The 112663-nt window shown below is 48.0% G+C and carries 120 protein-coding genes, 2 tRNA genes and 1 other annotated feature (2 of these 123 cut by a window edge); of the genes, 84 read left to right on the forward strand and 38 right to left on the reverse strand.

Annotated features, from left to right (window positions below; translation table 11 throughout):
- The 4 genes from ACXAGL_RS13145 to ACXAGL_RS13160 all read left to right on the forward strand — a co-directional run.
- Window positions 1-224 carry the 3' portion of a YisL family protein gene (locus tag ACXAGL_RS13145; protein WP_027956494.1) on the forward strand. 136 nt of this gene lie to the left of the window's left edge, so the window shows 224 of its 360 coding nt (coding positions 137-360); the start codon falls outside the window, past its left edge; it ends in the stop codon at window positions 222-224.
- A 351-nt stretch (window positions 225-575) separates the two neighbouring features.
- On the forward strand, window positions 576-782 hold the full coding sequence (locus ACXAGL_RS13150) for a hypothetical protein (RefSeq protein ID WP_474991344.1): 207 nt from the start codon (window positions 576-578) through the stop codon (window positions 780-782).
- A gap of 173 nt (window positions 783-955) precedes the next feature.
- Window positions 956-2797 (forward strand): asparagine synthase (glutamine-hydrolyzing), encoded by a 1842-nt coding sequence (asnB, locus tag ACXAGL_RS13155; RefSeq protein ID WP_474967839.1) that lies wholly within the window; start codon window positions 956-958, stop codon window positions 2795-2797.
- A gap of 162 nt (window positions 2798-2959) precedes the next feature.
- On the forward strand, window positions 2960-4351 hold the full coding sequence (locus tag ACXAGL_RS13160) for an alpha-amylase family glycosyl hydrolase (RefSeq protein ID WP_474991345.1): 1392 nt from the start codon (window positions 2960-2962) through the stop codon (window positions 4349-4351).
- A gap of 48 nt (window positions 4352-4399) precedes the next feature.
- On the opposite strand, the gene ACXAGL_RS13165 is transcribed toward ACXAGL_RS13160, so the two are convergent.
- Entirely contained in the window at window positions 4400-5254 is an 855-nt protein-coding gene (locus ACXAGL_RS13165; protein ID WP_474991346.1) for a DUF4349 domain-containing protein, read from the reverse strand.
- A 618-nt stretch (window positions 5255-5872) separates the two neighbouring features.
- A complete protein-coding gene (locus ACXAGL_RS13170; RefSeq protein WP_474991347.1) occupies window positions 5873-6733 on the reverse strand; it encodes a DegV family protein in 861 nt (286 codons plus the stop codon).
- A gap of 178 nt (window positions 6734-6911) precedes the next feature.
- On the opposite strand from ACXAGL_RS13170, the gene ACXAGL_RS13175 reads away from it, so the two are divergent.
- Window positions 6912-7760, forward strand: a complete 849-nt coding sequence (locus tag ACXAGL_RS13175) for a YitT family protein (RefSeq protein WP_474967843.1) — start codon at window positions 6912-6914, stop codon at window positions 7758-7760.
- A 61-nt stretch (window positions 7761-7821) separates the two neighbouring features.
- Window positions 7822-8736, forward strand: a complete 915-nt coding sequence (locus tag ACXAGL_RS13180; RefSeq protein ID WP_474991348.1) for a BsuPI-related putative proteinase inhibitor — start codon at window positions 7822-7824, stop codon at window positions 8734-8736.
- Between the two features lie 38 nt (window positions 8737-8774).
- Here ACXAGL_RS13180 and ACXAGL_RS13185 read toward each other — a convergent pair whose 3' ends face one another.
- Window positions 8775-9038: a NifU N-terminal domain-containing protein gene (locus ACXAGL_RS13185; protein ID WP_027953509.1), complete on the reverse strand. Its 264-nt coding sequence runs from the start codon at window positions 9036-9038 to the stop codon at window positions 8775-8777.
- Between the two features lie 134 nt (window positions 9039-9172).
- On the opposite strand from ACXAGL_RS13185, the gene ACXAGL_RS13190 reads away from it, so the two are divergent.
- Together ACXAGL_RS13190 and ACXAGL_RS13195 are read left to right on the forward strand one after the other, a co-directional pair.
- The gene (locus ACXAGL_RS13190; RefSeq protein WP_474967845.1) at window positions 9173-10000 is read left to right on the forward strand and encodes a DUF2785 domain-containing protein; all 828 of its coding nucleotides are present in this window, start codon (window positions 9173-9175) and stop codon (window positions 9998-10000) included.
- Window positions 10001-10015: 15 nt separating this feature from the next.
- Complete coding sequence (locus tag ACXAGL_RS13195; RefSeq protein ID WP_474991349.1) at window positions 10016-10441, forward strand: hypothetical protein; 426 nt, start codon at window positions 10016-10018, stop codon at window positions 10439-10441.
- Here ACXAGL_RS13195 and ACXAGL_RS13200 read toward each other — a convergent pair.
- From ACXAGL_RS13200 to ACXAGL_RS13215, 4 genes are all read right to left on the reverse strand, one after another.
- Entirely contained in the window at window positions 10434-10982 is a 549-nt protein-coding gene (locus ACXAGL_RS13200; protein WP_474991350.1) for a DUF6944 family repetitive protein, read from the reverse strand. The genes ACXAGL_RS13195 and ACXAGL_RS13200 overlap by 8 nt on opposite strands.
- Window positions 10983-11672: 690 nt before the next feature.
- Entirely contained in the window at window positions 11673-11879 is a 207-nt protein-coding gene (locus tag ACXAGL_RS13205; protein ID WP_027953513.1) for a DUF3813 family protein, read from the reverse strand.
- Between the two features lie 2 nt (window positions 11880-11881).
- A complete protein-coding gene (locus ACXAGL_RS13210) occupies window positions 11882-12028 on the reverse strand; it encodes a hypothetical protein (RefSeq protein ID WP_474909133.1) in 147 nt (48 codons plus the stop codon).
- 95 nt (window positions 12029-12123) lie between these two features.
- On the reverse strand, window positions 12124-12942 hold the full coding sequence (locus tag ACXAGL_RS13215; RefSeq protein WP_474909132.1) for a Cof-type HAD-IIB family hydrolase: 819 nt from the start codon (window positions 12940-12942) through the stop codon (window positions 12124-12126).
- A 179-nt stretch (window positions 12943-13121) separates the two neighbouring features.
- Between ACXAGL_RS13215 and ACXAGL_RS13220 the strand changes: the two genes are divergently transcribed.
- The 5 genes from ACXAGL_RS13220 to moaD all read left to right on the forward strand — a co-directional run bounded on the left by ACXAGL_RS13220 (window position 13122) and on the right by moaD (window position 15606).
- On the forward strand, window positions 13122-13886 hold the full coding sequence (locus ACXAGL_RS13220; RefSeq protein WP_474909131.1) for an alpha/beta fold hydrolase: 765 nt from the start codon (window positions 13122-13124) through the stop codon (window positions 13884-13886).
- A 103-nt stretch (window positions 13887-13989) separates the two neighbouring features.
- On the forward strand, window positions 13990-14274 hold the full coding sequence (locus ACXAGL_RS13225) for a metal-sulfur cluster assembly factor (RefSeq protein WP_035531397.1): 285 nt from the start codon (window positions 13990-13992) through the stop codon (window positions 14272-14274).
- A gap of 120 nt (window positions 14275-14394) precedes the next feature.
- Window positions 14395-14925, forward strand: coding sequence for a molybdopterin-guanine dinucleotide biosynthesis protein B (gene mobB, locus ACXAGL_RS13230; RefSeq protein ID WP_474967848.1), 531 nt, complete (start codon window positions 14395-14397; stop codon window positions 14923-14925).
- Window positions 14915-15376, forward strand: coding sequence for a molybdenum cofactor biosynthesis protein MoaE (locus ACXAGL_RS13235; RefSeq protein ID WP_474991351.1), 462 nt, complete (start codon window positions 14915-14917; stop codon window positions 15374-15376). The genes mobB and ACXAGL_RS13235 overlap by 11 nt, the downstream gene beginning before the upstream one ends.
- Window positions 15373-15606, forward strand: a complete 234-nt coding sequence (gene moaD, locus ACXAGL_RS13240; protein WP_474967850.1) for a molybdopterin converting factor subunit 1 — start codon at window positions 15373-15375, stop codon at window positions 15604-15606. Before ACXAGL_RS13235 ends, moaD begins: the two co-directional genes overlap by 4 nt.
- A gap of 108 nt (window positions 15607-15714) precedes the next feature.
- Here moaD and ACXAGL_RS13245 read toward each other — a convergent pair whose 3' ends face one another.
- Both ACXAGL_RS13245 and ACXAGL_RS13250 read right to left on the reverse strand, forming a co-directional pair.
- Complete coding sequence (locus ACXAGL_RS13245; protein ID WP_474967851.1) at window positions 15715-16527, reverse strand: undecaprenyl-diphosphate phosphatase; 813 nt, start codon at window positions 16525-16527, stop codon at window positions 15715-15717.
- A gap of 144 nt (window positions 16528-16671) precedes the next feature.
- Entirely contained in the window at window positions 16672-16845 is a 174-nt protein-coding gene (locus ACXAGL_RS13250) for a DUF2929 family protein (protein ID WP_084162939.1), read from the reverse strand.
- Window positions 16846-16976: 131 nt separating this feature from the next.
- Here ACXAGL_RS13250 and ACXAGL_RS13255 point away from each other — a divergent pair, with 131 nt between their 5' ends.
- A complete protein-coding gene (locus ACXAGL_RS13255) occupies window positions 16977-17489 on the forward strand; it encodes a hypothetical protein (RefSeq protein ID WP_474971846.1) in 513 nt (170 codons plus the stop codon).
- Between the two features lie 88 nt (window positions 17490-17577).
- Window positions 17578-18525, forward strand: coding sequence for a BMP family ABC transporter substrate-binding protein (locus ACXAGL_RS13260; RefSeq protein WP_474967853.1), 948 nt, complete (start codon window positions 17578-17580; stop codon window positions 18523-18525).
- A 41-nt stretch (window positions 18526-18566) separates the two neighbouring features.
- On the opposite strand, the gene ACXAGL_RS13265 is transcribed toward ACXAGL_RS13260, so the two are convergent.
- A complete protein-coding gene (locus tag ACXAGL_RS13265) occupies window positions 18567-18746 on the reverse strand; it encodes a hypothetical protein (protein ID WP_474967854.1) in 180 nt (59 codons plus the stop codon).
- 200 nt (window positions 18747-18946) lie between these two features.
- Between ACXAGL_RS13265 and ACXAGL_RS13270 the strand changes: the two genes are divergently transcribed.
- Together ACXAGL_RS13270 and fabF are read left to right on the forward strand one after the other, a co-directional pair.
- A complete protein-coding gene (locus ACXAGL_RS13270) occupies window positions 18947-19885 on the forward strand; it encodes a beta-ketoacyl-ACP synthase III (RefSeq protein ID WP_474967855.1) in 939 nt (312 codons plus the stop codon).
- A 16-nt stretch (window positions 19886-19901) separates the two neighbouring features.
- Window positions 19902-21143 (forward strand): beta-ketoacyl-ACP synthase II, encoded by a 1242-nt coding sequence (fabF, locus tag ACXAGL_RS13275; RefSeq protein WP_474967856.1) that lies wholly within the window; start codon window positions 19902-19904, stop codon window positions 21141-21143.
- 22 nt (window positions 21144-21165) lie between these two features.
- Here the strand turns inward: fabF and ACXAGL_RS13280 are convergent, their stop codons facing one another.
- Window positions 21166-22176 (reverse strand): LCP family protein, encoded by a 1011-nt coding sequence (locus ACXAGL_RS13280; RefSeq protein WP_474967857.1) that lies wholly within the window; start codon window positions 22174-22176, stop codon window positions 21166-21168.
- Window positions 22177-22333: 157 nt separating this feature from the next.
- Between ACXAGL_RS13280 and ACXAGL_RS13285 the strand changes: the two genes are divergently transcribed.
- Window positions 22334-22534 (forward strand): YuzI family membrane protein, encoded by a 201-nt coding sequence (locus ACXAGL_RS13285; RefSeq protein WP_160834913.1) that lies wholly within the window; start codon window positions 22334-22336, stop codon window positions 22532-22534.
- A 90-nt stretch (window positions 22535-22624) separates the two neighbouring features.
- Entirely contained in the window at window positions 22625-23386 is a 762-nt protein-coding gene (locus tag ACXAGL_RS13290) for a DUF3603 family protein (protein WP_474967858.1), read from the forward strand.
- 28 nt (window positions 23387-23414) lie between these two features.
- Here ACXAGL_RS13290 and trpS read toward each other — a convergent pair whose 3' ends face one another.
- Both trpS and ACXAGL_RS13300 read right to left on the reverse strand, forming a co-directional pair.
- Window positions 23415-24416 carry a tryptophan--tRNA ligase gene (trpS, locus tag ACXAGL_RS13295; RefSeq protein WP_474967859.1) on the reverse strand — a complete coding sequence of 334 codons (1002 nt, stop codon included), beginning with the start codon at window positions 24414-24416 and terminating at the stop codon, window positions 23415-23417.
- Window positions 24417-24488: 72 nt separating this feature from the next.
- Window positions 24489-24689, reverse strand: a binding site (T-box leader).
- Window positions 24690-24745: 56 nt separating this feature from the next.
- Complete coding sequence (locus ACXAGL_RS13300; protein WP_474970363.1) at window positions 24746-25108, reverse strand: DUF3899 domain-containing protein; 363 nt, start codon at window positions 25106-25108, stop codon at window positions 24746-24748.
- A 416-nt stretch (window positions 25109-25524) separates the two neighbouring features.
- Between ACXAGL_RS13300 and ACXAGL_RS13305 the strand changes: the two genes are divergently transcribed.
- The 8 genes from ACXAGL_RS13305 (at window position 25525) to spxA (ending at window position 34882) form a co-directional block, all read left to right on the forward strand.
- Window positions 25525-27207 (forward strand): peptide ABC transporter substrate-binding protein, encoded by a 1683-nt coding sequence (locus tag ACXAGL_RS13305; RefSeq protein ID WP_474967860.1) that lies wholly within the window; start codon window positions 25525-25527, stop codon window positions 27205-27207.
- 172 nt (window positions 27208-27379) lie between these two features.
- Window positions 27380-28306 (forward strand): oligopeptide ABC transporter permease, encoded by a 927-nt coding sequence (gene opp3b / locus ACXAGL_RS13310; RefSeq protein ID WP_474967861.1) that lies wholly within the window; start codon window positions 27380-27382, stop codon window positions 28304-28306.
- 6 nt (window positions 28307-28312) lie between these two features.
- Window positions 28313-29443, forward strand: coding sequence for an oligopeptide ABC transporter permease (gene opp3C, locus ACXAGL_RS13315; protein WP_474991352.1), 1131 nt, complete (start codon window positions 28313-28315; stop codon window positions 29441-29443).
- 16 nt (window positions 29444-29459) lie between these two features.
- Window positions 29460-30518, forward strand: a complete 1059-nt coding sequence (locus tag ACXAGL_RS13320; RefSeq protein WP_474967863.1) for an ABC transporter ATP-binding protein — start codon at window positions 29460-29462, stop codon at window positions 30516-30518.
- Window positions 30515-31453, forward strand: a complete 939-nt coding sequence (locus ACXAGL_RS13325; protein ID WP_474967864.1) for an ABC transporter ATP-binding protein — start codon at window positions 30515-30517, stop codon at window positions 31451-31453. The genes ACXAGL_RS13320 and ACXAGL_RS13325 overlap by 4 nt, the downstream gene beginning before the upstream one ends.
- Window positions 31454-31629: 176 nt before the next feature.
- Entirely contained in the window at window positions 31630-32844 is a 1215-nt protein-coding gene (locus tag ACXAGL_RS13330) for a putative glycoside hydrolase (RefSeq protein WP_474967865.1), read from the forward strand.
- A 764-nt stretch (window positions 32845-33608) separates the two neighbouring features.
- Window positions 33609-34202, forward strand: coding sequence for a GNAT family N-acetyltransferase (locus ACXAGL_RS13335; protein WP_027953537.1), 594 nt, complete (start codon window positions 33609-33611; stop codon window positions 34200-34202).
- 284 nt (window positions 34203-34486) lie between these two features.
- On the forward strand, window positions 34487-34882 hold the full coding sequence (gene spxA, locus ACXAGL_RS13340) for a transcriptional regulator SpxA (protein ID WP_027953538.1): 396 nt from the start codon (window positions 34487-34489) through the stop codon (window positions 34880-34882).
- 61 nt (window positions 34883-34943) lie between these two features.
- Here spxA and ACXAGL_RS13345 read toward each other — a convergent pair whose 3' ends face one another.
- The gene (locus ACXAGL_RS13345) at window positions 34944-35609 is read right to left on the reverse strand and encodes a TerC family protein (RefSeq protein WP_474967866.1); all 666 of its coding nucleotides are present in this window, start codon (window positions 35607-35609) and stop codon (window positions 34944-34946) included.
- 297 nt (window positions 35610-35906) lie between these two features.
- On the opposite strand from ACXAGL_RS13345, the gene mecA reads away from it, so the two are divergent.
- The 3 genes from mecA to pepF all read left to right on the forward strand — a co-directional run bounded on the left by mecA (window position 35907) and on the right by pepF (window position 39711).
- Window positions 35907-36599: an adaptor protein MecA gene (gene mecA / locus ACXAGL_RS13350; protein ID WP_474967867.1), complete on the forward strand. Its 693-nt coding sequence runs from the start codon at window positions 35907-35909 to the stop codon at window positions 36597-36599.
- Window positions 36600-36689: 90 nt separating this feature from the next.
- Window positions 36690-37832: a competence protein CoiA gene (locus ACXAGL_RS13355; RefSeq protein WP_474971842.1), complete on the forward strand. Its 1143-nt coding sequence runs from the start codon at window positions 36690-36692 to the stop codon at window positions 37830-37832.
- Between the two features lie 70 nt (window positions 37833-37902).
- Window positions 37903-39711, forward strand: a complete 1809-nt coding sequence (gene pepF / locus ACXAGL_RS13360; RefSeq protein ID WP_474991353.1) for an oligoendopeptidase F — start codon at window positions 37903-37905, stop codon at window positions 39709-39711.
- Between the two features lie 127 nt (window positions 39712-39838).
- On the opposite strand, the gene ACXAGL_RS13365 is transcribed toward pepF, so the two are convergent.
- The 4 genes from ACXAGL_RS13365 to ACXAGL_RS13380 form a co-directional block, all read right to left on the reverse strand.
- Window positions 39839-40015: a hypothetical protein gene (locus ACXAGL_RS13365; RefSeq protein ID WP_474967870.1), complete on the reverse strand. Its 177-nt coding sequence runs from the start codon at window positions 40013-40015 to the stop codon at window positions 39839-39841.
- Window positions 40016-40100: 85 nt separating this feature from the next.
- Window positions 40101-40988 (reverse strand): ClpXP adapter SpxH family protein, encoded by an 888-nt coding sequence (locus ACXAGL_RS13370; RefSeq protein ID WP_474967871.1) that lies wholly within the window; start codon window positions 40986-40988, stop codon window positions 40101-40103.
- A 2-nt stretch (window positions 40989-40990) separates the two neighbouring features.
- Window positions 40991-41383 carry a globin domain-containing protein gene (locus tag ACXAGL_RS13375; protein ID WP_027953544.1) on the reverse strand — a complete coding sequence of 131 codons (393 nt, stop codon included), beginning with the start codon at window positions 41381-41383 and terminating at the stop codon, window positions 40991-40993.
- A gap of 55 nt (window positions 41384-41438) precedes the next feature.
- The gene (locus tag ACXAGL_RS13380; RefSeq protein WP_474991354.1) at window positions 41439-42020 is read right to left on the reverse strand and encodes a CYTH domain-containing protein; all 582 of its coding nucleotides are present in this window, start codon (window positions 42018-42020) and stop codon (window positions 41439-41441) included.
- Window positions 42021-42151: 131 nt separating this feature from the next.
- On the opposite strand from ACXAGL_RS13380, the gene yjbM reads away from it, so the two are divergent.
- Genes yjbM through ACXAGL_RS13395 form a run of 3 tightly spaced genes read left to right on the forward strand, consistent with a single transcriptional unit; the run spans window position 42152 to window position 44482 of the window.
- On the forward strand, window positions 42152-42790 hold the full coding sequence (gene yjbM / locus ACXAGL_RS13385) for a GTP diphosphokinase (RefSeq protein ID WP_474967873.1): 639 nt from the start codon (window positions 42152-42154) through the stop codon (window positions 42788-42790).
- A gap of 14 nt (window positions 42791-42804) precedes the next feature.
- A complete protein-coding gene (locus ACXAGL_RS13390) occupies window positions 42805-43611 on the forward strand; it encodes an NAD kinase (RefSeq protein ID WP_027953547.1) in 807 nt (268 codons plus the stop codon).
- The gene (locus ACXAGL_RS13395; RefSeq protein ID WP_474967874.1) at window positions 43577-44482 is read left to right on the forward strand and encodes an RluA family pseudouridine synthase; all 906 of its coding nucleotides are present in this window, start codon (window positions 43577-43579) and stop codon (window positions 44480-44482) included. The genes ACXAGL_RS13390 and ACXAGL_RS13395 overlap by 35 nt, the downstream gene beginning before the upstream one ends.
- A 46-nt stretch (window positions 44483-44528) precedes the next feature.
- On the opposite strand, the gene prpE is transcribed toward ACXAGL_RS13395, so the two are convergent.
- Window positions 44529-45263 carry a bis(5'-nucleosyl)-tetraphosphatase PrpE gene (prpE, locus tag ACXAGL_RS13400; RefSeq protein WP_474991355.1) on the reverse strand — a complete coding sequence of 245 codons (735 nt, stop codon included), beginning with the start codon at window positions 45261-45263 and terminating at the stop codon, window positions 44529-44531.
- 284 nt (window positions 45264-45547) lie between these two features.
- On the opposite strand from prpE, the gene mgtE reads away from it, so the two are divergent.
- The 4 genes from mgtE (at window position 45548) to ACXAGL_RS13420 (ending at window position 50829) form a co-directional block, all read left to right on the forward strand.
- Window positions 45548-46912 (forward strand): magnesium transporter, encoded by a 1365-nt coding sequence (gene mgtE, locus ACXAGL_RS13405; RefSeq protein WP_474967876.1) that lies wholly within the window; start codon window positions 45548-45550, stop codon window positions 46910-46912.
- Between the two features lie 16 nt (window positions 46913-46928).
- Entirely contained in the window at window positions 46929-48791 is a 1863-nt protein-coding gene (locus tag ACXAGL_RS13410) for a monovalent cation:proton antiporter family protein (protein ID WP_474967877.1), read from the forward strand.
- Between the two features lie 225 nt (window positions 48792-49016).
- Window positions 49017-49796 (forward strand): enoyl-ACP reductase FabI, encoded by a 780-nt coding sequence (gene fabI, locus ACXAGL_RS13415; RefSeq protein WP_474967878.1) that lies wholly within the window; start codon window positions 49017-49019, stop codon window positions 49794-49796.
- A gap of 505 nt (window positions 49797-50301) precedes the next feature.
- On the forward strand, window positions 50302-50829 hold the full coding sequence (locus ACXAGL_RS13420; RefSeq protein WP_474971840.1) for a CotO family spore coat protein: 528 nt from the start codon (window positions 50302-50304) through the stop codon (window positions 50827-50829).
- Window positions 50830-50873: 44 nt separating this feature from the next.
- Here the strand turns inward: ACXAGL_RS13420 and ACXAGL_RS13425 are convergent, their stop codons facing one another.
- On the reverse strand, window positions 50874-51347 hold the full coding sequence (locus ACXAGL_RS13425) for a CotY/CotZ family spore coat protein (protein ID WP_474967880.1): 474 nt from the start codon (window positions 51345-51347) through the stop codon (window positions 50874-50876).
- 189 nt (window positions 51348-51536) lie between these two features.
- Here ACXAGL_RS13425 and ACXAGL_RS13430 point away from each other — a divergent pair, with 189 nt between their 5' ends.
- The 5 genes from ACXAGL_RS13430 (at window position 51537) to ACXAGL_RS13450 (ending at window position 53680) form a co-directional block, all read left to right on the forward strand.
- Window positions 51537-51770 carry a hypothetical protein gene (locus tag ACXAGL_RS13430; protein ID WP_474967881.1) on the forward strand — a complete coding sequence of 78 codons (234 nt, stop codon included), beginning with the start codon at window positions 51537-51539 and terminating at the stop codon, window positions 51768-51770.
- A gap of 67 nt (window positions 51771-51837) precedes the next feature.
- On the forward strand, window positions 51838-52164 hold the full coding sequence (locus ACXAGL_RS13435; protein ID WP_474971839.1) for a DUF1360 domain-containing protein: 327 nt from the start codon (window positions 51838-51840) through the stop codon (window positions 52162-52164).
- Window positions 52161-52388 carry a hypothetical protein gene (locus tag ACXAGL_RS13440; protein WP_474971838.1) on the forward strand — a complete coding sequence of 76 codons (228 nt, stop codon included), beginning with the start codon at window positions 52161-52163 and terminating at the stop codon, window positions 52386-52388. The genes ACXAGL_RS13435 and ACXAGL_RS13440 overlap by 4 nt, the downstream gene beginning before the upstream one ends.
- Window positions 52389-52445: 57 nt before the next feature.
- Complete coding sequence (locus ACXAGL_RS13445; protein ID WP_474967884.1) at window positions 52446-52757, forward strand: hypothetical protein; 312 nt, start codon at window positions 52446-52448, stop codon at window positions 52755-52757.
- Window positions 52758-52780: 23 nt separating this feature from the next.
- Window positions 52781-53680, forward strand: coding sequence for an MBL fold metallo-hydrolase (locus ACXAGL_RS13450; RefSeq protein ID WP_474967885.1), 900 nt, complete (start codon window positions 52781-52783; stop codon window positions 53678-53680).
- Here ACXAGL_RS13450 and ACXAGL_RS13455 read toward each other — a convergent pair.
- The 4 genes from ACXAGL_RS13455 to ACXAGL_RS13470 form a co-directional block, all read right to left on the reverse strand.
- Window positions 53667-54344, reverse strand: coding sequence for a DUF421 domain-containing protein (locus ACXAGL_RS13455; protein ID WP_474991356.1), 678 nt, complete (start codon window positions 54342-54344; stop codon window positions 53667-53669). The genes ACXAGL_RS13450 and ACXAGL_RS13455 overlap by 14 nt on opposite strands.
- Before the next feature lie 104 nt (window positions 54345-54448).
- Window positions 54449-54877 carry a GNAT family N-acetyltransferase gene (locus ACXAGL_RS13460; protein WP_474970365.1) on the reverse strand — a complete coding sequence of 143 codons (429 nt, stop codon included), beginning with the start codon at window positions 54875-54877 and terminating at the stop codon, window positions 54449-54451.
- A gap of 5 nt (window positions 54878-54882) precedes the next feature.
- A complete protein-coding gene (locus ACXAGL_RS13465) occupies window positions 54883-55398 on the reverse strand; it encodes a YjcG family protein (protein WP_474967886.1) in 516 nt (171 codons plus the stop codon).
- Between the two features lie 35 nt (window positions 55399-55433).
- Window positions 55434-56162, reverse strand: a complete 729-nt coding sequence (locus ACXAGL_RS13470; RefSeq protein ID WP_474971836.1) for an alpha/beta hydrolase — start codon at window positions 56160-56162, stop codon at window positions 55434-55436.
- A gap of 238 nt (window positions 56163-56400) precedes the next feature.
- Between ACXAGL_RS13470 and ACXAGL_RS13475 the strand changes: the two genes are divergently transcribed.
- Window positions 56401-56473, forward strand: a tRNA-Val gene (locus ACXAGL_RS13475).
- A 154-nt stretch (window positions 56474-56627) separates the two neighbouring features.
- Complete coding sequence (locus tag ACXAGL_RS13480; protein WP_474991357.1) at window positions 56628-56873, forward strand: biotin/lipoyl-containing protein; 246 nt, start codon at window positions 56628-56630, stop codon at window positions 56871-56873.
- Window positions 56874-56928: 55 nt separating this feature from the next.
- On the opposite strand, the gene ACXAGL_RS13485 is transcribed toward ACXAGL_RS13480, so the two are convergent.
- Together ACXAGL_RS13485 and ACXAGL_RS13490 are read right to left on the reverse strand one after the other, a co-directional pair.
- Window positions 56929-58257 (reverse strand): DUF2254 domain-containing protein, encoded by a 1329-nt coding sequence (locus ACXAGL_RS13485; protein WP_474967889.1) that lies wholly within the window; start codon window positions 58255-58257, stop codon window positions 56929-56931.
- A 213-nt stretch (window positions 58258-58470) separates the two neighbouring features.
- On the reverse strand, window positions 58471-58770 hold the full coding sequence (locus ACXAGL_RS13490) for an antibiotic biosynthesis monooxygenase (protein WP_474991358.1): 300 nt from the start codon (window positions 58768-58770) through the stop codon (window positions 58471-58473).
- 148 nt (window positions 58771-58918) lie between these two features.
- Here ACXAGL_RS13490 and ACXAGL_RS13495 point away from each other — a divergent pair, with 148 nt between their 5' ends.
- The 4 genes from ACXAGL_RS13495 to ACXAGL_RS13510 all read left to right on the forward strand — a co-directional run bounded on the left by ACXAGL_RS13495 (window position 58919) and on the right by ACXAGL_RS13510 (window position 60499).
- Window positions 58919-59305 (forward strand): ribbon-helix-helix protein, CopG family, encoded by a 387-nt coding sequence (locus ACXAGL_RS13495; RefSeq protein ID WP_474971834.1) that lies wholly within the window; start codon window positions 58919-58921, stop codon window positions 59303-59305.
- Between the two features lie 119 nt (window positions 59306-59424).
- A tRNA-Val gene (locus tag ACXAGL_RS13500) sits at window positions 59425-59497 on the forward strand.
- Window positions 59498-59674: 177 nt separating this feature from the next.
- Window positions 59675-59947, forward strand: a complete 273-nt coding sequence (locus ACXAGL_RS13505) for a hypothetical protein (protein WP_474967892.1) — start codon at window positions 59675-59677, stop codon at window positions 59945-59947.
- Window positions 59948-60169: 222 nt separating this feature from the next.
- The gene (locus tag ACXAGL_RS13510; RefSeq protein WP_474967893.1) at window positions 60170-60499 is read left to right on the forward strand and encodes a DUF4257 domain-containing protein; all 330 of its coding nucleotides are present in this window, start codon (window positions 60170-60172) and stop codon (window positions 60497-60499) included.
- Between the two features lie 22 nt (window positions 60500-60521).
- Here ACXAGL_RS13510 and ACXAGL_RS13515 read toward each other — a convergent pair whose 3' ends face one another.
- A complete protein-coding gene (locus ACXAGL_RS13515) occupies window positions 60522-61013 on the reverse strand; it encodes a hypothetical protein (RefSeq protein WP_474967894.1) in 492 nt (163 codons plus the stop codon).
- Between the two features lie 112 nt (window positions 61014-61125).
- Window positions 61126-61986 carry an SDR family oxidoreductase gene (locus ACXAGL_RS13520; RefSeq protein ID WP_474991359.1) on the reverse strand — a complete coding sequence of 287 codons (861 nt, stop codon included), beginning with the start codon at window positions 61984-61986 and terminating at the stop codon, window positions 61126-61128.
- 235 nt (window positions 61987-62221) lie between these two features.
- Here ACXAGL_RS13520 and ACXAGL_RS13525 point away from each other — a divergent pair, with 235 nt between their 5' ends.
- The 12 genes from ACXAGL_RS13525 to ACXAGL_RS13580 all read left to right on the forward strand — a co-directional run bounded on the left by ACXAGL_RS13525 (window position 62222) and on the right by ACXAGL_RS13580 (window position 76755).
- On the forward strand, window positions 62222-63694 hold the full coding sequence (locus ACXAGL_RS13525; protein ID WP_474991360.1) for a CoA-acylating methylmalonate-semialdehyde dehydrogenase: 1473 nt from the start codon (window positions 62222-62224) through the stop codon (window positions 63692-63694).
- A gap of 182 nt (window positions 63695-63876) precedes the next feature.
- The gene (locus ACXAGL_RS13530; protein ID WP_474991361.1) at window positions 63877-64767 is read left to right on the forward strand and encodes a nitrilase-related carbon-nitrogen hydrolase; all 891 of its coding nucleotides are present in this window, start codon (window positions 63877-63879) and stop codon (window positions 64765-64767) included.
- Between the two features lie 109 nt (window positions 64768-64876).
- Window positions 64877-66250, forward strand: coding sequence for an NAD(P)-dependent oxidoreductase (locus ACXAGL_RS13535; protein ID WP_474991362.1), 1374 nt, complete (start codon window positions 64877-64879; stop codon window positions 66248-66250).
- Window positions 66251-66278: 28 nt separating this feature from the next.
- Window positions 66279-67565: an NAD-dependent dihydropyrimidine dehydrogenase subunit PreA gene (preA, locus tag ACXAGL_RS13540; RefSeq protein ID WP_474967899.1), complete on the forward strand. Its 1287-nt coding sequence runs from the start codon at window positions 66279-66281 to the stop codon at window positions 67563-67565.
- Between the two features lie 18 nt (window positions 67566-67583).
- The gene (gene hydA, locus ACXAGL_RS13545) at window positions 67584-68999 is read left to right on the forward strand and encodes a dihydropyrimidinase (RefSeq protein ID WP_474991363.1); all 1416 of its coding nucleotides are present in this window, start codon (window positions 67584-67586) and stop codon (window positions 68997-68999) included.
- Window positions 69000-69084: 85 nt separating this feature from the next.
- On the forward strand, window positions 69085-70578 hold the full coding sequence (locus ACXAGL_RS13550) for an NCS1 family transporter (RefSeq protein WP_474991364.1): 1494 nt from the start codon (window positions 69085-69087) through the stop codon (window positions 70576-70578).
- Between the two features lie 12 nt (window positions 70579-70590).
- A complete protein-coding gene (locus ACXAGL_RS13555) occupies window positions 70591-70827 on the forward strand; it encodes a hypothetical protein (protein WP_474991365.1) in 237 nt (78 codons plus the stop codon).
- Between the two features lie 250 nt (window positions 70828-71077).
- On the forward strand, window positions 71078-72670 hold the full coding sequence (locus ACXAGL_RS13560; protein WP_474991366.1) for a PucR family transcriptional regulator: 1593 nt from the start codon (window positions 71078-71080) through the stop codon (window positions 72668-72670).
- Window positions 72671-72805: 135 nt separating this feature from the next.
- Window positions 72806-74146 carry an aminotransferase gene (locus ACXAGL_RS13565; RefSeq protein ID WP_474991367.1) on the forward strand — a complete coding sequence of 447 codons (1341 nt, stop codon included), beginning with the start codon at window positions 72806-72808 and terminating at the stop codon, window positions 74144-74146.
- Window positions 74147-74168: 22 nt separating this feature from the next.
- On the forward strand, window positions 74169-75305 hold the full coding sequence (ald, locus tag ACXAGL_RS13570; protein ID WP_474991368.1) for an alanine dehydrogenase: 1137 nt from the start codon (window positions 74169-74171) through the stop codon (window positions 75303-75305).
- 124 nt (window positions 75306-75429) lie between these two features.
- Window positions 75430-76419 carry an NADPH:quinone reductase gene (locus tag ACXAGL_RS13575; protein WP_474991369.1) on the forward strand — a complete coding sequence of 330 codons (990 nt, stop codon included), beginning with the start codon at window positions 75430-75432 and terminating at the stop codon, window positions 76417-76419.
- Window positions 76420-76497: 78 nt separating this feature from the next.
- Complete coding sequence (locus ACXAGL_RS13580; RefSeq protein ID WP_474991370.1) at window positions 76498-76755, forward strand: phage holin family protein; 258 nt, start codon at window positions 76498-76500, stop codon at window positions 76753-76755.
- A 99-nt stretch (window positions 76756-76854) separates the two neighbouring features.
- Here the strand turns inward: ACXAGL_RS13580 and ACXAGL_RS13585 are convergent, their stop codons facing one another.
- Window positions 76855-77283, reverse strand: a complete 429-nt coding sequence (locus tag ACXAGL_RS13585) for an excalibur calcium-binding domain-containing protein (protein WP_474971824.1) — start codon at window positions 77281-77283, stop codon at window positions 76855-76857.
- Between the two features lie 260 nt (window positions 77284-77543).
- Between ACXAGL_RS13585 and ACXAGL_RS13590 the strand changes: the two genes are divergently transcribed.
- Window positions 77544-78119 (forward strand): TetR/AcrR family transcriptional regulator, encoded by a 576-nt coding sequence (locus tag ACXAGL_RS13590; protein ID WP_027953584.1) that lies wholly within the window; start codon window positions 77544-77546, stop codon window positions 78117-78119.
- 68 nt (window positions 78120-78187) lie between these two features.
- Window positions 78188-81337, forward strand: coding sequence for a bifunctional cytochrome P450/NADPH--P450 reductase (locus ACXAGL_RS13595; RefSeq protein ID WP_474991371.1), 3150 nt, complete (start codon window positions 78188-78190; stop codon window positions 81335-81337).
- A 38-nt stretch (window positions 81338-81375) separates the two neighbouring features.
- Here the strand turns inward: ACXAGL_RS13595 and rlmN are convergent, their stop codons facing one another.
- Window positions 81376-82461: a dual-specificity RNA methyltransferase RlmN gene (gene rlmN / locus ACXAGL_RS13600; protein WP_027953586.1), complete on the reverse strand. Its 1086-nt coding sequence runs from the start codon at window positions 82459-82461 to the stop codon at window positions 81376-81378.
- 216 nt (window positions 82462-82677) lie between these two features.
- A complete protein-coding gene (locus ACXAGL_RS13605) occupies window positions 82678-83001 on the reverse strand; it encodes a nucleoside triphosphate pyrophosphohydrolase (RefSeq protein WP_474967909.1) in 324 nt (107 codons plus the stop codon).
- Window positions 83002-83780: 779 nt separating this feature from the next.
- Here ACXAGL_RS13605 and ACXAGL_RS13610 point away from each other — a divergent pair.
- Window positions 83781-84206 (forward strand): OsmC family protein, encoded by a 426-nt coding sequence (locus ACXAGL_RS13610; RefSeq protein WP_027953588.1) that lies wholly within the window; start codon window positions 83781-83783, stop codon window positions 84204-84206.
- 40 nt (window positions 84207-84246) lie between these two features.
- On the opposite strand, the gene ACXAGL_RS13615 is transcribed toward ACXAGL_RS13610, so the two are convergent.
- A complete protein-coding gene (locus ACXAGL_RS13615) occupies window positions 84247-84840 on the reverse strand; it encodes a TetR/AcrR family transcriptional regulator (protein WP_474991372.1) in 594 nt (197 codons plus the stop codon).
- A gap of 152 nt (window positions 84841-84992) precedes the next feature.
- On the opposite strand from ACXAGL_RS13615, the gene ACXAGL_RS13620 reads away from it, so the two are divergent.
- The 3 genes from ACXAGL_RS13620 to ACXAGL_RS13630 all read left to right on the forward strand — a co-directional run bounded on the left by ACXAGL_RS13620 (window position 84993) and on the right by ACXAGL_RS13630 (window position 87177).
- Complete coding sequence (locus tag ACXAGL_RS13620) at window positions 84993-85991, forward strand: NADPH:quinone oxidoreductase family protein (protein WP_474991373.1); 999 nt, start codon at window positions 84993-84995, stop codon at window positions 85989-85991.
- Window positions 85992-86423: 432 nt separating this feature from the next.
- Window positions 86424-86711, forward strand: coding sequence for a hypothetical protein (locus ACXAGL_RS13625; protein WP_474967912.1), 288 nt, complete (start codon window positions 86424-86426; stop codon window positions 86709-86711).
- 10 nt (window positions 86712-86721) lie between these two features.
- Window positions 86722-87177: an SRPBCC family protein gene (locus ACXAGL_RS13630; protein ID WP_474967913.1), complete on the forward strand. Its 456-nt coding sequence runs from the start codon at window positions 86722-86724 to the stop codon at window positions 87175-87177.
- Window positions 87178-87606: 429 nt separating this feature from the next.
- Here ACXAGL_RS13630 and ACXAGL_RS13635 read toward each other — a convergent pair whose 3' ends face one another.
- A complete protein-coding gene (locus tag ACXAGL_RS13635; RefSeq protein ID WP_474991374.1) occupies window positions 87607-89289 on the reverse strand; it encodes a serine hydrolase domain-containing protein in 1683 nt (560 codons plus the stop codon).
- A gap of 281 nt (window positions 89290-89570) precedes the next feature.
- On the opposite strand from ACXAGL_RS13635, the gene ACXAGL_RS13640 reads away from it, so the two are divergent.
- The 7 genes from ACXAGL_RS13640 to ACXAGL_RS13670 all read left to right on the forward strand — a co-directional run bounded on the left by ACXAGL_RS13640 (window position 89571) and on the right by ACXAGL_RS13670 (window position 99173).
- Window positions 89571-90977 carry a diaminobutyrate--2-oxoglutarate transaminase gene (locus tag ACXAGL_RS13640; RefSeq protein WP_474991375.1) on the forward strand — a complete coding sequence of 469 codons (1407 nt, stop codon included), beginning with the start codon at window positions 89571-89573 and terminating at the stop codon, window positions 90975-90977.
- A 91-nt stretch (window positions 90978-91068) separates the two neighbouring features.
- On the forward strand, window positions 91069-92487 hold the full coding sequence (locus ACXAGL_RS13645) for a pyridoxal phosphate-dependent decarboxylase family protein (protein WP_474991376.1): 1419 nt from the start codon (window positions 91069-91071) through the stop codon (window positions 92485-92487).
- Entirely contained in the window at window positions 92474-94243 is a 1770-nt protein-coding gene (locus tag ACXAGL_RS13650) for an IucA/IucC family protein (RefSeq protein ID WP_474991377.1), read from the forward strand. Before ACXAGL_RS13645 ends, ACXAGL_RS13650 begins: the two co-directional genes overlap by 14 nt.
- Window positions 94233-94811 carry a GNAT family N-acetyltransferase gene (locus tag ACXAGL_RS13655; protein ID WP_474991378.1) on the forward strand — a complete coding sequence of 193 codons (579 nt, stop codon included), beginning with the start codon at window positions 94233-94235 and terminating at the stop codon, window positions 94809-94811. Before ACXAGL_RS13650 ends, ACXAGL_RS13655 begins: the two co-directional genes overlap by 11 nt.
- Window positions 94789-96120: a lysine N(6)-hydroxylase/L-ornithine N(5)-oxygenase family protein gene (locus tag ACXAGL_RS13660; RefSeq protein ID WP_474967919.1), complete on the forward strand. Its 1332-nt coding sequence runs from the start codon at window positions 94789-94791 to the stop codon at window positions 96118-96120. Before ACXAGL_RS13655 ends, ACXAGL_RS13660 begins: the two co-directional genes overlap by 23 nt.
- A 9-nt stretch (window positions 96121-96129) precedes the next feature.
- Window positions 96130-97947: an IucA/IucC family protein gene (locus tag ACXAGL_RS13665; protein ID WP_474991379.1), complete on the forward strand. Its 1818-nt coding sequence runs from the start codon at window positions 96130-96132 to the stop codon at window positions 97945-97947.
- Between the two features lie 17 nt (window positions 97948-97964).
- A complete protein-coding gene (locus tag ACXAGL_RS13670; protein ID WP_474991380.1) occupies window positions 97965-99173 on the forward strand; it encodes an aspartate kinase in 1209 nt (402 codons plus the stop codon).
- A gap of 33 nt (window positions 99174-99206) precedes the next feature.
- On the opposite strand, the gene ACXAGL_RS13675 is transcribed toward ACXAGL_RS13670, so the two are convergent.
- Together ACXAGL_RS13675 and ACXAGL_RS13680 are read right to left on the reverse strand one after the other, a co-directional pair.
- Window positions 99207-99929, reverse strand: a complete 723-nt coding sequence (locus ACXAGL_RS13675) for a thermonuclease family protein (protein ID WP_474967922.1) — start codon at window positions 99927-99929, stop codon at window positions 99207-99209.
- A gap of 126 nt (window positions 99930-100055) precedes the next feature.
- Window positions 100056-100805, reverse strand: a complete 750-nt coding sequence (locus tag ACXAGL_RS13680) for a potassium channel family protein (protein WP_474967923.1) — start codon at window positions 100803-100805, stop codon at window positions 100056-100058.
- A 122-nt stretch (window positions 100806-100927) separates the two neighbouring features.
- Between ACXAGL_RS13680 and ACXAGL_RS13685 the strand changes: the two genes are divergently transcribed.
- Together ACXAGL_RS13685 and ACXAGL_RS13690 are read left to right on the forward strand one after the other, a co-directional pair.
- Window positions 100928-101167, forward strand: coding sequence for an indolepyruvate ferredoxin oxidoreductase subunit alpha (locus tag ACXAGL_RS13685; protein ID WP_474967924.1), 240 nt, complete (start codon window positions 100928-100930; stop codon window positions 101165-101167).
- A 96-nt stretch (window positions 101168-101263) separates the two neighbouring features.
- Entirely contained in the window at window positions 101264-101443 is a 180-nt protein-coding gene (locus ACXAGL_RS13690) for a hypothetical protein (RefSeq protein ID WP_027953604.1), read from the forward strand.
- 263 nt (window positions 101444-101706) lie between these two features.
- Here ACXAGL_RS13690 and ACXAGL_RS13695 read toward each other — a convergent pair whose 3' ends face one another.
- From ACXAGL_RS13695 to ACXAGL_RS13705, 3 genes are all read right to left on the reverse strand, one after another.
- Window positions 101707-101823, reverse strand: coding sequence for a YjcZ family sporulation protein (locus tag ACXAGL_RS13695; protein ID WP_160834986.1), 117 nt, complete (start codon window positions 101821-101823; stop codon window positions 101707-101709).
- An 86-nt stretch (window positions 101824-101909) separates the two neighbouring features.
- Window positions 101910-102095, reverse strand: coding sequence for a hypothetical protein (locus ACXAGL_RS13700; protein WP_474991381.1), 186 nt, complete (start codon window positions 102093-102095; stop codon window positions 101910-101912).
- A gap of 83 nt (window positions 102096-102178) precedes the next feature.
- Complete coding sequence (locus tag ACXAGL_RS13705; protein ID WP_474991382.1) at window positions 102179-102502, reverse strand: ECF transporter S component; 324 nt, start codon at window positions 102500-102502, stop codon at window positions 102179-102181.
- 431 nt (window positions 102503-102933) lie between these two features.
- Between ACXAGL_RS13705 and ilvE the strand changes: the two genes are divergently transcribed.
- From ilvE to ilvA, 9 genes are all read left to right on the forward strand, one after another.
- Entirely contained in the window at window positions 102934-103836 is a 903-nt protein-coding gene (ilvE, locus tag ACXAGL_RS13710; protein ID WP_474967926.1) for a branched-chain-amino-acid transaminase, read from the forward strand.
- 414 nt (window positions 103837-104250) lie between these two features.
- Window positions 104251-105966 carry a biosynthetic-type acetolactate synthase large subunit gene (gene ilvB / locus ACXAGL_RS13715; protein ID WP_474967927.1) on the forward strand — a complete coding sequence of 572 codons (1716 nt, stop codon included), beginning with the start codon at window positions 104251-104253 and terminating at the stop codon, window positions 105964-105966.
- Window positions 105963-106484 carry an acetolactate synthase small subunit gene (gene ilvN, locus ACXAGL_RS13720; protein ID WP_027953607.1) on the forward strand — a complete coding sequence of 174 codons (522 nt, stop codon included), beginning with the start codon at window positions 105963-105965 and terminating at the stop codon, window positions 106482-106484. The genes ilvB and ilvN overlap by 4 nt, the downstream gene beginning before the upstream one ends.
- An 18-nt stretch (window positions 106485-106502) precedes the next feature.
- Entirely contained in the window at window positions 106503-107534 is a 1032-nt protein-coding gene (gene ilvC, locus ACXAGL_RS13725; protein ID WP_474967928.1) for a ketol-acid reductoisomerase, read from the forward strand.
- Window positions 107521-109068, forward strand: coding sequence for a 2-isopropylmalate synthase (locus ACXAGL_RS13730; protein ID WP_474967929.1), 1548 nt, complete (start codon window positions 107521-107523; stop codon window positions 109066-109068). Before ilvC ends, ACXAGL_RS13730 begins: the two co-directional genes overlap by 14 nt.
- A gap of 16 nt (window positions 109069-109084) precedes the next feature.
- On the forward strand, window positions 109085-110191 hold the full coding sequence (gene leuB, locus ACXAGL_RS13735) for a 3-isopropylmalate dehydrogenase (RefSeq protein WP_474967930.1): 1107 nt from the start codon (window positions 109085-109087) through the stop codon (window positions 110189-110191).
- Between the two features lie 35 nt (window positions 110192-110226).
- The gene (gene leuC / locus ACXAGL_RS13740; RefSeq protein WP_474991383.1) at window positions 110227-111639 is read left to right on the forward strand and encodes a 3-isopropylmalate dehydratase large subunit; all 1413 of its coding nucleotides are present in this window, start codon (window positions 110227-110229) and stop codon (window positions 111637-111639) included.
- A 4-nt stretch (window positions 111640-111643) separates the two neighbouring features.
- Window positions 111644-112249, forward strand: a complete 606-nt coding sequence (gene leuD / locus ACXAGL_RS13745; protein WP_474991384.1) for a 3-isopropylmalate dehydratase small subunit — start codon at window positions 111644-111646, stop codon at window positions 112247-112249.
- 14 nt (window positions 112250-112263) lie between these two features.
- Window positions 112264-112663: the 5' portion of a threonine ammonia-lyase gene (gene ilvA / locus ACXAGL_RS13750; protein ID WP_474967933.1), read on the forward strand. 560 nt of this gene lie beyond the right edge of the window; only the first 400 of its 960 coding nucleotides appear in the window; its start codon is at window positions 112264-112266; the stop codon falls past the right edge of the window.

Below are 112663 nucleotides of genomic sequence, written 5' to 3' on the forward strand. Positions count from 1 at the left end.
TGTACTCCGGCGGTTCATTGTTTGCCAGCTACTCCGTGTACGGAGCTATGATTATCATAAAAGTACTCGTAGGGCTCTGGGCAATCGCCGCAATGGAAATGGTCTGCGTGAAATATAAGAAAAAGAAACCGGCTGCGATCTGGTGGGGACAGCTGCTCGTTGCTGCGGTCATTGCTCTTGTACTCGGCTTCGGATTTCTTGGCGCGGGCATTTTACCTGCATAAAAATGACGCTGCATGCGCGAATCGCATGCAGCGTTTTTTATAGGTAGAAGGGGGCTTCAATTCTGTTTCTTATGTCCGCTACTTGGGGGATAACGGATGTTGTTTACATATACAATGATAATGATTATCATTCCCGGTGTCAACAGGTTTATTCCTTTTTCTTTGGCTATGTTAAAAGTCAATGTTGAAATAAAGGCTTCGAACATTTCTTAGTGACAGAGAAATGGATTGCTCAAAAACTTTCATCCCAAAATGTATGGGGTACAGACTTCGGGCGATTTATAAAGCCATACCAATCAAGGGTCAGGATTTAAATGGCTTTCGTGTTTTTGAAAAATAAGGAGGGAGTAGATGAATAAAAAAACTTTTTTGATTTTAACGATTGTTTTTGCGGCTGTGACCTTCATTCTAAATAATGTCTTCCAAACTGCTGTGGGGGGATTTTTGATGACTTTAAGTTTTTCAGCATGTTTAGTGCTGATTATAGGGTCTGTTTACTACATAATTAAGTTTTCCATTAAACAGTTTAGATACAATCAAAAGAACGGGGAGACATGAAATCATTCATAATCTTTATTTACAAGCCAGTGAGAGGAGGGTTATTTTTCAGGTGGAATCAACCCTGAAGTTTACCACAGCCTTTTTCATAGAAGTCTGTGATCCTTCATATAGTGAGTCATCATGGATGTTTTATCGAAAGACTTCTGTTAGAAAAAGGATGGTGAAGCAGGATGTGTGGAATTGTCGGTTGGGTGGACAGTGATTCCCGGACAGAGGGGAAAGCTTCTATACTGGACCGTATGGCGGATACACTCAGACACCGCGGTCCGGATGATTATCAAACATGGATACACGAATCTGCCGCCTTCGGTCATCAACGCTTGATTGTTGTCGATCCTGATGGAGGCAGGCAGCCGATGGTCCGGACCGCCAGGGATGAACAGTTTGTTCTATGCTATAACGGAGAACTTTATAATACAGAAGACATCCGCGCGGTCTTAAAATCGAAAGGATGGAGCTTCGCTTCCCATTCAGACACAGAAGTGCTGCTCATCAGCTATATAGAGTGGGGACCAGACTGTGTCGACCATTTGAATGGCATTTTTGCTTTCAGCGTATGGGAAACGAAACGGAAGCGGTTGTTTCTTGCCAGAGACCGTCTCGGTGTGAAGCCGCTCTTTTACAGTCATCAAGGGGATCGACTGCTTTATGCTTCAGAAATGAAAGCCATTCTTGCTCATCCTGAAGTGGACCCTGTCCTTGACCGATCTGGTGTGCATGAACTTTTATCGCTCGGACCTTCCCGTACCCCGGGGCAGGGCGTGTTCAAGGACATTCAGGAAATCCGTCCGGGGCACTGGGCTCTTTTTGAAAAAGGAAAGCTTGCCGTGAAACGGTACTGGAATGTGAAGAGTGCCCCGCATGAACATACATTTGATGAGACGGTGGAAAAAGTCCGGGAGCTTTTTATGGATGCTTCCACACGGCAGCTCGTTTCAGATGTGAAGCTCGGCACCTTTTTGTCGGGCGGTGTGGATTCCAGTGCCATCACAGCAGTGGCCGCCGACATGTATAAGCAGAATCAAAGGGGGACGCTGCAGACATTTTCCATTGATTATAAGGACCAGGCCCGCTTTTTTAAGAAAAATGCCTTCCAGCCGGATCGGGATGAAGCTTTTATTCAGCTGGTCAGTCAGCAGCATCAGACAGACCATACGGTGATGGAAGCCGCTACGGATGATTTGATGGACCGGTTGAAACAGGCCGTAGAGCTGCGCGATCTTCCAGGTATGGCGGATGTGGACTCGTCTCTTCTCTGGTTTTGTGAAGAAATAAAAAAACATGTGACGGTCGCATTGTCGGGGGAATGCGCCGATGAAATCTTCGGAGGCTACCCGTGGTTTTACAGGAAAGAAGATAAAGAGCGGAAGGGTTTCCCTTGGATCCGGTCCTTGGATGAAAGAAACCGGCTGGTCCGGGATGATTTAAAAGGCGACATTGATGTTGAATGGTATATGCTGAAGCGTTATAACGAAACCATCGCCGAGACACCGCTGCTTGATGGCGAAAGTGAAGATGCGCAGAAGCACAGACAGATGTCGTATTTGAATATGAACTGGTTTATGCAGACGCTGCTGGAGCGGAAAGACCGGATGAGCATGGGAGCCAGTCTTGAGGTCCGCGTTCCTTTCAGCGATCACAGACTGGTGGAGTATGTGTGGAATGTGCCGTGGAGCATGAAGTTTCATAACGATCAGGAAAAAGGACTCCTCCGCCAGGCGCTGCGAGGCATCCTTCCTGACCGGGTGCTGTTCCGGAAGAAGAATCCGTATCCGAAAACCTTCCACCCTGACTATACCCGGGCTGTCTGCCGGTGGATGGATGATATTCTGACCGATGAGCGTGCTCCGTTGTTTCAATTGTTTGATCGTGATCAAGTAAGAAAGCTGAAAGAAAGCGAAGGGAAGTCGATGGATACGCCGTGGTTCGGTCAGCTGATGACGGGTCCGCAGCTGATTGCTCACCTCTGTCAGATCGATCACTGGTTCAGAACATATCGTGTCCAGCTCTAGGGATGAGCAGCCAAACCTGTGCGGTGTTGAAAAACACCGCACAGGTTTTTGGTCTGCCGCTGGATTTTCAATTCTTCTCTCCGTAAACACAGGATTGACGGTGCAGTTATGAAAGCGGTACCCTTAGAGAGGAGTGTTTTTCAGGTCGAGGGAGGACGGAATATGAAAAAGGCAGCAGGGATCCTTCTGCTTCTTCCTTTTTTCCTTTTAAACAGCATGGTTTCCACAGCTGTCGAAGGAGAAGAGCGCAGGTGGCAGGACGAGAGTGTGTATTATATCGCGGTGGACCGCTTTTTCAACAGCGACCGCAGCAACGATGAACAAGTGGACGTTGAAGACCCGCAGGCTTATCAAGGCGGGGATCTTGCAGGTCTGACCAGCCAATTGGATTACATAGAGGAACTTGGTTTTACGACGATCCAGCTGTCCCCGGTGATGGCCAATGCGCCTGGAGGATTTCATGGCTTCTGGGTCACAGACTTCCAGGCTGTCGAGGAACAGCTCGGGACGATGAAGGAAATGAGAGCGTTCGTCCAGGAAGCTCATGATCGTGACCTGAAAGTGGTGCTTGATCTTCCTTTGTTCACAGCTGCTGAACATCCGTGGCTCGAAGACGATACGAAAAGCAGCTGGTTGAAGGAAGGTGTGACAGATGCGCCTCTGTCATGGCTTGACGATCTTCCGCAGCTGAACATGGAAAAGGAAGCAGCCGCTGCTTACATGGAGGAAACGATGGAGTTCTGGGAGGAAGAAGCGGGAGTAGACGGCTTCCACGTTATATCACAAACGGGTGTAGAGATGATGGAGGAGAAGGATTCTGTTCTTTATACAACCAGCCTGGAAGAGGCAGGGGATCTTCCTGAGCAGATCAGGAACGTCTTCGAAGCTCCGGGCGCTGTAGCAGGCATCGCATCGTCGGCAACCGGTGTCCAGCAGCTCGACGGCCCTTTTACCGGCCGCTTTACACATGAGGCGGTTGAAAACGGGCAGAACCCCATTACCCGCTGGCGTCTCGGCCTTACCTATCTTTTTACAACACCAGGCGTTCCTGTTGTGTATTACGGATCGGAAACGCCGCTGGATGATGGAGGGGACCCTGAAACGGTACCGATGATCAATGTGAAAGCCGGAAATGAGGAGTTAAAGCAGCGGATTGAAAAATTAACGTCGATGCGGGACCAATACCCGGCGATGACCCGGGGAGGATATGAAGAGTTATATAACGGCAACGGGCTGATCGTTTTCGAGCGCAGGGACGAAGAAGAGTCGCTGATTGTTGCCATCAACAATGCGGCAGAAACGAAAACAGCAGAGCTGGATCACCTGGACAGCGGCCTCCAGCTGCGCGGCCTTCTCCAGGACGGAGTGGTACGGGAACAGTCGGATGGGACGTACCGCCTGGCTATGGACAGGGAAACGGCGGATGTATTCATCATTGAAGAGAACAGCGGCTATAACTGGCTGTTCATCGGATTTGTCGGGGGCGTTCTGCTTCTGTTTACCGTGGCGGTTATCATCTTGAGCCGAAAAAGCCGTTCGTCTGAAAAAGCATAGACCTTCTGGTGGATCCACTTATCGACGGGGACTGCCTCGGGTACGGGCTCAAACCATATGGGGAAACGAGTCCACAAAAAAGGCTGTCGACAACTTTTTCGACAGCCTGGGAATGAAAAGCGCTCCAGCTTGCTGGAACGCTTTTTTTATTTGTTTTTTCTGGAATGTCTGCGATATCTGAGAATCAACCATGCGCCGACCACCAGAAGTGGAACGACAAAGGGAGCGTACCCAATGAGTCCTACCGCTGCCCAGGAGCAGTCCGTTCAAGGAACGGAAAAACGCCTGTTTGATACGTTCTCCTGTATGAAGTGAAGCACTTTCAGGTACAGAGAGGTTTGTTTCCTTGATCATCAAAGTGATTGTTGAATGTTCGCTTTGGTTTTCCAGGAAGTTCATTTCACCTTTCAAGGACTCGATGTCTCCCTGAACCCGCTCCAGATCCTGTGAGATACGCACCAAATCCTCAGTGGCTCCGGCCTTTTCTAGAAATCCAAGGAGACGGGCTTCAATTTCTTCCTTCGCCTTTAATCTGGCTTCCAGATCGACATACTGTCTGGTGACATCACGGCTGCTGATGTTTCTCGACTTCACGTCGTCTGCCGCGGCCTCAAGGGCGTCAAGAAGAGGAGTGAACGACGGCTGCGGTACTCGCAGAGTGATGTGTCCTTCACGCCCGCCGCTGGCTGTTTTTTGAATGGATGTTTCGACCATATACGCAACATACTGCTTCATGCTTTTGTTCATGTTTGTTTGGTAAGAGTTAAAATCATCGGTTTCAAGAGTGAGGACAGCTTCATACAACATCAACTCTCCGATACTGCTCTCTTCCTCAGCTTTGCCGTTTTCCCTGTCGGCTTGAAGTCCGGAATCGGAAGGCTCGGTCGTCTGATCCTGTTCCACCGCTGTATCTTCATTTTCGTAGGATTCTGAGCCTTCCCTGTCTGATTGACAGCCAGTAAAAAAGAAGAGAAGTAATGAAAAAAGAAAAAACGTGGATGCTGCTTTTTTTATAGGCTCTGTTATTGCTTGGTGTTGTTATGTAACATGTGAGCTCAGATCACCCCTTTCTGTCATGGGATTTGTAGGAGGCGGCCTTGGGAATGACTCCCTTTCCGTGGGGTACCGTGAGCCTCCTCAGGCAGCGCCTTCCGGGGTCTCACGATGTACCTTCATCCCACAGGAGTCCCGCCATTCCCAAGGCCGCCTCTTCAAAGAAGGGGAGTTAGAAAGGACATAACCGAAGTCCGAGGAGGCTCATCGTTCCCCGCGGAAAGCGGACGGTTTTCCCTGCCATCCCATGCTCTGAGTAAACAACGGACCGGACCCCTGATTCCAGACGGAGACGATTTAGTAATCGTTTAAAATATCAACAACAGACTCTAACAGAGCTTTTTTATAAGAAAAACCCCCAATCGCGTGGGACAGGGGGAGGGAACTGTAAATCCCATCTGCCTCCCCGGCTGTCTTTATAAATGAGACGCGCAAAGAGGGAGTAGGGTTACATCGTTCAGGGAATAGTTATTGATATGTGTCGTTTAAGAAGAATAAAGCGATCGTGCCCGGGCCTGAGTGGGCGCCGATGGTTGCACCGACATAATCGATGTGAATATCGGATGTTCCAAACTGGTCCTTGATCATTTCAGCCAGCTGTCCGGCTCTTTCGAAATCGTCTCCGTGGCTGATGGCCACACGCTGGTTTTTCAAATCATGTCCCCGCTCTTCCATGACTTCAAGCATCCGCTTCATGACTTTCTTAGATCCGCGAATTTTTTCAAGGGGGATCAGCTTTCCACCCTCCATATGCAGAAGCGGTTTGATTTTCAGCAGTCCTCCGACGAAAGCTGCTGTCCGGCTCACCCGGCCCCCGCGCTGAAGGTATTCAAGGTCATCGACTGTAAAGATGTGCTCCATATGCTCTGCATGATAGGTTCCTGTTTCCAGAACGGTTTCAAGGTCTGCTCCCTCACGGGCGATTTCTGCGGCTCTCATAACGATGAGACCGCATCCGAGGGAGGCCGCCTTTGTGTCCACCACTTCAAAAACGGCATCCGGATAGTCCTCCTTGATTTCCTGCTCGACCATTTTTGCCGTCTGGTATGTGCCGGAAAGTTCGGAGGAGAAGGAGAAATAAATGAAAGGCTGGTTCTTGTCGGCAAGATCCGTAAACGTTTCTCTGAATGTCTGCGCAGAGACTTGCGCCGTTTTCGGTGCATCCCCCTGGCGCATACGGTCGTATACATCCTTCGGGGTAATCGTCTCCCCATCCACATATTCCTCGTCTTTCATAATCACTTTTAAAGGGAGGGAGATAATCCCATACTTTTCAACAGTGTCCCGGCTCAAGTCACTGGCCGAGTCACAAATAATCTGCACGTTCATCTGCGTCACCTACTGTCATAGAGTTTGTATGTTAAGTGTAGGCACAATCCTGTGGATAGTCAAAATAAAAAGTGAACCATCGTTCGACAAAATCAGGGTATTTTCCTCAAGTTTAACTTGATTTTACCTACATCGGGTGATAAAAATGAATAGATGATAGAGGTTAGGAGGTTTTTCGGTGTTTACAGTAGAAATAAAAAGGATTCTGATTGTTTTGTTCGGTGCGGTTTTGAACGCGATTTCACTGAACTTGTTCTTAATTGAAGCCAACGTTTATGCGAGCGGTTTTACAGGTGTCGCCCAGCTGTTAACGAGTATCTTGAATGATTTCGCCGGCATTCCGGTCAGTACCGGGCTGCTCTTATTCATACTTAATATCCCTGTAGCCATTTTAGGATGGATGAAAGTAGGAAGAGGATTTACCGTTTATAGTGCCATTTCTGTTGCTTTTACGACGTTCTTTCTTGAGGTCATCCCTGTGATGCAGCTCTCCGAAGACATCATCCTGAATGCGGTGTTCGGGGGAGTGATTGGTGGTACAGGTGTTGGTATCACCTTGAAATGGGGGGCTTCCACGGGAGGTCTCGATATTATCGCGATGATTCTGTCGAGAATGAAAGACCGCCCGATCGGCATTTATTTCTTGATCATTAACAGTGCCATCATCGTGATTGCCGGAGTGCTTTACAAACCGGAGAACGCCCTTTATACACTCCTTACGCTGTATGTTACAACAAGGGTGATTGATGCGATCCATACACGTCACGAGAAGCTGACAGCGATGATCATTACATCCAGGGCAGCCGATCTTGAAAAAGCCATCCACGGTCACATGGTCCGTGGGATTACGACACTTCCTGCCCGCGGGGCGTTTACCCAGCAGGATAAAAACATGCTCGTCATGGTCATTACGCGTTATGAGCTTTATGACCTGCAGCACATCATTCAGGATGTGGATCCCAAAGCCTTTACCAACATCGTTCAGACGACAGGTATCTTCGGGTTTTTCCGAAAAGACGATCAATGATGTAACTTTTCCACCTCTGAAACGACGAATACATTAAATAGCATAAAGAGGAGTGGGGGTCATGAAAAACGTGCTAGCCGGTATCTTCGGAATAGCGCTCTTATTTGCCGCAGGATGCTCGAACCAATCGGAAGTTAAACAGGCGGAAGGTGAGGAGAGCGAAGAAGCGGCATCCGAGGAGATGACCGAGGATCAGCAGACGGAAATTGATATGGAGGGCCTGATCGAACAAATGGTGATGGATGCGGAAGTAATTGTGGATTCCGGAGAAGTTTCGTTTCAGTTTTCCTTGAAGAATACGGGGGAGGACCCGGTCATTCTGGGCTTCACCTCAAGTCAGAAGTATGAAATCCAGGTGAAAGACAAAGAAGGAGAAGTGGTGTATACCTACTCCGCGGATCAGATGTTTGCGCAGGGCTTAACGACCGAGGAAGTCGAAGCAGGAGGCCTTCTGGAGGCTTCTGAAACGTGGCCGGCTGATATTGAGCCGGGAGACTACGAGGCAACGATGACGTTCCTTGTGGATACGATCAACGATCAGCCGCTGGATGCCAATCCTTTTGAAGTGACCCAGTCATTCACCCTTGAAGGGAAGGATGCTGTAACCGAAGAGGAAGCAAAGACGGATGAGACCGGATTGAAAGAGGCGGAATACGGCAAAGGGGAAGCTTTCCGTAAAGTGAGGGTGTCAGGAGATAACGGATCGTATGTCGTAAAAGGGGAAGCCCGCGTTTCTGAAGGATCTTTCCTTTACAGTGTGGAAGACGGTCATAACGTACAGGTATCCCCAACACCAGTAAAAGTCAAAGAGGGAGCTCCTTCCTGGTCTCCTTTTGAGATCAATATTTCCATCCCGAAGGAGGATATGCCGGATTACGGCATGGTCACTCTGATTTTATTTGAGGAAAGTTCAGACGACGGGCGTCCGATTCATCTGAACTATATTCCTCTTGAACAGGTACAAACGACCGAATAAAAAAACAGCCCTGCCGTTTAGAACGGCAGGGCTGTTTTTTAATACCCGTATTCTTCCAGTGTGCTTTTCACTTTCGGTGTCAGCTCATCCCAGTCTCCCTGTGGAAGCTTGTTCACAGTGATGAAGTTTTGGAAGCCGAATACGTTATCGACACCGTCCAGCTCCATTAGATCGTTCATGATTTTGTGCTCACTCGTCTGCCCGGGCATAACGGACACACTGCCGTCCCCCTGAAAGATCATGGATTCCGTCGTGAACTTGCGTGCATTCGGATTGGGTGTTTCCTGTACTTGTATAGCCATATGATTATCCTCCTCTGTTCCATCTGCTCCTATTCTATCAAAAAAATCCTGTAATCAAAACTCCTAAACGTTATCAGGCGTGGGATGGGAATATCTGTGGTACAATGAGAGCAATGTTTGAGGAGGTGTGGGAGATGGAAACGAAACTAATTGAAGTTCTGCAGCCGATTAAAGAGAACGATTATGCTCTTCCGGAGGGGCAGAACCTGCAGGAATTGACGACGATGATGCTTCAGAAAATCGGAACGGTACATCCTGAGTTGAGAGATAACCTGATCCACTCCGTTTTTACAACGTTTATTGAGCGTGGTCATTATTCGAATGACCAGTTGAAAAATATACTTCAGTCCGTCTTAAATAAAAATTATTTGTTTTACAGAATCGGTACGTCCAAGCAGGAGGAAGATGCTGTATTCAAGCGGAGCTTTTCCGTTTTGCTGATTCCGCCCATTATGCAGAAGCACAGGGAAGCTCCTTTCCTGAAGGAAGAGGAGGTCCACCGGGTGTGGGAGCATTTGAAGAAATACATGCAGCAGGAAAAAGATCACAGGGGTTATGTGGAAGGGAAGGGATGGGCTCACGCCATGGCTCATGCAGCGGATGCCATTTACAGTGCAGCCGCCTGTGAGGAAATGACCCGTGAGGAGATTCTCCATATGCTTCCCGTCATCCGGGAGCAGTTTCTCATCGACCAGCCTTACCTTTTTGATGAAGAAGAAAGAATGGTCACCGCTGTATTGATGATGTTCCGTAAAATTGACCATGTGGAGCGGATGGAATGGCTGGAGACCCTGCTTTATATAAGAGACGGGTGGCAGGACCCTAAGGAAGACATCATTATCAACAACAGCAAGCATTTCATGAGAGCGATGTATTTCCGTATGCTTGAAGGAGATTACCGGGAGCTTCGACAGGTTTTAGAAAATCTTCTGAGGGAACTTAGGAAGCAGGAAGCCTATTAAACCTGGAGGAAGCCTATGATTCGATGGGGACTGTTTATCGGAACGACATCTGGCATTGTCCTTGGCCTGTACATGTGGTTCGTCGAGAAGATTACGGGGGATAAAGTGTATACGCTGTTGATGAACGTAGACTTTATTCCGTGGTTCGGAAGTATTGACTGGCCGGTTCTTATGGAGTGGTTTTTTCATATGATCATATCCTGGATCATCGGTCTGGTGTATGCGTGGCTGTTTATGTACCGGGTCCAAAGTACGTCCCGGAACCATTGGCGGGCAGCGGCTCTTTTGACAGCGCCTGCCGCCTTGGCTTATGTCCCGCTCACCATCCTTGCACTTAAGGAAACGCCACCGGTAACAGATGGATCCGCCGTTCTCTTCTGGCTGTTCGGTCATGTCCTTTATGCCGTGACCTTGAAAAAATCCTATGATCGTTTTACGTAAAAGGCGGGGTCTTCCCCGTCTTTTTTTCGTGAATGCGGGCCGCCTCAGCGGCCAGGGCGGACAAAACGGCTCCCCCGGCCTGGATCCAGCTGCCGATCAGGTTGAGGGACGGGTCTTCCTCCCCGCGCCGTTCTTTTCCTGACCCGACGGCCTGCATGGAATTTCCGATGACTTCCATCAGCTGGCCGTTCAAAGTATAGACGGAAAAACGACTGGAGGGGCCTTTCAAAGTTTCTGAAAAGGCGATGGTTCCCCCGAGCGCCTGTAAAAGATTTCCTTGGATGACCAGGGACAACGCCTCGTTTTCCGGCAGATCCGCGAGCAGGCTGTAAACGATGGCTGTATTTCCCGAGGCCTGGATCAAGCTTCCGGCTGTACGGAGTGTAAAGGTTCCGTCTTCATTGGCAGCAAGCCCGTTTCCGGATGCTTGCAGAACATTCCCGATGAGATCGAGGTCGTCATTATCAATGGTTATGCTCACAGCCGAGGCGATTGTCCCTGCAGCGGTCACCCATAAACCGAAAGTCTGATCCTGTTCCATTTCTCTCCGCCTCCTTACAGCTATTGTATACAGGTGGGGGAGAGGGGTTTCAGGAAAAGTGCAGAAGTTTTTGGAACCCAATGAAAAGGACTGCCGGAATTCAATCCGGCAGTCCGAAGAAAAAGCCTGTGTTATCCAGTCAGAGTTCTCCGCACGTCGTGTTGGGGGGACACGTTCCGCTTATCGGTGGATGCCTGCCGAGGGCACGGACTCCGCTGACTTGGTCAAGAAAACCATTGGACCAAGTGGATCTTCGGCCCGTGCTGTTCCCGCAGGCGTCACCACCGAACGCTTCTCGTGCCGACGTTAGAATATAGAGGAGAGAGATTGTGCCTTACGCAGGTTCGCAGATTCAAGCGAACGGCACGGGCTGCACTATGGCCGCTTACGTGGAAAAGAAAAAGGGAAGGAACAGCCGCTGATACGGCTGCCTGCCGGAATATAAAAAAGACTCTCCTCCATCCAGCAAAGGTGAGCGGGGTGAAGGAGAGTCTTGTTCGATGTTAAAGAACTCCCAAGGGGCTTTCGCTCCTGGCGGTAAGAAAAAAGCTTGTAAAGAAACAGAGGTTTCTCTACAAGCTGAGAAAAACACCCGCAGGACGGGTGTTTTTCTTTTTTATGAAAATCATTAGGGGGGCACTTCTGTTATACCCCTTACAGACGGAAATCAATCCGGTCTGAATAAAAAATTTACTGCAGGTTGTTATGATGGGCTTCCATCTGCTGCTCCAACTGCTGTAGCTGTTGTTTCTCCTGTTGTGAACATTGGCTATAGGCAGATTGGATCGCTTGTCTGGCCGCCTCCATATCCTGCTGGCTCGTAGCATCATGTCTTCCGCCACGCTGGGTGAAACGGTTGACTGCATCGCGCGCATTTTCAAAAAGGTTTTTCTCCATGGTTAAAACCCTCCTACTGTATGCCGGTCGCTTTCCATTTGTTTACGATCTGCATCTGTCAGCCTTTTCGGTTCCATGATGCTTTCGTCAAATGTCTGCACTTCCACCCGGCTGTTGTCTTTGCGGCTGTCCTGCTTACGCTGCTCCATGACAAGACCCTCCTGTCATAAAAAAGCCTGAACGCTTTCACGTTCAAGCTTAGTATGGCAGAGAGCAGTGGTTTTAACCGAGGAAACCATTTCCTTTAGATCGCCCGTTTATTGAGGCTCAAGTACTGATCGAGAAACGCCCCGATGCCGTCTTCTTCGTTCGTGCCGGTGATGTGATTGGCGACGTCCTTCAATTCGTTGATCGCATTCCCCATAGCAACGCCTACTCCGGCATAGTCGATCATTTCAAGATCATTATCCTCATCACCAAATGCGATAATCCGGTCCTGCGGAATGTGGAAATAGCGGGAGATCTTATCCAGGCCGACCGCCTTGTTCAGCCCTGCCCTTACGATTTCGATTACGTGATAGGGAGCGCCCCATTTGCGGTGGTCGATCAGCGCAGCGTGTTCATCCAGTTCCGCACGGATCGCTTTAATTTTTTCCTCTTCCGGATGAATGAGAATGGAAGTCGGGTCATCTTTTAAGTTGGCCTGCAGACGCCCGACCGTAATTGGATCATTTTTCGTCTGGAAAATGCTCATAATATCTTCGTCATATTGGTCAAGGTATACTTGATCCTTCACTTCCGCCAGGATGTTTTTGACGCCCAGTTCCTGGCAGGTATGAATGATTTTATGTGCGGTGCGGATCCCTAAAGGAGAATGGATCGCATCCCAGCGGTGGTCGGAAGGATGGTGAATCAGGGCCCCGTTGAAATTGACCATCGGTGTTTCCAGTCCAAGTTCATGGTAGAAATCGATGCTTGCTCTGTGTGGACGGCCTGTAGCGATGACAACGATGTGCCCCTGATCCATGGCCTTTTGAACGATGCCCTTCGTTTTTTCACTGATTTTTTTCTCGTCAGTCAAAAGAGTACCGTCTAAATCCAATGCAATTAAATGCTGTTTCATACTATTCACCTCATTTTGTATGTATAGTTTATCGGTCAGGTAATGGATTGTAAAGAATATCCTCCTTGATGACCTAACACTTTCCAATCAAGAACCGCAGTGTTACGATAAATTATAGACCGTTTTTATTAAACATGCCTTAAGGCCAAGTAAAGATTATCAGAAAGGAACCAGCCGCAATGATAGGGATATACCGTAATTCATACAAAAACGTACCAGCACTTACCATTGTAGATACAGAAAAACAGGACCAGCCGCTCCCTGTATTCATTTATTTTCACGGCTTCACAAGTGCAAAGGAGCACAATCTTCCACAGGCTTATATGCTCGCGCAGAAAGGCTTCCGTGTAGTTCTGCCGGACAGCGCCTTTCACGGAGAGCGGGAAGAGGACCTTTCAAAAAAGGAACTGGATATGAAGTTCTGGGACATCGTGTATCAAAACCTGAAGGATCTGCAGGATCTGAAGGATGAACTTGACCGCCTTGATCTGATTCTTGACCGTCGTATCGGCGTAGGAGGCACATCCATGGGTGGAATCACGACAAGCGCAGCTTTGACGATGTATCCATGGATCCAGGCGTCAGCAGTCATGATGGGGTCACCGAAAATTGTGGATTTTGCAGAGCGTACCATCAAAGGAGCGGAGAAGGCAGGTCTTCATGTGCCTCTAAGTCAGGAGGATCTGGATGAGATGTATGATTCCCTGGCAGGCATCGACCTTTCCAGACAGATGGATAAGCTGTTTGGACGGCCGCTGTTCTTCTGGCACGGGGATGCCGATCCAGTTGTGCCGTTTGAGCATTCGTACGACTTCTATAATGAAGCGATCAAACAGTATAAAAATCCAGAAAATATCCGTTTCCTGAGAGAAGTGGGACGGGACCATAAAGTGAGCCGGTTCGGAATGGTTGAAATGGTCAATTGGCTGGAACTTGTGCTGTAACAGCGGGATTATTTTATTATCTCCAATATTTTGTTTATAATAGAGTTTGAAATACTGTAAAGGGGGAACTTAAGTGAGTACAACTGCATTGGAAGAAAACGCAATGGGCGCCCTTGAGAATGTCATTGACCCGGAACTCGGCATTGATATTGTCAACCTCGGTCTTGTCTATGGTGTTGATATAGAAGACAACGGAGACACAAAGGTGACAATGACCTTGACTGCCATGGGCTGCCCGCTCGCAGGACACATTGAGCAGGACGTTAAGCGCGCACTTGCTGATCTGCCTGAATTGAATGAGATTACCGTAAACATTGTTTGGAATCCACCTTGGACGAAGGACCGCATGAGCCGTTATGCGAAAATCGCTCTTGGAATTCCGGATTGATGAAAGGTGAGGCCCCTGCCGTATGAAATGCGGCAGGGTTTTTTACATAAGTGAAGCATTTGGGTTGGGGTAGGGAAAGCCTGCCGTGCCTGCTCGTGAATACGAGAGGGAGGGAACGACATGAATGAAGCCCCGGTTTTCCAAATCGTCGGGTATAAAAACAGCGGAAAAACATCCCTGCTCTCCGATTTGATTGCATTCGGAGCAGAGCGTGGAGAAAAAACTGCCGCCATCAAGCGTCACACCCATGAAGAACCATTGAAGGTAATGCATCATGAAACAGACAGCTGCCGCCTTCATGAGGCGGGTGCCTTTATGACAGGGGTCGACAGTTCCGGACGTTTTCAGCTTGAGTTGTCCCATCAAGAGGTCTATACGCTCGACAAGCTTATTTTTTTATACCGACAGTTTGATCCGGATTTAATTGCTGTGGAAGGGTATAAGAACGAAGCCTACCCGAAAGCTGTCATCATAAAAAGGGAAGAAGATCTAAAACTTCTCGATCAGCTGCACAATATCCAGCTGGTCATTACATGGAATGAAGCGGTGACCGTGGATGTTCCTTTTCCAGTGATAGCACTGAAAGACTGGAGAAAGCGTCTGTCGGAGGTCTATCGTCTGGCGAAAGGGGAGGAGAGACGTGAACAGTAAACAAGTATGGGTGACCGATGAACCTTTGTCTCCCGGTGATATTATTGCCAGGGTGACGCGAAGGGATGCAGGGGCAATCAACACGTTCATAGGTACGGTCCGTGAGTTTACAAAAGGGAAAAGAACACTGCATTTACACTATGAGGCGTACCCATCCATGGCAGAAAAGAAGCTTCAGCAGATTGCTGACGAGATAGAACAGCAGTGGCCGGGCACAACAACGGTGATGGCCCACCGCACAGGCCGCCTGGATATCACGGATATCGCTGTTGTGATTGCTGTTTCCACCCCGCACAGGGACGCTTCCTATGAGGCAAGCCGGTATGCCATCGAACGGATCAAGGAAATTGTTCCGATTTGGAAGAAAGAACACTGGGAAGATGGCGAAGAGTGGATCGGGAATCAGAAGGAAACCAAACCTGGAGTGCCGACGAAGGAGGAAAGCCGATGAATCAGCTGTTGTTTTTTGCCGGATTGAAAGAAGCTGCCGGTACGGAAAACGTTGATATGGATCTTGCCGGCTTGACGGTGGAGGAAGTGAAAAAGAAGGTCTTTGAAGTCTGCCCAAGTGACCAGCTTCAAACAAGTATGGTCGCGGTCAATGAAGAGTTCGCCGGCCGGGAACATAAAATTGAAGAAGGCGACACGATTGCCTTTCTGCCTCCTGTCAGTGGAGGTTGAAAACCGCCCCTCCATTTGAGAGGAGGGAAACGAGAGCTCCTGAAGACGTTGACCATTTCTACAAAATAAAGAGGCGTTTCACATCTGTGTGAAACGCCTCTTTTACACTTATAAGAATAAAACGACAAGTCCGCCGACGATGAAGCAGTAGAAAGCGAAGTATTTTAAGTTTCCCCGCTCCATAATGTTCATGAACCAGCGAAGGGAGTAATAGGAAGCGACTACCGAACCGGCAAAGGCGACAACATAGGCAATCCACGTACCTGTAGAACCGCCGGCATCCGCAATGACATCATCCATCGAAAGAAGCATCGTCCCTAAGCTGACAGGGATGAACAGAAGAAAAGAAAAGCGCAGCGCGGTTTCCTGTTTCATGCCAAGGAACATAGCCGCAACAATGGTCGCTCCTGACCGGCTGATACCGGGGATCAAGGCAACCGCCTGTCCCATACCAACGATGAGCGCATCCTTCCATGTCATCTGCCCGTCGCCTTTTCTGCCTTTCATGTTACGGATGAGCCATAAGGCGATTCCTGTAATGATCAGTGTGATTCCAACCGTCTGAACACTGGATAAGGTTTCAATCGCATCTCCAAGTAAAACGCCGAGAACACCTGCAGGAATGGTTCCGATAAACAAATACAGGACGAAATCAAAATCATCTTTCTGCCGGCTGTCTCTTGTCATGATGTAGCCGATGCCGTTTCTGAACAAACGGATCAGATCTTCTCTGTAAATAATGAGGACGGCGACAAGAGAGCCGAAGTTTACGAGAACCTCAAAGGTGAGCCCCTTCAGGTTTAAACCGAGCAGCTCCTGTACGATAACGAGGTGTCCGCTTGATGAAATCGGGATGGGTTCGGTAAACCCCTGGAATATCCCGAGAAATAAGTATTTAATAATCAGCCATATTTCTTCCATGTTTTTCTCCTCCTACCCAGATCAACCATAGCTTTATCCACTATATCGTTGATTGATTTTTATGTACAATCGGTCTATTTATTCATATCCTCAGCTGTTCAGACACATAAAAACGCTGCCATCCGAAGATAGCAGCGTTTTGGCTCAAGCTTCGTCCTTGATCAGACCGTCCCCAAGTACAACAGCGGCTAATGTGAAAAGAATGGTCATCACAATCACCTGGCTGAAAGCGAAACTGCCTCCGGCCATGTTGCTGATCACATACGCTGACATAAAACTTAATACAAAAGCCCATAGAATTGTCCATATCATCCGCATCGTTACTCACCTCATTTACGCAATCTATTTCTATAGTAGCAGAATGTCGAAAAAAAAGAAATATGAAATCGCTTCATGAAAAGACATCAGGTGGAATAGGATGTAGGAAGATAAAGAAGGAGTGATTTTCTATGCTTGTAACCGTCCAGCCGTGCTTTCACTGGATTGGATTTCATATCACATCCTATCTTCTTCAGGAAGGCGTGGAAGTGATCGGGATCGATCCTATTGAAACGAATCAGAGTGATTTCTTATATATGTATGTCGGCCGGAATAGTAATTTTCAGCACTTTTTCCAAAGGGAAGATAAAGAAAACCACGTGCAGGGGACAGAGAAGGAAGCCTCTGTGGAATATGTCGATCATCACCTCCTTGTCCGGAAAAACGGAGAAACGCTCTGGGTGAAACTTCCCGCCCTGTATGGTGAATGGATGGATCTTCAGCGGTTTGGTATTCAGGACACGGAGCAGTTGAAATCATGGATCAAGAAGAAAGAAGCGGTGTATATCGGAGACTTCTTGAACGACTTATCCAAGAGCCTTTTAGGCAATCAGCCTTTTCAGCTTTCCGGCCATGTCGTAGATGAGGAATTGATGGAACAGCGGATCGAAGCCGTCTTTCACAGCTGGCAGCTCCTTTGTTGACCCCCTGCCCCTGCGGCATAGCGTTCTCTTTGAAAAAGATGTAGAATATAGGGATAGACTAGCCGCAGGGGTTTAGGAGTGCATACCGTTGAAAAATCGAGTCATCATGATTCTGCTTCTGATTGTTTTTCTAGCTGGCTGCCAATGGTTCCCTGGATATGAAAAAGACGTCGATGTCGGCCTTCTCGTGGAAACTTCGATTGACGATCAATCCTGGGGACAGCAGGGGTACCGGGGGCTGCAGGCAATTCAGGAAGAGTATGGGGTGGATATCTATTATAAAGAAGAAATCCGCAGCTACCAGCAATCGGCGGAAGCTGTGGAAGCGCTTGTTCAGCAGGGAGCCGAGGTGATTTTCGGACACAGCAATATCTATGGCAGTTACTTTCGTGAACTGCATCAAGCGTATCCTGAGATTGATTTCATATACTTTAACGGGCAGTTTGCCGCAGAAAACGTAACGAGCCTGAACTTTGATGCAAGGGCGATGGGGTTTTTCGGAGGCATGGTCGCCGGTGAAATGACGAAGGCGGATCAAGTTGGTTTGATCGGTGCTTTTGAATGGCAGCCCGAGGTGGAAGGATTTTATGAGGGTGTGAAATATCAGAATCCGGAGGCTGACGTCGATGTGGCTCTTTTGAACAGCTGGGAAAACACTGAACTTGCTCTTATGCAGTATGAAAGAATGAGGGACAAGGGAGCTGACGTTTTTTATCCGGCGGGTGATTTGTTTGCGGTGCCCATTATCGAACAGGCGAGGGATGATGGCCGTCTTGCAGTCGGTTACTTGGAAGACCAGTCCTCCATTGCTGCTCAAACGGTTTTGACGAGCACGGTTCAAAACGTTGATGAAGTATACAAATTGGCTATGGAACGTTATTTCAACGGAGACCTTCCCGGAGAAGCACTTACCTTTGATTTCAGTGAAGGGGCGATTACGATGGGGGAATTCAGTCCTGTCGTTCCGGAAGAATTCCAGGAGAATCTGGAAGCGGAAGTGGAAAACTATAAGGAAACGGGCACGCTCCCGCAGTGAAAAAAGACTTTGAGGCTTCTGCCTTCAAAGTCTTTTTTCGTTCATTTCTTAAATTTATCCATAAACGGCTTCATCATTGGAGAAATGGATTTCCATGTTTTCGAAGCTTCCTGAAATAAGTCAGGGAAGTGGAGGGAAGACTCCTTTTCCTTATCTTCCTTGTTATCTTTATTGTTGAATCCCCAGAAATCATCAAATGGGGATGATTTACGCTTGGTCATTCATGATACACCTCCTTATTTCTACAATATGAGCAGGAACGCCGGCCATGTGGGCGGCTTTTTAATACGGTTGGAAATATCATGATTTTTTGAAAAGGGGAGGAGATGGCGGTGTGCTTGCAGAAATGTTCTGTATGAATTAGAATTAGTACCAAGTCATAAGAATTGATATTAGATATTACCTTTAAGGGGATGAACATATGAAGGCAGGATTCTTAGGAATAGGACACTACACGCCTGAAAAAGTATTGACCAACAAAGATATGGAGAAAATAGTAGATACAAGTGATGAATGGATCCGGACGCGGACAGGAATTGAAGAGCGCCGCATCGCTTCCGATGATATGGACACTTCTGACCTTGCTGTCCGCGCCTCTCAGGAAGCTTTGAAGGATGCTGGTCTGGACATTCAGGACATTGATATGATCCTTGTAGCCACCGTCACTCCTGACACGCCTTTCCCTTCGGTCGCCACCGTTCTTCAGGAAAAGCTTGGAGCGAGAAAAGTGGCCGCTATGGATTTGAGTGCGGCCTGTGCAGGGTTCATGTACGGTGTCATAACAGCGAAACAATTCATTGAATCAAACGCTTATCAGAATGTACTCGTTGTCGGTGTTGAGAAACTGTCTAAAATTACGGACTGGAGCGATCGTAATACGTGTGTTCTTTTCGGGGACGGCGCGGGTGCAGCTGTGATCGGTCCTGTCAGTGAGGACAAGGGGATTCTTTCCTTTGAGCTTGGCTCTGACGGATCAGGCGGCCAGCATCTATATCAGAAACCCGAGGCAAAACTTCAGATGAATGGTCGGGAAGTATTCAAGTTCGCAGTTCGTCAAATGCCGGAATCATCCGTGAACGTGGTTAAAAAGATCGGCTTAAGTGAACAGGATGTCGATTACCTGGTGCCTCACCAGGCCAACATTCGTATTATGGAAGCGGCCCGCCAGCGTCTTGGGATACCAGAAGAGAAAATGTCTACAGCCGTTAAACGTTATGGAAATACCTCTTCTGCTTCAATTCCGATCGCTTTGTCAGAGGACGTGAAGGCAGGTAAAATTAAAGATAATGATCTCGTAGTTCTTGTCGGATTCGGCGGTGGTCTCACATGGGGCGCCGTAGCTCTTCGATGGGGTAAGTAACCAAGGAGGAATTTTCATGGATAAACAACGTGTCGTCATTACTGGAATGGGAGCCGTAACTCCTGTCGGTAATACAGTGGAAGATATGTGGAACAGTATAAAAAACGGCGTTTCCGGTATCGGAGAAATCACAAAAGTAAATAAAGACGATTACCCGGTGCATGTCGCTGCGGAATTGAAGGATTTCGACCCTTCCAAGTGGGTGGATCGTAAAGATGCGCGCCGTATGGATCCATTTGTTCAATACGCCATGGCTGCTTCTCATATGGCCGTCGAAGATGCCGGCCTTGAAATCACAGAAGAAATTGCGCCGCGTACCGGTGTGTGGATCGGATCCGGTATCGGAGGCATGGGAACGTATGAGTCCCAGTTTGAGACTTTCCAGCAGAAAGGATACCGTCGTGTCAGTCCATTCTTCATCCCGATGATGATTCCGGATATGGCTGCGGGACAGGTGTCGATTTCTCTCGGTGCGAAAGGGATCAACTCCTGTACGGTAACGGCCTGTTCTTCAGGTGCCAACTCGATTGGAGATGCCTACAAGGTCATCCAGCGTGGAGACGCGGACATTATGATTGCGGGTGGTACGGAAGCACCAATGAACAAAATGTCCTTCGCAGGGTTCGCATCCGCCCGTGCACTGTCCTTAAATGAAGATCCACAAACAGCAAGCCGCCCGTTTGACCAGAACCGTGACGGTTTTGTTATGGGTGAAGGTGCCGGGATTCTCATTCTTGAGACATTGGAATCTGCGAAAAAACGCGGAGCGAAAATCTACGGCGAAATCACAGGTTACGGCTCGACAGGAGATGCGTATCACATTACGTCTCCAGCCCCGGAAGGCGAAGGCGCATCAAGAGCTATGCTTCAAGCCATCGGTGATGCCGGCCTGAAACCAGAGAATATCGATTATTTGAACGCTCATGGAACATCTACAGAACTGAATGATAAATTTGAAACCCATGCGGCGAAGACCGTATTCCAGGATTATGCCGGAAAACTGGCGATTTCTTCTACAAAATCGATGACCGGTCACCTGCTGGGAGCCGCTGGTGCCGTTGAGGCGGTTATTTCATTGAAAGCGATCAATGATGGCATTCTGCCTCCAACGATTAATTATGAAACACCGGATCCGGAATGTGATCTGGATTATGTACCGAACGAAGCCCGTCACCAGGACGTGAACACGGTGATGAGTAATTCCCTCGGTTTCGGCGGACATAACGTCAGTCTGATCTTCCAAAAATATCAGGATTAATAAAAAAGAGTCCGGTGTGTCGTTATGACACACCGGACTCTTTGTCTTCTTCGAAAAATTCTTCCAACGTCTGAGCGGTCTCTACAAAATCATGATTCAACACGAGGCCGACCGGATAGTCCTTGCGTTCATTCCACACGTTATCATTTGTTGGAACACTCATCATGTCAATGCTCCCGGAAGATTGGAAAAGAATATCCTTCCCGGCATTCAGGATGCTTGTTCCACTTAGATTGGTGTCGATGTAAGGCTGGATGGATCCGACGAGGCGGGGAGCTTTCAAAACGCCCTGCACAGACAATAGTTCGTCCTTCAAAATTTGAATCACCTTCTGCTGCCGCTCCACTCTGCCAAAGTCTCCCGAAGCATCACTACGGAAGCGGACATAGCCAAGCAGTTCATCTCCGGATAAAATCCGGCTTCCCTGCTCGAGGTCAATGTTGGTTGAGCCGTCCCCGGACGTATACTGCATATCTTTCTCTACGTCAATTTCTACTCCGTCAGGGGAGAGGGTGTCCACAATTTCAGTAAAACCGTTAAAATCTATGATCGAATAGTACTCGGCTTCAATACCGAAGTTTTCAGCGATTGTTTCGCGGAGGAGCTCAGGTCCGCCGATGGCAAAAGCGGCATTCAATTTGTTTTTGCCGTGACCTGGAATGTCCACATACATATCTCTCATCAATGAAACGATCTTCGTACTCTGCGTCTTTTTATCATACTGAGCGAGCATCATCGTATCAGTCCGGGACACTTCCGATCCTCTCTGGTCAATACCCAGAAGGAGAACCATCATTTGGTCATCCCCATTATCGACACCTTTAAATTCATCTTTATAGAGGCTTTCCGTCGTTTCTGAGAAGGCATTCTCGGCCGATGCGGTCTGGTTATTGAGAGAACGGTGCTTGCCGGCTAAAAATTCGTAAGCGGTATAACTGCTGAAGGCCAGCAATATAAAAGCGAACAGGGCGATTATCCCCTTGCGTCTGCGGCGTTTATTCCGTCTTTTCCGCAAGGAACGGGAATTACTCAAACCTCATCATCCTTTCAAAGTAGAAACGTATCTGATAAATAATGTACCTGTTAATGGAAGAGTTGTAAAGACTGGGATTTCTCAGTATTTCCGCGCATTTCCAGAAGATTTTCTTCATAAGATAGCTGTAGGAGGACGAGCCGGGAGGAGGCTGCCTGTGTGGTATTGGTTATTGCTGTTAACCGGTTTCGGTTTTGCTGTGGCTGGAGGGACGATCACCATCACCTATTTGAACTTTGTTCCCGCAGGTCTCAGCTGGATTGAATTTTTCCTGCTGATCCGAACCCGCCTGGAATGTTACTTGTTTCCTCTTGGGATTCTACTCATCACGACGGCCCTGATTTTAATGGATGATTAATTTTCTAAAATATGGATTGAAAGAATAAAAAAGCCAGTAATGGTCATAATGTAACCAAAAGAGATCACTGATTGAAAGTGAGGGTCCGTAATGTTATACATGCATGATCTATGGGTGAACTGGTTTGAAGGTGAAGAGAACGGGTACAATGTGTGCCGATTCCATGAGTGGAGGAAAGAAGACGGCATTGAATTGATCGATCAGATTCCACTTTTGTTTGTGAATGATGAGCTGTTTCATTTTATTGAAAACGATCTTCAGGATCTGCCGCCGGCACTGCTTCAGGATATCCACCGGAAGACGTATATGAAAAAGAACCAGGAGCGGCAGACCGTGGAGTATGCTGCGGTTGTGACAAATGGAAAGGATGTCGTCGTTTTTGACACGATCGGCTATACCCTCCCGGTCAAGAAGAGCCGTCTGATTCCAAGGCAGGAACGTCTTGTTTTTGAAATGGTTCAGGGGAAAATGCCGGAATCCTATTATATGGATAAAAACATTTTGAAAGAGCATCATATTTTATCCCTGGACCCCCGTAAAATGGCCGGCTTAACCCGCAGGGAACGGCAGTTGAAGCAGCTGCTTATGATGGCGCTTGATCAGCTGAAGAATTCGGACCATCCTGAGGAAGTACGTTACTGGCTCACGGAATGGGATCCGGGGCAGTATGCGTCCATCAAGCAGTTCAGCGTACAGGAAGCCTGGGACCGTTTGTATAAAGGGACATGCAGCGGGTGGTCAATGGTTCATGAAGAATTATGTAAGAAGATGGTTAAAGGACAACCATTTTTTGAAACCATCTGGCATGGAGAGAATGAACGCGTTTCCCAACATATGAACAGCCGGAATTGAGAACACTCAATTCCGGCTGTTTTTGATTTTATTTCTTTTTCACTCTTCCAAGGCCCATAGCTTTTTTCGCTTTCCGGATCATCTTCCCGGCTTCATAAGACGCTTTGTCAGCACCTTGATCAAGAATATCATCCAGTTCTTCTGAGTCAATCAGGCTTTCATAACGGTCCTGGATCGGTTTGAGAACGGCAATGACCGCTTCCGCTACCCCCTGCTTGAAGTCGCCGTACCCTTTTCCTTCATATTTCTTTTCCAAATCGCTGATGGAAACACCGCTGCAGGCCGATTCAATGGTAAGCAGGTTGGAGACCCCTGGTTTGTTTTCCTTATCATATTTCACAATTCCGTCCGAATCGGTCACTGCGCTTTTCACTTTCTTCAGGATTTTTTTCTCGTCATCCAGCATTGAAATGAAGCCCTTCTGGTTCTCGTCGGATTTACTCATTTTTTTCGTCGGGTCCTGCAGGGACATAATCCGGGCTCCTGCTTTAGGAATGCGCACTTCCGGAATCGTAAAAATGTCATTGAATTTGTTGTTGAAGCGCTGGGCCAGGTTTCGTGTCAGCTCCAAGTGCTGTTTCTGGTCATCGCCGACGGGTACGATATCTGTTTTATAAAGAAGGATGTCAGCAGCCATCAAAGGAGGATACGTCAGGAGGCCGGAGGAAACGCCGTCCTTACCTCCGGAGGCAGACTTATCCTTGAACTGTGTCATTCTTTCCAGTTCCCCGATGTAACTGATACTTTGGAGCATCCATCCAAGCTGAGTGTGTTCAGGAACTTCAGACTGGATGAACAAGGTCGCCTTGTCCGGGTCAATGCCGGAAGCCAGATACAAAGCAGCGAGTGAACGGATGTTCTTTCTAAGTTCTAAACGGTCCTGCGGAACGGTAATGGCATGCTCATCTACTATACAGAAATAGCAGTTGTTCTCATCCTGAAGCTCTGTAAAGTGTTTCATAGCCCCGATATAGTTACCGAGCGTCAATGTTCCACTCGGCTGAATACCGGAAAAAATCGTTTTTGTCATCTTTTTCACCTCTGGTTTAGTTTATAAGTAAGAAAAGCAGGAATATAAAAAAGCCATCCATCCCTTCCTTGTGGAAGGGACGAATGACCGTGGTGCCACCCTTATTACTTTCGTTTACACAAACGAAAGTCTCTCGAATCGTTAACGCCGATGCTACGTCTATCAGAAGCTCCGAAGTCCCAGTTCCCGTTCATGCCCTCAGCTGTTCACAGCAGCCACAGCCTCTCTGGAGAGGGGAGATGAACCGTACTTAATCTTCTTCCCAGCTTTTCATCTTATGTTTGAAGTAATTTTGTATTATAGCGTAACACCGGCATTTCCGCAAGTAGCTATAGAAGATAGTAAATGAGAAGTAAAATAAGTAAACCCACCATCAAGATAAACCCATGGAATAAGAAGAAGCGCGGCCAGGAGCCGCTGATACTCTTAGAAGGAAGGGGCTTATCCTGCCAGTCGTCCATATAATCCCCGTTTTTACTCATTCTATTGGTAAAGCGCCGGAACCCATAGGTGATTCCATCGAAAAAACCACCGCGGGTCACCCACGCAATCAATCCGATCCCTAAATAGAAGAAGGACAGGTAGAAGAGCTGATTAATGTAATGATATAGATTGTAAACAGGGGCGAGGATGATAAATAATAAAGTAGCGGCCGCCAGATTAATACCGGTCATCCTCCATTTATTTCTCATGATGCTCACAAGGTCTCCACCTTTCTGACAAACTCACCCATCATTATAGCATGGAGAGCAAGTATGAAGGCAGAGTAAAGTTGTTAATGAAACAGAATATTTAATAAACATAAAATAATGTATAAATCATACATGGGCTTTAGCGTAGAACTGCGCTAAACAACACATACTTATCAATGCGCCCCTTTTTTTATACAGAAAGGCTAATATTTACTAGAGTTTATTCCAAAGTCTTTGTAAAATAAACTAGGCATTTAGTCTTATTTTGTGTTAATGAAACGTAATAATGATGGGAATTTGGGAATTTTCATGAAAAAAAGGTAATGCAAAATAGTTAGAAAACTTGTATAATTCGATATGTGGACAAAATACCACAATAATTTCTTGAAAATTTTTAGGGGAGGTCATTTTCAAAGATGAAAAAGACAAATTGGCTGCTGCTGGTCCTGGCACTGGCACTAAGCATGTTCCTCGCAGCATGTTCCGGCGGATCGGACGAGTCGTCTGATTCTGCAGACAGCGGGGACTCATCAGACACAGAAGGTTCTTCTGAAGCTTCAGGGGAACAAGTACTTAGCTTGATGGATACAGCGGATATTCCAACAATGGATGCTTCGCTTGCAACAGACGCTGTTGCATTCCAATGGCTTGGATCTACGACAGACGGTCTTTACCGCCTGGGCGAGAATGGTCAACCCGAGCCTGGTATTGCTAAAGAACACGAAGTAAGTGAAGACGGTTTGACTTGGACATTCACTCTTCGTGAAGACGCTGTTTGGTCAAACGGCGATCAGGTAACTGCCAACGATTTCGTTTACGCGTGGCAGCGTGCTGTAAACCCTGATACAGGATCTGAATACGGTCCATATATGATGGGTGGAGTAATTGCTAATGCAACGGCTGTAGCTGACGGAGAAGTTCCTCCGGAAGAGCTTGGCGTTAAAGCGGTAGATGACTACACATTTGAAGTTACACTTGAAAAGCCGATTCCATACTTTGAGTCTATGACGACGTTCGGCACGTTCCTTCCAATGAACGAGAAGTTCGTTGAGGACAAAGGTGAACAGTACGCGCTTGAATCCGAAAACCTTCTTTCCAACGGACCATTTGTAATGACGGAATGGAGTCACGGGGAAGGCTGGACGCTTGAAAAGAATGAAGACTACTGGGATGCAGAAAATGTACAGCTTGAAGAAATCAATGTAAAAGTTGTTAAAGAAACAGCTACAGGAGTAAACTTGTATGATACAGGTGAAGTTGACCGCGTTAACTTGACTTCTGAGTTTGTTGATCAATACCGTACTTCTGATGAATTCAGTGTGAAGGAAGAGCCGACTCTTTTCTACCTGAAGATGAATCAGGAAAGCGATATGCTGAGCAACGTTAAAGCACGTCAAGCGGTTCAGATGGTTATCGACCGCCAAAGCATGATTGATGTTATTTTGAATAACGGTTCTGTTCCAGCAGGCGGCGATGTTCCTGGAAACTTCGCGAAACACCCTGAAACAGAAGAAGATTTCCGTGAAATCAACGGAGAGCTTGTAGAAACAAATGTTGAGGAAGCGAAGAAGCTTTGGAACGAAGCGAAAGAAGAAGAAGGTATGGATTCTGTAGAGCTTGAATACCTTGGCGGTGACACAGAAACAGCCCTTGAAATGGATGCATACCTGAAAGATCAGCTTGAGCAGCTTGAGGGACTGACGGTTAAAGTAACGTCTGTACCATTTAAAGAGCGTATCGAGCGCGACAAGAACATGGAGTATGACTTCCAGAATGCTGGATGGGGTCCTGACTACATTGACCCGAACACATTCCTGAACATGTGGGTGACCGATGGTGGTAACAACCATACCGGTTATTCCAGTGAAGCGTACGACGGCATGATTGAAAAAGCGAATAACGAACTTGCACAAGAACCAGTTGAGCGCTTCGAAACTTTCCTAGAAGCAGAAAAACTGTTGATTCAAGAGGATGCTGTTCTGGCTCCACTTTATCAGCGTGCACAGGCTCAACTTTGGAAGCCGTATGTTAAAGGTGTCATGGCTCAGCCAATGGGTCCTGATTACACGTACAAATATGCTTATATCGAAGGTGAATAATTGAGGGATTCCAACCACATATAGGCTTGCTTAATAGGGAAGAGAGTATATGTCCAACGAGTTGGCGTATGCTCTCTTTTTCCCTGTCAACCTATTATTCTGATTATAAACAACTTTCAGTTAATTCAGGCAATAAGAAGAGACTGTGGTTTATCTAATGGAGGTGTTCAATATGACTCGTTATATTATTCAACGGCTTATTTACTTGGTTATAACGATGATCTTAATTGCTACCTTAACGTTCTTCCTGATGAAGTTTTTACCAGGTACTCCCCTAAGTGCTGCAGATAAATTATCAGAAGAACAACAACAGGTAGTTTTGGAAAAGTATGGCCTGGATGATCCAGTGCCGATTCAATATTTCAATTATATGGTTAATCTTGTACAGGGAGACCTGGGTATTTCCTTCCAGTTCGATAACCGTGAAGTTTCAACAATCATTATGGAAAGAATCGGCCCGTCCATGCAGCTTGGCGTGCAGGCGATGGTGATTGGGGTCATTCTGGGAATGCTTTTAGGCTTGGTTTCTGCAATCTACCATAACGGATTCATGGATTACACTTCCACCTTTTTAGCTGTGCTGGGTCAGTCCATTCCGTCCTTTGTATTCGCTGGACTCCTGCAGTTTTATATTGGCGTTAAGTTCGGCTGGTTTCCAGTTGCCTTGTGGGAAGGCTGGGAGTATACTGTTCTACCAACCGCTTCGTTGGCCATCTTCCCAATTGCAATTGCTGCCCGCTTTATGAGAACAGAAATGCTTGAGGTAATGGGTTCCGATTATATCGTGACTGCCCGTGCCAAAGGGGTCAATAAATTCGGTGTCGTATTCAAGCACGGTCTTCGTAACGCCTTGATCCCATTGATTACGGTTTTAGGCCCATTGGCGATCAGTTTGATGACAGGTTCTTTGGTTATTGAGAACATCTTCGCCGTACCTGGAATCGGTGAACAGTTTGTAAAAGCGATTAATGTGAATGATTACCCAATCATTATGGGGACAACATTGCTGCTATCTTTCATGTTCATCATTATCATCCTGGTCATCGACCTGCTTTATGGAGTCATTGATCCTAGAATCCGACTGGCAGAAGGAGAGTAGTCATTTATGGAAAACCATAAACCAAATAAAGATTTATTTGTTCCTGTGGATACCACAGAGACTGAAAGTGAAAAGATTACCCGGCCGAGCCTGTCGTTCTGGCAGGATTCCTTTATCCGCCTTCGTAAAAACGTAGGTGCGATGATTGGGCTTGCTGTACTTGTTATTTTAGCCCTGCTGGCAATTTTCGGACCGTACTTGAATGATTACGGCGTATACGAACAGGACCTTTCCCGTTCTAAAATGCCTCCGAAGGTAGAGGGGCTTGGGTGGCTTGGTATGGATGGTACGCTGTCCGACGTCCAATCAGCCGCTACGCTTGAGCAGGCAGAATCCAAAGCTTTGATGCGCTTTAACAATCAGGAAGATTTCATTGAAACAGAAGTTGTTAACGACGGCAGCGACGGTGATCCTGCCCAGGTAAGAGCGACGTATGATGTTTATGCAGCGAAAGACATTCAGGAAAACTACTGGTTTGGGACAGACGGTCTCGGTCGTGACCAGTGGACACGTACATGGATGGGAACGCGTGTATCCTTATACATTGCTTTCCTTGCTGCAGCGATTGATATGCTGATTGGTGTTGCCTACGGTGGAATTTCAGCTTATTACGGCGGCCGTGTGGATAACGTCATGCAGCGGATTATTGAAATTCTCGTAGGTATTCCAAACCTTGTTCTTGTTATTTTGATGATTTTGATTTTAGAGCCCGGGATCTTATCGATTACGATTGCCCTTGCGATAGCCGGATGGATATCGATGGCCCGGATTGTCCGTGGACAAATATTGAAATTGAAAAACCAGGAATTCGTGCTTGCTTCACGCACACTCGGTGCGAAAGACAGCCGGATTCTTCAAAGGCACTTGATTCCGAACGTACTTGGGTTGATCATCATTAACACGATGTTCTCGATCCCGTCAGCGATTTTCTTTGAAGCCTTCTTAAGCTTTATCGGTTTAGGACTGCCGACGCCGATGGCTTCATTGGGTACGTTGATCAATGCTGGTTTCCAGTCGCTGCAGATTTATCCGCACATCTTGTTGTTCCCGGCAGTTGTCATTTCCTTAATTATGATTGCCTTTAACGTCTTAGCGGACGGTCTGCGTGATGCGTTTGATCCGAAGATGCGTGAATAGGAGGTAGGTGTAACCAATGGAAAAATTACTAGAAGTAAAAGATTTACATGTATCCTTTGACACCTACGGCGGTGAAGTAAAAGCTGTACGTGGGGTTAATTTCGATTTGAATAAAGGGGAAACCCTGGCGATTGTGGGAGAATCGGGTTCCGGAAAATCCGTTACGACCAAAGCGCTGATGCAGCTGATTCCAATGCCTCCAGGGCGCATTAAGCAGGGGGAAATCATTTTTGAAGGACGCGACCTTGCTAAAATGTCGGATAAGCAGATGCAGAAAATCCGCGGGAAGGAAATCTCGATGATCTTCCAGGATCCGATGACTTCCTTGAACCCTACCATGAAGGTTGGAAACCAGATCATGGAAGGATTGATCAAACACCAGAAAATGAGCAAGCCGCAGGCACGTAAACGTGTCGTTGAGCTTCTTGAACTTGTTGGAATTGCAGATGCAGAAAACCGCATGAAGCAGTATCCTCACCAGTTCTCAGGTGGAATGAGGCAGCGTGTGGTTGTAGCGATTGCTCTTGCGTGCAACCCTAAATTATTGATCGCCGATGAGCCGACCACAGCTCTTGATGTAACGATTCAGGCGCAGATTCTTGAATTGATGAAGGATATTCAGAAGAAGACGGATTCAGCTACTATTTTCATTACCCACGACCTCGGTGTTGTTGCCAACGTAGCGGACCGTGTGGCGGTGATGTACGCTGGTAAGATTGTAGAAGTTGGAACGGTGGATGATATCTTCTACAATCCGAAACACCCTTATACATGGGGGCTTCTGGGTTCCATGCCGTCTCTTGACAGTGAAGATGAAGAGCTTTATGCCATTCCAGGTTCTCCACCGGACTTGCTGAATCCTCCGAAAGGGGACGCCTTCGCAGCCCGGAATGAGTATGCGATGAAAATTGATTTGGAAGAGGAGCCGCCAATGTTCAAGGTAAGCGATACGCACTACGCTGCCACGTGGCTGCTTCATGAAAATGCTCCGGATATCGATCCTCCAGCTGCAGTGAAGAAACGCATGGAAGGCATGGCGAAAACATCCGGCGGTTCGGAAGGTGAACAACGATGAGCAAGGAAAAATTAGTAGAAATTAAAAATTTGAAGCAGCACTTTAAAACCGGACGACACAGCGTTGTAAAAGCTGTGGACGGCTTGAATTTCGATATTTACAAGGGTGAAACCTTCGGCCTTGTAGGAGAGTCGGGCTGTGGGAAATCCACAACCGGCCGGACCATCATTCGTTTGTACGATGCTACCGATGGTGAAGTTCTCTACAACGGCGAAAATGTGCACGGGAAAAAATCCCGTGACCAGTTGAAAAAGTTCAACAGGGAAATGCAGATGATTTTCCAGGACCCTTATGCATCCTTGAACCCACGGATGAAGGTCGAGGATATTATTGCAGAAGGCATGGACATTCACGGTCTTTCAAAAGATTCGAAAGCAAGAAAAGAAAGGGTTCATGAGCTGCTTGAAACCGTCGGCTTGAACAAGGAACACGCCAACCGCTATCCCCACGAATTCAGTGGTGGACAGCGCCAGCGTATCGGCATTGCCCGCGCGCTGGCTGTGGATCCTTCCTTTATTATCGCAGACGAGCCGATTTCCGCCCTGGATGTTTCCATTCAGGCCCAGGTGGTCAACCTGTTGAAGAAACTGCAGAATGAAAACGGCCTGACGTATTTATTCATCGCCCACGACTTGTCCATGGTCAAATACATCAGTGATCGTATCGGTGTAATGTACTTTGGTAAAATGGTGGAACTTGCAGATGCAGAAGAACTGTATAAGCACCCGATCCATCCGTATACACAGTCTCTTCTTTCCGCCATCCCGCTGCCTGACCCGGATTATGAACGTTCCCGTGAACGTTTCACATATGATCCGAGTCAGCATGATACAAGTGAGGAACCGGAATTCCGTGAAGTACGCCCTGGACATTTTGTCCTTTGTACAACGAAGGAATTTGAGCAGTATCAAAGAGAGCATGGTACAGGTAGATAAGGAAGAAAAAGAAGACTCTGTCTCCATAGGCAGAGTCTTTTTCATGAATGTTCCCTTTTATAGGAAAAAGGAAGCAATCTTCCAAATATTTCAGGAAAGTTCAGATCATCATTGTTATAACGAAGCTTCCTCTTTTATAATGAATAAGAGACATAATAGGATAGGAGTAGGATGAAATGGGGAAAAGAAGTCTCTGGACCATGATTTTCACAGGTATACTGCTTGTGGGCATGATGATTCCAGTACATAATGCAGAAGCAGCAGATGGTAAAGATGCCGGTACGCTTACGAAAAAGCAGATGGGCTTAAAGGAGCTGGCTGTTCCAAGTCCGGCCGCAAGGTTTACATACAACTCTGGATTAAGCTTTGAATATCCGGATGCGGTTCGCGGCATCTACGTTACGGGTCCTTCCGCCGGCGGAGCTAAGATGGCAGAGTTGACGCAGCTGGTAGAAGACACCGAGCTGAATGCGATGGTCATCGATATCAAAGAGGATAACGGAAACATCACATTCCAGCCTGAAGAAGGATCACCTTACGCTGATGTGGCTGAATCTTTTATTGATGATCCTGAGCAGATGCTGAAGGAACTTGAGGAAAAAGGCATTTATCCGATTGCCCGTGTCGTTGTGTTCAAAGACAGTATGCTGGCGGAGAAACGTCCCGATCTGTCCTTTACACAAAATGGACAGGTATGGAAAAACGGCAAGGGAGAAGCGTTTGTGAACCCATTCATGGAAGAGGTATGGGAATATAACGTAGAGCTTGCTAAAAAAGCAGCAGAGATGGGCTTTGAAGAAATTCAATATGATTACGTCCGTTTCCCTGAAGGCTTCGGAAGCCGGGATGACCAGCTGGATTACGGGCAGGGGAAATATGCGGATATGGACCTGAATAACGTGCAGAAGCGTGTTCAGGCTGTCACCGACTTTGTAGAATACGCCCGTGGAGAGCTGGAATATTACGGGGTTGATGTGTCGGTTGATATCTTCGGATATTCAGCGACCATCGAAGAAGCTCCGAACATCGGACAGAACTTCTCGAAAATATCTTCCAACGTCGATGTTATTTCATCAATGATCTACCCAAGTCACTGGGGTCCGTATTTCGGTATATCCAAACCGGATGCTGAACCGTATAAGTTGATCAATGAATACGCCAAAGTGGAAAATGAAGTTCTCGGTAAGCTGGATCCAGCTCCGACCTCCCGTCCATGGCTTCAGGACTTTGAAGCCCCTTGGTTGTATTCCGGACCGACGAAACAGTATGGGAAAGCTGAAGTAGAAGCACAGATCAAAGCCTTGAATGAAAACGGTATTGATGAGTTCCTTCTATGGAATGCCGGGAATAACTATACGAAAGGTGTCGACTACACACCGATGAATGAATAAAAAAGACCGTGGTCTCCCCGGTCTTAAGCTTGTAGAGAAATCTCTGTTTCTTTACAAGCTTTTTTCTTTCTTACCGCCAGGAGCGAAAGCCCCTTCCCTTTCCGCGGACGAGCGCCCGAGCTTCCTCGCAACACCCACGCTCGGCGATCTCGGCCCACTCGTTCATCCGCAGGAGTGGAAGGGGCACCGCTCCTTGGGGGTTCTTTAACATCGACAAAAACTCTCCTTCACCCCGCTCACCCTTGCTGGATGGAGAACAATCTTTTTCATATTCCGGCAGACACCCGTCATCAGCGCTTGTTCTTTCCCTTCTTTTCCACGCAGGCGGCCATAGCGCAGCTCATGCTGTTCTTTAGAATCTGCAAACCTGCATAGGGCGCAGTCTCTCACCTCTATATTCTAACGTCGACACGTGGAGCGTTCGGTGGTGATGCCTGCGGGAACAGCACAGGCCGAAGATCCACTTGGGCAGGCGATCTTCCTGACCAAGTTAGCTGAGGGCGTGCCCGCGGCATTCATCCACCGATAAGCGGAAAGTGACCTTTCACACGACAAATGGGCAACTCTAACTGGTTAACATAGGCTTTTTTATTCAAACATGAGAAGGCGGCCTGTATTTTTGAGGTTAATGGCCGTGAACGCCGGGAATAACGTAAGTAATGAAAGTAAAGCCTAAGTGCTGGCAAGGGTTGTACAGCGGTGCATTTAACAAGGATAGGAATTTTCGCTATAATGAAAGGGACTAATCATAAGGGAGCAGATCAATGAATTGGTATGAAAAGCTGAACGAATATTTCCCAGTTGAGGAAATGAAGTCAAAAGAACACATGGAAGCTTTATTAAAGGAAAAAAGCGATGTCTACTACAAAGATGAGGGGGAATACCACGTCCTGATGTATGCTGAATTCGACAGCTTTCTTTTCATCGATTATGTATACGTTTCCACCGCAGCGCGGGGACAGGGACTCGGTCATAAGCTCATTGAAAAAATGAAGGCCAAGGGCAAACCCATCATCCTTGAAGTAGAACCTGTGGATTATGAAGACTCTGATACGGAGGCGCGTCTCCGCTTTTATCAAAGGGAAGGTTTCACACATGCCCAATCCATTGGATATACCCGCCGCTCTGTCGTAACGAATGAAATGAACAGTATGGAAATTTTATACTGGTCACCGGATGATGCATCGGAAGAGCAGATTTTCGAGCAGATGAAGAAAATGTACACAGAAATCCATACGTATAAGGATGAACAGTTTTATGGAAAGTCGTATCAGCCGGTAGAGGAAGTGCTGACCCACGACGAGAAAAGGGACACCGAGGATATTCTGGACGAACTCGGGAAAACCCGTCAGACATAAGAAAAATACCCGCTGCTATTCCGGCGGGTATTTTCAATGACTGTGCAGTAGTTGATAAATGAGTTGGAAAGAAAAAATGCAGAAATGGTGTTTAACTTCTATATGTAAGTGGTATAAGGGTATAAGAACCAGAAATTGATTGCTTTTCATAACATATGTTCGTATAGATATAGAAAAAACTTGACAACTGTGTTATAGTAGAACCATAGTACAGATTGTACTGATTATAAAAAAAGAAGCAATTGAATCTCTACCATAAAATATTTGAGGAGTGAAGTTTCTGTATGGTTACACTTTATACCTCACCAAGTTGTACATCATGTCGAAAGGCGAAGGCTTGGTTGGAAGAGCATAACATCCCTTATACGGAACGAAATATCTTTTCTGAGCCGCTTACACTGGATGAAATCAAGGAAATCCTTCGTATGACTGAGGATGGAACGGAAGAAATCATCTCTACGCGCTCTAAAGTTTTCCAGAAGTTGAAAGTTGATTTCGATCAGCTTCCAATGCAGGATCTGTTTGATCTGATCCAGGAAAACCCGGGATTGCTGCGCCGCCCGATCATCATTGATGATAAGCGCCTGCAGGTTGGTTATAACGAGGACGAAATCCGTCGTTTCCTTCCGCGCAGTGTGCGTACATTCCAGTTGAAAGAAGCTCAACGTCTCGTTAATTAATACAAAATAAAAACTGCGACAGCCCAGGCTGCCGCAGTTTTTATTTTAGGCTTGAATATTGTCAAATCGCCGTTCCTTTTCGTTTATTTATCCAATACCCTAAAGTAATAATGATAATGACCATAATTACAGCAAACCATTGATGGATGTATGGGAAATCTTCCATATACTGCATCATGTATCGATCCTCTTTTACCATTTCTGCAGCTGTATAAGCTAAAATTCCGGCCCCGAAATAAATGAGCAGGGGAAACTTGTCCATCATATGAAGAATGATCCGGCTTCCCCATACAATGATAGGAACGGAAACGAGCAGCCCGATGATAACCAGCAGAATATTATTGTGGGAAGCGCCTGCAATGGCCAGGACATTATCGAAGCCCATGACGATATCAGCAAACACAATCGTTTTTACCGCCGCGGCAAGACTGTCACCCGCCTTGATGTGGTCGGTTTCCTCGGTATCCGTCAGCAGTTTGAAGGCAATGTAAAAAAGAAGCAGCCCTCCGATTAATTGAAGAAAGGGAATTTGGAGAAGATAAAGAGCAACCACCGTTAACAGGACTCTTGCCGCAATAGCAAGCCCTGTTCCGAATAAGATTGCTTTATTCCTTTGTTCCGGAGGCAGGTTCCGGCTGGCCAGAGCGATGACAACCGCATTATCACCGCCGAGAATAATGTCGATGCTGATAATGATGAAGAGTGGTTCAAGTAGGTCCCAGTTCATGAAAAAAATCCTCCTGCTACGTAGTGACAAACTAATGGTAATAAGCTAAAATGAAAAATCAACCCGCTTCACTACAGGCTCTGTTCTAATCTATTCAGAACGCGGACAGCTCTATGCTGAATTCGAGCAATTTGTTTTTCATTTTGCTTCAGCTGTCATACAATAGAATCACATCAACCCTTACATGGCACATTATCACGGTTGAAGTTCAGGCCTGAAGGGTAAGGGTCTAGGAAGAAGCACAAAGGGTGAGCATTCCCTTCCCCCTTAAAACATGTTTAGAAGGGAGAGAAACGTATGGAAATCGAACGCATTAATGAGAATACCGTAAAATTTTACGTAACATATCAGGATGTAGAACAAAGAGGTTTTGATCGAGAAGAAATTTGGTATAACCGTGAAAGAAGTGAACAGCTTTTCTGGGAAATGATGGATGAAGTGAACGATAAGGAAAATTTCCAGTCGGACGGACCGCTTTGGATCCAAGTCCAGGCTATGGACAAAGGTCTGGAAGTGATCGTTACAAAAGCTCAAGTATCCCAGGATGGTCAAAAGCTTGAACTGCCGAATGATGAAGGTAAGGGTGTCGATGTTCCGCTGGATGAAAAACTTGAATCCCTGCTGGATGATAAATACCAGTCATCCGGAGATTATAAGCAGTCTGAGGAAGATGGAGAAGAAGAGTCGGAAGGTTCCTTGACTTTCACCTTGAAATTCAATGAGTTCGAAGATATTATCCAGCTCAGCCATTATCTATCTATTCCTGAATCAATGGAACAGCGCTTATTCCACTTCGAAGACCGTTACTACCTGTATATTCAGTTCGATGATGAACGTATGAATGATGACGAACAGGAAAATACGCTGAGCCAGCTGATGGAATATGCTCACGAGTCATCCTTGACCGTCCATCGTCTTGAGGAGTATGGGAAAGTCATCTTTGAAGAGCAGGCCCTGCAGCAGATCAGACAATACTTTCCACTTGATTAATATAAACAAGCACACACCATCGTGTGCTTATTTTTTTTGCAGGCAGGAGAAAATGACACGATGTCGAATATTGGGGAGAGGTGATGCTTTATGCTGTATGCTCTTAATGATCAAGAGCAGCTTCAGTCCATTTATCAAAAATCCTTCTCCGATATTTCCCGATTGAAAGAGCGCGCTTATTATTGCCCAACCTGCCGGGAGCCTGTCCGGATCCGATCGGGACCCAAAGTGATACCGCACTTTGCTCATCTCCCAGACAGCCGCTGTTCCTCGATTAAAGGCGGGGAATCAGAGGAGCATGAAGCTGGAAAGTGGCTGATATACCAATGGCTGAGAGCCCAGGGGTATCAGGTAGAACTGGAACGTTACCTTCCCGGTATTCAACAACAGCCAGATGTCTACATTTCCGGTTCTAATCGAAAGGTCGCCGTAGAGTATCAGTGCTCTACGATACCGGTTACAGACATATGGAAGCGTACAAAGAGGTACGTGGACCATGGGGTTTTCCCTTTATGGATCCTTGGACCGAAACACTGGAAAAAGAAAGGCCCTCACATGCTCCAATTTAATACCTTTCTTCAATCCTTCTTATATCAATGGTCTGCTTGTTATCAACTCTTCTTCTTTCACCCACGCGAAAAGACGATGACGACAGCGTCTGGTCTCCGCTGGTTGTCCCCAGCCTCTGTGACCGGTTCGTTTCACTCCTTTTCCTTACCGCAAAGCACGTTTCCTCAAATGTTCTCCCCCGGCCGGAAAGCCGTACTTCCTTCGATATTCCATCACTGGAAAAAATCCTGGCACAACAACCGGTCGACATACCGCCGGGAGCCGGGAAGTAAGGAGAAGCAGTTCCGGCAGTATTTATACTTGAAGGGGTATCACTTTTCCCTCATTCCAAGCGTTTGTTACCTTCCCGTAGCCAGTCAGATGCAGCTGAGTGTAAAGCCTTACATATGGCAGACAAGGCTTTTATTAGACCATTTTACTCCAGTGCCCGTCGGTTCGGTGGTGGATTTTCCGAAAATGGAAGTTCCGGTTACGATTAATCAATACAGGCCTGATCCTGCAGCGGAGTATGCAGAGCTGCTCAGCCTCTTAAATATCCTGAAAAAAACAGGGAACAATAAGTGGGTGAAAACCAGGGAGGTTGCTTTCCCGGCCACTATGGAGGAAGCCTTTCTGGATGACCGGACCACGCTGGCCAGGTTGAAAAATTTAAAGATCATGTAGCAGCGGGGAGGTATTTTTTCTTTTATCGAGAAGTGAATGAGGATGAGGAATGAAATAAAGGAGGATGCAGATGTCATCTACTAAGCAACTGCCAAAACGAGAAGAAGTCCCTGTAGAAAAAACATGGAACCTTGAAGCCATGTATGCTGCAGATGAAGACTGGTATAAAGACCTTGAAGAAACGAAAGCCATGCTTCCTGAAATGGAGAAATATCAGGGCCGTATCGGTGAATCTGCTGAACAATTATATGAGCTTTTATCTTTCCAGGATAAAATATCCAATAAAATCGGGCTGTTATTCACGTATGCCCATATGCGCAACGATCAGGATACCACGAACGCCTATTATCAGGAAATGAATGCAAAAGCGGAAAACCTCTACACGAAAATCGCTTCCGCAATGAGTTTTATCGTGCCGGAGATTCTAGCCCTGCCCGAAGGAAAGGTGCAGTCCTTTCTGAATGAGCACGAGCCTCTCAAGCTGTATGAGCATACTTTGGATGAGATTACCCGTCAGCGTGCCCACGTTTTAAGTGAGAAGGAAGAAAAACTTCTTGCCGGTTTTTCTGAAATTGGAGCAAGCCCATCCCAAACCTTCGGGGCGCTGAATAATGCGGATCTTACCTTCCCATCCATAAAGAATGAACAAGGGGAAGAGGTGGATCTCACCCATGGCCGTTATATCAACTTCCTGAAATCGGATGACAGGGATGTGCGGAAATCGGCCTTTAATGCGATGTATGATACGTTCGGTGCATTTAAAAATACATTCGCCTCCACGCTCAGCGGGCATGTGAAAAAGAACAATTTCAATGCCCAGGTCAGGAAATACGACCGTGCAAGACAGGCGAAGCTGGATAACAATAATATTCCGGAATCCGTGTACGATAACTTGATTGAAGCAGTCACGGAACGTCTTCCACTGCTTCACCGTTATGTCGAACTGAGAAAAGAAGTATTGAATCTTGATGAAGTCCATATGTACGATCTCTACACGCCGCTGGTCAAAGAAGCGGAGATGGATATTCCATATGAGGAAGCCAAAGATCTTGTGCTGAAAGGTCTGGAGCCTCTTGGAGAGGAATACGTGAACACGGTGAAGGAAGGGTTTGAAAACCGCTGGATCGATGTCGTCGAAAACAAAGGCAAGCGCAGTGGGGCTTACTCTTCCGGCCATTACGGAACAAATCCGTATATTTTAATGAACTGGCAGGATAATGTAAACAATTTGTTTACACTTGCCCATGAGCTCGGACATTCCCTGCACAGCTACTATACGCACGAGAATCAGCCGTATCGGTATGGAAATTATTCCATTTTCGTGGCTGAAGTTGCATCCACGTGTAATGAGGCTCTTCTGAATGAGTACATGACCAAAAATACGAACAGTGATAAAGAAAAGCTGTATCTGCTGAACAATTTCCTGGAAGGTTTCCGAGGCACAGTTTTCCGTCAGACGATGTTTGCGGAATTTGAGCACACGATTCATATGCAGGCTCAGAACGGGGAAGCGCTGACCGCTGAGAAACTGACCGACATCTACTATGATCTTAACAAAAAATACTTCGGGGAAAACATCGTTATCGACGAAAAGATCGGCCTGGAGTGGGCGAGAATCCCTCACTTCTATATGGGCTATTACGTTTATCAATATGCGACGGGCTATGCAGCCGCGCAAGCTCTGGCTGGACAGATTCTTGAAGAAGGCAGCCCTGCTGTCGAACGTTATAAGAATTTCCTGAAGGCCGGAAGCAGTGATTATCCGATTGAAGTGCTGAAGCAGGCCGGTGTTGATATGACATCAAAAGATCCGATTTCGTCCGCCCTGGATGTCTTTGAGGAAAAACTCAATGAAATGGAGCAGCTCCTCAAAAAATAATAAAAAAGCTTGTAGAGAAGCGTTGTGTTTTTCTACAAGCTTTTTTGTTCCCAAGCGTTCCTGCCCTGCGGAAAGGAAAACACTCCTATCCACAGCCGGCCGTATGGGTGAGAAGGACAGAAAAGGGTTAATGAAAGCCTTTGAATGTTTTTTTGTAGGAGGCCGCCGATACAATGAGGAAAATGGCTGTAAACAAGAGAGGGGAAGTGATGTAGAGAGGATAGAGATGCATCAGAGCAAACAAGTGAAAAAGTAAAAGCATGAACAGAACAGCCAGTGCAGCCAGCGTCAACCATATTTTCATGACCAGTCCTCCTTTATAAAAATGTATGATCAAGGGGGATTCGTCATGATCCGGCCATAAAAAAGCTCCCGGAGAGGGAGCTTTTTTATGAACCGATATATTTCCAGAAAGCCCCGTGCTTCACAGGGACTTCGCGTACTTTCTGTTTTAGGACGAGCTTCTTCATTTCGTGTTTAGCTTCTTGTTCCGTCCAGTCATAAACGACGGCAATTTCCTTATTGGCTACAAAGCGATAGTGCTGTAAGAAATCCTCTAAATCGGGTTTGACCCCCGGCTTAGGATCCTTCTGCAGCATTTCTTTCAACACTTTCACATAAACATCGTACGAATACAGGCCGGTCACTTTTAATCCGGCGTCTTCTTCTGATTCATTGAAAATGACGATGGTCGGAGTAGAATCCACTTCCATCTCACCAGCAAGCTTCATGTCGCATTGAAGAGCTCGGCGGGCTGCATCAGAATGAAGATCCCGTTTGAACTCAGCAACATCCAGACGGCTGTTTTCTGCGCATTCAATAAGAACTTCTTCATTGGAAATGTCCTTCTTTTCCAGAAACACGTACTCCTGGATCTTACGAAGGAAGCGCATGCCTGCTTTTTTACCCTGCAGTTCGGCGGCTTTAACAGCCAGGGAAGTCGCAAGCGGGGAGGCGACAGGATTTTCAAGCCATACATCCCCATCACAGCACATGCCTGTTCTGGAACCGGTGTGGTCCCATTCTTTTTTCAGGTTTTCGGCTTTTCTGCCGTAACTCTCCTGTAAGGAAGTAAGATTTCCGCTAATGACCGGGCGGATGGTAAAGAAGCGTCCATATTCGATCGTGAGCTTTTTAAGAAAGGGTTCAAGTGACCAGCATTCTGGACAAAGCGGGTCGATGAAGACGTATATCTCTATAGGGCGTTTCAATAAATTAAAAAAGCCGCTTGATGTTCCGTTTGTCTGTTGATCACGATTTAAACTTTTCCAACCCACAACTATTCTCCTTTCTCATCCTCAGGTGTATTCATCATATGGTTGGCCGTTTTCACGAGCCGGTCGAACATGGCAGAGCGGTAAGGCTCCTCCAGATCCACTTCTGTCATAGCTCCGGACATGCAGGACAACCAGGCATCTCTCCGGGCAGGAGTGATTTCAAAAGGAAGGTGCCTGGCCCGCAGCATCGGATGGCCGTGCTCTTCCACATAGAGAGGAGGGCCTCCGAAAAACTGTGTTAAAAATTGTTTCTGTTTCCGGATGGTTTCTGTAAAATCATCCGGAAATATCGGAATCAAATCCGGATGCTGCTGGACTCTCTTGTAGAAGGCTTCCACCAGTTCGTCGATCTTTTCTTTTCCGACGGCATCGTAAAACGATTGATTTCGCTGCATAGCATCCCATCCTTGTCTGTTCAACATTTTAGCAATGAGGGGTGTCTGACAGCAACTATTCTGATTTGAGCTTGGCGTTATAGAAACGTTTGATCTTATTATCTGTTTCGCGCTCAGGAATATTGCAGGACTCAAGAATTTCCTTGATTACGGCTTTTCCCGACGTTCTGCTCTCTGCTTCCACCTCAAGTTCGTAATCCTCCTGGTCATAATAGAGGCTGTGGTCAAGGACAACAAGGGCCCCATTATACTCCAATTCTTTCCGCCTTGTTGTCAGCGAACCTAAGTAGTGCAGGTGATCCGGATCAATGCCGAGATCACGCAGCTGTTTGAACACCCGGTTTTTTTCCACTCGTATGTTCTGTATCCATAAATTGGCTTCTTCCTCTGTGAGGGAATCATGTGTTTCAAGCAGACCTTCCGGGTGCGGCTGCTTCAAGGTCAGTGTCCACTGATCGGATTTTTTACGGATTCTCAAAGCCGCTCCGTGCTGTTTCAGTTTTAGATCTTCTGTTTCAAAATAATAATTGGTTTGTTCGATAAGTTCAACTGATTTGAATGGTAAAAAATGATAAACCCTGTTGTATTCTTCTTCCTTCAGCAGGTTTTTGAATTCAATTTCGATTTCCTGGGTCATGAGAACCCCTCCTGTATTGTAGTTCCTTTGGTCACTCTGCTTCTTCAGCAGGCTGACTTTATGATACAATGAATGAAAGATAAAACGCACATAATTACTATAAAGATTGGTTACATAAAGGTGGACGCTTAATGAATTGGGATATATTTATAGCTCCATATGCTCAGGTAGTTGAGGAGCTGAAAATAAAGCTGAAAGGCATGAGGCGGCAGTTTGAATATGAGGAGGAACAGTCTCCTATAGAGTTTGTAACCGGACGCGTTAAGCCGAAAACAAGTATATTAGAAAAAGCGAGACGAAAAGGAATCAATCCTGAAAACATTGAAGAGGAAATTCAGGACATTGCTGGTGTGCGCGTCGTCTGTCAGTTTGTGGACGATATTTACGCTGTTGTGAATATGCTGCGAAACAGGCATGACTTAAAGGTTGTGGAGGAAAAGGACTATGTGTCCAGAAAAAAAGACAGCGGATACCGTTCCTTCCACGTGATTATCGAGTACCCTGTTGAAACCATTCACGGGGAAAAGCGGCTGCTCGCTGAAGTTCAGATCCGGACCCTGGCGATGAACTTCTGGGCGACCAATGAACATTCGTTAAACTACAAATATTCGGGTAAGATACCTGCAGAGATCAAATCCCGTCTGAAGCGCGCAGGCGAGGCCGCCTTTCAATTAGATGAAGAAATGTCCAAGATAAAAAATGAGGTGCAGGAAGCCCAGCGTGCTTTCTTAAGAAAAGAAGAACAGAAGAAAAACCCGAAAAAAATGTAGAGGAGTGGCCGACAATGAAGTTTTCGATCTTATCTAAGGGAGATCAGAAATCCAACGAAATCCGTTCAAAAATTAAGAATTACTTAACCGAATTCCAGCTGGAATATGATGAGGATGAGCCTGAACTGGCCATATCCGTAGGCGGGGACGGAACCCTTCTGGAAGCTTTCCATACGTATGTCCATCGTTTGGATAAAACCGCATTTATCGGTATTCATACCGGGCATCTTGGTTTCTATGCAGACTGGATGCCGGAAGAACTTGAAAAACTGATCATTGAAATAGCGAAAACGCCGTTTCAAGTGGTGGAGTATCCACTCCTTGAGGTGACGATCCGCCCGAAAGATGGCAGTGAAGAAGACCGTTACCTTGCGTTGAATGAATGCACGATCAAAACATCCGAAGGTTCTGTCGTAATGGATATTGAAATCAAGGGCGATCATTTCGAAACCTTCCGGGGAGACGGCTTATGTGTATCCACACCTTCAGGAAGTACAGCTTACAACAAGGCGCTTGGGGGAGCGATCCTTCATCCATCCCTGGAGGCCTTCCAGATTGCCGAAATGGCTTCCATCAACAACCGGGTGTTCCGTACGATCGGGTCACCCCTGATCCTGCCGAGCCATCATACATGTATGTTCAAGCCGCTTCACGACCGCAGCTTCCTGTTCACCATCGATCACATTTCAAGAACGTATAAAGACGTGAAGTCGATCCAGTGCCGGGTGGCAGAAGAAAAAGTACGGTTCGCCCGCTTCCGTCCATTCCCATTCTGGAAACGCGTGCATGACTCCTTCGTGGCGGATGAATACTCCGTCTAAAGTGATAAAGCGGTGGACCATCACCGCCGCTTATTCCGGTTGGTCAAGTCGGGACTTCCTGTTTGGGGCGGGGGAATTCTCCCGGCAGCTGATCAAAAAAGTGCGGATCAGCGGCAGCGTTTTTGTCAACGGTGAACGGATGGACATGTGGCAGCCGCTGAGGAGCGGTGATCTTCTTGAAGTGGAATTTCCAGAGGAAGAACGCGGGTCCATTCAGCCGATGGAAGGTCCGCTTTCCATTGTGTATGAAGATGAGGATGTACTCGTCATCAATAAACCGGCCGGCCTTTTTTCGGTCCCCGCTCTTGATAAAAACGAACCATCTGTAGCGGCTTTTCTGCTTTTCCGATACATTCAGGAAAACGATCCATGCACGGTTCACATCGTCACACGACTGGATAAGGACACGAGCGGATTGATGCTGGTCGCTAAACACGCGTACAGCCACCGCCTGCTGACACAGAGCATGAAGAAAATTGACCGCCGGTATAAAGCTGTAGCGGAGGGAAGATTACAAGCGGATCAAGGCATCGTGAATCAGCCCATTGCACGGGCAGAGGGATCGATTATCCGCCGTACGATATCGTCGGAAGGACGGCCGGCTGAGACACGTTATGAAGTGGAGAAAAGGAGCGGGGCATATACATGGCTCCGCCTCCAGCTCATGACGGGACGGACGCATCAAATCAGGGTCCACTTGGAACATCTGGGTTATCCGCTTGCGGGGGATACCCTTTATGGTGGAAACGCCTGCCCGTGGATCCCGGGACAGGCGCTGCACTGTTACCAATTGAACTTCCGTCATCCCTGGAGTAAGAAAAGGATGACATTCGTAACGGAAACACCTGAAGAGTGGGATCTTTTCGCTTGAGGACATAGGGTTCTCAAGCTTTTTTTCACCTTATGATGGGTAGATATCAATCGTATCGGAATTTCTCTTCTATATAAGGCATGGAGGAGGAGATGCTGACCACCTCTTCTTCCGGAAGCCTGAAAGCCGTCAGTTTTCCTCCAAAAACACATCCGGTATCAATATTGACGGTCTTATTGACAAAGCGTGGCGTTTTTACAGGTGTGTGCCCATAAACAATCCACCGGCTTCCTTTATAGTCCTGAGCCCAGTCTCTCCTCACCGGGCGCCCGTCGGGGAGTTTTTCCCCGGTGATATCTCCATATAAAATGAACGTTTCGATTCGTCTGCTTCGTTTTCCGATATCTTCCTCTTTAATACCGGCATGAGCTACGACAGCTCCTGTATCTTGCAGAATCAAGTGCAGCGGGGCTTCTTCGTAAAGCTGGAGAAACTGCTTTTTCACCAATTGCTGCTCCTTCCCGGGCAGGTTTCTGTATTCCGCCGCGGTCGTTTCCAGTCCGTGTTTTTCCTGGACCGGGTTTCCGAGAAAGAACCGGTACAATTTGTTACAGTGATTTCCCGGGACATAAAGGGCGTTTTGTTCATAGACAAGTCTGTAAACAAGTCGGATGCACCCGAGAGAGTCCGGACCTCTGTCCGTGATATCTCCGACAAATACCGGTGTACGGCCATCCGGATGGAGGGGGAGTCCGTCGCTCCAATTGTAACCAAGCTTCTCGAACAGTTGAACAAGCTCGGGGAGACAGCCGTGGACATCTCCGATCACATCATAGGTCATAATGACGCTCCTTTTGGTAATGGAATGAGAGGCTGCAGGTGTTTTAAAAGGGCAGGAATTGCAGCGCATGAAGGAATCTGAATGATATTTTTCCCACGGGGATGAATAATAAACATGGCCGCCCGTTATTCCATCCCGGAGGGGCCTTTCTGTTAGACTATGGATAGGCGTGGAGACGGTACGGAAGCTGAATTTAAAAGTTGCGTGACATTCGTTGACAAACCTATGAATCACAATTAAGATTAAACGGTCAAAAACGAAATAGACACGGGGGAGGGCTGCTTATGGAACACTTAGATGACCACGAGCGGAAAGAAGTCTGGGCAAATATTAAAGATGCCCTGTTCAATGAACATATCGATCAGTTTCGTGCTGAATTTTTGGAGATGCATCCCTATGATCAGGCGCGGATTTTTGAGGATCTGGATGCGGATGTAAGAATGCAGATCTATACTTATTTGTCACCGGAAGAAGTGGCAGATGTGATGGAGCATATCGATTATGAGGAAATTGAACCCTTCTTTTCAGAAATGGATCCAAGATTTGCCGCCCAGGTGTTTGCCGAAATGTCTGCCGATGATGCTGTTGATATATTCAACGAATTAGATAAAGATAAAGTGGCCAGCTTCCTGACGATCATGGATGATGAAGCTGCGGACGAAATCAAGGACCTGCTCCATTATGAGGAGAAAACCGCAGGGTCCATCATGACCACAGAGTTCGTTGTCGTAAAGGCCGGTATGACGATCAAGGAAGCCATGGTGCATTTGAGAACAGAAGCCCCTGATGCCGAAACGATTTACTATACGTATGTCATAGATGAAGATAAAAGGCTGGTTGGTGTTATTTCGTTGAGGGATTTGATTATTTCTGAAGAAGACTGGCTGATTTCCGATGTCATGAATGAACGGGTGGTATCGGTATCAGTAGGGGAAGATCAGGAAGAGGTCGCCCGGATGGTCAGGGATTATGACTTTCTCGCGCTTCCTGTTGTCGATTTTCAAGATCATCTGCTTGGTATCATTACTGTGGATGATATTATGGACGTCATGGAAGAAGAGGCCAGCGATGATTACTCGAAGTTTGCTGCGATTTCTGATGTGGACAGTCCGGATGATAACGCTTTTGCCTCAGCGAAAAAGAGGCTTCCCTGGCTGGTGATCCTGCTATTTTTAGGGAGTTTAACAGCCAGCCTGATCGGGCGGTTTGAGGAAACGTTGGATAAAGTAGCCATTCTTGCCATCTTTATTCCGCTGATTGCCGGAATGGGTGGAAACACGGGTACTCAGGCGCTTGCTGTTGCTGTCCGTGGAATTGCTACAGGAGAAATAGAGAAACAAGGAAAATGGAAAATGATGATGAGAGAAGCAGGTACTGGTGTGATCACCGGAGTTTCCTGTGGTGTGCTGATTACCCTTATCGTTTATATATGGCAGGGAAACTTTTTCTTAGGATTATTAGTAGGTTTGTCCATTTTATTAACGCTGATTGTTGCAACGCTCGCAGGATCTCTCGTCCCCCTTATCATGCATCGTTTGAACATTGACCCCGCTGTTGCCTCAGGGCCATTCATCACAACAGTGAATGACTTGATTTCCATTCTGATTTACTTCGGTATGGCAACAGCCTTTATGAATTTTTTGATATGAAGGAAGGAGGGCGAGTATGGAACATGGTGCTTCAGTAACTTCACTGGTTATTGTCATAATTGCAGCATTTATTACTCCCATCCTACTCCACCGGTTTAAACTGAATATGATTCCGGTGGTAGTAGCAGAAATCATCGTAGGTTTGATTATAGGTCAAAGTGGATTTGACCTTGTTGAACAGGGAAGCTGGCTTGAAATACTATCGACCCTGGGGTTCATTTTTCTTATGTTCCTGAGTGGTCTTGAAATAGACTTCTCCATTTTTGCAAGCAAGAAGAAACGTGCGAAACCGGTCAACCAGGGAACCGGCGCCCCCAATCCAGTATGGGTGGCGGTCATCGTATTTGTCGGAATATTCGTCATTTCCCTGGCGCTGTCCTATGTATTCGTGCTGGCTGGATTTATAGACAATGCCTTTCTTATGACGTTGATCATTTCAACGATCTCCCTTGGTGTAGTTGTTCCAACTTTGAAAGATGCACAGATGATGAAAACGACAATCGGTCAGACGATCCTTCTGATCGCTGTAATCGCCGACCTCGTTACCATGATCCTATTGGCCGTATTCGTCTCCATTTATGGAGAGAACGGCGGCAATACGTGGCTTCTGCTTATTTTGTTTGCTGCTGGTGTCCTTTTCTATTACATCGGGAAAAAGTTCCGTCATCAATCCTTTGTGGAGACGATGGCTAAAGGTACCATCCAGATCGATACACGTGCCGTCTTTACATTGATCCTGCTTCTCGTTGCTTTATCGGAAACTGTGGGTGCGGAAAACATTCTGGGCGCCTTCTTAGCGGGTACTCTTGTATCTCTGCTTTCACCGAACCCGGAAATGGTCAAAAGGCTCGACAGTTTTGGATATGGCTTCTTAATCCCGATCTTCTTCGTCATGGTCGGTGTAGAAATAGATATTTGGAGTTTGTTTACGGATACACGTGTCCTGTTATTGATTCCGCTGCTGTTTGCAGCCCTGTTGATTTCCAAAATTGTTCCGGCCTTGATCCTTTCGAAATGGTATGACCGTAAGACGGTGTTCGGATCCGGATTTATCCTGACGTCCACCTTATCTCTCGTTATTGCCGCTGCTGCGATTGGCAAAAGGGAAGGAATGATTGACGATCAGATGGAAGGGGCGCTTATTCTTGTAGCCGTCCTGACCTGCGTTGTCGCACCGATCGTCTTTAAAAAGGTATATGGACGCTTTGAGGATGAGGACCATAAAACGGTGGTTTCCTTCATCGGATCCAACCGGATGACGCTTCCTGTTGTGCGTGAACTGGATATCAACGCGTATGAAACGCATTTGTACCATACGAAAGTGGATAAAATCGATGAACGAATCAGCCGGAACTGCTTTGATATCAAGGAGCTGGACGGTTACAACGTCGAGAATATGAAAGAGCTGGGTGTCTTTGATGTGGACCTTGTCGTCGCCTCTACAGGGGACGAGGAAAGGAACGCAGAAATCGCCCGATATGCGAAAGAACAAGGTGTGGAGCGGATTATTGTCCGAGTCGAATCTCCTGAGCTTTCTACAGAGATGAGGGAGCTTGGCATCAGTGTCTTCAGCGTCTTCCTGTCCTCGAAGGCTCTTTTGAAAGCGATGATCGAAGCACCGAACGTGCTTGATATTTTGACAAAGCAGGATAGTGCGCTTTATCAGATCAATATGAACAATTCCATGTATAACGGCGTCCATATCCGGGAGTTCCCTTTTACAGGAGACGTAATCATGGTCCGGATCTTCCGTGGCAAAGATTCCATCGTTCCTCACGGCGATACGGAGCTGAAAATCGGGGACCGCTTAATCGTGACAGGTTCCAACGAGTATGTGGATGAACTCAAAATGGAACTGGAATACTGTGAATGGTGCTGATGATGAACTTCCGCTTTTGTTAGAGCAGCCATTGAGCTTGTAGAGAAACTCCGTGTTTTTCTACAAGCTTTTTATGTATGCGGGACTAGTGACCACACCCTTCATTAGATGATTAGGGGTTTTTTATGGATCCTGATTTGTTTTTCAAACGTGGATCGTTTAAAATAGGAGCAGGTACTAATAACAAATACTAATTTGTGAGAATGATTGAGGAGGGAAATCAGCGTGAACTTTTCTTTAGAAGGACGTACGTATGTAGTCATGGGTGTTGCCAACAAGCGGAGTATTGCGTGGGGAATTGCACGTTCTCTGCACGCAGCGGGCGCCCGGTTGATTTTCACCGTCGCATCGGAACGGTTTAAAAAGTCGGTACAGGACTTGGCCGCGACTCTGGACGGAGTGGAAGAACCACTGGTGTATGAGTGCGATGTGACAAACGACGAAGCGATTATCCACACATTTCAAGAAATCGGACGGGATGTCGGAACGATTCACGGACTTGCGCATTGTATTGCCTTTGCGAACAGGGAAGAGCTGAAGGATGAGTTTTTGAACACAAGCCGTGATGGATTTTTAACAGCCCACAATATCAGTTCCTACTCACTGACGGCTGTTGCGCGTGCTGCCCAGCCATTGATGACCGACGGAGGAAGCATCGTTACGCTGACGTACCTTGGCGGAGAGCAGGTTGTAAAAAACTACAACGTTATGGGTGTAGCGAAAGCCAGTCTGGATGCCAGCGTGAAATACCTGGCCAATGACTTAGGGAAGCATAACATCCGTGTGAATGCGATTTCTGCCGGACCTATCCGGACATTATCAGCTAAAGGTGTCGGTGATTTCAATGAAATTATGAAAGTGATCGAAGAGCGTGCTCCACTGCGCCGACCGGTGACTCAGGAGGAAGTCGGCGATACCGGCTACTACTTGATGAGTGACCTGTCCCGTGGTGTGACAGGAGAAATCATCCACGTTGACTCCGGATTCAGTATTGTCGCTTACTAAAGAAAAAATCCGTCCATTTTGATGAGGCCACTGAAATCCTCCTTCCTATCAAGAGATGTGGTTAAAGGTTGTTGTTGATTTTCACGAATCGCTTGTCGATGGATGCTTGCCGCGGGCACGGCCTCAGCTGACTTGGGGAGGAAGACCACTGGACCAAGTGGATCTCCGGATCGCGCTGTTCCCACAGGCGTCACCATCGAACGCTCGTCATGGAATCAACGGTGTCCCATCTAATTAAGAGTGATTTTCTTTGATTTATCAAAGAAAATCACTCTTTTTTCTTGTGCAATGAAAAGAAGAGATGAAAATGAGGGGTTCCATGTTCGACCGTCAATGATCCATGTAAATCATTTTCACAGCCGCGTCACTCCTAACAGGATGAGGATCAAGAGAAAGAATGTGTAAATAATACGGAAACTTCCACGATGATCGTCGAAAATGAACATGGGAGAAAGACAGGGCATATACATAAGGTGATGACCGACTGGAAAAGGAGAGATCGAACATGGCCGATGAAAAACGTCTTGCCAAGCAGCCGATGCTTTACATTGTTCAGCCGAAAAATCTAAAGCCTGCCGTTGTTCCTATGCAGACGAGTTTCCGCACGGAACGCTCAGTAAGGTCACGTGGTTCTGAACAGCCCGCTGCAAAAGAAACACCACGATATGAAAAAGAAGCACGGATGCGCCGAACCCATGCCGCTCATACAGAAGAAGTAACAAAACTACTTCCGGAGAATACCGACGCGCCTGAGGTGGAAAACGATCGGGATAACGAAGAAAAGCAAGTATCCAGCCGGGAGCGCAGGCAGCGATTCCACGAACTCTCCCTGGAGGAAAAAGTGGATTACTTTTTTCAATTATCCCCCCATGTTCCGAAGATGAAATGTGAAGTGACGACAAAAGAAGATCAGCTCAGAGGGTACATTACCGATTATCAGGATGGTAAAGTCCATATGAAGGTGTTTCAGCGGCCGTTTCAGAGGGAGATTGACTTTGATACGATTATTGATATTCGTCTACTGGGCTTTTGAAACAGAAAAAACCGCGCCTGTTTGCGCGGTTTTTTTCTGATTTCTTACAGCGTGCTGGCAGCCGGAAGGCAGGTAACGTGGCAGAAGCAGTTCAAGTCCACCGTGATGCAGATCCCTGAAGCGCGAAGGTCGCGGCAGCTTTGATCAGCAGGTGATTTCGGATCGTCGTCTCTTGAATCCTCATCGTCTCCGTTGCGGTCAGAGAATAGAAGTTCAAGAATCGCACATCCATCGTCGTCTACGGACTTGACGCGGAAGAAAAAGCTCCCTTTGACATTACAGCGCTCTCCGCTGCGTTTTGAACCGTAACCTTTAAAAGGCTTGCATCCGTCTTTACAGTAAAGAATAACAGGTACTGTATCGAAACCTGATCCTCCGTTACTGTCACCCAGAAGGTCTGCGATTGATTGTTCACAGCTCGTTGTGCAATCGTGCAGGACGTCATTCTGAGCATCCACGATGTCTTTTAGGATATCAATAACACAGGAGCCTGAATCGTATTTTTTACCACAGCTCATTGTTTTTTCCCCTTTCCATACGCATTGACGTATTGTCTTTACTAGAATATGTCTGTCAGCGCTGTCGGTGTGGGCATTTGTCCGTATTCAGGCATTCCCAAAGTTTTTCGTCTTGTATGGGCGGACGACTATACCCGGCCAAGCTGAAAACCATAAAGTAACAATGAATTCGATTAAGGAGTGAGGGGAATGTCTGAGAAGAAAAAGGTCATTCATGTCAAAGACCTTGTTATTAAAGCTGATAATGTCATTATTGAGCCGCAGCACCGCGGACGTCATGACCGTGATGAAAGCAGTGACCGTGTGGATCCGTTTTTCGGAAGGAAACGCAGGGAAGCCGGGGCGGACGAAAGCAGTTCAAGTTCTAGAAAACGCCATGATGATGAGTCTTCCGACCGTCGTGGAGGATTCCGCTGGTTCTAAACTGAGTAAGCAGCCACTACGATGTATGTAGTGGCTTTTTTCTTCTTTAGAAAGGATGGGATATCAAATGTTATCCATCGCAGAATTTTTGCTGCTTGCTCTGGCGAGTTTCCGTCTGACCCGCTTGATTGTACGTGATTACATTATGGAGTGGATGAGACGTCCGTTTTTCAATGTGAAGCTGGTTACGAACGATCAAGGGGTGGAAGAAGAGTGGGTCGAGCCTAAAGGGTTTATTGGTGAAGGTTTGAGCTGTCAGTGGTGTGTCGGTGTCTGGTCCTCCATCATTATGGTCGTATTTTATCTGGTGGTCCCATACGGGGAGTGGCTCGTCTTTGTCTTTGCTCTCGCAGGTCTGCAGTCGGTTCTGTATGCATGGACAGACCGCCTGTGACGGGGAAAGAGGAAAAAAAGAAGGCAAAGACGCTGCTTGAAGTCCTGCAGGAAATCGATGTGGAAACGTCGAAATATAAAGGCATTATCAAACAGCCGGACAAGAAATTCCAGCAGTGGGAAAAGGATTTGGGAGCTTGGGAGAAAAGGTTCACCAAACAGATGACCGATGTAGAAAAATTTCTAAACAAATATGCAGGGAAGATGGAGAAGTTTTTTGAATGACAGGCCTGGTTCAATTCGGTGTTTTCGGGGTAATGGAAGATAAAGGAGGCGTTCCGGATGGGATATATTCTGCCTGTGAATCATTACCAGTATCAGGATTACCAGACAAGAGTTGTGAATCAGCACCAGCAGTCCTTTGCCGTGGATAAAATTTTCAAGGCAAGCCTCGATACGAAACGACCCGGTCGGCAGCAGAGAGAAGAGGACCGCCTTGTCTATCAGAAAAACAGTCCGTTTATCACCACGCCCGGATTCCATGCGGCAGAGGCCGAAGATCATAAGCCGGCATCCCCCGCGCATCAGAACATCGGCGTGAAAACCTATGCTGCTGTAACAGGAAAAGGCAGCTACTTCAGCGAAACTGTATAGAAATGCTTGAAGGGGCTGTAACGATGACGTTCAAACAAATCAATGATTGGTGTTTCTATGATCATTCATCCGTAAATATCGGCTACATTCATAAAGGCGGTACAGGGCTGCTGATTGATTCAGGTATCGATCGGTCATCGGTTAAAAAGGTGCTGAAAGAACTGGAAAAACGGCAGCTTCCGCTCACCCACCTATTTATCACCCATGCTCATGCGGATCATTACGGCGGAGCTTCCTATGTACAGCATACGTATGACGTTCATACATCTGCCCCCGTATTGGAAGCGTCGGTCCTTTCCAATCCATCGCTGGAGCCGCTCTATCTGTTCAGCGGGGTTGCTCCGCTTAAAGAACTCCGTAATAAGTTTCTTGAAGGTCCCCCTGTCCGGATTGACAGGGTTGTCGATGAAGGACAAGTCGATTTCGGCAGGATCACAGCCGAACTTTTTCTGCTCCCGGGCCACAGTCATCATCAGCTTGCATTGAAAGCCGGAGACGTCCTGTATGCCGCGGATAGTTATTTCAGTCTGGAGACGCTCCAGAAGCACCGGATCCCGTTTCTGGTGGATGCCGGGGAAACCATCCACAGTCTGGAGCGTCTTCTGGCTATCCCGTGTGCCGGGGCATTGCCCGGCCATGGGTCATTCGAACAAGATCCCTCTGAAACGATCCGTCAAAATATCGTCTATCACCAGCGTATCCTCGATGCTGTTCAGTCGGCAGTGGAGTCGACAGGAGAGGTGACGCACGAAGAGCTGATTTCCATTCTGTGTACGAAGTGGGATGTGCAGGCGCCTGCGCTCGGGCAGTGGCTCTTATATCGGACGGCTGTAACCGCTTATGCCGTAACCTTGAAAAAAGCAGAAGTGATTCAAGATCGTCTGGTTGATCATAAGTGGGTGTTTTCGGCTATAAGCCGATGACAAACAAGGTTTGGTCACCATCCTGGAACTCTGCATACAGTACGGCCTCTGGTGTCTCGTAATCCTGGGCTTTCAGCTGATGATGCAGCCAATTTTCATCAAGCCCGGCTTCCTTCAGGTTATCCCAGATGACCTCCCCGTCACTGATGATGGTACGGGGAAGCGGGACGGGAAGAGGAGGGAGGTTCAAATCCTTTCGGCTGACGTTCTGAGAATGGGAGTTTTTCAACACAGAAATGGTTCCATCCGTTTCCAAAACAGCATACTGCACATCCCTGATCGAGAAGACATCCTTGGAGCGGAGAAGGTGTTGAAGCTGGTTGATATCCAGCTTATTTTTTTTGAGCTGCTCTCGGTCAATCTTTCCCTGATAAATTACGAGGGATGGGCTTCCCTCAAGAAGCTGCCGGGATCCTTTAAACTTTTCCGTGATCATCTCTGTTGTGTAAATAAGGATGCTCCACAGTATAATGGCAAAGCCGATGTCGGGAATACCGACGTCAGGATCGTAAAGGGCATTTCCTACAAGCTCTCCAAGTACAAGGGCGGAGATGAAATCAAAAGCTGTAATTTGAGTAATCTGGGATTTGCCCAGTACCTTAGTCATGACAAACAGCGCAGCAAACCCGAAAAGAGTCTCCACCGTAATTTGTATATATTCCATTGAAGCGTCACGATCCTTCTTTTTCGTTCTTCTATGCCTCATTGTAGACAAAAGGGGTGGAATATAAACGAAAAAACTCCCGCCTTTCCATAGGCGGGAGCTGGTTATTCATTCAATTCTTTGACCATCGTGACATGTGGGATGCCGGCATCCATGAATTTGTCTGAAATCGTGACATAACCGAGGGCTTCATAAAAGGCTTCCGCCTGGGTTTGAGCATTAAGCTTGGCTTTGTCATACCCATAGTCACGCACGGCGGCTTCCAGCTGTTCAATCATCTGTCTGCCGTAGGAATGGCCGCGTTTCTCTTTCAGAACACAAATGCGCTCAAGCTTCCCGTATCCGTGGACAAACCGGAGACGGGCGGCGGCTACCGGTTTGTCGTTCTCATACCCGGTGAAATGAAGGGACGCTTCATCATGCTCATCGATTTCAAGTTCTTCAGGTACCTGCTGTTCTTGTACAAAGACGATTTTTCTCACTGTGTAGGCATCGTCCAGCTGCTGTTTGTTTCTGACCTGCCGGATATCCACGAGCTTCACCCTCTGCCAAGGCGGAATGTCTCATAGACACTCCATGCGCCGTTTTCAAGTTGGTAAAGAAGCTGGAAACGATCGACCTGATCCTGCAGATCGAATTTAAGCATAGTGAGGCTGCCGTATACATCGGAAAATTCCTCGTCTGAAAGCTTCTGAGCAATCGTGATGTGCGGAACGAAGGAGAAATCTTTTTCTTCCGGCAGTACACCAGTGTAAAGTTTATCATTCAAATCAAAAATTTCATCGGATGGTTCAATCTTCAGGTAGATGGTGTTGGTTACGGGAGAGAAGGAACTTACCTTGTACACCCCGTAGGAGAATGGCTCTGTGTTCTTGGCAATTTCCCTCAGCTGGGGGATGATTTCACTTTCAATCTGATCTTCCTCCGCTTCAAACGCCTCTTTCATCGTAATGTGAGGAGGAATCAGCGCGTAATGAGGGTCATATCGCTTGCGGTAAGAATTCGCTACATCTTGTACTTTTTTTGATGGAAACACTGCTATTCCGTATTTCATTGAACTAACCTCCTGATTGTCCCATTTTAAAACGTTTATTCACCACTAAATATGTTCAATAAAGCCCGTTCAAAATCCTTCTGCCAGGATCCCCAAGTATGACCGCCATCCAGCTCATGGTACGTATAGGAGACCGGCTTTTCCTGTAGAAGATCCCGCAGCTTTCGATTTGGTTCAAGAAAATCCATCCGCTCACCGGTTGTCGTCTCCACGTCCGTTTCCTCCAGACCGATGGTGTGATCGATGGTTAATGAAGAAAGCTGCCGCCCTGTGTCGACGACTTCCAGGACGTGATCATCGACATAAGGACTCTGCATGATGACATTTCCGAAGATATTCGGGAATTTAACAGCTGTCATTAAGGCAAGGGTTCCGGCAAGGGAATCCCCGGCCAGTGTCCGGCCTCTCCCCATATTATACCCGGGCAGCTGTTCATCAAGAAATGGGACGACCTCCCTGATGAGGAAGCTGACGTAGTCTCCCTGTCTCTGGCCGTCAGGATGGTATTTCTCCCTGCGGTCGTATTTATCCTTGTAATGTATACCAATGAAAATCGTCCGTTCCATACGTTCCTCCCTGTGGAGCTTATCGCTCAGAGTGGCAGCGCGCCCCATGGAGTAATAATCGTTTCCATCCTGCATGATACAGAAATGGTACTTGTATAGAGGAGAGAAGTTGTTCGGCGTATACACACGAAGGGTCATTTCTTCGTCTAAGTACTGACTGTTTATGGTGTACTCGGTCATGGATCCGTCTCTACCCATAAATAGACCACCTCCTTACAGCACGGAAGTATATGAAAATTTCCCGCTTAAAATTCGATGTAAACGTTGCACTTCTTATTTTATCATAGAATTGTTGAAAAAGTGGAACAGATCAATAACCCAAATGATGGAGGGAGGAGGAAGGTTTGTAAAAAAAGTTTGTCGAATCATGTTGACTTCAATTGTGATCCATAGTATATTAATCTTTGTCAGCAAAAAACGACAAATTTCTACATAAGATTCCGTAGCTCAGCTGGGAGAGCGCCACCTTGACAGGGTGGAGGTCGTTGGTTCGAGCCCAATCGGAATCATCATACAAAGTGCCGGAGTGGCGCAGTTTCTCATCCAGGGAGAGGCTGCGTCACTTCTTTTTTATTTTCCAGTCATCTTGTCCTCTTCTCCCACATATGCTGTTTCAAACGCCCTGAGCTGGACCGGGCGTGGTGAGAACAGGAGGAATGAACCATGCGGCCCGAAAAAATCATTTCCCCGTGTTATGGAGAAGTGACCGAAATCCTCGTTCAGAACGGGGAGTATGTCTATGAATGGGAACCCCTTTTTGTTATTAAGCGGGACGGGACAGAGTCAGAGGTAGCGGTGGGCATCAGCGGCAGCCTGAAAAAGCTTCATATTAAGAAAGGTGATAAAGTGTCACCTGCCACCCTTCTTGCCGAGATGGAAGACGATATGATCATATCCGGCAGCGATTAATACACAAAAGAGAACCGTCCGGAATATGGACGGTTCTCTTTATTTGGTACACAGGTTATGAAGCATCATCGCTCTTCAAGGAAATGGTTGTCCCACACGCATCGGCCAGTTTCTGTGCCTGATGGTTAAACCGCTCAAAATCAAGCTCGTCCATATTCTCTACATCAACAGCCTTAATAATGTAACGGCCGAATCTCCACACGTCGTCCTGGACTTTCTCCTTTTGTATGAATGCCAGTTTGTACAATACTTCCATAACGGAGTTCATGACGGACACATCATGGTGTCCGTAAATGCGGATTTGATAGAAGCATTTATACAAGTATTCACTAAAAGGTACCGGCTCTGCGATAAGACGGAGGTGGTCATTATCGTCCGGGTAATATCGGATCGGCTCATATACATCGGCGAGCTCAACGAGGAGGGAGCCGATCCGGTTGATGCAGTTCGTGGCCGTATGAGGATCATTGAGACTTGGGGAAATGGCGCGCACGGCGATTTCCACAAGCTTCTGCAGTGAAAATTCTATATCCTGAATGTCGACCCGCTCGTTGCCGATCACGACAAAATCTCTTGCTTCTTCTGGTGTGAGGTTCTCCTGCTCTGATTCTACCCAGTAATAGAACAGGGGCATTTCTTTCTGAATGTATTCCCCCATGGAAAAGGTGGTCTCCAATAAAAGGTCATTTTTCTCCGCCCATTGAATCAAGGAAGAGTAATTGACACTCTGGATATATCCGGATTCCCCTGTCGCAATGACTCTTTTCTCTGAATTCTTTCGTCTTTCAATTTCCTCGTGATCCCATTCGGTGTAACGGTCGTAATTTTTCTCGGAAAAGGTTCCGTTGATCAAATCAGACGTGCTCTGGCGAATGGTGCCGATTAAATTGTTCACTTTGATGAAACGGGAAGAGTGGTGAATGAAAATGATAAAGAAAGCCAGGCAGACGATGGATACGAAAACGGTTAAAAACGGACTGATGAATCCGGATCCGGAATCCTTCCCAAGCAGGAACAACTGCAGCAGGGAAAAGATGAAGCCGAAGGAGAAGACCCCCAACACGTGCTGGGTGATCCGGCTTTTCATAAAGTCCTGAAGTGTCCTGGGAGAGAATTGAGTGGTATAGGTTGTAAGGACAACCATAATGGTGGAGAAACTGATGGTTGTCATCGTTAAGATGGAGGTGACGAGCGATCCGTACAGTGTTTGAGCCACTGAGCTGCCTGTAAGGAGGAAACCGGGAAGGGCGTCCTTCCAATTGGATACGATCCATTCATCAAGAAGAATGGAGATCACAACGCTCAATATGGAAATCACGCTGTAAATGGCGGGAAGAAAAAGAAAACTGTCTCTTAGATCAATCCATCGTTTGCTGTTATTCATGTGAAAAACCTGCCTTCTGTATGATTGTTCTTTTTCTATTATGAACGAAATATACAAAACCTACAAAACAGAAAGCCCGTCACGCTTTCCTTGAAATCGTCATAAATCATCCATATCGAATTGAAAACAGGGAAGAAGCCTCCCGGATAAGGAAAGAGAGACCTTATTATAAACAAAGAACCTCTATGTTGGCCGACATAGAGGTTCTTTGTTTTATTTACTCAGTATCTCTTCGTAAAGGCCAAGAGAGGTGTTCAGAACAAAATCAGGCTTTTGTTTTGTTTTGTGGCCCTGCACGTGGGCATCGCTTTTTTTCCACGCTTTATAATCTTCCTTGGAGGCGAATCTTGTAGTGATGATGACCATCTGTTCTCCTTTACGGGCTTTCTCTACAGCAATGGACATTCCTTGGAATCCCTCCATGTCTTCTATAGGAAGCGGCTGATTGAAGCGGGAAACCACCTGCTCTGTGTACCCTTCCTTAACGGTTATATATTTCGATTCGATATACATAGGATCTCCTGCCTTTCATTTTTGTGCTACAAAAAGTAACAATCCCAGTATACTAGATGAATGTTTTTTGTGCCACAAAAAAGTTTAAAGCTGTTTCATTTCATTAAGAATTCCGGCATAATGGACAGAGATGGAAAGGACGGAGATTATGAAGCAGTTGACGTTTTCTTCTTATGAAGAACTGGAGGAATTTTTGAAACATAAGTTCAGGGAAAAGGCGGCACATGCTGGTCTCCCTGAAGAAGATATCCGGCAGATGACCGGTTACAAGGAAAGGGCTCAGCAGTTGTGGGAAGAAAACAACGGTGCCGAGGTGATTGAAAAAGAAGGGGAAGTCACCCTTGATGTATGGATGGATGAGGATGGAAAGCGGCACATCAAGCGTGGGCGCCCGCGAAAGAAGACCGAGGATAAACTGACCCGATCCCTGCATGTGCGTTTGGATGAAGAATCCTACAAGAAGCTGGAGAGTTATGCAAAAGAGAATGGCATGGACCGCTCAGCGGCGATCCGGACCTTATTGAAAAACCTTTGATGGGAAGCCTTCCTCGTGCATATTTACAAACCTTTAAAAAAATCTTCACACTATATTGACACTCCGATTTTTCCGTAGTATATTATTACTTGTCACCAGGAAATACCCATTATTATTTTGATTCCGTAGCTCAGCTGGGAGAGCGCCACCTTGACAGGGTGGAGGTCGTTGGTTCGAGCCCAATCGGAATCATACAAACCCACGTGCTGAAATGGTACAGTTTCTCGTCAAGGAGAGGCTGTATCATTTCTTTTTTTATAGAAGAAATTCGGATTCTCTAACGTGAGCCGTTACATATTCTTGTATAATGGGTAATAAATAGAAATTAATTCTTTAACAAATCTCTTCAGGAGGTGCGGCAGGCAGGATATGGGGAAAAAGAAAAAAGATGAAGAATTCGATGATTTGCTGGATGCTTTCAGAGAAGCCGTTTCATTGGAGGAAACCCGGTACTATTACATGAAGCTTCAATTATTTCTGGATCACTATGAGGAGAGCAGAGCCGTATTTCAATCTACAGACAAAATGGAGAAGAAAAACTATGAACCCTTGCTGCAGGGTATGATGGAGGCTACTTCCAAAAAAGAAGTGGATTACTATGAAGCAGAAATCCAACACTTACTGGATGTGAAAAAAACTTAAAATTACATTTATTGTTATTTGAAGAACAAAATTGAAAATAAGTATTTATTTTCTTTTTGGAATGTTGTACACTGAAGGTAGCATGTTCATTATAGTAACTTTTCGTTTATACAATAAAAGACTTATCGAGGCGGCCCGCTTTGGTGGATGATTAGTGCATAGTTCTTATGTTTCTAAATATCTTCCAGCGGCCGCTTTTTTAAGTTTAGGGGGATCAATAATGTGGACACGCTCCTGATTGCCGGTTGTATCGGAGGGATGACAGGCGTTGTGGCTCATTTGATGAGAAACGGAAAGGTTTTGGTTTTCCCAAGAAGGCGGAGACGTCCAAAGGGCATTTATCTCGGGTTTTTAGCCGATTTTTTAATTGGCGCTGCAGCAGCGGTTTTTGCAGTCACATACCTTGTACCGGAACCGGGCCTGCTGCGGACATTGATCGGCATATCGATCCTGGCCGGAATGACGGCAGAGAATGTGCTTTTGAAAAGAGAATTGAACGTGGAGAAAGCGAAAGTGGAAGGATTGGACCGGATCAACCAGCGTTTAAAATGACCGGACCCATCCTTTTTTTGTTTCAATCCACTAAAAGCATAAAATGATCATGCTCCGTATCGACAGGCGCTGTTTTAAAGATGCCGGTATACACCGCCTTTAACTCCTCATACAACACCTTCGAATGAATCGTTGTCAGATAAGTATCGGGATTTTTCTGGTAGGCTTTCAGTTTATGTAGATCCAGATTGACGGTGTACGAGTAAAAGAGTTCCTGTGATCGTAGAAAAGGTTTTTCGCACGGGGTCTGCCCGTCATCTGTGAGCGGAGAGCGGCTGTGGATCCGCAGTTTTTTTGGTGAGTCGGCATCCTCTTCCCATTCGCTGGACACCCCGTAGAATGTAGCAAATGGGGGTTCTTTGCTTTGATCGATATAGGTCGTCTGAAAGCTGAACTCAATGGCACCTTCCCTGCCGGTTACTACACAGAAGGCAAGATAGGTCCGGGTGGATGCTGTACCTTGAGCGAGGTCTTCTTGATTGCTGAAACAATGACAGAAACTGGTTCGGGCCATAAGCGACACCATCCTTCCCATACAATTATGGATAATTATAACACGTCGACCACTCCGTTAGTCGGTTAAACGGCGATCGATGAACGAAAAAAAAGCCGCTTCCGCAGCTTTTTTATCCGTTGACAGGAATTCCTCCGTTTACATGAAGCATCTGACCTGTGACATAGCTGGAATCACTGGAGGCCAGATAGACATAGGCGGGGGCCGCTTCCCTCGGCTGGCCTGGACGGCCCATGGGATTGTCCGAACCGAATTCCGCCACTTTTTTCTTGTCAAAACTAGCTGGGATCAGCGGCGTCCAGATCGGCCCGGGGGCCACGCCGTTCACACGTATCTCCTGATCGATCAGGGATCCGGCGAGGGAACGGGTGAAAGAGGTGATGGCACCTTTGGTTGATGCATAATCGATGAGCTGATCGTTCCCTTTGTAAGCTGTCACCGAAGAAGAGTTGATGATACAGGATCCCTTCTTCATATGAGGCAGGACCGCTTTCGTCATATAAACGTAGGAAAAGAAATTGACGCGGAATGTTTCCAGAAGCTGTTCATTGGAAATATCGAGCACACTTGTCTGCGGATATTGAACGGCTGCATTGTTGACAAGAATATCTATGGTTTTAAATGTCTTTACAACTTGTTCGACAATGGTTTCGCAAAACTCCGGTCCACCGATATCCCCGTGATACAGCTCGCAGCGCCTGCCTTCTTTCTCGATTAAGCTCTTCGTAATGGCTGCATCTTCATGCTCATCCAGATAAAGGACAGCTACATCAGCGCCTTCCTTGGCAAAAAGCAGGCTGACCGCTCGGCCGATCCCACTGTCTCCTCCGGTGATGACGGCGGTTTTCCCCGCCAGTTTTCCATTTCCTTTATAGGTCTCATCTGCATACTCCGGCAGCGGCTTCATTTCATACTCGTAACCAGGCTGTCGTTCTTGATGCTGTTCCGGTTGTACGGCCTTCTTTTTCTTCATGATGCGTAACCCCCTATGTACAAATGGTTAAAATTGGTGCAGATCCACTTCCGCTAGCTTGCCCTTGTGACCGTCTTCTTATCCCTCCATTCTTCCAGGGTGCTGGATAGAGGATTTACGTGTCATTCTGTTCATTCCAACCGCCATTCATTTAACGTTTCGTCCATTGATGTTTAAAAATTCAGAATTTATACTTATCTTGAGTGAAAAAATATATGAAACAAGAGGTGACAGGATGGCGACAACTTTCTCGAAGTCGAATCAGGTGGTTATTGAAAACTTTATCCATGGCGAGTGGGTTCCTTCTGAAGGAGGTCAGGTGGAAGAAGTTCCAAACCCGGCAACTGGAGAAACCATTGCAAGGGTCCCTATTTCAACTAAACAAGATGTGGATCAAGCGGTCCAATCAGCGAGAGAGGCTTTTCAGTCCTGGAAGAAGACTCCAGTACCGAAACGAGCGAGAATCATGTTCAAATATCAGCAGCTTCTGATTGAAAACCGGGATCAACTGGCTGAAGCGTTGACACAGGAAAATGGAAAGACGAAAAAGGATGCCACAGGAGAAGTACAGCGCGGCATTGAGTGTGTGGAGTTTGCAGCAGGGGCTCCGAGTCTCATGATGGGGGATGTGCTTCCGGATATCGCTGAAGGCATCGATTCAGGGATGTACCGGTATCCAGTCGGGGTCGTCGGCGGTATCACCCCATTTAATTTCCCTATGATGGTTCCGCTCTGGATGTTCCCGCTTGCGCTTGTATGTGGGAATACCTTTGTTCTTAAGCCATCGGAACGGACGCCGATTTTAGCAAAAATGCTGGTGGAGCTCATCCATGAAGCGGGACTCCCGAAAGGGGTGCTTAACCTTGTCAACGGGGCGCATGATGTCGTCAACGGCCTGCTTGAGCATGAAGAGGTCGATGCTGTCTCCTTTGTAGGTTCCCAGCCTGTAGCGGAATATGTGTATAAAACGGCTTCACAGCATGGGAAGCGCGTCCAGGCGCTGGCCGGCGCCAAAAACCATTCCATCGTTATGCCGGACTGTAACCTGGATAAATCGGTCGAAGGAATCATCAATGCCGCTTTTGGAAGTGCGGGCGAGCGGTGCATGGCCTGCTCTGTCGTTGTTGCCGTAGGTAATGTGGCTGACAGCCTTGCTGCAAAGATAAAAGAAGCAGCGGATCAGTTGAATGTAGGCAATGGTCTCGATGATGATACAACCCTCGGGCCATTAATCCGTGAAGCTCACCGTGAGCGTGTGCTGAGCTACATTGAAACCGGAGAAAAAGAAAACGCGGCCTTAATCAGAGACGGCCGGGTAGAGCTCCGGGAGCATGATTCCGGATACTTCCTTGGCGCAACCATTTTCGATCATGTATCCAAGGATATGAAAATATGGAAGGATGAAATTTTTGCCCCTGTCTTAAGCATCGTCCGGGTGAATACTCTTGATGAAGCGATTGCAACGGCGAATGAGTCGGAATTTGCCAACGGTGCCGTCATCTATACGTCCAGCGGAAAAGCAGTCCAGCAGTTCCGGGAAGAAATGGATGCGGGAATGCTCGGAGTGAACGTGAATGTACCTGCACCGATGGCCTTTTTCCCGTTCTCCGGAAATAAAAAGTCGTTTTATGGGGATCTGCATGCCAATGGAAAAGATGGCTTGAACTTTTATACGAAACGTAAAATGCTGACACAGCGCTGGTATTAAGGAAGATGGAGGAAGAAGCAGATGGGGCGCTTCTTCCTTCTTTGTTTCCATCTTTAACAATGGATCCAGCAAGGTTTTGACACTTTGTATAATGGATTTTCCGACAAAAACCTGTATTGTATGATTAAATAACTAAATATTATGAATTTTATAAAATTAAAGCGGTAGGAGGAGGAGCACCTATGTCAGATAAAGTACAGATCGGTTTAATTCAAGCTTCACATGATGTGGATGGTAGTGAACCTGTAGAGGTCCACAAGCAGCAGTCCATCGAAAAGCATGTGCTTCTGGTACGTGAAGCAGCGCAAAAAGGAGCGCAGATCATCTGCCTGCAGGAAATTTTCTATGGTCCATATTTCTGTTCCGAGCAGAGCCCGAAATGGTACGACGCCGCAGAGGAAATTCCGAACGGTCCGACGACGAAGCTGTTTCAGGATCTGGCTGCAGAACTGTCGGTCGTCATTGTTCTTCCGATTTATGAGCGGGAAGGGATTGCCACGTACTACAACACAGCGGCGGTCATTGATGCGGATGGTTCCTATCTCGGCAAATATAGAAAGCATCACATTCCGCAGGTGGGTGTTGGGGACAAAGGGTATGGATTTTGGGAGAAGTATTACTTTAAACCAGGCAACCTCGGCTACCCGGTTTTTGATACGGCCTATGCCAAGGTTGGGGTCTACATCTGCTACGACCGCCATTTTCCTGAGGGTGCCCGTGTCCTTGGTCTGAACGGTGCAGAAGTCGTCTTCAATCCATCGGCTACCGTAGCCGGACTTTCCGAATATTTATGGAAGCTGGAACAGCCGGCCCATGCAGTCGCTAACGGTTATTACCTGGGGGCGATCAACCGTGTCGGCTACGAAGGTCCATGGAATATGGGCGAGTTTTACGGCCAGTCCTACCTGGTTGACCCGCGCGGCAGCTTTGTCGCAGAAGGCAGCCGGGATCAGGATGAGGTCATCCTCGGGGAAATGGACAAAAAATTCATCCGTGAAGTTCGTGACACCTGGCAGTTCTACCGTGACCGACGCCCGGAAACGTATGAAAAAATGGGTGAGCTTCTCCCGTAATGACCCATCACGATCTGAACAGAGAGTTCTGCATAGGGCCGGGGGCTGAAAAGGATCTATGCAGGGCTTTTTTTATAAATCCGTATCTTACTGAAAGAGGGGGATCAGCGTGACTCAGTTGAAAAGCAAGGGGATATCACTGGAGAATCTTCAGGTGAATTTTAATGAGGTCCATGATGGATTGAATGCCCAGGAAGCGATGGAGGAGTCCAACCGCTGTCTGTACTGCTATGATGCGCCCTGCATTCAGGCCTGCCCGACAGGAATCGATATTCCGAAGTTCATTAAAAAAATTGCTTCCGGGAATTTGAAGGGATCAGCGAAGACGATTATGTCCTCCAACCCTGTCGGTGCCACATGTGCCCGCGTCTGTCCGACCGAAGAACTTTGTGAAGGGGCCTGTGTCCTGAACCATTCGACAGAACCGATCTTAATCGGTGATCTGCAGCGTTTCGCCACAGACTGGGCCATTAAAAATGAACAGCTGTTATTCAAACCCGGAGAGAAGAATGGGATGAGTGTCGCTGTGATCGGCGGCGGACCTGCCGGCTTGTCTACCGCACGGGAACTTGCCCGTTTCGGCTATGATGTCACAATTTTTGAAGCAGCAGAGGAAGCCGGTGGTCTGGATACATACGGGATCGTATCGTTCCGGCTGCCGCAGGAAATTTCCCGGTGGGAAGTGGACCAGGTGGAAAAGCTGGACGTGAAAATCAGAACGAATACGGCGGTTGGAGCGGATATTTCGTTCGAAGAGCTGTCCGAGCAGTTTGATGCGATCGCCTTGACGATCGGTATGGGTCACGTACCGATGCTTGGGATCCCCGGAGAGGGTCTGACCGGTGTTCATGATGCGATCGAATTTGTGAAAGAAACAAAGTCCGGTCCGATAACGGATGAGCTGCTTGGACGCAAGGTCATTGTGATCGGAGCCGGAAACACAGCCATTGACGCAGCCACCTGTGCCGCTCGTAAAGGGGCGGAGGACGTGAAAATCGTCTACCGCCGGACAAGCAGAGAAATGACAGCCTATGAGTTTGAGTACGATTTTGCAAAACAGGATGATGTACAGTTCCACTGGCTGACCCAGCCTGTAGAAGTTCTTGGTAATGAAACGGGTCACGTCACGCATTTGAAATGTGTGGAGATGAAGCTTGGGTCTGCTGGGGAAGATGGAAGGAAAAGACCGGAATCCGTACCCGGATCCGAATTCCTGATAGAGGCGGATGCGGTCATCAAAGCCATCGGTCAGACGCGCTACACCGATTTAATTGAATCGTTTGGTCTGGACCATGAAGGCGGCGTCGTTAAAGTCGATCCAGTCACACTGAGAACCTCCCAATCCCATGTCTTTGCCGCCGGCGATGTCATTTTTGCGAAAGGGCAGGGAGAGGCGATGGTCGTCACGGCTGCCCAGCAGGGCAAGGAAGTCGCTATGGCGATTCATAAACAGCTCTCTCCGACGCCTACGGCTGCGGTGTAACTTTACAAAAACTACGAGGAGGAATCTTATGGCTGACCTACGATTAAATCTGGCAGGGATCGAATCCCCCAACCCTTTCTGGCTCGCATCCGCTCCCCCGACCAACTCGGGGTACCAGGTGCAGCGTGCCTTCGAGGCGGGGTGGGGAGGAGCTGTTTGGAAAACGCTTGGCGATCCAATCTTGAACGTGTCCTCCCGGTTCGCTGCTGTTTCCTATGGCGGGAAGCGTGTGGCCGGATTTAACAATATCGAATTGATTACAGACCGTCCGCTTGAAGTTAACCTGAAGGAAATCTATGAAACGAAGAAAAGATTTCCGGATCATGCCATCATCGCTTCCTTAATGGTGGAACCAACACAGGAAAAATGGCACGAAATCGTCAAACGCGTGGAAGATGTCGGGGTGGACGGGCTTGAGCTGAACTTCGGATGTCCCCACGGCATGGCAGAACGCGGCATGGGGGCGGCCTCGGGTCAGGTTCCTGAGCTTGTGGAAAAACAGACCGCCTGGGCGAAGGAAGTGGCGCAGACCCCAGTCATTGTTAAGCTGACTCCGAATATTACCGACATCACCTTTACAGCGGAAGCAGCCGTCAATGGCGGCGCAGATGCGGTCAGTATGATCAATACGATTAACAGCCTCGCCGGCGTGGACCTGGACTCATGGGATACGGTACCAAACGTCGCCGGCAAAGGCGCGCACGGAGGGTACTGCGGTCCGGCCGTGAAACCGATCGCCCTGAACATGGTGGCGGAATGTGCCCGACATCCGAAAATCAATGTACCGATTTCGGGCATGGGCGGCGTTTCCAGCTGGCGGGAAGCGGTCGAGTTCATGCTGATGGGCGCGACGGGTGTGCAGGTGTGTACAGCGGCCATGCACCACGGCTTCAGCATCGTTGAGGATATGATCGACGGATTGGACAACTATTTGGATGACAAAGGCCTTGATTCGGTCATGGACCTTGTCGGAAAGTCTGTCGAGAAGTATTCGGACTGGGGAAACCTTGATCTCAATCATCAGGTCGTTGCCAAAATCAACAACGATGTGTGCATCAACTGTAATAAGTGTCATATTGCCTGTGAAGACACGTCACACCAGTGCATTGATATGCTCAAGGATGAAAAGGGCCGGGACATTTTGAAGGTGCGCGAGGAAGACTGTGTAGGATGTAATTTGTGCAGCATCGTCTGTCCGGTGGACGGGGCGATTGATATGGTGGAGTATGCCAACGGGAAGCCTCCGATGACGTGGAACGAACGGCAGGCAGCGATTGGAGCCACACCATCGTGCAGTGTAGATTTGATCAAGTAAATAACATGGAGGGATTGGATGAGAAAAATTATAAAGAATGGAACGATTGTCACGGCAGCAGATACGTATCAGGCGGACCTTTTGATCGAAGATGAAAAAATCGCCATGATCGGCCAAGGTTTTGATGAAACTTCGGCCGAAGTCGTGGATGCCTCCGGGCGCTACATTTTCCCAGGTGCGATTGACCCGCATACCCACCTGGAAATGCCGTTCGGGGGCACGGTCAGTAAGGATGATTTTGAAACAGGAACCATTGCTGCGGCCTATGGTGGAACGACAACAGTCATTGATTTCTGTTTAACAGATAAAGGAAAACCGCTCCAGAATTCCATCGATCAGTGGCATGCCAAGTCTCAGGATAAATCGGTCATCGACTACAGCTTTCACCTGATGATCAGCGAAATGAACGAACGTGTACTGGATCAGCTTCCTACCGTCATTGAAGACGAGGGCATCACTTCTTTCAAAGTGTTTATGGCGTATAAAAATGTGTTCCAGTCCGATGACGGCACACTTTTTAAAACGCTGGAACAAGCGAAGAAGCTGGGAGCGCTTGTCATGGTGCATGCCGAAAACGGGGATGTCATCGATCACCTAGTGAAAAAGGCCCTTGATGCAGGACAGACCGACCCTATTTATCATGCGCTGACCCGCCCGCCGGAAGTGGAAGGGGAAGCGACCAACCGGGCGGCAGAGTTGACCGGACTGGCCGATTCGCAGCTTTATGTCGTCCACGTCACCTGTGAGCAGGCCGTATCAGCCATTGCTGCAGCAAGGAAGAAAGGCTATAACGTCATAGGTGAAACGTGCCCGCAGTACTTGGTTCTGGATCAAAGCTACTTGGAAAAACCAGACTTTGAAGGGGCAAAATACGTCTGGTCCCCTCCTCTTAGAGAAAAACACCACCAGGAAGTGTTGTGGAACGCATTGAAGACCGGCGATCTGCAGACGCTCGGTTCGGATCAATGCTCTTTCGATTTCAAGGGACAGAAGGACCTTGGCAAAGGGGACTTTACTAAAATACCAAATGGCGGTCCAATCATTGAAGACCGTGTCAGTATATTATTCTCGGAAGGTGTGAAAAAAGGCCGGATCAGTTTGAATGAATTTGTTGATATGACCTCTACCAAAATAGCGAAAACGTTCGGATTATTTCCGCAGAAAGGAACGATTTCCGTTGGGGCCGATGCGGATATCGTCATCTTTGATCCGGATGTGGAGCGGACGATTTCTGTTCAGACAAGTCATATGGCCGCGGATTACAATCCTTTTGAAGGCATGCAGGTCACCGGACAGACGGTCAGCGTCCTCTCCCGTGGGGAATTTGTCATTAAGGATCAGCAGTTTGTTGGAAAAATCGGCAGCGGCCGCTATTTGAAACGGTCCAAGTTTGGCAGTCAAACGTCTTCTCAGGAGAAGCTTTACCAAAAGTAACACGCCCTCGTGAATGAAATAAACACGCTGTCCGGCAGCTGCCGGACAGCGAAATTTAAAGGTGAACTTAGGAGGAGACGGCTTCATGAGCAGGAAAGATAATCATTTAATGTCCCCGGACCTTATGCCCATTCCCCATGATCAGAAGAAAATCGGCACCCTCGGATTTACGTTTATGTGGGTGGGGATGGCTGTCGTTTTAGCTGCATTCGCCATCGGTGGAGCAGGGGTCCAGTCCATCTCTCTCATCTGGGTTGTCCTCGGAACGCTTCTCGGTACAATACTCATCGGTCTGGCCATCACTCTGACTGCAGACATCGGCATCGAACATGGCTTGTCTTTTCCCGTATACATGCGGGCTCCCTTCGGTATCGTCGGCACCCATTTTCCATCCGTCATCCGCGGTGTGGCTGCATCGATGTGGTTTGGAATCAATACCTACTTCGGATCCACAGCCATTAACGGCATTTTAAACATTTTATTCAGCTTTGATAACTGGTTTATTTGCTATATTCTGTTTGCTTTATTCCAGCTTTTTAATACCGCACTTGGAATCAAGGCTGTTGAAAAATTTGCGGATCTTGCCGCGCCGATCATTATTTTGATCGGGGTATGGATGTACTTCAACCTTACAGGTACTGCAGCGGAACAGGGCAAGGATATCTGGGCATGGGTGGAAAGCCCGGTGACCGGTGGGGCGGCTTTCACGGCTTTTGTCATCGTTGTGGTCAGTAATATGGGATATTGGGCGACGCTGGCGGCGGATATTTCTTCCATATCCAGGTTCATCAAAGCTCCAAAATATGAGAGGAACTGGTTCAAGCGGAATAAAGGGGCCATGGTCGGAAGTCTTGTCGGTCTGCCTCTAACCCAGACGTTTATTGTTGTGCTGGGTGCTGTCTCGTACATTGCGGTTTCCAATTTTGACCCGGTCGTTGCCCTGCAGGAATCAGCGAGCGGACTTGTCCTTGGGATTCTCCTTCTCATGATCGTACTGGCTCAGTGGTCGACAAACGTGAGTGCGAATATTGTTCCGGCTGCAACGATCTTTTCCAACGTCGGCGGCCCGAAACTGCCTTTCTGGGCAGGGGTGTTCTTAGCGGGGCTTGTCGGAACGGTCATACAGCCGTGGAGTATTTTTAATTTGCTGATTCCCGTCCTCTTAATAGCGGCGGCGATTCTATCTGTGATTGTCGGGATCATCTTTGCTGATTACTATCTACTAAGAAGACGCCGGATGAATGTCACGGATCTGTATAAGAGCGGCGGTCAGTATACCTACGACGGCGGGGTGAACTGGGCTGGTATGATTTCCTGGATCATTGGCAGCGTATTCGCCTATCTGTTCAGTACATGGTCCTTCTTCGTAGGATTTGGGATCGGAGCGCTCTGTTACTACCTGCTTGCCAAGCACTGGTATTTTAAAAAGCATCCGCAGGCTGAGATCGAGAACCCGAGTGATGATGAGTACTTGGGAATCACAGTTGGACGAGACTGGATCATTGGTGAAGGATTTGTAGAAGAGAAGCTTGGAAAACGAACAGGGACAGAGGATTTAACACAAAAAGCAGATGTTTAAAGGAGGAATACCATGTCAGACCATCGTGAATTTCATGCAGAAAGGGAAAAAATCGACTTTTTATTGGAACAGGGGTATGTCATAAAAGCTGTAACAGAAAATTTAAGCGGAGCTTTCCTCGAGTTTGTGTACGAAGGCAGTGATCCGGACCAGCCTGAGGTGGAAAGGCTTCATATTCTTCATCCGGATTCAAGAAAATATTTTTCAACGATATTATTTCAACAGCAGAAGAAACAGGAAATGAAGTAGGGGGCAGGCTCCCTGCTTTTTTTCTGTCTTTTTTATTCGTTCCTGTTAAAATAGAAGGAGACGGTTTTTTTTTATGAAGAATAATGACAGCGCTTACAGAATCGATCAGGGAAGATTTTCTGACCGACGGGGGAATGTAAGTGTGTTCAAACCCTTACTATCCAATGATTCAGCCTCTATGTGAGATTATCTTACAAGATGTTCGATTATCACGGCCTTTTGGTATACGTTAAAAAGAGGGGGGCGTTGTATGAAAGATTCCATGTCTATTGAAAACATTCTGAAACGAGACCATTTTTCATCGGCAAGAGTCATATCGGGACATGCTGGACTTTCGAAATCAGTGAAATGGGTGCATGTCTTTGAAATGACGGAAGTAAGAGAAAACCTCAAGGGTGGAGAGCTTATTCTTTCTACAGGATTTGGATGGAAAAATGATGACCGATTGCTGCTGGGTCTGCTTCAGCAGCTGGTTGAACGGAATGTCGCCGGCATCTGCATCGAACTCGGTACGTTTATTCAGGAGTTGTCAGAGGATGCTCTGGCTTTTGCAGATGCGCACGACTTCCCTGTCATCGTTTTCGAGAAAGAGGTTTCCTTTATTGAAATCACCCGGGAGATCCATGCCGATTTGATCAACCATCAGTATGAACGGATTTCCAGCCTTGAGGATTACGCCCAGCGCCTGAATAAACGCCTGCTGTCCATTGATAACTATTTTGATATTCTTAAGAATCTCCAGCAGTATGTGAACTGCCAATTGATCTATGTCACGAAAGATCACACGGTGGTCACGGTGCCACAGCTTAGAAATAAGGAGAGGGAGGAGGCGCTTGCTGAATTGAATGCCCCGCCCGCTCAGAGGAAACGGTGGCTGCTGCAGCAGCCTGTCCAAGTGCTGGAACGGGAGTTTGCTGTCATTTATTTATTATGTGGAAGACGAGAGCTTGGAGAATTCGAATCGCTCCTTCTCGACCGCACAGCCACGGCTCTTGCCCAGTACCTTCTCCGGGAATTGTATACAGAGGAGAAACGAAAGGCGAAGGAAACTGAATGGCTGATGGGCTGGCTGGAAGGAGAACATACCAAAGAGGAAATCGAAAGCCGTCTCCCCCGCTACAAAATTCAGCTGCCTTCATCCGGGGCTGCGGCTGTGACCATTCAAATGAACATGGCCGACGAACGGCGCACCAATCCGGATGTTACGTACTTGAACATGCTTGTGCAGAATATTTTTGATCAGAATGGATTTTACGTTTTTCCAGTGCAGCGCCGTCAGCTGGTTACGTACATCCTCTTGAACCGAAAAGAGGAGGAGGACTGGAAGATCCGCATGAAGTCGGGTGTGGACAGATTGAAAAAAATCAGCATGCTGAATGATCCGTCGGTGGCTTCTTTCCAAATTGCGGTCGGAAAATATATACGACGCCTGGATCAGGTCAGTGAAAGTTACCAGACCGCACTGGAAACGCTGACGCTGCAAAGCAATCTTCCACCTGAACAGCACAGATATTTTTATGATGATATGCACATGTACCGGCTCATCTCCCTTGTACATAAACACAGCAACCTCAACGGGCTGGTCGATGAATATTTAGAGCCGATTATACAGTATGACCAAAAACATAATACGAAGCTTCTGGAAACCTTACGGGTGTATCTTGCCTGCAATGGTTCCAAGAAAGAAACGGCAGACAAAGTTTTTGTTGTCCGACAGACGCTATATCACCGGCTCGAGAAGCTGGAAATGCTGCTCGGAGCGGACTTCATGGACTGTGAAAAACGTCAGGTGATCGAATTTGCGCTTGTCGCTCATGAATACCAGCAGGCTCTCCATGCCTGACCTCCATACAAGCGTGTTGTCATTATGTGTAAGCGTTCGGAGGACGGTTTAACACAATGTCTAATGAAACCTGTTCTTTAATGTTGGATAATTAAGATAATTCAAATAATTATCCAGGAATGGGGAGGTTTTTCCATGACAAACGCGGATGTGCAGAATGATATGTTCGTAAAGGACGAAAAGTATGTATGGCACTCCATGAAGCCTTACAAGCCTGAAAATACAATGATCGCGAAAAGTGCCAAAGGTTCATGGATTACGGATGTGCAAGGCAGTCGCTTTCTGGATGCGATGTCAGGTTTGTGGTGTGTGAACATCGGATATGGCCGTGAAGAACTGGCAGAGGCCGCCTATAATCAGATGAAGGAATTGTCCTACATGCCGATGACCGAAAGCCACGAGCCTGCCGTAAATCTGGCTGAAAAAATCAATGACATGCTCGGGGGAGACTATGTCGTCTTCTTTTCCAATAGTGGGTCCGAAGCGAATGAAATGGCGTTCAAAATGACACGGCAGTATCACCAGCAGAAGGGAGATCATTACCGGTCCAAATTCATCTCCCGTTATCGCGCGTATCATGGGAACTCGACAAGCTCTCTCTCTGCTACAGGTCAGGCGCAGCGGAAATATAAATATGAACCACTGGGATCAGGTTTTCTTCATGTAGCTCCGCCTGATGAATACCGCAGTCAGCATAGTGAAGCGGACCGCTGGGGAGCGGAGGATATCGATAAGGTTATGACATGGGAGTACAACGAAACCATTGCCGGAGTGATTATGGAACCGATTATCACAGGGGGAGGCGTCATCGTTCCGCCGGAAAATTATATGAAGGAAGTGAAGTCCATCTGCGAAAAACACGGGGCTTTAATGATTGTGGATGAAGTCATCTGCGGGTTTGGACGGACCGGTCAGCCGTTCGGATTTATGAATTACGGGGTGCAGCCTGATATCGTCACGATGGCCAAGGGCATGACCAGTGCCTACCTGCCCTTGTCAGCAACCGCTGTGAAAAGAGAAATCTATGAAGCCTTCTGCGGAGAGGAGACTTACGACTTCTTCCGGCATATCAATACATTTGGAGGCAGCCCTGCTTCCTGCGCCGTTGCCCTGAAAAACATTGAAATTATGGAGAGGGAACAGCTTTTCCAACGTTCCAGACAGCTGGGGGATCACTTGAAAAACGAATTGCAAACACGTCTGCAGGGGCATAAGTATGTAGGAGATGTCAGAGGCAGAGGGCTGCTGATTGGAATCGAGCTCGTCACCGATAAAAAAACGAAAGAGCCGCTGGCTGTGGAAAAAGTCAATACCGTCATCCGCCGGTGTAAGGACAAAGGCATCATTATCGGGAAGAATGGGATGACGGTAGCCGGTTACAATAACATATTAACACTGGCACCGCCGTTATCGATTGAAGAGGAGGATCTCACCTTCCTGATCCATACACTGGTCGAGGCTATCTACACCCTTTAGAGAATAACAGGAGGTTTTCAGCGTGCGTATTGGAATCCCGAAGGAAATGAAAAATAATGAAAACCGGGTCGCTATGACACCGGCAGGGGCCGTTACCCTGATTCAGCAGGGCCATGAGGTATTTGTGGAAACAAAAGCCGGGGAAGGTTCCGGTTTTTCGGATGCTGATTATAAGCAGGTCGGTGCGACGATTGTCGGTTCAGCTTCAGAAGCCTGGGGGCAGCAGATGGTTTTGAAAGTAAAAGAACCACTGGCGGAGGAGTATGGGTTTTTTTATGAAGGACTCATTCTTTTTACCTACCTGCACCTGGCTGCGGATGAAGAATTGACAAAAGCGCTGGCCGATAAGAAAGTGACGGCTATCGCCTATGAAACGGTGCAGAGCGATAACGGCTCCCTGCCGCTTTTGACGCCGATGAGTGAAGTGGCAGGGAGGATGGCAGCTCAAAAAGGCGCACAATTTTTAGAGCGTCCGCTCGGGGGGACCGGAATCCTTCTTGGTGGCGTGCCCGGGGTGAAACGTGGAAAAGTGACCATCATCGGCGGCGGGGTCGTCGGTACAAATGCGGCTAAAATTGCCGTCGGTCTCGGAGCGGAAGTCACCATCATCGATTTAAGTCCTGAGCGTCTCCGTCAGCTGGATGATATTTTTGGATGGCAGATCAATACACTCGTTTCCAATCCGTTGAATATCAGCGAAGCCGTAAAGGAATCCGATCTTGTGATCGGTGCCGTCCTTATTCCGGGAGCAAAGGCGCCGAAGCTCGTTACTGAAGCGATGGTGAAAACGATGAAGAAAGGCAGCGTGCTTGTGGATGTAGCTGTCGATCAAGGGGGGATCGTCGAAACGGTGGATCATGTAACCACTCATGATGATCCCGTCTATATCAAACATGGCGTCGTCCATTATGCAGTAGGAAACATGCCGGGAGCTGTGCCTCAGACCTCTACCGTCGCGCTTACAAATGTGACGATTCCGTATGCTCTGCAGATCGCTGGTCAAGGGTGGCGGAAAGCCTGTCTGGAAAGTCCGGCTCTACGTAAAGGCCTGAACGTTGTCAATGGCCTTGTTACTTATAAGCAGGTAGCCGAAGCTCATCAAATGGATTTTACAGACGTCCAGAAAGTCCTGGACGGTAAAACGACCCTGCCTAAATAAGTACCAAAATTTTGGTTCTATCTGGTTGTCGAGATGATCTCGACAGCCTTTTTGCTTTCTGCAGGCTTTTTGTATTTCAGCATCCAGGGTATAGTAAGGGGAGAAAATCAAGGAGGTTATTTGTATGAAAGCAGCATGGTTTGAAGCATTCGGTGCACCGGAAGAGGTGCTGCAGACAGGGGAGTACGCTGCTCCTGAACCCGGACATGGAGAAGTATTGATACGAATGAAAACTTCAGGAGTGAATCCTTCTGATACAAAAAAACGACAAGGTTCTTTTCAAAACTTACTGGATGGTGGACCAGTCATCCCTAACAGTGACGGGGCGGGTGTAATCGAAGTTGTCGGACCAGGCGTCTCCCACGCGAGAATCGGGGAACGAGTATGGGTGTACCAGGCCCAGTTTCAACGACAGTATGGAACAGCAGCGGAATATTGTGCGGTGGAAAGCCGGAGAGCTGTAAAACTGCCGGAAGAGGTCAGCTTTGAAACAGGGGCCTGCCTCGGTATTCCTGTCATGACCGCCCACCGCAGCGTTTTTGCTGATGGACCGGTAGAAGGAGAAGTCCTGTTCATTACGGGTGGAGCCGGTCGTGTCGGCTACTATGCGATCCAATGGGCCAAGCTTGCCGGCGCGGTCGTCATTACGACGGCGAGTAATGAAGAATCCAGCCACTACTGCCGTGAAGCAGGAGCGGATTTTATTGTCAATCATATGTCTGATGATATGGTTGAACAGGTGCTGGACTTTACCGGAGGCCGGAAAGTGGACCGTGTCATTGATGTGGAATTTGGAGCGAATCTGGAGAGCGTGCTGGACATCATCCGAGTCGGAGGTGTAATTGCCACATATTCCTCAACGGTCGTCCCGGAGCCTGTTCTTCCGTTCAAGCGTATGATGTTCATGAACTTAACGATCCGTATGATCATCGTTTATGACATGCCGGAAGAAGCGAAGCAGGAGGCCATTGAGGATATTGATGAAGCACTGCGGTCCGATCTGCTTCTCCACCGTATTGATAAAATCTACCCGTTGGAAGACATTGCAGAAGCCAATGCGGTTATTGACAGTGGAGAAGGTTACGGCTGTGTCATCGTCAACATAGAAGATTAACGGGTCATGTCTACCTCTGGTTCTTCGTGAATAGGCTGATAACAGGAAGCCCCATTTCACTTGAAGGAGACATGCACGATGGAAATCATGATGGATTTCACCCCCTATATTGGTCTGGCCGTCGTTTTGTACGCCATCCGTCAGACCCGCCGGGTGTCCAATCGATTTATTCCGATAATTGCCGTCCTTCTCGGTATCGGTTTTTCGCTTTGGGAAAATGGTCTGAATCCTGATGCTTTCATTACAGGGCTGAAGTATGCACTGCTCGGTATTGGTACTGTGGCAGGAATTAAATACTTTCTGGAAAAGAAAGAAAAGGACACGGCTCAGAAATAAGGATAGAAGCAGACGCAGGAGCGCGTCTGCTTCTTTTTACGGCATAAAAAAGACAGGCAGGAAAGCCTGTCTGCATGAGGGGAGAGGGTGTCATTCGTTTTATTGTTCCCTGCGGCGCACGACTAAAGCGGTTCCACCAAGTACAGAAAGAGTCATCCCCAACAACGCATATGTAGCGTACGGTGCTGAAGTGTCAGGCAGTTCCCCGCCTTCCTCTTCACTGGACATCGTTTCTTCTTCTTCTTCGGCTGCATCCTCATCTCCGGAGGACATGTCATCGGAAGATTCCTCTGAACTGTCGGAGGAACTATAATCGGAGTCCTCACATGGAACACCATCACCGTCTCCATCTAAACGCTCTGGATCATTTTCGGCGGAGTAGCCTTTTTCATCCCAGTATTCTTTTGCTTCTTCTTCAGAAGCAAAATCAGGGCAGTCTTTATCACCGTCATGATTATCGGCACTTACGGCTCCAAAACTACTGAAAATCAAACCTATGGCAAACAGACCTGCAAGCAGCTTTTTCAATAGAAAAACCCCTTTTAGATAGATTCACCATCTCCCTGTAATTTTTTTCTCTCTATATAGAGGTCATTCCTCAAAAAACGCAGGGGTAAACCATTATTTAACAATATTGTAAATGAATCTTCACACTAATGAAAAAATTGGACGTGAATTAGATAAAGTTACCAGATATGAGTCCTTTGATTGATTGAGGGGTATGATAAACTATACTAAGATTTTAATAGGAATGAGAATTTATTCCTTGGTTAAGGAGAGAAACACCGATGCCCACAAACAGAACGAAGAGAGAAGATATTTTAGACAGCGCCTTGAAATTGTTTGCTGAACGCGGCTTCGATGCTACGACGATTCCGATGATTGCCGGGGATGCCCGTGTAGGCGCAGGAACGATTTACCGTTATTTTGAGAACAAGGAAGTTCTTGTGAATACGCTTTTCCAGCATTATGTCCAGGCATTCAAAGGAATGCTGGAGGAGGAATATCCTCAAGAAAGCTCGAGCAGGGAGCAGTTTCATCATTTGTTTCAACGGATGGTCCAATTCACAAATGAGCACGAACATGCGCTTTATTTTATTAAGACGCACAACGGAGCTTATTTCCTGAATGAGTCCAGCCGGAAACAGTTCAGCTGTCTTTGGAAGATTCTCCGGGATTTTCTGGACAAGGGAAAAGAGCGGGGAGAAATCCGCCAGCTGCCGTCGCTCGCTTTGATTGCTATTATTTTCGGCGGCTTTTTAGAACTTGAACAATTGATCAGATCCGAAGAGTTGGAAGCCAGCCGGGATTTACTTCATGGAGTTGAAGAAAGCTGCTGGGATGCTGTGCGTCATCATCATTGATGGGGCATTTCTTTCACACAAAACGGAATGAATGTTCATTCCGTAATTTTAATAAGAGGTGAATCATTGTGAATAAAACAAATACAATACCACGACCGAAGGAATACGGGCCGCTTGGAAACCTGCCATTGCTGAATAAAGACAAACCCATCCAGTCGTTCATGAGTATGGCGGAGGAGTACGGGTCCATTTTTCAGTTTCAATTTCCAGGAAGAGTGAGCACATTTATCTCCAGTGCGTCTTTAGCGGATGAGATCCTTGACGAAAACCGGTTCGACAAGCATGTGGGTCCTGCCCTGCAAAAAGTGAGGGCTTTTGGCGGGGATGGATTGTTTACGAGTGGAACCGGCGAGCCCAACTGGAAAAAAGCGCATAACATCCTCCTTCCGAGCTTCAGTCAGCAGGCCATGAAAGGTTACCACGATAAAATGGTCGACATCGCTGTTCAGCTGGTACAGAAGTGGTCACGGCTGAATGCAGGGGAAGCGGTTCAAGTTCCTGATGATATGACGAGACTGACGCTTGATACCATCGGCCTGTGTGGATTCAACTTCCGATTCAACAGTTTCTACAGGGAAGATATGCATCCGTTCGTGGAGAAAATGGTCCGCGCTCTGGATGAATCGATGAGCCAGTCCCAGCGTCTCGGCATTCAGGATAAGCTGATGGTCCGGTCGAAACGCCAGTATAAAGAAGATATTGATTATATGTTCCAGCTGGTAGACGGTTTAATTGCTGAGCGGAAAGAGGCAGGTGATCAGGGAGAAGATGATCTTCTATCCCATATGCTCAAAGGGGTGGATCCTGAAACAGGTGAGGGTCTTTCCGATGAAAACATCCGTTTCCAGATCATTACGTTCCTCATCGCCGGACACGAAACGACGAGCGGGCTTTTGTCGTTTGCCCTCTACTTTTTAATGAAGCACCCTGAGAAAAGGAAGAAAGCTCAGGCGGAAGTAGATGAAGTGCTTGGTCAGGATACGCCATCCTTTAAACAGGTGAAACAGCTGAAATATGTACGGATGGTACTGAATGAAGCGCTTCGTCTCTGGCCCACCGCGCCCGCATTTTCTGTCTACGCCAAGGAAGATACAACACTTGGCGGTCAATATGAAGTGGAAAAAGGGGATGCCTTCACCCTGCTGATTCCTGAGCTGCATAGGGATAAAGCGGCGTGGGGGGAAGATGTAGAAGCCTTCCGACCGGAGCGTTTTGAAGATCCATCGGCGGTGCCGGCCCATGCTTTCAAGCCGTTCGGAAACGGACAGAGAGCCTGCATCGGTCAACAGTTCGCCCTTCATGAAGCTGTCCTTGTCCTCGGCATGGTGCTTCAGCATTTTGATCTTGTGGATAATACAAATTATGAACTCGATGTAAAAGAAACACTGACACTGAAGCCTGACGGACTAACATTGCAAGTGAAGGCCAGAAAAGAGGCTTCCATCTTCCAAAAGCCGGCAGAGGAAGCTCCGAAGTCCCAGGTGGAGGATCCGGAAATGGTCTCAAATGCGCATGGCACTCCTTTGTATATCCTGTATGGATCAAACCTTGGAACTGCAGAGGGAACAGCACGGGAAATCGCCGAAAAAGGAACTTCTCTTGGATTCAAAACCGTTACAGCACCATTGGATGACTATGTGGGTGCCGTTCCGAAGGACGGGGCCGTGTTATTTATCTCCGCTTCTTATAACGGCCACCCGCCTGATAATGCCCGTCAGTTCATGGAATGGATTCCAACACTTGAATCAGAAGATTTGTCCGGTGTCACGTATGCGGTCTTCGGCTGTGGGGATCGAAACTGGGCGGCTACGTATCAGCGGATCGACGAAGAAATGAAAGCCAAAGGTGCAGGACGTCTTCTTTCCCGCGGAGAAGGAGATGCCAGTGAAGATTTTGACGGTGATTTGGAAATGTGGCAGGAAACCCTTTGGAATGAACTCGCTTCCTTCTATGAATTGGAAGTGAAAGAGACTTCCGAGCAGTCCAGTTCTATTGCTATGGACTATGTGAGCGGGACGAGTTATACGCCGATTGGTCAGTCTTACGGGGCATTTACGGCGGAAGTATTGGAGAACCGTGAGCTTCGCCAGGCTGGGGCCCGGAGTACAAGACACGTGGAACTTCTGCTTCCAGAAGGGACTGTGTATCAAGAAGGAGACCACATCGGTGTTGTCCCAGAGAACCATGAAGGCCTCGTGGACAGAGTAGTGGATCGTTTTTCACTGAAAAAAGAAGCCTTTGTCGTTCTGAAGGAAGGGGCAGGAAAAGCGAAGCATCTGCCATCAGGTCAGCCGGTCCAGCTTAGAGAATTGTTATCTTCGTACGTTGAACTTCAGGAACCGGCGACTCGGGCCCAGCTGCGTGCCCTTGCGGCAAGTAATCCGTGTCCTCCTCATAAACAGGAACTCGAGCGCCTGACAGAAGGAGAGGCCTATAAAAAAGAAATCCTTGCCAAGCGACGGACGATGCTCGAACTGTTGGAGGAATATGATTCCTGCCTCATGGAATTTGAGCAGTTCCTGGCTCTTCTCCCACCGCTTCGGGTGCGCTATTATTCCATTTCAAGCTCACCGACGGCAGGGAAAGAGCGCGTAAGCTTGACTGTCAGTGTCGTGAAGGGAGCAGCCTGGAGTGGTAAAGGAGAGTACAAAGGTGTGGCGTCCAATTACCTGGCTTCCCTTGACACTGCTGATAAGATCGCCTGCTTTATCCGGACGCCGGAAACAGCTTTCCACCTTCCAGAGGACAGCCGGACTCCAGTCATTATGGTCGGACCTGGAACAGGAATTGCTCCTTTCCGAGGGTTCATTCAGCAGAGAACACACCTGCAGAAGGAAGGAAAAGAACTGGGAGAAGCCCATGTTTACTTTGGGTGCCGCCATCCGAAGCAGGACTTCCTTTATGAAGACGAGCTGAAGGAAGCGGAAGCACTGAATTTGATTACGTTAAACACCGCTTTTTCCCGCTGTGAAGAACAGCCGAAGAGGTATGTTCAGCACGTCATGGATGAGGATAAGGACAAGCTGATTCCCCTGTTGGAAAAGGGCGCCCATCTCTATATTTGTGGGGATGGAAGCCGTATGGCTCCTGAAGTACTGGAAACCCTGAAGAACAGCTTTCAGGAAGTCAAAGGCGCAGATGAAAAGGCTGCAGCTGACTGGATCGATCAACTCGAGAAAGAGGGCAGACTGGCTAAAGATGTATGGGCGGGAGCCTGAAAATAAAAAAAGGATGAGGCTGGAAAGCCTCATCCTTTTTAGTTTGTCTGCATCTGTTTCTTTTTACGTGCTTTTTCTTTTTCAATCTGCTTACTGCGTAGCTGACCGCAGGCCGCATCGATATCTGTTCCGTGTTCCGTACGAACCCCGCATTTGATCCCGCGGTCCATCAATGTCTGATAGAACGTCAGAATAGCTTCCTTTTCACTTCGCTCGTAAGGGTGGTCGGCGACCGGGTTGTAGGGGATTAAGTTGACATAGGACAAGTGACGCTTATCCTTCAACAGAGCGGCAAGTTCTTCGGCTTCTTTTTTATGATCGTTTACATCACGAAGCAGAATATATTCGAACGTAATTCTGCGGTTGGTTTTCTCCAGATAGTAATCAATGGCGGGCATCAGCTTTTCAAGCGGATAGGCCCGGTTGATTTTCATAATCTGTGTGCGCAGTTCATTGTTCGGTGCATGAATGGATAAGGCAAGGTTGACTTGAATGCCTTCATCCGCAAACTCGTACATTTTTGGTGCGATTCCACTGGTGGATACCGTAATATGGCGGGCACCGATGGAAAGTCCTTTTTTATCATTCACGACGTTCAGGAAATCCATCAGGTTGTCATAGTTATCAAACGGTTCTCCGATTCCCATGACTACGATGTGGCTGACGCGCTCATCTTTACCCTGCTTATCAAGATGATGCTGGACCTGCATAATCTGCTCCACAATCTCTCCGCTTGTCAGGTCACGGCTTTTACGAAGAATACCACTGGCGCAGAACGAACAGCCGATGTTACAGCCGACTTGTGTCGTTACACAGACGGATAGGCCGTAGTTGAACCGCATCAATACGGTTTCAATAACGTTTCCATCATCCAGTTTGAATAGGAATTTAATTGTACCGTCCTGAGACTCCTGTTTTATTTCCTCGGTCAAAGTTTCGATCGTAAAATGCTCAGCCAAAAGGTCGATACAGGACTGGTTGACGTTTTTCATCTGCGAGAATTCTGTTACACGCTTTTGGTACAGCCAGTCCCACACCTGCTTGGAACGGAACTTCTTTTCCCCATGCTCCTCAAGCCAGCTGGTCAGCTGTTCAAACGTCAATCCGTAAATGGATTGTTTCATATATACGCTCCTCTTTAAAAAAAATCACTATTTCCATCATAAGCGATTTTAACAGGAAGGACAACATCCAAGCCAATGTTATAATTTTGCAAAAATCCCGGCTTCTTCAGGTGTACACGCCACAGCTTTTCTGCGGACATTCATGAGCATCGGTTTATTCTCTTCTGTTAACCGAACGTCTGGATTGCAGGGTTGGAAGAAAAGGACCGCTCGTGTTTATTCGTCTACGTCGATCAGGAGGGTGCGGTTTTTAAATCCGCCTTTTTCCGTGCGGCGGTGCTGACGGATATGTTCGATTTCTTCGATGGTCGCTCCATGTGAATAGGTTAATTCATGAATGACCTCCATCATGTCTGCAAGTTTCGTGAGGGATTTACGGTTTTCTTTTGCGTGGGCATAGTCATCGACGACTTCGAGCAGCTTCTTTTTCAATGTTTCCTTATATTCTTGATCGGCCAGCTGCCTCGTTCGAATCGTTTTTCCTGAACCCTTCAGTTCCTGAGGGGTATGATCGCGGACGAGTCTGTTTTTCTTTTCCACGTCTTCCACTCTCCTTTCACCTATACCTGTCCATACCTTTTTTTCTGGACAGAGAAACAACCGGCGCTTCTTTTGTTATGACCATAAAGGAATCAGAGGCCCCAATGATGGCTCTGGAAGGGTTTGAATGATTGTGATGTCAGGACGGTTTTCTTCTATATAAGCTCTGTTAAAGTCTGTTGTTGATATTTTAAACGATTACTAAATCGTCTCCGTCTGGAATTAGGGGTCCGGTCCGTTATTTACTCAGAGCATGGGATGGCAGGGAAAACCGTCCGCTTTCCGCGGGGAACGATGAGCCTCCTCGAACTTCGTTCTCCGGGGTCTCCCCTTGTTCCTTTTTCCCGCAGGAGTCTACCTGTTTTCCCTGCCATCCCTTTCGTAGTGGTGTAACGGACTTCGGTTATGTCCTTTCTAACTCCCCTTCTTTGAAGAGGCGGCCTTGGAATGGCGGGACTCCTGTGGGATGAAGGTACATCGTGAGACCCCGGAAGGCGCAGCCTGAGGAGGCTCACGGTACCCCACGGAAAGGGAGTCATTCCCAAGGCCGCCTCCTACAAATCCCATGACAGAAAGGGGTGATCTGAGCTCACATGTTACATAACAACACCAAGCAATAACAGAGTCTCTTTATAAAGAAAGGGCTGAGCAGGAGACACACGTTTTTAGAAAAGCTGTGGTAGAGTAGAAGGTGTTTCTGAATAAACCCCGGGTTGTATAAGGGGAATCAGAAAGTGCATGATAAAACAAACCCCTTCTTATTTAAGGAGATGAAGCTGATGGAATTTAAAGTTCAATGGAATGGAGATATGGCGTTCTCAGGAGATACTCCCTCCGGCCACACGGTCGACATGGATGCTGGAGAGGACTCCGGCGGGAAGAACGGCGGTGCCAGACCGACCGAATTATTAATGAACGCAGTCGCTGGCTGCACGGGTATTGATATCATTTCCATCTTAAAGAAAATGCGTCTTCCAATTGAAGATTTCCATATGGATGTCAGTGGTGACAGAGCCGATGAACACCCACGTAAATTTACGAGCATGCACATCCATTATGATTTGAAAGGCGACCTTCCTGAGGAAAAAGTCGTCCGCGCGATTCAATTGTCCAAAGATAAATACTGCTCAGTTTCCCACTCCATCAGTGCGGAATTGACGGCAAGCTATTCGATCAATGGCGTCAAAGGTACGAAGGAATTATAAAATGGAAAAACCTCTCAGGACAGCTTCCTGAGAGGTTTTTCTATGAGGACGCCTTCAGTAGGCGGAGGACGGACTGATGACAATGGAACTTATAACTCGCGTGCTTGGCATCATCCTGACTCATCAGCCATTGGATAAGGGTTCCGTCAATCATACTGCGGATACTGATGGCGGACTGTTCGACATCCTCGACGTGAAAGACGTCTTCTTCCAGTCCCTGCGTAATGATTTCACGTCCGATGGACCAGCAGTTTTCATAAAATTGCTGGTTGATCTGCCTGTAGCGTTCCTGGTGCTTCATTTGAGACAGATAATCGAGGTAGACGCTGTAAAACGTTTTATTTTCTTCAGGACTGACAAACACCTGATCTATATAAGCTTCGAGTTTTTCCAATGCTGTTTCTTTTCGTTCAATAGAAGCGGCTTCTTTTTCATAGATGCGTGTTGTAATCCACTCCAACAAGTGGGAGAAGACATCCACTTTATTTTTAAAGTAATAATTGGTCACGCCTTTACTCACTTCCGCATAATCCGCGATATCCTGTAGCGTAACAGAATCATAGCCTTTGGCAGCCACTGCTTCAAAAGCGGCCTTCAAAATCTGTTGTCGTCGCTGCTCTGCTTTCTTAGCCATAAGCTTACCTCCTATACTAACCATCTATTATACAAGAAGAAGGCAGGACATGAAAATATTTTTTCTGACCGGATAGAATAATTTGACCAGTCAGTATAAAATGCCTTACGATAGAGTTGGATCACATGAAAAGGTGAAAGGAGAGGTTACACATGAGCGAAGCATTTAAGGCTTTTGTAGTGAATAAAACAGAAGATGATTTTACAGCGGACATTCAGTCACTGACATTGAATGACCTGCCTGAAGGGGACGTCACCATTCAGGTGCATTACTCAAGCGTCAACTATAAGGACGGGCTGGCAAGTACTCCGAACGGGAAGATCGTCCAGTCTTATCCGTTTGTTCCCGGAATCGACTTGGCCGGGACGGTCGTATCATCTGCTGATTCCCGCTATGAGGAAGGACAGAAAGTCATCGTAACCAGCTATGAACTTGGAGTATCTCATTATGGTGGATACAGTGAATATGCGCGTGTTCCTGGGGACTGGATCATTCCGCTTCCGGAAAATCTAAGCCTGTCAGAAGCCATGGTCTTCGGTACGGCTGGATTTACAGCAACCTTGTCCGTTCATAAGCTTGAAGAAGCAGGTGTGAAACCGGAAGATGGTTCCATTCTTGTATCTGGAGCGACCGGCGGTGTGGGCAGTATGGCTGTCGCTATGCTGAAAAAACGTGGGTATCATGTGACCGCAAGCACAGGAAAAGCCTCCGAGCATGATTATTTGAAGCACCTCGGTGCAGAGGATATCATTCCACGCGAAGAGCTTTCCCCGGAAAAAGTACGGGCATTGAGCAAACAGCGCTGGGCCGGGGCCGTCGATCCTGTCGGTGGTAAGACGCTTGCGACCATCTTAAGTGAAACAAAATACGGTGGTGCTGTTGCGGTGAGTGGTTTGACAGCGGGTACAAGCGTTCCGACGACTGTATTCCCGTTCATTCTGCGCAGTGTCAATCTTCTGGGTATCGATTCTGTGTACTGCCCGATTGAAACACGAAAAACCATCTGGAACCGGATCGCTGATGATCTGAAGCCGGAGGGCCTTGATGAAATGAAAAATGAGATCACATTCGATCAGCTGCCACAGACGCTTTCTGATATCCTTGAAGGAAAAACACGTGGACGTACGATTGTGAAGGTAACAGAAGAATAAACGAAGGAGAGCCCGGTTCATGAACCGGGCTTTTTTTATCTGGAGGAAATGAAAGTATATAGTTCACTTCTTATTAAAAACTAAGGTTTCGAGCTTAAACGTGACAGGTTTTTAAGAAACGATGATACTGGAATGGATGACAGGCGTACCTCAGTAGGATCTGCATACATGTATTGAGCGTCATTTCAGAAAAGGTGAAACCTTTGAAGCATAGGGGGAGAGCTGTACGGCTTATGTACACTTTCAGTTTGTAGAGATAACCCGGCATTCCTGGATTTGTCACGGGCCGGGACGGGTACAGGATTACAAGTGAACAGCTTCCGGAGTGTGCATATCATCAGGGTGACAAAGGGCAGACGAAAGGGAGAGAAGCTGTCATGTCTGAACCCGGGTAGGGCGTTGACTATCGGGAAGCTGTAAAGAACGATCCGTATGAAAGGAGGAGGTCGTCTGCTTTTTCTTTTACTCTGTGTTTATGCAGCGGTCATATGGATCAGTTTCGAAAAAACAGTGAGAAAAGGTAAAAAGCGCAGGTGGATAGGGGCAGGAATTGCTCTTTTATTCCTGCTTGTGTTTCCTCTTGCTCCACTGTTCGCTGAAGCGCGTCCGTCGGAGCATGGACTCTCGACGGCGTTTACTGTATTCCTCGTTCATCTGGTTCCAGCCCTTGGAGGCACAGCCTTAACCATTACGGGATTTTTTACGTCCGATGACAACTAAGGGAGGATGTATGCCTGAAATCATTCACTACCAATTCATAAAGGCTCCGGTTTCGCAGGTGTTTGACGCGGCACGGAGCGTTGATCTGCATACGAAGAGCATGACGCAGACAAAAGAAAAAGCGGTCGGAGGTGTAACCGCAGGGTTGATGAAGGAAGGGGACACCGTCACCTGGGAAGCCATTCACTTCGGCGTCCGGCAGCGTTTGACGGCACGGATTGTTTCCATGCAGACGCCCCATCGGTTTGTCGATGTGATGGATAAAGGTGTTTTCCATTCCTTCACCCATACCCATGATTTCATTGAAAAAGGTGAAGGGACGCTGATGGTGGATACGTTTGTTTATCAATCGCCCCTTGGTATCCTGGGACGGCTCGCTGACCGGCTGTTTTTGGAGAAGTATATGACAAGGATGCTGAAAAATCGGGCAGTGGTTTTAAAAAATGAGCTTGAAAAAGACGGATGACCTCAGTCATCCGTCTTTTTCAGGCTGTAGAGAAAGAGAATATATGGTATCTGCTGCGCTTACCGAATGAAACATTTACGGCCACGTTCCGCTTATCGGCTCGTGCCGTTCCCGCAGGCGTCACCACCGAACACTCCTCGTGACCTAACCAAGTGAATTTTAAAATTAGTTCCCAGAGTGTCTGGGTGGAAGGGAGTCTTTTTTTGGTTCCGGAACAAGCGTCGTTCATTTTTCTCCTCCGAAAACGGTCGGACGAAGCCGCGTAGAGTTTGTCCCGAGGAGTCTTGGATGTTCGTCCGCAGAAAGTGAAGGTGCGGAACTCCTGCAGATACTGGAAAAACAAAAGGGCTCTCTACAAGCTGAGACGGATGACACCATGTCATCCGTCTTTATTTTGAATAAAACCCCGTGGGTGACAGCGGATGGTTGTTAGTATTTCCTCTTTTCCCATTCTTCGCTGGAAAAGGAGAGGGGAGTTCCATTCATTTCAGCCCCATGGATATACCATCCGCGGTTGTTGACGGAGGTATCCGTTTCGTAGGTGAACCGGACATATTTCGTTTCTGCCGGAATGGTAAGAGATTTTTCCTCCCATGCCTGGCTTCGGCCTGTAAGGGACAACACTTCTTCCCAGCTGCTGCCGTCTGTGGAGGTTTCTATTTTTCCGAAATCGAAACCGCTCTCGATTTGGTGCCATGTGGAGAACGAAAGGGTCCGGTCTTTATAGAGGTTGACTTCAGCGGTCATGGAACGGGATAACTGGTCACCATAGCCGGCGAACCACGTCTCCTTCTTCGATTTTGGTGCTGTTACCGGGATAGCATCGGCAACGGTGCGGGCGAAGATCCGGCGGGTAGGAGAGGTGGAAACCGTCTCCCTGGTCGGATGGACCCGGTTGGTTAATAGAATCGCAATCGTCTCGTTTTCTGGATTTACAACGATGGATGTTCCTGTATATCCGGTGTGGCCATAGCTGGATGGAGAAGAGAGGGCATCCATAAACCATCCCTGCTGGAGTTCCCAGCCAAGTCCGTGATCATCGCCGGGGAACTGTGGAATCCGGTTCTCTGTCAGCAGATCAACGGTTTCAGGTTCAAGAATCCGTGTGCCCCCGTACTTGCCGTCGTTTAAAAACATATGGGCAAAAACTGCTAAATCGGAAGCGGTTGAAAAGACTCCGGCATGGCCGGCAACGCCGTCCAGAGACCAGGCACTTTCATCATGGACCTCCCCCCATACCAGTCCCCGGTTTGTCCATGGCTGGTATTCCGTTGCAGCAATACGGTTCTTCAACTGTTCCGGTGGATTGTACATGGTGTCACTCATTCCAAGCGGGGCTGTAATTTCCTGTTGGACATAGGCATCCAGTTTCATGCCGGACAGCCGCTCCACGAGCGCGCCGAGGGTAATCATGTTGAGGTCACTGTAGGTGTATGTAGAGCCCGGAGTATTTTCCAACGGGTATTGAAAAACATGCTGGAGGCGGTCGTTACGATCACCTTCTACTTGATAGAGGGGGATCCATGGCTTAAATCCAGAGGTATGGGTCATGAGCTGTTCGATGGTGACCTCTTCTTTTCCATTGGCTGCGAATTCAGGGATGTGTTTGGCCACAGGGTCATCCAGTTTGAATTCACCCTGCTCGTAAAGCTTCATTGCTGCTGTTGTCGTGAAGATTTTGCTGATGGAAGCCAGGTCAAAAATAGTGTCTTTGGTCATGGTGATGGGGTGGTTTGTTTCTGTCCGGTCTGCATCTACATAGCGGACCGCATACCCGTAAGAGCTTTCTTTGACGATGTGTCCGCGTCTGGCAACGAAGGCTACGGCTCCGGGCATGACATCATTGTCGACAGCGGTCTGCAAAACGTTATCCATATGCTTTAGTGGTTCTGTTCTCATTCCTGCACCTCGAATCGATCCTGGATGTAATACGGGAAGCGACGGAAATTGGCGGTCCCATGAGTGGTTATTGGACGAAGATTTTCCCTGCTGATACGGGTTGGCTTTTGGCGGATTTTCTATACTCGCTTCCGGGGCAGCACCGACAGCCCCGGAACATAATGAAGCACCAAGGACACTTGCAAGCATAAATGATAGCGCTTTCTTTTTCATTGCATACCTCCTTAATTTTCCATTGTCTCTTTCATCATAAAAGACATTCATATAGATGTCTATACCACTTTCGGCATGATTGTTGAAAATATTGGCAGATAGAACAGACTATAGGCCTCTTTGCAACAGGGGGTCTTTTCAGCTAATTATCAGAAAAATCGTCATTTTAGGAAAGTATGGAAAACCCTTTTATGGCAGTCTTTATGAAAGAAATATAGGACTAATTGATAATGATAATGGTTATCAATTAGTGTTGACAATGAAAATCATTATCAACTAAGATGGCATTGGATCAACAACACGACGTTAAAGGAGTTGGAAACATGAGTGTACATACAGAAGTTTCAAATCATCAGCTGTTGGAACAACAGGAGAAGAGAGAATCGAACGCCCGGTCCTATCCGCGACGCATTCCACTGGCGATCAAGGAAGCGGAAGGCATTCATATCACAGATGTGGAAGGACGGAGATACATCGATTGTCTGGCCGGCGCGGGAACGCTTGCTCTCGGTCACAATCACCCTGTGGTGACTGCGGCGATGGAGAAAGTCCTTCATGACCGCCTGCCTTTACATACATTGGACATTACCACCGAAGTTAAAGAAAGCTTTGTCGATGAGCTGTTTATGAGTCTGCCGGAATCATTCCGTGAAAGGGCGAAAGTGCAGTTCTGTGGTCCGACAGGAGGAGACGCGGTTGAAGCAGCGCTCAAGCTTGCTAAGACCGCGACAGGAAGGCAGAGTATTTTAACCTTCCAGGGAGGATACCATGGCTCCACACATGGAACGATGTCCATCAGCGGCAATCTCGCTCCGAAGCAGCGGGTGCAGGGACTTGTTCCTGATACCCATTTCCTTCCTTACCCCTATGATTACCGCTGTCCATTCGGCAGAGGTGGCGAAGAGGGAGCTGAGCTGAGTGCTGCCTATATCGAACAGCTCCTGGATGACCCGGAAAGTGGAATCCTTCCTCCAGCTGCAATGATTTTTGAAACAGTTCAGGGGGAAGGAGGATCGATCCCGGCCCCGGTTGAATGGATCCAGGAGATGAGGAGGATTACGAAGGAACGGGGAATTCCGCTGATTATCGATGAAGTTCAAACAGGCATCGGCCGAACGGGAAAACTGTTCTCGTTTGAACATGCAGGGATTGTTCCGGATGCTTTCGTCCTGTCCAAAGCGATTGGAGGGAGCCTTCCTCTTTCCGTTCTCATCTATGACCGTGATTTGGATGCTTGGGAACCGGGCGCGCACATTGGAACCTTCCGGGGCAACCAAATGGCGATGGCGGCAGGGACCGCAACTTTGAAATATGTGAAAGATCATCGGATTCCAGATCATGCCGAGCAGATGGGAAGGATTTTGATGCAGGCTTTAAATGATATCCAAAAGGAATACCCTCAGCTGGGGGATGTCCGAGGCCGCGGGTTGATGATCGGAGCTGAAATCGTAGACCCAGCAGGTAAGGAATCTAAGCGGGGCAGCTTCCCGGGAGATGGCAGGCTTGCCAGCCGTATTCAAAAGGAATGTTTTGATCGAGGACTCATTTTAGAGGTAGGAGGTCGTCACGGCGCTGTCGTCCGTTTTCTGCCGCCGCTGATTATTACGAAAGAACAGGTGGAGGAAGTTACGGATATCTTCCGTAAAGCTGTTGAGGCAGCAGTGAAAGGATATGTCCATGAGGGCTGAATCGAGGAAACAGACTGATCTTTTTGAATCCTTTTTCCTTCACCAGGAGGAAGAGAGTCTCCAGGCATTTCAAAGTCAGGTGGAGACGGTCATGCAAACATTTACGGAAACATTCAAACAGGCGGATCATCCCTTCTCCGGCGCACAACCGGAGGAAATCCGCAGGCAGATCGAGGCCGTCATGGATATAACAGAAGAAGCACGCCCTTTCCAGGATGTGCTGAAGGAAGCAGTTCAGCCTGTCATCCGCGACAGCCTGCATGTGTCCCATGAAAAAAGTATGGCGCACCTGCACTGTCCCCCGCTCCTTACGGGAATTGCCGGTGAGCTGCTGATCGGAGCTTTGAATCAATCGATGGATTCGTGGGACCAGAGCCCTGCCGCTACTTATGTAGAGGAGGCCATGATCCGGTATTGGACATCCAGGGCAGGCTACGGCAATCAGGCGGATGGCGTTTTTACCAGTGGAGGAACTCAATCCAATTACATGGGACTGCTGCTGGCGCGTGATGCTTTTTGCAGGAAACAGTGGAACCATAACGTTCAAAAACAGGGGCTGCCGGAAGGCTTTAAGAAGCTGAGGGTCCTTTGTTCAGAGGAAGCTCACTTTTCCGTGAAAAAGTCTGCGGCACAGCTTGGTCTTGGAGAGAACGCTGTCGTTTCCGTACCAGTCGACGGAGAGCACCGGATGAACGGTTCTGCTCTACGGCAGATCATAATGGAAATGTATGAACAGGAACTGCTTCCTTTTGCCGTTTTTGCTACTTCCGGAACAACAGATTTTGGAAGCCTTGACCCATTGGAGGAGCTGGCAGACATCTGCAGGGAAAATGACATCTGGTTTCACGTTGATGCCGCTTATGGAGGAGGGCTCCTTCTCAGCAGTCACCGTCATAAACTGGCCGGTCTGGAGCAGGCGGATTCCATGACCCTCGATTTTCATAAATGGTTATACCAGCCAATAAGCAGCGGTGTGTTTCTACTGAAGGATTCCAATCATTTCAAATGGATTTCCCATCATGCCGATTATTTGAACCCGGAACAGGATGAACAGGAAGGCGTTCTGAACCTCGTCAACAAGAGTGTCCAGACGACCCGGCGCTTTGATGCATTGAAAATTTTTCTGACGTTGAAAACGCTCGGCACAGATTTGATCGGCAGTATGATCGACCAGACGATTGAAACAGCCCGGCTGGCGGCGCAGGAAATGACAAGGCGGTCCGCTTTTTATCCGGCAAATCCAGAACCACAGTTGTCGGCCGTCGTCTTTCAGTACAGCCCGGATGATGGTGATGGGGATGTGGATCGCTTGAACCGGAAACTGCAGCAGGCGTTATTTCAGGACGGAAGAGCGGTGGTGGCGAAAACGAAGGTCCATGGAGAAACCCATCTTAAGCTTACAATTTTAAATCCGAGAACGTCGATCGATGATGTGAAGGACGTCCTTGATCGTGTCGAACAAACAGCAGCACAGCAGATGACAGGAGGGATCCACCTTGATAAGAGCTGAAGAAAAAGCAGAGCAGGCTTCGATGCAGAGTTTTCTCAATTGTTATTTAAGAGAAACACAGGAATATGAACGAATCGATACAGAAGATCATCCATTCCGGGAAGAGGGGCAGACCGTGCTTCGTCTGTCTCTTGGCAGACAGGACATTCACCTATACGTAAACGTGGACTACTGGTCCTTGACAGGCCGACACCTTTTCCGATTTCCGGCTTTTTACAAAACAGGCCGAACCGGAGATTACCAAACACTGGATTACGTGACGATGACGACACTGATTGTCAAGGAATGGCTCATCGGCAACGGCCGGGAATGGTCTGAGGACGAACTGGTGCTGAGGGTTCTGCTCAGCTGCAAAAAAATTAAAGGCTATATCAAAAAGCGTGAGGGGGATCGGGAACAGCTTTCTGATGAGTTCTTTACATTTATAGAAGCCGAACAGTCGCTCCTTTTTGGTCATCTTCTGCACCCCACTCCAAAAAGTAAGCAGGGGTTGACAGATGGAGAGGATGACCTTTATACCCCGGAATTGAAAGGCCGCTTCCGGCTTCACTATTTCAGCGCAGACCCATCCATCGTCACCCAGGATTCCAGTCTTTCCAAACCGGCTGTCGAGTGGATCAAAATAGATGCCCTCAAAGGGGAGCAGGCAGAAAGAATGACAGAAGAATGGGGGAAAGGGCGGTACCTGATTCCGCTTCATCCGCTGCAGGCTGCTAAGGTTCTCCAAGAAAAAGAGGTTCAGGAACTGCTGAATAAAGGGCAGTTAACAGACCTCGGGCCGGCAGGTGAACCGTTCACGGCTACTTCTTCCTTCCGGACGCTGTACAATGAATCCTCCCGGTTTATGTATAAGTTCTCGGTACCTGTGAAAATTACAAACTCCCTCCGTGTCAATCAACCGAAGGAACTGGCGCGTGGCGTGGAAGTATCGAGACTGCTGGATACAGAGCTTGGAAGCCGGATGAGGGAGAAGTACCCGGATTTTCACATTATTAAAGACCCTGCCTCTGTGAACGTGGTGACAGGCTCAGAGGTTTCCGGTTTTGAAGTAGTCCTCAGGGAAAATCCGTTTTACGACGATGAGGCTCAGGTGACAGCGGCTGCTGCTCTCGTTCAAGATCATGCCTATGGTGAAAAAGCAAGGCTGGCGTCGATCATTCACGGTCTCGCAGAAAAGGAAAAGCGGACACTGGAAGAAGTCAGTATGGATTGGTTTGACCGTTATTTATCCATGAGCCTTGATCCGGTGCTGTGGCTGCTGTCCAATTACGGGATTGCACTCGAAGCCCACCAGCAGAATTCCCTTGTACGTCTGAAGGAGGGGTATCCTTCTCAGTTCTATTACAGGGACAATCAGGGGTATTACTTCAGTCGTTCTTATGGTGCAAAACTGTCCAACCTGCTTCCATCCCTGAATGAGGAAAGTGACACCATTTGTGACGATGAGGTGGCTGAAGAGCGGCTCCGCTATTACTTTTTCTTTAATCATTTATATGGACTCATTAACGGATTCGGGGTGAACGGTCTTGTAGAGGAGGAAAAGCTGATGGATCTGCTGCAAAGCCGTTTGGCCGCATGGCTGCCGATGAACGTTGTTCGAACCCTGCTGGAAGAAGACCAGCTTCCATGTAAGGCCAACCTGTTAACACGTTTGTATGATATGGACGAGCTTGTTGGTCCGATGGAATCCCAGTCTGTGTATACGAACGTGCATAACCCATTGGCTGCAAAGGTGGGCGCGCATCATGAGGTTTGATTATGAAATCTATGATCCTGCCATCGCGCGTTCGCTGGCATTCAGACAGGTGCAGGAAGAGGACGGCCCGCTCATTCATACATGGATGAACGAGGAGCATGTGCATCCATTCTGGCAGCTGAACCTCCCTTGGCCGGAATTTTACACCCATTTTCAGAAGGCAGGGAATGATCCTCACCAAACGCTTTATATCGGATGTATAAACGGTACTCCTATGAGTTACTGGGAAGCTTACTGGGTGAAGGGAGACGTGGTGGAGGGCTGTTATAATCCCTCTCCCTATGATCAGGGCATCCACCTTCTGATCGGCGAAAAGGATTTTCTTGGCCGGGGGTACGCCCTGCCGTTATTAAAAGCCATGGTGCAGTTTCAATTCAGGCTCCAGAATACAACAAAGGTCGTGGCTGAGCCGGACATCCGCAATGAAAAGATGATTCATGTTTTTAAGGCGTGTGGATTCAGGCCGGTGGCACCGATTACGCTCCCTGATAAAGAAGCCCTCTTGATGTTTTGTGAGCGGGAAGAGTTCGAAAGGAGATGGAAAGATGAAGCCTTCCTACGTATATGATGTGATCGGAGTGGGTCTTGGCCCGTTCAATTTAGGGATGGCGGCGCTGCTTGACCCTGTTGAGGACGTCTCTGCCCTCTTTTTCGAAAAGGAAGAGGAATTCAACTGGCATCCGAACATGCTGATTGAAGGCACGACCCTTCAGGTCCCTTTCTTTGCCGATCTTGTCAGCATGGCGGATGTCCGGAGTGAGTACAGCTTCCTTCATTACCTGCAGGAGCATCAGCGGCTCTACCATTTTTATTTTTTGGAGAAATTCCATATCCCCCGGAAAGAATACAACGCCTACTGCCGCTGGGTAAGTGGATGCCTCACGTCCTGCCGCTTCGGCCGAACCGTTACCCGTGTGGACGTAGTAGAAAAGGAATCCGGCGCTGTATATGAAGTAGGCGTCCTTCAAGAGCAGACGGGGGCGGAGGAGGTGTACTACGCAGAGAATGTGGTGATCGGAATTGGTACACAGCCATACATCCCGCCTGCTTTTCAGGAAACTCTCGGAGATACGGTTTTTCACACGTCCGAGTATTTAGAGAAGAATATCCGTCCGGATCAGTCGATCGCTGTCCTTGGATCCGGTCAGAGCTCTGCGGAAGTCTTCCTCGATCTTGCCCGCAGCCAGCAGGAAACCGGGGGGCGTCTTCAGTGGTATACAAGATCGAACGGCTTCTTTCCTATGGAATACTCCAAGCTCGGTCTTGAATACTTCTCCCCCGATTATATCGATTTTTTCTACGAACTGCCGCAGGAAAAGAAGGATGCGCTTCTGAAGGATCAAGGGCTGTTGTATAAAGGAATCAGTGCTGAAACCATTGCGGATATTTATGATCATTTATATGAACGGACGATTGGAGGAGCGTCCCCGGACATCCACCTTCAGGCGATGACAGAACTAACATCCATCCATTGGGAAAACGGACGGTGGACACTGAGTGGTGTTCATAGGGTTAAGGAAGACACGGTAGAGGCAGAAGCTGATGTGGTCGTGTTAGGCACGGGTTATCAGCCGGCGGTACCTACTTTTCTCCAGTCGATTCAAGACAAGGTCTTATGGGATGAACGGGGGCGTTTTCAGATTGAGAAAACCTATGAATTGAAAACGACGCTTAAGACACAGGGGAGTGTTTTTGTTCAGAATGGTGAACTTCACTCCCACGGGGTGGGGGCTCCTGATCTTGGTCTTGGCGCGCATCGGAATGCAGTCATTATCAACAGAATTGCCGGCCGGGACGTGTATCCGGTACAGGTCGAAAATGTGTTCCAGACGTTTGGAGCAGTCAGGAAGCCGGAACATTCAAGCATGAAGAAATGAGGGATGAACATGTATAAACAAGCGGAAGTTTCCAATAGTTTCAACGAAGCGGACTGGAAAGCGGTCAATCGGAAGCTGATGGCCAAGATGCTGGCCGAATATATGTATGAAGATATGATCCGTCCGGAATTGATTGCGGAGAATGGAAAGACGAAGAAATTTGATCTCCACGCTTTGGGCGGAAAAGTGTATACGTTTGAAGCCGTCAGCCGTCTGTTTGACAGCTGGGACGTGAAGGACGCATCCATAACCGTCAGACACGGCCAAGAAGTAGAAGAACCGGACGATGCAGTTCAGCTTCTGATTGATCTTAAAGATGCGATTGGCATGAAGCCGGAAACGACCGGGCATTTGATCAAGGAACTACAGGCGACATTAATGGCGGACGTTTACTTGAAAAGAAAGACGGACCGGACATCCCGTGATCTGATCGATCTCGATTATGCGGAACTGGAAGGATATATGGAAGGCCACCCGTGGATCACTTACAATAAAGGCCGGATTGGCTTTGGCTATGATGACTACTTGAGGTATGCGCCGGAACATCAGGAAGAAATCCTTCTATCCTGGATTGCTGTGCATCACAGTCTCGCTGAATTCCAGGCTGTGGATGGACTTTCCTACAAAGATCTGCTGGAAAAAGAATTGAGCCAGGAAGAAAGAGAGCGGTTTGCCGCCGTTGTGAAAGAAGAAGGGAAGAATCCAGACGATTATTATTTCCTCCCTGTCCATGAATGGCAGTGGAAAAACACCATTGTCCTGCATTTCCCAGGCGAGCTGGCACAAAAGACCATGATCCCGCTCGGTGATGGTCAGGACAAATACCTTCCACAGCAGTCCATCCGTACGTTCGTCAACCGAAGCGAAAAGGATAAGCACCACGTGAAGCTTCCAATGAGTATTTTGAACACACTGGTCTACCGTGGTCTTCCTGCCGAACGGACACGGATTGCCCCGAAGGTGACGGCCCTTATCAAGGGGATGTATGAGAAGGATGATTTTCTTAAGCGGGAGTGCCGGGTGATTCTTCCTGGAGAGAACGCCAGTATCAATGTAGACCAGCCCCACTTCGCGTCTGTGAAAAACGCCCCGTATCAATACCTGGAAATGCTCGGGACAATCTGGCGTGAAAGTATTTATACATATGTGGAAGAGGGGGAGCAGCCCATTACACTTGCAGCGCTGCTTCATAAAGACTATCAAGGCACCCCTTACGTGCAGGCGCTGATTGAAGCGTCAGGCATGGATCCGGAAGCATGGATGCGTCAATTTTATAAAGTGATCATGGATCCACTGCTTCACTTCCTATATCAATACGGGACGGTTTTCAGTCCGCACGGGCAGAATACCATTCTTGTCCTGAAAGACTACAAGCCTCACCGCCTGGCGGTCAAGGATTTTGTCGATGATGTCAATGTGACGGATCAGCCGTTCGAAGAATTGAAGGACCTCTCTGAGGAAATGAAGGAAGTGCTCCGCAGTGAACCGCCCGAAGGATTGACGCAATTTATTTTTACAGGATTGTTTATCTGTCACCTCCGCTACTTAAGCGATGTGCTGGAAACGCATGAGCTGTTGACAGAGGATGTGTTCTGGGGCCTTCTGGCAGAGGCGATCCAGGATTATCAACGGAGGTTTCCGCAGCTGGAGGATCGGTTTGCATTGTTTGATTTCTTCAAGCCGACGATGACCAAGCTGTGCCTGAATCGAAACCGTATGGTTGATTACGGATATGAAGATGGTGAAGACCGTCCTCATGCATCGGAATTCGGTCAGGTAACGAACGCCCTGGCAGCCTTCAAGAATGAAATGGAACAGATAACCTGACGGAAAGAGGGATCATGGTGGAACTTGTCGTACAAAAATATGGAGGCACATCCCTGCAGACAACGAAGCGGATGACTGATGCGGCAGATCGGATTATCAAGGAAGTGAAAAGAGGCCGTCAAGTCGTTGTCGTTGTTTCTGCTATGGGCAGAACGACAGACAACTTGACCGCTCTTGCCGGACAAGTTTCCTCCCGTCCTGCAGCAAGAGAAATGGATCTTCTCCTTTCTACAGGGGAGCAGGTGTCGTGTGCATTAATGGCGATGGCACTGAAGGCCGGGGGAGTGGAGGCCGAAGCGCTGACTGGAGCACAGGCCGGAATTAAAACGGATTCCAGCTACGGTGAAGCCCTTGTGAAAGACGTCGACCCTGAACCCATAAGGCATAGACTCAGGGAAGGAAAGGTGGTCATTGTCAGCGGTTTTCAAGGCTGTCCCGGAGGCCATGAAGTGGCAACCCTCGGGCGTGGAGGATCGGATACGACAGCAGCGGTGCTGGCTGGTGTCCTGAAAGCGGACCGCTGTGAAATTTTCACGGATGTGGACGGCGTTTATACCGCAGATCCAGGAACAATCACAGGAGCGCAGAAATATGAACAGTTGGATTACGAAAGCTTGTCTGCCCTTGCAGAGCTCGGCGCATCCGTTGTCCACCCGAGAGCTGCGGCTGCAGCGGAAGCCTGGCAGATCCCTTTGGTTGTCCGTTCAAGCTTTACGGAGCAGGAAGGGACGACCATTCTTCCAAGGACCTTGAGTCCCCATTCTTTTCCTGTGATAGGAGTGACTTATGAAACAGGACTATCCCACTTCTCTATCCATAGTGGGATAGATGTGAGGGAATTGCAGAGAGAATGGAAGAAAGATTTGCGTCCTTGGAAAGCGGTTCAAAAAATAAAAAACCGTCTATACAGAATTCTTGTACGTGATGAAGATGTATATGATACAAAATCCTGGCTCAACCAATTCGGTGGAAGACCGGAGGGGATAGTTCCTGAATATTATGACGGGAGGGCCCTCGTGCATGTCATTTTCAGATCCGAGGAAGACAAGCAGAAAGCACGCTCGCTTATGAGGAATCTTCCATGTCTTCAAGATGGTTTTGTTGTAGAAATTCAGCCGCATGTCTGGACGATTGATGTTCCTGAGAGTCACAGGATAGAAGTCTGTCAGGTCCTTCACGATCGTTGTATGGAAAAGGAGACAGCACGTACATCAGCTGTTCATTAAAAAAATCCGGTCTCCGTGGTGAGACCGGATTTTTTAGGACAGGCTTTCACAGACCCGTCCATCCTTGTCGGACCCATCCAGACGATGGGGATCCTGTTCAGGTCCGCCGGCGTCTTCATAAAAGGTCTGGGCTTCTTCTTGTGTATGAAAGTCCGAGCAGTCCTTGTCGTCCCCTTCGGGCGGGGCTTTGTGGCTGGAAGAGCTGCTTTCATTCTGTCCGTCTTCAAAACCTTCTGCAAATCCGTCCTCTGTCACGTATCCCGGGAGACTCCAAATCCCCTTTTTATGGTCGGAGGCTTCCTGCTCCGCATCCTTCAACTTCCCGGCATGCGTATAAGGAGGGTCATAGACATAGGCATAACGGGCAAGGCCTTTTTCCAGCAGAAGTTGATTAAAAGAGGTATCCTCGACCCATATGTAGGCAAGCAGCCGGTCGTACTTGTCACGCTCGGGGCCGTCAAACTCCAGCTGAACTTCTTTTCCCGACAATGTTTCCTTCGCGAATTGACTCGCTTCTTTTCCATAGGGCTGCACAGGTTTGCCGGGATGGACGGTCTCAGGTGTGTCCACCAGCAGCAGGCGCACCGTTTCTTCTTTGCCGTTCCACTCTATATGCAGCGTGTCCCCGTCGACAACGCGGGTGACGACGGCCGTTTCAAGCTCGCCGGACGTCGTTTCTACCGCCTGGCATCCAGCAAGGAAAAGAAAAGTGACAACGAGCATGAGAGGTTTGATCCATGAATGTTTATCGAGCATAAGATGTTCTCCTTCCCCGGTCATCCTCTGGTTTTATTCTACTTTTCTTTAGACGCTCCTTCAATGGACGGGAAGACCTGAATGTGGACGGCCGGGATTCGTACATAAAGAAAACGGAGGGAGACGTTAGTGACGCCTCCGTCCGTTTTCTTTATGCTTGATTTTTTCTTCTGCATGCTCCTCGTTCATTTCTGTAAGAAGAAATACGAGGCGGTCGCGTTCCTTGTTGGATAGTTCATCATAACGGTCGAGTTCCGATTGGATATAGCGGATCGTGTGGTGTCCATCCTTCGGTTTCTTGACGAAATAGGTGGTAATGGAACCGGTAAGCATCCCGATCAAACCGATCCCTATGACCATCAGGAAAATGGCGACGAGCCTGCCGGAAAGTGTGGAAGGGGCGATGTCTCCGTAGCCGACGGTTGTGACTGTCACAATCGACCACCACAAACCGTCGGCATAAGAGTCAATATTTTCCTCCGCATGCCGGATAATGACGGAAGAGGCAAACAGCATGACGGATGAGAACAGGAGGACACGGTCCAGTCCGTTTGTCCTTAGGATTTTAAGCAGGTGGGGGAAGTGCCGCCGGACAATGAGCAGCATTCGCAAAAGACGGAACAGCCTTGCCGCACGGGCAAGCTGAAAAATGCTCTCTAAAGGAATGGCGGCAATGACTTCAAGCGGATGCTTTTTTATGTAATGCAGTTTATCCTTTGAACGCAGGATCCGGATGGTAACGTCGACGAAAAACAGCAGCCAGACAAACCGGTCCAGAAAGATGGCAGCCGGATGGTCCGACCATAAATACATGACGGATAGTAGTGCAAGTGTGAGTAAAACGGTTTCGTAGATGACGGCCCATTTTTTTACCATCAGTAAAATCCCTCCCTGAATGCGTGTACGTCCTCCTATCTATTATAAATCGGTCTGCCGAGTTGACAACCTGCCTGTTTCTTCGAGAAACTGGGACTATATGAAAAGAAGGAGAGATACATATGGCATTTGTCATTACACAGCCCTGTGAAGGCGAACAGGCAGGAGAGTGTGTCAGTGTCTGCCCGGTCGACTGTATTGAACAGGGGGAGGACCAGTACTATATCAATCCCGATATCTGCATCGACTGCGGAGCCTGCGTGTCGGTGTGCCCGGTGGATGCGATCGTTGAAGAGTATGAGATGAGGCCGGAGGAAGAACCATATCTTGCAAAGGCAGAAGCCTTCTTCGGTGTCGACTGACGCAGGGAAGCTGGTAAAATAAGTATTGTTAGTAAGCAGGAAAACCGGGTAGACAAAGAGAAGTAATGATATAATCTTTGTACAGGAGTTGATTGGATGCTGATGTCGGCTTATCCGCCCGAAAAATCATTCGAGGACAGGTATGCTTTAATTGACCACCTGAGAAATCTCGGCTACACCGAAGACCTGCTTGGAAAGAAAACGGTGGAGATGACGCTGCCTGAACTGCAGCAGATCTACATCAATCTGGAGTATCAAAGAGAAGAGCGTGCGTAGGAAAAGCTGAGGGACCTGCAGGGTCTGTCGTTGCGTTTTGGTTTTAAGTTATATTGAAATAGAAAAACCGGAGCGGGGAGCTCCGGTTTCAGGGGAGACATATACAGGTAGAGTTCGTTTCATGCCTCGATGCCATTATAACCTTTTCTATATTAAAAAAACAAATATCCACTGTCAGTCAGTGATGAACGAACCAGAAGGTGGTGAATACCTCTGGTTCTTTTTTGTAGAGTGGAGAACAGACGTCCGTTCTCCATCATCGATTAATAATAAAACGATGCACCTACGATAATCAACAGGATGAACAATACGACGATTAGAACGAACGTGCTGCCATATCCGCCACCGCCGTAACCGTAGCCACCATAACCACAGCCCATGCTTTTCACCACCTTTTTTTCAGCTATATCACAAACTATGTAGAAAAGGGGCAGGAGGGCAGGGCGGATGCCCGGGGGCGGCCGGGTTAAAGGTCAGGCAGCCGTCTGTTCACCAGCCGTAAAAGCCTCAGCGCAAGCGGAAGACCTAAGGCATAGACCGTGCAGATTTTTATGAAGTTAAAAGGGAGAACGACAAAATCGACAGCCGTGCGAAAGTCACGGGCAAACGGATTGAAGGCGGTAAACCCCTCTACATAAACAGACTCACTCACGCCGATAAGGCTCATCACCACAGGCAGAATGAAATAATAATGAAGGACATACATCCAACATAGGAAAAGAAGGACCGATACCATCAGGCTGAACGGGTCGACCTTCTTCTTTTTTTGAAAAAGGCCCCCATCAATCCGACAATCAGCGATCCGGAAAGGAAATTGGCGAGCTGTCCGACGGGAAGTCCGGCGTAACTTCCATGAAGGAGGTAGTCGGCAGCGTTTTTCAACAGCTGTATGATGATCCCCGCCCCTGAACCGAAGACCAGCGCACCAATAAGGGCTGGAATGTCACTGAAATCCATCGTCAGAAATACGGGAAAAAAGGGGAGCGGGAATTTCAAGTAGTAGAGTACAATACGGATGGAAGCGAGCATTGCTGTGCCGCTCATTTTTGACCATGACATAAGGGAATTCCTTTCTATACAGATGTTTATTCATACCGGGATTTCATACCCCGGGTCACATGAAATAAACATGCGGTTTCTTTTCTTTTTTCTCTCTTCAGGCCCGCCATGGAGATAAAAAAGAAAAAAAGAAAGTCTTTCTAATCGGGCGAAGTCAATCATCTCAACGGTGTAAGCGCTTTACGAATTCATTGAATAATTGGAGTGTTCAGAAAATTTAACGAAAACCTGTTGACCTTCTGTGAAAATCCGTTTAGAGTAGTCCTCAATCAACCACATCGATTACACCCAATCGTCCGGTTGGTTCATGTGGAAGCCCTGAACTTGGACCCTGTATAAGTGGAATATTCACCTTCTTAGAGGGTCCACATTTTCTTTATCATTCTTTAACTATTTCAAACATTAAATAATAAAAGAAAGGAGTGCTGAGGATGAGCAGCCAATGGATTTATATGAGCGGCGAGTACGTGAAGAAAGAAGAGGCCGTCGTTTCTGTCTATGATCATGGTTTCTTATATGGAGATGGGGTGTTCGAAGGCATTCGCGTTTATGAAGGCAACATTTTCAAGCTCGATGAGCATTTAAACCGCCTTTATGATTCAGCGAAATCGATCATGCTCCAAATTCCATATGAAAAGGAGGAGCTTGAGGAAATTATCGCAGAGACGGTCCGCCGCAACCAGCTGGAAACGGCTTATATCCGGGTTGTCGTTTCAAGAGGATCAGGCAATCTTGGTCTTGACCCATCCAGCTGTGCAAATCCGCGTCTGGTTGTCATTGCTGAAGCACTCGCTTTATTTCCAAAAGAACTTTACGAGCGGGGAGTCCGGCTTGCTTCCGTATCAAGCAGAAGAAACCGGCCGGATGTCCTTCCACCGCAGGTGAAGTCTTTAAACTACTTAAATAACATTCTTGTAAAAATGGAAGCGAATCAGGCGGGCGTGGATGAAGCGCTCATGCTGAATGATCAGGGGTATGTAACGGAAGGCTCCGCCGATAACATTTTTATTGTTAAGAACGGGACCATCTTTACACCACCAACCTACCTTGGTGCTCTCGAAGGAATTACAAGAAATGCCATCATGGATCTCGCAGAAGCGAAGGGATATACGGTGAAGGAGCAGCCTTTTACACGCCACGACGTGTATGTTGCGGATGAGGTGTTCCTCACTGGAACCGCTGCAGAAGTCATCGCCGTCGTCGAAGTTGATCAGAGGCAGGTAGGAAATGGGAAACCGGGTGTTGTGACCAACCATCTCTTGTCCGAGTTCAGACAGGTAACAACAACAGATGGTTACAAGGTATACGGCAAGAATCAGGCGCACGTAAGCTGATGCAGCGCATTTTGACAACTGAATCAACCTAAAACAATGATAGGAAAAAGGGATAAGGCCTTGTATTCACAGAGAGCCGGGGTTGCTGGAAGCCCGGAAATACATCTTATTCTGACATCATCCTTGAGTGTCCCCGCTGAACGGTATACTTAGTAGGCCGGACCAGGTGTATCACTGCACCTGTTACCAAAAGGAGTTATGACGACTCCATGAGGTGAAGCTTTTGAGAGCTTCATGAACGAGGGTGGTACCGTGGAAGTAAAGAGAGACCTTTTCACCCCTCACGTTCCTGCATCATTCTGGTGGTGCATGAACTTGAGGAGGAGAAGGTCTCTTTTTTATTCGACAAAGAGCAGGTGGAACAGCGGAAAATCCGCTTTATTCTTCACAACTACTGCAGGAGGGATGAAAAAAATGAAAGCACAGGCAAGTGCGGAACAAAAGACCGCAGTGAAAACAGGGGCCGATTTACTTGTAGAGGCATTGATTGGCCAGAGTGTTGATACGTTGTTCGGTTATCCAGGAGGAGCTGTGCTGCCGATTTACGATGCCATTTACCGGGCGGAAGGCAGCTTTGATCACGTGCTTCCAAGGCATGAACAAGGGGCCATCCATGCAGCTGAAGGCTACGCCCGTGTTTCCGGCCGTGCTGGAGTTGTTATCGGCACATCAGGACCAGGGGCAACGAACCTTGTGACCGGTATTGCCGATGCCATGATGGATTCGATCCCACTCGTCATCTTCACCGGACAGGTGGCGAAAGGGGTCATTGGTACAGATGCCTTCCAGGAATCGGACATCATGGGAATCACTACACCAATCACGAAGCATAACTACCAAGTTCAGAATATTGAAGATCTTCCGAGAATTGTGAATGAGGCCTTCCACATTGCCACGACTGGACGACCGGGTCCTGTCGTCGTGGATATTCCGAAAGACATCAGTTCAACCGTCTTTGAAAAAGACATCAACAAGGAGTTTCATCTTCCGGGATATCAGCCGACGACGAAACCGAATCCGATGCAGATCAATAAGCTGCATGAAGCCCTTCTTGCAGCTGAAAAGCCGGTCGTTCTGGCCGGATCCGGCGTTATCCACGCCAAGGCTTCTGAAGAGCTCAGGACATTTGTAAGAAATTACGAGCTTCCGGTCACCTCGACTCTGCTGGGTCTTGGAAGTTATCCCGGCAGCGACCGTCTTTCCCTTGGCATGGCCGGGATGCACGGAACTTATGCAGCAAATATGGCCCTGTACGAATGCGATCTGCTCATCAACTTCGGCTCACGCTTTGATGACAGACTGACAGGTAATCTGAAACATTTTGCACCACATGCCAAAGTGGCGCATATCGATATCGACCCTGCAGAAATCGGTAAAAACGTGGAAACCCATATCCCGATCGTATCGGATGCGAAAGCGGCCCTTACATCGCTGAATGAAAAAGCCGTGCAGAACCTGGATCACCATGACTGGATGATGAAAGCAGAAAAGAACAAACAGGATTTTCCTTTGTGGCATGACCAGCCGGAGGCAGAGATCGTCCCCCAGTGGCTGCTCCAGAAAGTCTATGAATATACCAAAGGGGAAGCGGTTGTAACGACAGATGTCGGGCAGCATCAAATGTGGGCGGCCCAGTATTACCAGTTCGACGAGCCGAACCGCTGGGTTACTTCCGGGGGGCTTGGAACGATGGGGTACGGTTTTCCAGCGGCGATCGGTGCTCAGCTGGCAGATCGGAAATCCACCTGTGTGGCGGTTGTCGGCGATGGCGGTTTCCAAATGACGCTGCAGGAACTGTCTGTTCTCCAGGAGCGGCGGCTTCCAGTCAAAGTTTTGATCGTCAACAATCAAGCGCTCGGAATGGTAAGGCAGTGGCAGGAGAAGTTTTACAGTGGACGCTACTCCGAGTCGATCATGGATGTCCAGCCTGATTTTGTGAAGCTGGCGGAGAGCTACCAAGTACCTGGATATAAAATTGAAACCCAGGGACAGCTGGAGGATGTACTTCCGGAAGTTCTGAACAATGATCAGCCGGCCCTTATCGACTGCCGGGTTCTGCAGAAAGAGAACGTCTATCCAATGATTGCACCTGGAAAAGGAATCCACGAGATGATTGGGGTGAAACGATGAAACGCATCGTGACAGCAACGGTTCATAACCGGAGCGGTGTCCTGAACCGGGTCACCGGCCTCCTCGCTAAGCGGCAGTTCAATATTGAAAGCATATCTGTCGGCCGCACAGAAACCGAAGGAGTATCCAAAATGACCTTCGTCGTCGAGGTGGAGGATGAGAGGAAGCTGGAGCAGCTGACGAAACAGCTGAACAAACAAATCGATGTCCTGAAAGTATCGGACATCACGGATAAAGCCATCGTAGCGAGAGAACTGGCGATGGTGAAGGTCATCAGCAACCCTCAGATCCGCAATGAAATCCAAAGCATTATTGAGCCATTCCGGGCGTCGATCATTGATGTGAGCAAGGAAAGTGTCACGGTTCAGGTGACTGGTAAATCCGACAAGGTTGATGCTCTTATCGATCTGCTCCGCCCTTATGGAATAAAAGAATCAGCAAGAACCGGGCTGACCGCCTTTACACGAGGCCACCAGCCCCAGGTAGCAGAATTCAAATCTTACTCCCTATTAAAATGATGAAAGGATGGATGAAACATGGCACATGTATACTACCACAATGATATTAAAGATGAGGTTCTAAAAAATAAGAAAGTAGCTGTCATCGGATACGGCTCCCAGGGTCATGCCCACGCATTAAACCTGAAAGAGAGCGGTCATGATGTCGTTGTTGGTCTTCGTAAAGGGAAATCATGGGATAAAGCAGTGGAAGACGGTGTGGAAGTGAAGACCGTTCCGGAGGCTGTAGAAGATGCTGATGTCGTTATGATCCTTCTTCCGGATGAGTATCAGCCGAAAGTGTACGAAGAACAGATCAAACCGAATCTGAAATCCGGTGCAGCGCTTGCTTTCGCTCACGGATTCAACGTTCATTTCAATCAGGTTGTCCCTCCATCCGATGTGGATGTATTCCTCGTAGCTCCGAAAGGTCCGGGACATCTTGTCCGCCGTACATTTGAAGAAGGAGCAGGGGTGCCGGCCCTGATCGGTGTAGAGCAGGATGTAACAGGGGAAGCCAAAGAGGTTGCTCTCGCCTATGCGAAAGGAATCGGCGGCGGCCGTGCAGGTGTATTGGAAACATCCTTCCAGGAAGAAACCGAAACAGACTTGTTCGGTGAGCAGGCTGTCCTGTGCGGTGGTTTGACCAGCCTTGTTAAGGCAGGCTTTGAAACATTGACAGAAGCTGGTTACCAGCCGGAAGTGGCCTACTTCGAATGTCTTCACGAATTGAAACTGATTGTAGACCTTATGTATGAAGGCGGTCTGGAAGGCATGCGTTATTCCATTTCTGATACCGCTCAGTGGGGTGACTTCGTCTCCGGTCCACGCGTCGTTGATGAAACTACGAAAGCCCGCATGAAAGAAGTGCTGACAGATATTCAGACTGGTAAATTTGCGAAAGGCTGGATTCTTGAAAACCAAGTGAACCGTCCTGAGTTCACGGCGATCAACGCGAAGGAAAGTCAGCATCAAATCGAAAAGGTGGGTAGAGAGCTCCGCGAATTAATGCCGTTCGTCAAGAAGTCCCAATCCAAAGAAAAGGATGTGGTCACTCATGGCTCACGTTAATGTCTTTGACACGACCCTGCGTGATGGAGAGCAGTCCGCCGGGGTCAACTTGAACCGTTTGGAAAAAGTGGAAATTGCCAAGCAGCTGGAGAGACTTGGTGTAGACATTATGGAAGCAGGATTCCCTGCTTCCTCCCAGGCGGATTTTGATGCAGTCAAAGAGATTGCCGATACGGTACGCGGTTGTTCAGTAACAGGACTGGCGCGGGCGAATAAGCGCGATATCGATATCGCGTGGGAAGCATTGAAAGGCGGAGCGGAGCCGAGACTCCACGTCTTTCTTGCCACCTCCCCGATTCATATGACACATAAATTGAAAAAAACGCCGGATGAGGTTGTAGAAACCGCCGTCAGCATGGTCCGCTACGCCCGTGAGAAATTCCCTTATGTTCAGTTCTCCGCAGAGGATGCGCTGCGCTCGGACCGGGATTTTCTCGTTCACATCATTGAACAAGTCATTGATGCGGGGGCTTCAGTAATCAATCTGCCGGATACGGTCGGTTTCACGACACCGGATGAAATCGGCAGCCTTTTCCGGTATGTAAGGGAGCAGGTGCCGAACATTGATCAAGCGGTCCTCTCTACGCATAACCACGATGATTTGGGGATGGCTGTCAGCAACTCCCTGGCAGCCGTCGAAAACGGGGCCGGCCAGATCGAAGGCACCATTAACGGTATCGGAGAACGTGCCGGAAACGCCGCTTTAGAGGAGATTGCCGTCGCCTTTCAGATCAGGCAGGACCGCTACGATTTCCAAACGGGTCTGGTTCTTAAGGAAATTAAGCGGACGAGTGATCTTGTCAGCCGCTTGACCGGGATGCAGGTGCCGGGGAACAAGGCGGTTGTCGGACGTAATGCCTTTGCCCATGAGTCCGGTATTCACCAGGACGGTGTCCTGAAAGAAGCTACGACGTACGAAATCATTACACCGGCTATGGTGGGTATTGATTCCAACCGGATGGTTCTTGGCAAACACTCCGGCCGGCACGCGTTCAAGCAGAAAGCGGAAGAGCTGGGCTTTGAATTGAACGAAACGAAGCTGAAAGAAGCGTTCGCATCTTTCAAAGATTTGACCGGCAAGAAAAAAGAGGTCACCGATGATGATCTTTTTGCGATTCTTACCGATACGCAGACCGAAAACGAAGACCAACCGAAGTACGAATTGAAAGCCTTCCAGGTCCAGTACGGCAGCATCAACCGCCCGACCGCTACGGTTCTTTTAACGAAACCGGATGGAGAAGAAGCGGAAAAAGCCAATACCGGCGAAGGAAGTGTCGAAGCGATTTACAACACACTGGATGATTTGATTGATGCAGATGTTCATCTACAGGATTATCAACTCAGCTCCATTGGAAGAGGACGCGATGCACTGGCAGAGGTTCACGTCCAGCTGACCGTCAACGGGGTAAAAGCCTCCGGCCGTGGATCGGCGCAGGATGTGCTGGAAGCTTCCGCCCACGCATTTTTAAACGCGGTCAATCGTACACTTTATCAGCATAAACGTCATGAAGGCTACGAAAAAGTGCAGGTATAACAAAAGGGGGATGTACATGGAGAAACATATCGTTTTACTGCCGGGCGACGGCATCGGTCCGGAAGTAACAAAAGCAGCCAGACAGGTGCTGCAGGCGGTCGCCGACCGTTACCAGCATACCTTTACATTTGAAAGTCATGACATTGGAGGAGCAGCCATCGACCAGCACGGGACGCCGCTCCCGGATGATACGGTCCAGGCGGCTAAAAAAGCCGACGCCATTTTCCTTGGAGCTGTCGGAGGTCCGAAATGGGATCAGCTGCCCGGTCATATGCGGCCGGAAAAAGGGCTGCTGGGTATCCGCAAACAGCTTGGATTGTTTGCCAACCTCCGTCCTGTCCAGGCATTTCATCAGCTGCTCCATGCTTCCCCTTTGAAAAAGGAAGTCGTTGAAAACAGTGACCTGTTGATTGTCCGGGAGCTGACCGGCGGTTTGTATTTCGGACAGCCGAGTGAGCGTAGGAACAACGGACAGGAAGTCGTGGATACGCTGGCTTATGAGCGCCATGAAATTGAAAGAATCGTCGATCAGGCGTTTCAAAGCGCGCGGGTCAGAAGAAAACACCTGACATCGGTGGATAAAGCCAATGTCCTGGAATCCAGCCGGATGTGGCGGGAAATCGTCGAAGAGAAAAAAGCGGATTATCCGGACGTGACTGTTGAGCATATGCTCGTGGATGCCGCAGCGATGAAGCTTGTGACGAACCCCTCGTATTTTGATGTGATCGTTACGGAAAACATGTTCGGAGACATCTTAAGCGACGAAGCCTCTGTCTTAACCGGATCTCTGGGTATGCTTCCATCAGCAAGCTTGAACGAAAAGAGTGTCGGTCTTTACGAACCTGTCCACGGTTCAGCTCCGGACATTGCCGGGCAGAATAAAGCTAATCCGATTGCAAGCATTCTCTCCACAGCCATGATGCTGAAACACTCCTTTGGTATGGAAGAGGAAGCCGAACAAGTGGAAGCCGCTGTTGCCGGGGTGCTGCAGGAAGGGTATCACACCGCAGACATCGATTTGAAAAGTGGTGTGAAAGTCAGCGGAAGTGAACTGGCAGCTAAAATTGTCGACCAGATCAGCACGAGTGATGCAACAGAAAATATTATGCGCTGCTATGTATGAGCGGTACAACAAAGAAAAGAAGGGAGCGGAACGGAATGAGTCAACCAAAAACCATAGTTAAAAAAATTTGGGATCAGCATGTCGTCCACGAAGAAGAAGGGAAGCCGAATCTTCTCTACATCGACCTGCATCTGGTTCATGAAGTGACCTCTCCCCAGGCGTTTGAAGGGCTCCGCATGAGCGGAAGGAAGGTGAGGCGGCCGGATCGTACGTTTGCAACGATGGATCACAACGTGCCGACCATCCACCGCAATGTCATCAAGGATGAAGTTTCTAAGAAACAGATGGAAACACTCGAGACAAATTGTAAGGAATTTGGAGTCCGGCTGGCGGATATCAACCACCCGGACCAGGGCATTGTCCATGTCATTGGTCCGGAGCTTGGGTTAACCCAGCCGGGAAAAACAATCGTCTGTGGAGATAGTCATACCTCTACACACGGGGCTTTTGGCGCCCTCGCATTTGGAATCGGCACGAGTGAAGTGGAGCACGTGTTGGCCACTCAATCTCTCTGGCAGGCCAAGCCGAAAACCCTTCAGGTTCATGTGGAGGGAGTATTGGGAACAGGAGTGACAGCCAAGGACTTGATTCTGGCGATCATCGGTAAATACGGCGTCCGTTTCGGTACCGGCCATGTCATTGAATACACGGGCGAAGCGGTCCGTAACCTGACGATGGAAGAACGGATGACGGTCTGTAACATGTCGATTGAAGCGGGCGCACGTGCCGGTTTGATTTCACCGGACGAGACCACTGTCGAGTATCTCCGCGGGAAGCGTTACGTGCCTGAGGGAGAAGATTTTGAAGAAGTCAAGGAGCAGTGGCTGTCGCTGGCATCGGATGAAGGGGCGGAATACGACCAGACCCTTACCATCCATGCAGATGAAATTGAGCCTCAGGTGACATGGGGGACCAACCCTTCTCAGTGTGTTCCTGTCGGTGGACGTGTCCCCGATCCGGAGCAGGTGGAGGATGACCGTGACGGCATTGAACGGGCGATCGATTATATGGGCCTTGAAGCGAATCAGGCGATTGAGTCCATACCTGTTGAACACGTGTTTATCGGGTCGTGTACAAACTCCCGTTTGAGCGATCTGCGCCGGGCGGCTGAAATCGTCCGTGGCGGCCGTGTCCATGATGGGGTCAGAGCTCTCGTCGTACCGGGGTCCAAGTCAGTGAAAGATGCAGCAGAAGCCGAAGGTCTGGACACGATCTTCCTGACTGCCGGATTTGAATGGCGCGATGCCGGCTGCAGCATGTGTCTGGCGATGAACGATGATATCGTTCCGCCGGGTGAGCGCTGTGCCTCAACGTCCAACCGTAACTTTGAAGGGCGTCAAGGGAATGGGGCGCGCACCCATCTTGTCAGTCCGGAAATGGCAGCGGCAGCAGCTCTTGAAGGCCGTTTTGTAGACGTCAGAAAATATGCCAGTACGGTAGGAGGGTGAACAGATGGAACCATTAAAACAGCACAAAGGTCTGGTCTACCCATTGAATCGATCGAATGTCGATACCGATCAGATCATTCCAAAACAGTTCTTGAAACGGATTGAACGGCAGGGGTTTGGTCAGTTCCTCTTCTACAACTGGCGGTTTGATGATGACGGGGCTCCGCGAAAGGACTTTTCCCTGAACAAGCCGAAGTATGACGGTGCTTCGGTTTTAGCAGGAGGAGAGAACTTCGGATGCGGCTCCTCCAGGGAACACGCCCCATGGGCGATCCAGGATTATGGTTTCCGTGTCGTCATCGCTCCGAGCTTTGCTGATATCTTTTATAACAACTGCTTCAAAAACGGGATCCTTCCTATTCAACTGCCGAAGCCTGTCGTTGATCAGTTGATGGAAAAGGCGGAAACCGAGGCTTATGAAGTGGCCGTAGATCTGGAGGCGCAGACGATTGATGGCGGCGGTTTCGAAGTGGCATTCGATATTCAGCCCTATCATAAGGAAATGTTGTTGAACGGCTGGGATGAAATTGCCGTTACACTGACGCACGAAGACAAAATCGACCAATTTGAGGAAAAACAAAAAGGAGTGAAGACGTTGGGGATTTCTTAACGCTGGCTAAAGTAATGGATGCACAGGAACAGCTGCAGGAGGTTGTGCACCGCACGCCACTGCAGACGTCAACGACCTTTAATGAACGGACAGGGCAGCACGTCTATTTGAAGATGGAAAATCAGCAGAAAACCGGCGCGTTTAAAGTCAGGGGAGCTTCCTATAAGGTCGCCTGCCTGACGGAAGAGGAAGCCGCATGCGGAGTCATTGCTGCCTCAGCAGGCAACCATGCCCAGGGAGTGGCGGTTGCTGCAGCGAAGCGGGGAATTACGGCGCAAATCTTCATGCCGGAAGGAACACCACAGGCGAAGGTGGAAGCAACAGAAGGCTACGGGGCAACCGTTGTCCTCACAGGGGAATCCTTTCAGGAAGCGTATCAGGCCGCACGGATCGAGCAGGAACGATCCGGCGCGA

The organism is Halobacillus sp. ABA4_118 (genome assembly GCF_056160205.1).

Excerpts from the sequence above, each read along its gene's own strand:
- ACXAGL_RS13150 (WP_474991344.1), top strand. The coding sequence starts at position 576 with ATGAATAAAAAAACTTTTTTGATTTTAACGATTGTTTTTGCGGCTGTG.
- asnB (WP_474967839.1), top strand. The coding sequence starts at position 956 with ATGTGTGGAATTGTCGGTTGGGTGGACAGTGATTCCCGGACAGAGGGG.
- ACXAGL_RS13160 (WP_474991345.1), top strand. The coding sequence starts at position 2,960 with ATGAAAAAGGCAGCAGGGATCCTTCTGCTTCTTCCTTTTTTCCTTTTA.
- ACXAGL_RS13170 (WP_474991347.1), bottom strand. The coding sequence starts at position 6,733 with ATGAACGTGCAGATTATTTGTGACTCGGCCAGTGACTTGAGCCGGGAC.
- ACXAGL_RS13180 (WP_474991348.1), top strand. The coding sequence starts at position 7,822 with ATGAAAAACGTGCTAGCCGGTATCTTCGGAATAGCGCTCTTATTTGCC.
- ACXAGL_RS13185 (WP_027953509.1), bottom strand. The coding sequence starts at position 9,038 with ATGGCTATACAAGTACAGGAAACACCCAATCCGAATGCACGCAAGTTC.
- ACXAGL_RS13190 (WP_474967845.1), top strand. The coding sequence starts at position 9,173 with ATGGAAACGAAACTAATTGAAGTTCTGCAGCCGATTAAAGAGAACGAT.
- ACXAGL_RS13195 (WP_474991349.1), top strand. The coding sequence starts at position 10,016 with ATGATTCGATGGGGACTGTTTATCGGAACGACATCTGGCATTGTCCTT.
- ACXAGL_RS13200 (WP_474991350.1), bottom strand. The coding sequence starts at position 10,982 with ATGGAACAGGATCAGACTTTCGGTTTATGGGTGACCGCTGCAGGGACA.
- ACXAGL_RS13205 (WP_027953513.1), bottom strand. The coding sequence starts at position 11,879 with ATGGAGAAAAACCTTTTTGAAAATGCGCGCGATGCAGTCAACCGTTTC.
- ACXAGL_RS13210 (WP_474909133.1), bottom strand. The coding sequence starts at position 12,028 with ATGGAGCAGCGTAAGCAGGACAGCCGCAAAGACAACAGCCGGGTGGAA.
- ACXAGL_RS13215 (WP_474909132.1), bottom strand. The coding sequence starts at position 12,942 with ATGAAACAGCATTTAATTGCATTGGATTTAGACGGTACTCTTTTGACT.
- ACXAGL_RS13220 (WP_474909131.1), top strand. The coding sequence starts at position 13,122 with ATGATAGGGATATACCGTAATTCATACAAAAACGTACCAGCACTTACC.
- ACXAGL_RS13225 (WP_035531397.1), top strand. The coding sequence starts at position 13,990 with ATGGGCGCCCTTGAGAATGTCATTGACCCGGAACTCGGCATTGATATT.
- mobB (WP_474967848.1), top strand. The coding sequence starts at position 14,395 with ATGAATGAAGCCCCGGTTTTCCAAATCGTCGGGTATAAAAACAGCGGA.
- moaD (WP_474967850.1), top strand. The coding sequence starts at position 15,373 with ATGAATCAGCTGTTGTTTTTTGCCGGATTGAAAGAAGCTGCCGGTACG.
- ACXAGL_RS13245 (WP_474967851.1), bottom strand. The coding sequence starts at position 16,527 with ATGGAAGAAATATGGCTGATTATTAAATACTTATTTCTCGGGATATTC.
- ACXAGL_RS13250 (WP_084162939.1), bottom strand. The coding sequence starts at position 16,845 with ATGCGGATGATATGGACAATTCTATGGGCTTTTGTATTAAGTTTTATG.
- ACXAGL_RS13255 (WP_474971846.1), top strand. The coding sequence starts at position 16,977 with ATGCTTGTAACCGTCCAGCCGTGCTTTCACTGGATTGGATTTCATATC.
- ACXAGL_RS13265 (WP_474967854.1), bottom strand. The coding sequence starts at position 18,746 with ATGACCAAGCGTAAATCATCCCCATTTGATGATTTCTGGGGATTCAAC.
- ACXAGL_RS13270 (WP_474967855.1), top strand. The coding sequence starts at position 18,947 with ATGAAGGCAGGATTCTTAGGAATAGGACACTACACGCCTGAAAAAGTA.
- fabF (WP_474967856.1), top strand. The coding sequence starts at position 19,902 with ATGGATAAACAACGTGTCGTCATTACTGGAATGGGAGCCGTAACTCCT.
- ACXAGL_RS13290 (WP_474967858.1), top strand. The coding sequence starts at position 22,625 with ATGTTATACATGCATGATCTATGGGTGAACTGGTTTGAAGGTGAAGAG.
- trpS (WP_474967859.1), bottom strand. The coding sequence starts at position 24,416 with ATGACAAAAACGATTTTTTCCGGTATTCAGCCGAGTGGAACATTGACG.
- ACXAGL_RS13300 (WP_474970363.1), bottom strand. The coding sequence starts at position 25,108 with ATGAGAAATAAATGGAGGATGACCGGTATTAATCTGGCGGCCGCTACT.
- ACXAGL_RS13305 (WP_474967860.1), top strand. The coding sequence starts at position 25,525 with ATGAAAAAGACAAATTGGCTGCTGCTGGTCCTGGCACTGGCACTAAGC.
- opp3b (WP_474967861.1), top strand. The coding sequence starts at position 27,380 with ATGACTCGTTATATTATTCAACGGCTTATTTACTTGGTTATAACGATG.
- opp3C (WP_474991352.1), top strand. The coding sequence starts at position 28,313 with ATGGAAAACCATAAACCAAATAAAGATTTATTTGTTCCTGTGGATACC.
- ACXAGL_RS13320 (WP_474967863.1), top strand. The coding sequence starts at position 29,460 with ATGGAAAAATTACTAGAAGTAAAAGATTTACATGTATCCTTTGACACC.
- ACXAGL_RS13325 (WP_474967864.1), top strand. The coding sequence starts at position 30,515 with ATGAGCAAGGAAAAATTAGTAGAAATTAAAAATTTGAAGCAGCACTTT.
- ACXAGL_RS13330 (WP_474967865.1), top strand. The coding sequence starts at position 31,630 with ATGGGGAAAAGAAGTCTCTGGACCATGATTTTCACAGGTATACTGCTT.
- ACXAGL_RS13335 (WP_027953537.1), top strand. The coding sequence starts at position 33,609 with ATGAATTGGTATGAAAAGCTGAACGAATATTTCCCAGTTGAGGAAATG.
- spxA (WP_027953538.1), top strand. The coding sequence starts at position 34,487 with ATGGTTACACTTTATACCTCACCAAGTTGTACATCATGTCGAAAGGCG.
- ACXAGL_RS13345 (WP_474967866.1), bottom strand. The coding sequence starts at position 35,609 with ATGAACTGGGACCTACTTGAACCACTCTTCATCATTATCAGCATCGAC.
- mecA (WP_474967867.1), top strand. The coding sequence starts at position 35,907 with ATGGAAATCGAACGCATTAATGAGAATACCGTAAAATTTTACGTAACA.
- ACXAGL_RS13355 (WP_474971842.1), top strand. The coding sequence starts at position 36,690 with ATGCTGTATGCTCTTAATGATCAAGAGCAGCTTCAGTCCATTTATCAA.
- pepF (WP_474991353.1), top strand. The coding sequence starts at position 37,903 with ATGTCATCTACTAAGCAACTGCCAAAACGAGAAGAAGTCCCTGTAGAA.
- ACXAGL_RS13365 (WP_474967870.1), bottom strand. The coding sequence starts at position 40,015 with ATGAAAATATGGTTGACGCTGGCTGCACTGGCTGTTCTGTTCATGCTT.
- ACXAGL_RS13375 (WP_027953544.1), bottom strand. The coding sequence starts at position 41,383 with ATGCAGCGAAATCAATCGTTTTACGATGCCGTCGGAAAAGAAAAGATC.
- ACXAGL_RS13380 (WP_474991354.1), bottom strand. The coding sequence starts at position 42,020 with ATGACCCAGGAAATCGAAATTGAATTCAAAAACCTGCTGAAGGAAGAA.
- yjbM (WP_474967873.1), top strand. The coding sequence starts at position 42,152 with ATGAATTGGGATATATTTATAGCTCCATATGCTCAGGTAGTTGAGGAG.
- ACXAGL_RS13390 (WP_027953547.1), top strand. The coding sequence starts at position 42,805 with ATGAAGTTTTCGATCTTATCTAAGGGAGATCAGAAATCCAACGAAATC.
- ACXAGL_RS13395 (WP_474967874.1), top strand. The coding sequence starts at position 43,577 with ATGACTCCTTCGTGGCGGATGAATACTCCGTCTAAAGTGATAAAGCGG.
- prpE (WP_474991355.1), bottom strand. The coding sequence starts at position 45,263 with ATGACCTATGATGTGATCGGAGATGTCCACGGCTGTCTCCCCGAGCTT.
- mgtE (WP_474967876.1), top strand. The coding sequence starts at position 45,548 with ATGGAACACTTAGATGACCACGAGCGGAAAGAAGTCTGGGCAAATATT.
- ACXAGL_RS13410 (WP_474967877.1), top strand. The coding sequence starts at position 46,929 with ATGGAACATGGTGCTTCAGTAACTTCACTGGTTATTGTCATAATTGCA.
- ACXAGL_RS13420 (WP_474971840.1), top strand. The coding sequence starts at position 50,302 with ATGGCCGATGAAAAACGTCTTGCCAAGCAGCCGATGCTTTACATTGTT.
- ACXAGL_RS13425 (WP_474967880.1), bottom strand. The coding sequence starts at position 51,347 with ATGAGCTGTGGTAAAAAATACGATTCAGGCTCCTGTGTTATTGATATC.
- ACXAGL_RS13430 (WP_474967881.1), top strand. The coding sequence starts at position 51,537 with ATGTCTGAGAAGAAAAAGGTCATTCATGTCAAAGACCTTGTTATTAAA.
- ACXAGL_RS13435 (WP_474971839.1), top strand. The coding sequence starts at position 51,838 with ATGTTATCCATCGCAGAATTTTTGCTGCTTGCTCTGGCGAGTTTCCGT.
- ACXAGL_RS13445 (WP_474967884.1), top strand. The coding sequence starts at position 52,446 with ATGGGATATATTCTGCCTGTGAATCATTACCAGTATCAGGATTACCAG.
- ACXAGL_RS13450 (WP_474967885.1), top strand. The coding sequence starts at position 52,781 with ATGACGTTCAAACAAATCAATGATTGGTGTTTCTATGATCATTCATCC.
- ACXAGL_RS13455 (WP_474991356.1), bottom strand. The coding sequence starts at position 54,344 with ATGGAATATATACAAATTACGGTGGAGACTCTTTTCGGGTTTGCTGCG.
- ACXAGL_RS13465 (WP_474967886.1), bottom strand. The coding sequence starts at position 55,398 with ATGAAATACGGAATAGCAGTGTTTCCATCAAAAAAAGTACAAGATGTA.
- ACXAGL_RS13470 (WP_474971836.1), bottom strand. The coding sequence starts at position 56,162 with ATGGGTAGAGACGGATCCATGACCGAGTACACCATAAACAGTCAGTAC.
- ACXAGL_RS13480 (WP_474991357.1), top strand. The coding sequence starts at position 56,628 with ATGCGGCCCGAAAAAATCATTTCCCCGTGTTATGGAGAAGTGACCGAA.
- ACXAGL_RS13485 (WP_474967889.1), bottom strand. The coding sequence starts at position 58,257 with ATGAATAACAGCAAACGATGGATTGATCTAAGAGACAGTTTTCTTTTT.
- ACXAGL_RS13490 (WP_474991358.1), bottom strand. The coding sequence starts at position 58,770 with ATGTATATCGAATCGAAATATATAACCGTTAAGGAAGGGTACACAGAG.
- ACXAGL_RS13495 (WP_474971834.1), top strand. The coding sequence starts at position 58,919 with ATGAAGCAGTTGACGTTTTCTTCTTATGAAGAACTGGAGGAATTTTTG.
- ACXAGL_RS13505 (WP_474967892.1), top strand. The coding sequence starts at position 59,675 with ATGGGGAAAAAGAAAAAAGATGAAGAATTCGATGATTTGCTGGATGCT.
- ACXAGL_RS13515 (WP_474967894.1), bottom strand. The coding sequence starts at position 61,013 with ATGGCCCGAACCAGTTTCTGTCATTGTTTCAGCAATCAAGAAGACCTC.
- ACXAGL_RS13520 (WP_474991359.1), bottom strand. The coding sequence starts at position 61,986 with ATGAAGAAAAAGAAGGCCGTACAACCGGAACAGCATCAAGAACGACAG.
- ACXAGL_RS13525 (WP_474991360.1), top strand. The coding sequence starts at position 62,222 with ATGGCGACAACTTTCTCGAAGTCGAATCAGGTGGTTATTGAAAACTTT.
- ACXAGL_RS13530 (WP_474991361.1), top strand. The coding sequence starts at position 63,877 with ATGTCAGATAAAGTACAGATCGGTTTAATTCAAGCTTCACATGATGTG.
- preA (WP_474967899.1), top strand. The coding sequence starts at position 66,279 with ATGGCTGACCTACGATTAAATCTGGCAGGGATCGAATCCCCCAACCCT.
- hydA (WP_474991363.1), top strand. The coding sequence starts at position 67,584 with ATGAGAAAAATTATAAAGAATGGAACGATTGTCACGGCAGCAGATACG.
- ACXAGL_RS13550 (WP_474991364.1), top strand. The coding sequence starts at position 69,085 with ATGAGCAGGAAAGATAATCATTTAATGTCCCCGGACCTTATGCCCATT.
- ACXAGL_RS13555 (WP_474991365.1), top strand. The coding sequence starts at position 70,591 with ATGTCAGACCATCGTGAATTTCATGCAGAAAGGGAAAAAATCGACTTT.
- ACXAGL_RS13560 (WP_474991366.1), top strand. The coding sequence starts at position 71,078 with ATGAAAGATTCCATGTCTATTGAAAACATTCTGAAACGAGACCATTTT.
- ACXAGL_RS13565 (WP_474991367.1), top strand. The coding sequence starts at position 72,806 with ATGACAAACGCGGATGTGCAGAATGATATGTTCGTAAAGGACGAAAAG.
- ACXAGL_RS13575 (WP_474991369.1), top strand. The coding sequence starts at position 75,430 with ATGAAAGCAGCATGGTTTGAAGCATTCGGTGCACCGGAAGAGGTGCTG.
- ACXAGL_RS13580 (WP_474991370.1), top strand. The coding sequence starts at position 76,498 with ATGGAAATCATGATGGATTTCACCCCCTATATTGGTCTGGCCGTCGTT.
- ACXAGL_RS13590 (WP_027953584.1), top strand. The coding sequence starts at position 77,544 with ATGCCCACAAACAGAACGAAGAGAGAAGATATTTTAGACAGCGCCTTG.
- rlmN (WP_027953586.1), bottom strand. The coding sequence starts at position 82,461 with ATGAAACAATCCATTTACGGATTGACGTTTGAACAGCTGACCAGCTGG.
- ACXAGL_RS13610 (WP_027953588.1), top strand. The coding sequence starts at position 83,781 with ATGGAATTTAAAGTTCAATGGAATGGAGATATGGCGTTCTCAGGAGAT.
- ACXAGL_RS13615 (WP_474991372.1), bottom strand. The coding sequence starts at position 84,840 with ATGGCTAAGAAAGCAGAGCAGCGACGACAACAGATTTTGAAGGCCGCT.
- ACXAGL_RS13620 (WP_474991373.1), top strand. The coding sequence starts at position 84,993 with ATGAGCGAAGCATTTAAGGCTTTTGTAGTGAATAAAACAGAAGATGAT.
- ACXAGL_RS13625 (WP_474967912.1), top strand. The coding sequence starts at position 86,424 with ATGAAAGGAGGAGGTCGTCTGCTTTTTCTTTTACTCTGTGTTTATGCA.
- ACXAGL_RS13630 (WP_474967913.1), top strand. The coding sequence starts at position 86,722 with ATGCCTGAAATCATTCACTACCAATTCATAAAGGCTCCGGTTTCGCAG.
- ACXAGL_RS13635 (WP_474991374.1), bottom strand. The coding sequence starts at position 89,289 with ATGAAAAAGAAAGCGCTATCATTTATGCTTGCAAGTGTCCTTGGTGCT.
- ACXAGL_RS13640 (WP_474991375.1), top strand. The coding sequence starts at position 89,571 with ATGGCATTGGATCAACAACACGACGTTAAAGGAGTTGGAAACATGAGT.
- ACXAGL_RS13645 (WP_474991376.1), top strand. The coding sequence starts at position 91,069 with ATGCAAACATTTACGGAAACATTCAAACAGGCGGATCATCCCTTCTCC.
- ACXAGL_RS13655 (WP_474991378.1), top strand. The coding sequence starts at position 94,233 with ATGAGGTTTGATTATGAAATCTATGATCCTGCCATCGCGCGTTCGCTG.
- ACXAGL_RS13660 (WP_474967919.1), top strand. The coding sequence starts at position 94,789 with ATGAAGCCTTCCTACGTATATGATGTGATCGGAGTGGGTCTTGGCCCG.
- ACXAGL_RS13665 (WP_474991379.1), top strand. The coding sequence starts at position 96,130 with ATGTATAAACAAGCGGAAGTTTCCAATAGTTTCAACGAAGCGGACTGG.
- ACXAGL_RS13675 (WP_474967922.1), bottom strand. The coding sequence starts at position 99,929 with ATGCTCGATAAACATTCATGGATCAAACCTCTCATGCTCGTTGTCACT.
- ACXAGL_RS13680 (WP_474967923.1), bottom strand. The coding sequence starts at position 100,805 with ATGGTAAAAAAATGGGCCGTCATCTACGAAACCGTTTTACTCACACTT.
- ACXAGL_RS13685 (WP_474967924.1), top strand. The coding sequence starts at position 100,928 with ATGGCATTTGTCATTACACAGCCCTGTGAAGGCGAACAGGCAGGAGAG.
- ACXAGL_RS13690 (WP_027953604.1), top strand. The coding sequence starts at position 101,264 with ATGCTGATGTCGGCTTATCCGCCCGAAAAATCATTCGAGGACAGGTAT.
- ACXAGL_RS13695 (WP_160834986.1), bottom strand. The coding sequence starts at position 101,823 with ATGGGCTGTGGTTATGGTGGCTACGGTTACGGCGGTGGCGGATATGGC.
- ACXAGL_RS13705 (WP_474991382.1), bottom strand. The coding sequence starts at position 102,502 with ATGTCATGGTCAAAAATGAGCGGCACAGCAATGCTCGCTTCCATCCGT.
- ilvE (WP_474967926.1), top strand. The coding sequence starts at position 102,934 with ATGAGCAGCCAATGGATTTATATGAGCGGCGAGTACGTGAAGAAAGAA.
- ilvB (WP_474967927.1), top strand. The coding sequence starts at position 104,251 with ATGAAAGCACAGGCAAGTGCGGAACAAAAGACCGCAGTGAAAACAGGG.
- ilvN (WP_027953607.1), top strand. The coding sequence starts at position 105,963 with ATGAAACGCATCGTGACAGCAACGGTTCATAACCGGAGCGGTGTCCTG.
- ilvC (WP_474967928.1), top strand. The coding sequence starts at position 106,503 with ATGGCACATGTATACTACCACAATGATATTAAAGATGAGGTTCTAAAA.
- ACXAGL_RS13730 (WP_474967929.1), top strand. The coding sequence starts at position 107,521 with ATGGCTCACGTTAATGTCTTTGACACGACCCTGCGTGATGGAGAGCAG.
- leuB (WP_474967930.1), top strand. The coding sequence starts at position 109,085 with ATGGAGAAACATATCGTTTTACTGCCGGGCGACGGCATCGGTCCGGAA.
- leuC (WP_474991383.1), top strand. The coding sequence starts at position 110,227 with ATGAGTCAACCAAAAACCATAGTTAAAAAAATTTGGGATCAGCATGTC.
- leuD (WP_474991384.1), top strand. The coding sequence starts at position 111,644 with ATGGAACCATTAAAACAGCACAAAGGTCTGGTCTACCCATTGAATCGA.